Genomic DNA, 115343 nt, shown 5'->3' with positions numbered 1-115343 from the left:
ACGTCAGCACCCGAGGACGCGGGCCGGCGACAGGCGTGTCGTCGTCGTGCGTGCCGACGTCCAGACAGGGCCGGTGCGCTCAGCGCCTGCGGTTGCCGAAGATCGAGCGGACGATCGACGTGCCGGCGGTGCGGACCATCGAGGTGATGACGGAGTCGCGCTGCCGGGCGCGCCGCTCGGCCTCGCGCTCCTCCCGCTTCCGTGCGGCCTCGAGCTCCTTGTCCTGCCGCTTGCGCTCCGCCTCGAGCTCCTTCTCCATCTCCTTGAGGCGCTTCTCGTCGGCCTTCTTCCGCTCGGCCTCGAGCTTCGCCTGCTCCTCGGCGAGCCGGGCCGCCTCGGCCTCGGCGGCAGCGGTCTGCGCCGCGGCCTCGATCTGGGCGGCGAGCAGCTCGGTGGCCGACTCCGGGTCGATGCGCTCCCCGTACCGGGCCGCCAAGGGGGAGGCGGACAGAGCGGCTGCGGCTGCGTCGTCGTCGGCGGCTCCCATGACCGCGGCGGGGGCGAGGACCCGCGTGACCGCCACCGGTGTCGGGGCGCCGTCCTCGTCGAGCACGGTGACGACGGCCTCTCCGGTGCCGAGCGAGGTGAGGACCTCGGCGAGGTCGTAGGGCGAGGTCGGGAAGGTGGTCACGGCTTCCTTCAGCGTGCGTGCGTCCTTGGGGGTGTGGGCGCGCAGGGCGTGCTGGACGCGGCCGCCGAGCTGGGCGAGGACGGCCTCCGGCACGTCGGTCGGGGACTGGGTGACGAAGACGATCCCGATGCCCTTGGACCGGATGAGACGGACGGTCTGGACGACCTGGTTGAGGAACTCGTCCGAGGCGTCGGCGAAGAGCAGGTGCGCCTCGTCGAAGAAGAAGACGAGTCGCGGCTTCCCGGCGTCGCCCACCTCGGGCGAGGAGCCGAACAGGTCGGCGAGCAGCCACATGACGAAGGTGGACAGCAGGGCCGGGCGCTGCTGCAGGTCCGGGAGGCGGAGCACGGACAGCACGCCGCGGCCGTCGGCGGCGGTACGGAGCAGGTCCGCCGTGTCGAAGGCCGGCTGGCCGAAGAACTCGTCGGCCCCCTGGGTGGCGAGGGCCGACACCTCGCGCAGGATGACGCCGGCCGTGGCGGTGGAGATGCCCCCGATCTCCTTGAGCTCGGCCTTGCCGGTGTCGGACGTGAGGTGGTTGACGACCGAGCGGAGGTCGCCGAGGTCGACGAGCGCGAGCCCCTCGGTGTCCGCCCAGTGGAAGATCAGCTGGAGCGCGGACTCCTGCGTCTCGTTGAGTCCGAGGACCTTGGCGAGCAGGAGGGGGCCGAAGTCGGAGACCGTGGTGCGGACCGGCACGGCGCCCTCGGCCTCGCCCACCGTCAGCAGCTCGACGGGGAACCCCGCCCCTGTCCAGTCCTGACCGAGCGAGGTGGTGCGCTCGAGCAGCTTGTCGTTGGCGGTGCCCGGCTGGAGGAGGCCCGTGAGGTCGCCCTTGACGTCCGTGACGAGCGCCGGGACGCCCGCCTCCGAGAGCCCCTCGGCCATGAGCTGGAGCGTGCGGGTCTTGCCGGTGCCGGTGGCGCCCGCGACGAGCGCGTGCCGGTTGAGCGTGGCCAGCGGCAGCCCGACGCGCACCGCCGGGACCGGCTCGTCGTCCTCCAGCAGCACGCCGACGGGGAGCAGCGCGCCCTCCGCCGTGTAGCCGGCCTTGATCTCGGCCGCGTGTTCTGACAGGTCTGCTGGTGCGGGGGTCTCGGTCTCGTCCGGCGCCCCGCCCTGTCCCGCGGCCTCTGCCTCCGTGCCCGCCGCCGCACCCTCGGCAAGCAGCGCGGCCTCCAGCTGGGCCTGGGCGGCGGCCGCCTTGGCCTCCGCCGCCTCGGCCGCCGCCTTCGCGGCCTGCGCCTTGAGGCGTGCGATCTCGATCGAGGAGCTGTCGTCCGTCGTGTCCGTCACGGACGTCACCCTAGGGCCCCGACGACGTCCACCGGATCCCACAACGACAGTTGATGCGTCGGTGTCCACAGGTCCGGGCGATGACCCCGATCCGCGCGGCACCGCGTCTCTAGCGTCGTCGGCATGGATCACCGGCGGAGCGAGTCGACCCGGAGGCTGCGCGACCTCACGCGCGTCGCCTACACGGCCGCGGCAGGGCATCTCGAGGTGGACCCCGAGGAGGGCGAGGACCGGGCGGTGCGTGCCTGGCCGTCGAGACGGGCGGTCGTGGCGGTAATCGTCGTCCTCGCGCTCGTGGTCACCGCGCTCGGCGCGCGCTACCTGCTGTCGCGACCGGGAGCCGGGGAGGAGCTCGGTGCCTCCGGGGCCGACGCCGAACGAGCGGCCGTCGCCTCCGACGAGCTGCCCGGTTCATCGACCGACGGCGAGGATCCGGGCGCGCCCGGAGGCGGCGGGAGCGCCGAGGACGGCGGGACCGGGGCCGAGGAGTCGGGCAGCGGCGCTGCCGGCACGGACACGGCCGGGAACGGGACCGGCGGGCCGGACGGTACGGGCAACGCGGACGGCACGGGGCAGGCGGGCGCGGACGGCACGGGCAGCGCGGACGGCACGGGGGAGACCGGTGCGGGCGGCACGGGGCAGCCGGGTGCGAGCGGTGGCGCCGACGCGGGTGCCGACGTCGTCGTGCATGTCGCCGGTGCCGTCGTCCGGCCGGGCCTCGTCGCACTCCCGCCCGGGGCGCGGGTCGGCGACGCGGTCGACGCGTCGGGCGGCGCCCTCGCGGATGCCGACCTCACCCTGGTCAACCTTGCGCGACCGCTCGTCGACGGCGAGCAGGTCTACGTGCCGGTGGTCGGGGAGGAACCCCGCGAGCCGCCGGCCGCACCGCCGGACCAGCAGGCGGGGCCCGGCTCCGCCGGGGCTCCGGGTGGAACCGGGTCCGGAGCCGGGCCGGGAGCCGGGGCCGACCCCGGTGGGTCGGGCGGCTCCGGGGTCGTCGACCTCAATCTCGCCGGCGAGGCCGAGCTCGAGACCCTGCCGGGCATCGGACCGGCGCTCGCCGGCAGGATCACCGCGCACCGCGAGGAGATCGGCGGCTTCACGTCGGTCGACGAGCTCGACGACGTCTCCGGGATCGGGCCCGTCCTCATGGAACAGCTGCGTGACCTCGTCACCGTCTGACACCGGGACGACTGTCCGGCCGGAGACCCTGGCCGCCGACACCTCCGACGAGCCGGTCGCGCCCCGACCGCCCGACCCGCACGACGTCCGGCTCGTCCCGCTCGCGCTCGCCACCTGGGTGGCCATGGGTGTGGGACTCGGGCTGTCGACCCCGGTGGTGGCCGGCGGGTCGGTGCTGGCGGGCGCGGGTGCGGTCCTCGCCGCGGTCGTCGCTACCAGGAGGCGGTCGTCCACCCCGTCGGTGGTCCTGCGGCAGGCGGCGCTGGTGCTCGCGGGCGTCGCCATGGCCCTCGCCGTCGTCGGGCTCCACCACGCGGCGCGCGAGGGACAGCCGCTCGCCCAGCTCGCCGAGGAGGGCGCGTCCGTCGTCGTCGAGGCGGTCGTGCTCACCGACCCGGACGGCGCCGGCCGAGGTCAGGATCGGTTCACCGTCGATGTCCGGTCGGTCGGGCCGGCACGCGACCCGACGCGGTCGGGTGCCGACGGCACGGTACTGGTGCTCGCTCCACCGGGCGAGGACCGCCTGCGGGTAGGGGCGACGGTCGAGATCGTGGGGGACGCCCGCGCGACCGGCCGGGCAGAGGTGGACCTCGCGGTCGTGTTCGCCGACGAGCCGCCGCGGGAGACCGCCCCGCCGACCGGCCCGCTCGGCCTCGCCGACCACCTGCGTGAGGGGCTGCGGGCCGCCGTCGCACCGCTCTCCGGGCAGGCGCAGGGCCTCGTCCCGGGGATCGCCCTCGGCGACGACCGCGCGCTGCCCGCCACCCTCGAGGACGCTGCGCGCGTCACCGGGCTCACGCACCTGACGGCCGTGAGCGGGGCCCACGTCTCCCTCGTCCTCGCCGGAGTCCTCGGGGTCGTGGGCCGGGGGCGTCCGCGCCTGGCGGTGCTTCTCGGTTCCGCCGTCGTCGTCTCCCTCGTGGTCCTCGTGCGCCCGGAGCCGTCCGTGCTGCGTGCCGGCGCGACCGGCGGGGTCGTCCTGCTCGCGGGGCTGCTCGGCCGGCCGGCCCGCGCCCTGCCGGCGCTCGCCACCGCCGTCGTCGTGCTGGTGCTCGTCGATCCGCCGCTGGCGAGGTCGTACGGGCTCGTGCTGTCCGCCGGCGCGACCGCGGCCATCGTCGTCCTCGCCCGCCCCCTCGCCCGGCAGCTCTCGGCCGGCGTGCCGCGCTGGCTCGCACACGCGCTCGCGATCCCCGCGGCCGCCCAGCTCGTCTGCGCCCCGGTCCTCGTCCTGCTCGACCCCCGGCTCGCCCTCACCTCGGTGCCGGCCAACGTCCTCGCGGCACCCGCGGTGCCCGGCGCCACCGTGCTGGGGCTCGGCGCGGCACTCCTCTCACCCGTCTCGCCGGAGCTCGCCGAGCTGCTCGCCGTCGTCGCCTCCTGGCACACAGCGTGGATCGCGTGGGTCGCGGAGACGCTCGCCGGCGCTCCCGCCGCGACGATCGCGTGGCCCGGGGGAGCGGCTGGCGTCCTCCTGCTCGCCGGCGCCACGGTCGCGTGCTGTCTGGTCGTCGTCCGCACCGTGACGACCGGCGGACGCGTCCGGGCGCTGGTGGTCCTCGTCCTGGCACCGGGGATGCTGTCGCTCGTTCCGGTCGCCCCGGGGACCGGCGCGCCCGACGGCTGGGCCGTCCGCCAGTGCGACGTCGGGCAGGCGTCGGCGCTGCTCGTGCGCACGGGCGCCACCTCGGCGGTCCTCGTCGACGCGGGGGACGCCGACGGGGCCGCGGCCGCCTGCGTGCGCGATGCAGGGATCGCCACCCTCGACGCCGTGGTGCTCACCCACGACCACGCCGACCACACCGCCGGACTGCCCGCGGTCCTCGATGTCGCGGCGGTGACCGAGGTGCTCGTCCCCGCCGTCGACGGACCCAGCCTGCAGGTCGCGGCGCGCGAGGCGGTCGAGGCCGCCGCGAGCGAGGCGTCCGTGCGCGAGATCGCCGCCGGCGAGTCGCTCGACTGGCACGGGGTACGGGCGGACGTCCTCCATCCCCGGCCGGGCGTCCGAGCATCCGCCGACGACTCCTCGTCAGTCAACGAGTCCTCGATCGCGCTGCTCGTCGAGATCCCCACGGACGTCGCGACCGCCCGGGCAGCGCCTGCAGCCGGCCCGCCTGACGCCCACCCACCCGACGTCCGTCAGCTCGACGCCGACCTGGCCGGTGCCCACCAGCCCGGCGCCGAGACGTCCGGCGTCGGAACGCGCTTGCACGACTCGTCAGGCACGGGCGCCTCGGAAGCCGCTCCTTCCAGTGCCGCAGCCATCCGGCTGGTCGTCGCCGGAGACCTCGAGGAGGACGGGCAGGGCCGCCTCGCCCGCGCGCTGCGGGAGAGGGTGCCGGACGGGGTCGATGTCGTCGTCGTCCCGCACCACGGGTCGGGCAACCTCGACCCCGCCCTCGCGGAGGTGACGACGCCCCTGGTCGCGTTCGTCTCGTCCGGGCTGGACAACGACCACGGACACCCGGCGCCGCGTGCGGTCGACGTCTGGGCCGACTCCGGGGCGCGGGTGGCCCGTGCGGACGAGTGCGGCGACATGTGGCTCGTCCCTGGCGGCGACGGATCGCTCACACTCGTCGGGTGCGAGTGACGGCCGGTCGCGGCGCGGGCGGCGGCTCGCCTCGGTGCGGCCGGAGGCGCGACCGCGCTGGGACGACGGGCGGACGAAGGATCGACGACCGGCGGGTGCCGGGCGGACGCCCGCCCGCCCACATGCCCGCGAGCATGCCCGCAGGGAAGTGGTACCCACACGTTCCGGTGTCCGCCGCGCGTGCCCGCCCATAGGCTGGGAGGGACCATGGGCGTCCGCGCACCGCGCGGATCGTCGGCCGACCCCGGGTACCGAGGAGCTGCGATGACGCGCATCCAGACCCTCGCCGCCACGCTCGTGACTCTCGCCGTCCTGTCGCTCGTCGTCACGGGCTGGCGCACCGGGGCACTCGGTCCCGCCGGAGGGGTCAACCTTCCCGATCTCGGTGCGTACGGTCACGGCCCGACGACGCCGAACAGCCCCGGCGCTCCGTCCGACCCGGACGCTCCTGGCACGGGCCTGCCCGACGACTCGAGGACGCCGGGCGACGCGCCGGACCCAGGTGAGTTCGATCACGGCGAGGGGGCGCCGGGGATCTTCACCGCCGCCCCGGGCGACTGCCTCGTCAGCAGCGAGAACACCCGGGTGGTGCCCTGCGACCACGAGCACTCCGCCGAGGTCTACTACACGTTCACCCTCGACGGTGACGAGTACCCGGGAGACGACCACATCGACACCGAGCGGTGCCTCGAGATGTTCGGCGCCTACGTCGGCACGACGCCCGAGTCCTCCGGCTACGGCCTGACCTCGCTCGTTCCGAGCCGCCAGTCCTGGGAGGACGCAGGGGACCGCGAGGTCATCTGCATCCTGACGACGCGCGAGCCGGTGACCGGGTCGGCGTACCAGTCGGCCGAGCTCGTCGTCTGAGTTCGTCGTCCGAGCGCGGCGTGCCGGCAGCCCCGGACGTTCGGGCGGCCGACGGGCGCACGGACATGAATCGACCGGCACCGACCCGCACGGGCCTGCTCGGGTCGAGGCGGACGCCGCCACTGCCCGCCGCGGTCGACCGACCGATCCGGGGGGACATGTTCCCGGGGGAGGACTTCCCATCGGTCGTGACGCGGCGTTCGCAGCTCCTGGGTCTAACGTCTTCCCTCAGCACCGCCCCCCGGTGCGGTGAGCAACGTGTTCACCAGACCACATGGAGGAAGACATGCAGCGCACGACCACGACGGCCCGACGCAAGCTCGCTCTTGTCGCGACCCTGCCGTTCCTCGCGCTCGGCCTTGCAGCCTGCGGCGACGACGACCCGATCGCCCCCGAGACCGAGTCCGCCCCCGAGACCCCCGATGGTGGCGACACCGATGGTGGCGACACCGACGGTGGCGACACGGACGGCGGCGACACGGACGGCGGCGACACCGAGTCCGACGGCGGCGACACCGACGAGGAGTCCGCGGGGGGCGACACCGGCGCGGAGGGCGACGGTGGTGACACCGGCGCGACCGGCGACCTCAGCGAGTTCGACAACGGCGAGGGCGCCCCCGGCGTGTTCACCGCCAACCCGGGCGAGTGCATCGACAGCGTGGCGCCCGACTCGATCATCAGCTGCGACGAGGAGCACGACCTCGAGGTCTTCTACACCGACAACATCGACGGTGACGAGTACCCGGGCGAGGACGTCGTCTCGGAGGAGGGCCAGGCCCTGTGCGAGGAGAACTTCGAGGCCTACGTCGGCACCGACTACGCCAGCTCCGAGTACCTCCTCAACGGGCAGTTCCCGTCCGAGGCCACCTGGACGCAGGCCGGCGACACCGAGGTGATCTGCCTCCTCGAGTCCCCCGAGCCCACCACCGGCTCGGCCTACCAGAGCGGCAACTGAGCCAGGACGTCGGGGCGCTCCTGACGCAGGACGTCAGGGCGCTCCACCGTCCTGACGTGCAGGACCGACCACTGTCCTGACATCGAGACCCTCCGGGGGCCGGCGCCACGCGCCGGCCCCCGGTTGCGTGTCCAGGTGCCGTTGCCCGGTCGTGTGTCTGGGTGGTGCCATCCACCTGCGCCGTCCGGCGGAACGCGTGCTGCCCACGACCCTGCCCTGGCCCATCGATGTCCGTCGTTGCACGGCGCCGACCAAACGGTGTCCTGACCGGTCCGGGCCCACGGTGCGTACCCTGTCCGGGCCCGCGCCGGGCGCACCGGCCGACGAAAGGACCCCCGGATGCCTGCACGACCCACGAACGACCTGCGTCGAGCCGCACGGTGCCTGACCGCCGTCGGCGTCGTCGGTCTTCTCGTCGCGTCGTGCGGACGCGGCCAGGACGCCGACGAGCAGGAGGCGGCCGACGTCTCGGAGCAGGTGACGATCGCCCCGGTCGAGTCGGAGTCCGGGTCGACCGAGGCGCCCACCGCGGACGACGGTGCGGGCGAGGACGAGACCGGGCTGCCGACGCGCGTCCCCGAGCTCGAGCTGACCGACTTCGACGCGGGTCAGCCGGCCGCCGGGTCCGACGGCGTCTTCACGGCGAACCCGGGCCAGTGCCTCGCCGAGCCCGAGCCCGGCGGCGTCATCTCGTGCGAGGGTGCCCACCGGGCCGAGGTCTTCTACACCTTCAACCTCCCCGCGGGCGACTACCCCGGGGACGACGCCGTCTCGGACGAGGCCACCGGTCAGTGCGACTCCCAGGTCGGTGCCTATCTCGGCGGCGACGACGCAGGCACCTACTCGGTCTCCGCGCTCACCCCCTCGCGGCAGACCTGGGAGGACGACGGCGATACCGAGGTGCTGTGCCTGCTCGTCACCGAGAACCCGGGCGAGGAGTCGGCCTTCCAGTCCGAGCGCTGATCCCCGCCGCACCTGTGGACCGCGACGGCGTGACGTCGGCGGCCCGTGGCAGTGTGGACCCGTGCCACCCCGCCGAGCCTCGACCCTGACCTGGGAGACGGTCCAGCCGGCCCCGATCGTGCTCGTCCGCGGGCCCGAGGCCGTCCTCGGCGAGCGCGCCGAGCGCTCCGTGGTGGAGCAGGTGCGCGCGAGCGATCCCGACGTCGAGATCACGCGCATCGATGCCGCAGGGTACGAGAAGGGGCGACTCGCGCTGCTGACGAGCGCCTCGCTGTTCGGCGAGCCACGTCTCGTCCACGTCGAGCACCTCGAGGCGATGACCGACGCGCTGCTCGAGGACGTGCTCGCCTACCTGGGAGACCCGGCGCCGGACGTCGTCCTGCTCATGCGTCATCAGAGCGGCACGCGCGGCAAGAAGCTTCTGGACGCGGTCGAGAAGGCCGGGTTCCCCGTCGTCCGCTGCGAGGCGCTGAAGAAGGACTCGGACAAGGCGGATCTCGTCCGGGCCGACGTGCGCCGGGCGCGTGGCCGGATCGAGCCCGCCGCCGTCAAGGACCTCGTCGACGCCCTCGGCTCCGACGTCGCGGAGCTCGCCTCCTCGGTCGCCCAGCTCCTCGCAGACTCGGGCGGGGACATCACCGCCGAGCAGGTCCGGCGCTTCCACTCGGGACGGGTCGAGGCGACGGGCTTCGAGGTGGCCGACGCGGCGGTGGCCGGACGCCTCGGGCGCGCGATCGCCCTCCTTCGGCACGCCGTCGCGACCGGGACCGGTCCCGTGCCCGTCGTCGCGGCGCTGGCATCGAAGCTACGGACCATGGCGATCGTGTCGGCCTCCCGTGGGGGCGGCGCACCCAAGGGCCTCGCGCCGTGGCAGGCCGACCGGGCGCGCCGGGACCTTGCCGGGTGGACCCCGCACGGTCTCGCCGCCGCCATCAGCGCGGTCGCCGCGGCCGACGCCGAGGTCAAGGGACTGTCCCGGGACCCCGTGTTCGCCACCGAGCGGGCCGTGCGCCGCATCGCGGAGGCCCGCAGCCGCTGACGGCGCTCGGCGAGTGGCCGCGCGCGGCGCGCTCGCGTGGGGAGGTCCGTTCCGCCCGCGGTGCCCTCCCGTGGGACGGCACCGAGCACGTGTCGGCTCCGTGACTCGCGCGGAGTAGGTTGTCCGGGTTCCGGAGGTCCGGGACCCGACGGAAGGGACAGTCGATGGCCGACCACCCGGGCGCGACGAGCGCGCCCGACACCTCTGACGAGCCCTCGCGCTCGGAGCGGCTCGACCGCCTGCCGTTCACGCGTCGCCACCTGCGGCTGCTCACGGGCTCCGGCATCGGCTGGGCGCTGGATGCGATGGACGTCGGCATGATCTCGTTCGTCATCGCCGCGCTCGCCCGCGAGTGGCAGCTGAGCGACCCCGAGATCAGCCTCGCGCTGTCGATGGGCTTCGCCGGGATGGCGATCGGCGCCTCGTTCGGCGGCCTGCTGGCGGACAAGATGGGCCGGCGGACGGTCTTCGCGCTCACGCTGCTCGTGTACGGCCTCGCGACCGGAGCCTCGGCGTTGACGACGTCGCTCGCGCTGTTCGTCGTCCTGAGGTTCGTCGTCGGGCTCGGACTGGGCTCGGAGCTGCCCGTCGCGTCGACCCTGGTCTCGGAGTTCTCGCCGGCCCGGATCCGCGGTCGCGTCATCGTCGTCCTCGAAGCCTTCTGGGCGGTCGGCTGGCTGCTCGCCGCGCTCATCGGCTACTTCGTCGTCGCGGAGTACGACGACGGATGGCGGTGGGCCATGGCGATCGGCGCCGTGCCCGCGATCTATGCCCTCTATGTCCGGGCACGGATCCCGGAGTCGGTGCGGTTCCTCGAGTCGCGCGGCCGGCACGACGACGCCGAGGCGGCGGTCCGCCAGTTCGAGGAGTCGCCCCCACTGGGCCGGGGGACCGGCACCGCGCGGTCGTCGGCGGCGATCCTCGAGCCCGAGCCGACCCCGGAGGACGAGCACCTGCGCCCCGGCGTGGCCTCCCTGTTCGCCGGCCGGCTGCGCCGGCGCACGATCGGGCTCTGGATGGCGTGGTTCTTCCTCAACTTCGCCTACTACGGCTCCTTCACCTGGCTCCCGACGATCCTCAGCGCCGACGGCGGGTCGCTGACGAAGTCCTTCGGGTACGTCGTCGTCATCACCCTCGCCCAGCTGCCGGGCTACGCGGTGGCGGCGATCCTCATCGAGACCTGGGGACGGCGCGCCACCCTCGCCTCGTTCCTCGTCGGCTCCGGCCTGGCGGCCGGGCTGTTCTCGCTGGCCGAGGATCCGTGGCAGATCGTCGGGGCCGGGTGCCTGCTCTCGTTCTTCTGCCTCGGCGCGTGGGGCGCGCTCTACGCCGTCACGCCCGAGATGTACCCGACGGTCGTGCGTGGCTCCGGCGCCGGCTGGGCCGCCGGGTTCGGGCGGATCGCCTCGATCGTCGCACCGTTCGCGGTCCCGTTCTTCCTGCGCGCCGGCGGACCCGCGCTCGCGTTCACGGTGTTCGCCGCCGCGTTCGCCCTCGCCGCCGTCGGGGCGCTGCTCCTCACCGAGAAGCGGGGGCAGGCGCTCGAGTGACGGACGAGGACAGGATTCGAGCAGCCCCCGGGCAGGCCTCCCCGGGTAAGGACTCGCCCGTTCACCCGCCGGACACCAGAATCGGGAGTGTGCGAAGCCGAGCGGTAACCAGGGGGCGTCACCATGGCCCGATGCGCGTCGCGATCGTCACCGAGTCGTTCATTCCCTCCACCAACGGCGTGACGAACTCGGTCCTGCGGGTCCTCGACCATCTCCGGCTGCGCGGGCACGAGGCGATCGTCGTCTGCCCCGGCCCGGCGCCCCGCCAGTACAACGGCTTCCCGGTCGTCACCGTCCCGTCGTTCAAGTACGGGGGGCTCCAGGTGGGTCTCGTGTCGTCGTCGATCTCGCGGATCCTCGACGCCTTCGACCCGGACGTCCTCCACGCCTCGGCACCGTTCGGTCTCGGCGCGCAGGCGGTGGCGGAGGCGCGGTGGCGCGGCATCCCCACCGTCGCCGTCTTCCAGACCGACGTGGCCGGCTTCGCACGGAAGCACGGACTGGCCGCGACCTCGCCGGCGATCTGGCGCTGGCTGCGCACGGTCCACAACCTCGCCGATCTCACGCTCGCCCCGTCGCAGCCGTCGATCGCGGAGCTCGAGCAGAACGGGATCGAGCGGATCCGGCAGTGGGCCCGCGGCGTCGACGCCGTGCTCTACCACCCGCGCCGCCGCACGACCCCGCAGGTCGCCGCCCTGCGCACGCGCCTGCTCGCGGGTGCCGACGAGGACGCGGTCGTCGTCGGCTACGTCGGGCGTCTCGCCCCGGAGAAGCGGGTCGAGCGGCTTGCCGCCCTGGGCGGTCGTCGGGACGTCCGTGTCCTCGTCGTCGGGGACGGCCCCTCGCGCCCGTCCCTCGAACGGTCCCTCGGCTCGTCGGCGCACTTCACGGGCAAGCTCTCGGGCGATGCCCTGGGTGACGCCTACGCGGCGCTCGACGTGTTCGTCCACACCGGCATCCACGAGACGTTCGGGCAGACGCTGCAGGAGGCCATGGCCAGCGGCGTGCCGGTCGTGGCGCCGGCCTCCGGCGGACCGCTCGACATCGTCGCGGTGGGGGAGACCGGCTTCCTCTACGGGGCGGAGGACGACGCCGAGATGGTGGCCCACATCGCCCGGCTCGCCGGTGATCCGGGTCTGCGCGCACGGATGGGCGAGGCCGGGCGCCGTCGGGTGCTGCCTCGCTCGTGGGAGGCGCTCGGCGACCAGCTCCTCGACCACTACGCCGACGCCATCGACGGCGTCATGGCAGCCCCACGGGCCTCGCGCCTGGCCGGTCTGTTCCGCTAGCAGTCACGAGGGCCGGCAGAGGGGGCCGCTGTCTCGCCGCGCCGCCGCCCTCGCGCCTGGCCGGTCTGTTCCGCTAACGCACCTCCCCAGAGACGCCGAAGGGGCCCCCGGAGGGGCCCCTGTCGATCGTCGGTCCCGCGCTGCGGCGGGGGGGCGATCAGAGTGCGGCGACCTGCTTCGAGAGCTTCGACTTGCGGTTGGCGGCCTGGTTGGCGTGGATGACGCCCTTGGAGACGGCCTTGTCGAGCTTGCGGGAGGCGGTCGCCAGCGAGGCGCCGGCCTTCTCCTTGTCGCCGGAGGCGATGGCCTCGCGGACGCGACGCACGTGCGTGCGCAGCTCGGTGCGGACGGTCTTGTTGCGCACGCGCGCCTTCTCGTTGGTGAGGTTGCGCTTCTTCTGCGACTTGATGTTCGCCACGTGGATGATCCTTCGGTTCGGCTGGTGCGTGCCCGCCGCGGCGGGGGTGCTGACGATCGAGCGGGGCGGTCCGGGCGAGCGGGCGCCGACGGATCCCCTGGTCGTCGCCGAGAGGGGGCTCCGACCCAGCGGCCTACGTTACCAGCGAGTCCGCGCCGCGTCAGTGGTGGTCAGTACCTCGACTCAAGGGCATGGGTCACACGTTCGAACATGCCGCGGTCGAGGGCGGCGCCCTCTCGGCGCACCGCGTGGTCCGGGATCTCGAGCACCCGGTCGAGCCGCACCTCGGACTCCCGGCCCTCGGAGTCCCAGGCCCCGCTGCCGACGTCGATCCACGACCGGCCGTAGCGGTCGGTGTGGACGCCGCCGTCGGCACGGTCCTTCGAGGTCATCTGCGCGCCGAGCACCGCGCCGTCGAGCCGCGCGAGCACGAGGACCGGGCGGTCCTTGCCACGGCCGTCGTCCTCGTCGTACGGCACCCAGGCCCACACGACCTCGCCGGGGTCCGGCCGGTCGTCGTGGTTCGGGTCGTAGGAGAGGGTGGGGAGGCCGTGCCGGTCGACGTCGTAGGGGGTGACGACGTCGACGCGCCGCTGCTCGGACCGGCCCACGTCCAGCGGGGAGGGCCCACCGTCGCGGCCCGCGCCCGAGGTGCGCGCGCTCCCGGTTCCTGCACGTCCCGGGTCGACATCACGCCTCGACCCTCCAGAGCCACCCGACCCGCCGGGCCGGCCCGACCCGCCAGAACCAGTCGACCCGCCGGAGCGCCCGCGCAGTCGGTCCTCGATGCGGCGCCGCCCCTCCTTCGCGACGTCGCGGGCGACGGAGCGGGCGATACGACCGAGGCGGCTGGCGATGCTCATGGCACCCGAGCCTACGTGTGAGCGGCGGCACGTCAGCACCTACCATCGAGGCATGACCGACCTCTTCGACGGATACCCGCCGGGCGCGGCCTGGGACGAGATGATCGCCGGTGCGGACGTCAACGAGCCGTACCGCCCGGTCCACGAGGCGCTGACCGGTCTGAGCGCCGAGGAGCTCCAGGCGCGCAGCGACTCCCTCGCCCGCAGCTACCTCGCGCAGGGGATCACGTTCGACTACGGCGGCGAGGAGCGTCCGTTCCCGCTCGACACGGTGCCCCGCGTGGTCGCCTCGGAGGAGTGGGACCTCCTCGCCCCGGGGGTGGCCCAGCGCGTCAAGGCGCTGGAGTCCTTCCTCGACGACGTCTACACCGACCAGCGCGTCATCGATGAGGGCGTTATCCCGCGCCGCGTCGTCGTCACGTCGCAGCACTTCGCCCGCGCCGCCATGGGGTTCCGCCCGCCGGGCGGCGTGCGGGTGCACGTGTCGGGCATCGACGTCGTGCGGGACTCCGCCGAGGGCTGGCGCGTGCTCGAGGACAACGTGCGCGTGCCCTCCGGGGTCAGCTACGTGCTGTCGAACCGCCGGGCGATGACGCAGACGTTCCCCGAGCTGTTCTCCTCGCTGCGAGTGCGGCCGGTGGTCGACTACCCGCGGCGCCTGCTCGCGGCGCTCACCGCGACGGCGCCCGAGGGCGTGGACGACCCGACGGTCGTGGTCCTCACGCCGGGCGTCTACAACTCGGCCTACTTCGAACACTCGCTGCTCGCGCGGCTCATGGGCGTCGAGCTCGTCGAGGGCCGCGACCTGTTCGTCGCCGGCGGTCGCGTCTACATGCGCACCACCTCGGGGCGGCGCCGGGTCGACGTCATCTACCGCCGGGTCGACGACGACTTCCTCGATCCCGTCGTCTTCCGGTCCGACTCGATGCTCGGCTGCCCGGGGATCATGTCGGTCGCCCGCGCGGGGAACGTGACGATCTCGAACGCCGTGGGCAACGGGGTGGCCGACGACAAGCTCGTCTACACCTACGTCCCCGACCTCATCCGCTTCTATCTGGGGGAGGAGCCGCTGCTCGCGAACGTCGACACGTGGCGGCTCGAGGAGCCCGACTCGCTGGCCGAGGTCCTCGACCGGCTCGAGGAGCTCGTGGTCAAGCCCGTCGACGGCTCGGGCGGCAAGGGCATCATCATCGGTCCCGCGGCGAGCCGGGAGGAGATCGACGCCGCCCGGCGTCGCCTCCGCGCGGACCCGCGGGGCTGGATCGCCCAGCCGGTCGTCCAGCTCTCGACCGTGCCGACGATGATCGACGGCCTGGCCCGCCCGCGGCACGTCGACCTGCGCCCGTTCGCGGTGCACGACGGCGAGGACGTGTTCGTCCTCCCGGGCGGTCTCACCCGGGTCGCGCTGCAGGAGGGGCAGCTCGTGGTCAACTCCTCGCAGGGCGGCGGGTCCAAGGACACGTGGGTGGTCGGCCGGCGTCCCGGGAAGCGGCGCCCGGCGGCCGGCGCGGCGGAGGACGCGCGCGAGATGCAGCCCGTCCCGCAGGGCGTCCCGCTCGACTCGGACCGCGAGCGGACCGTGCGCGTCCAGCACGAGCAGCAGCAACAGCAGGGCCCGACGACGAACGGCGCCGCCCCGGTGGCCTCCCCGATCGCCGGCCCGACCCGCGAAGGGCCCGGCCCGACCCGCGAGGGGCCCGGCCCGACCCGCGAGTGGCCCGGCCCGATCACGGGCCAGCACGCCGGCCCGACCACGGAGGGGGTGGTCTCGTGCTGAGCCGCATCGCCGAGTCGCTGTTCTGGATCGGCCGCTACGTCGAGCGCGGTGACGCGACCGCGCGCCTGCTCGACACGCACCTCCAGCTGCTCCTCGAGGACCCGTGGATCGACGAGGACACGGCCTGCCGCGCGCTGCTCGCGATCATGGGCCAGTCGACGGCGGAGGACGACGACGTGGCCCGCCGCGACGTCCTCGACCGGCTCGCCTACGACCGCACGTCGCCCGCCTCGATCGCCGGCACCATCTGGTCCGCCCGCGAGAGCGCGAGGCGCGCGCGAGAGACCGTGTCCTCGGAGCTGTGGGAGGTGCTCAACCACACCTACAACTCGCAGAACGACATGGCGTTGCTTCGCTCGGCGCACGACTACTTCGCGTGGGTGCGTCAGCGCAGCGCGATCGTCTCGGGCCTCGTGGACTCGACGATGAGCCGCGGCGAGACGTGGAGCTTCCTCGTCCTCGGCCGTTCCCTCGAGCGGGCGGACATGACGGCCCGCCTCGTGGCCACCCGCGCGGTGACGACGGCTGGTGCGCCGGACTGGACGACCCTGCTGCGCTCGACCGGCGCGTTCGAGGCGTTCCTGCGCTCGACGCGCGGTCGGGCCGGCGACCGCCAGGCCGCGCAGTTCCTCCTCGTCGACCGGCTGTTCCCGCGCTCGGTGGTGCACTCGCTCGACCAGGCCGAGCGATGCCTGGTCGACCTGCGCAGCACGATCGGCGAGCAGGTGGCGGTGCCGGACGAGGCCGGCCGGATCCTCGGCCGCGCGCGCTCGCGCATCGAGTACATGGCGATGAACGAGGTGCAGGAGAACCTGCTCGACGAGATGGAGGCGATCCAGGTGGCCTGCCAGCACGCTGCGGACGCGGTGCGGTCGAAGTTCTTCGTCGGGGAACCGGCCGCGTGGAAGGGGGAGAGCGCATGAGCGTCGTCCGGGTGGTGCACCGCACCACGTTCAGCTACGACCAGCCGGTCCTCGCCTCCTACAACGAGGCGCGGATGCGGCCGGCGGCCCTGTCCGGCCAGCGGGTGCTCGACACCGAGCTCCACGTGGCGGCCGCGACCCACATGTCCAGCTACACCGACTACTTCGGGACGCTCGTCGACGTCGTCGAGGTGCTCTCCCCGCACGACACGCTGACGGTTCGCGCCGAGTGCGTGGTCGAGCGCGACCCGGTGCATCTCTTCGAGGGGGCGAGCTGGGAGGAGGTCCGGCGGCCCGAGGTCCTCGACGAGCTGGGCGAGTGGCTGCAGGGCGACCCGGTGACGGACCCGCCCGAGGAGCTCGCCGCGTTCGCCGCCGACGCCGCGGCGCGCATGGACCCGCAGGAGGCGGCCATCGCGGTGTGCGAGCACATCGGCGAGCGGGTCGAGTACCAGAGCGGCGTGACGTCGGTGCACGGGCACGCGGCCGACGCGTGGCGGGCCGGCAAGGGCGTGTGCCAGGACATCACGCACCTCACGCTGGGGGCGCTGCGGTCGATCGGTATCCCGGCGCGGTACGTCTCGGGCTACATCCACCCGACCTCCGCAGAGATCGGGGAGTCCGTGCTGGGCGAGTCGCACGCCTGGGTCGAGTTCTCGGCGGGGCGCTGGACGCAGCACGACCCGACGAACCGCACCGCGGTCGGGGAGCACCACGTGCGGGTCGCGCACGGGCGGAGCTACGCCGACGTCTCACCGCTGCGCGGCGTCTACTCCGGCGGCGGGACCTCGCGCCAGACGGTCGAGGTGCGGACCACGCGGGAGGCGTAGGCGAGGACGCCGGCCGACGGACCTGCCCGGGTCGGGCGGTCGGTCTCGCCCAGGTCAGGCGGTTGACCTGCCCGGGTCGGGTGTTCGCGGCGACCGGACGCCGGCACGTCTGCACCGCGATCCGGAGCGGTCGGCCACGTGACTGGGCGGGCCGCCGACGGACCTGCGTCAGTCGCTCGCGGCCTCCGAGTCGGCCTCGCCGGACCCGTCGCTGGTCGAGCAGTCGGCGACGATGTCGACCTCGGCGCCCTCGATCGGCGCCTGCGTGAGCGCGTCGAACCCGTCGATCGGACCGGTCACCGTCCACACGCCCCCGTCCTCGACGGCGGTCGCGGTCAGCTCCTCGCCGAGGCCCGCGCTGGTCATCCACATCATCGGGCCGCCCTCGTCGGGGGACTCCGTGGACTGGACGACGACGGACGTCAGCTCCTGCTGGCTGAACGAGACGACGGCTGAGAGGTCGCCGTGGTCCGGGCTGGTGCCGGCGAGCGAGACGACGAGGCCCTCCTCGTTGCCGAGGCACTCGACGCTCACCTCGCCGTCGGTGGACGCGATGCCCGCGGTGATGGTGTTGGCGTCCGACGTGTTCGTCACGTGGTCGACGCCCTCGGGCAGCGTCTCGGTGTCGTTCGGCGGGATCGCGCCGCTCGTGGGGACCTCGGGGCGGTCCGACGGGGACTCCGTCGTCGGGTCCGAGCCCGAGCCCGTCTCCGTCGAGCTTCCTTCGCCGCCGGAGTCCGTCGTCGTGGACTCGTCATCCCCTCCGCCGCATGCGGCCAGGACGGTGGCGAGGGCGAGGGCGGCGGTGACGGCCGTGGCACGGCGTCGGAACGGGGCGGGAAGCACCTGGTCTCCTAGCGATCGGGGAGGCGGCGGGTCCGGTGGGACAGCCTCCGACCGGACGACGGTACACAGCCCAGGTGTCCGACGCGGGAACGGCGGGCGACCCGTGGGCCGCCCGCCGTCCCCGCCGTGGTCCGGTCGTGCGTCGGGCCGTCTGCTCGTGCGTCAGGCCGTCTGCTCGTGCGTCAGGACTTCTGCACCGTGATCGTCCAGGCGGCGTCGCCGACGCGGTCGAAGTGCGTGACCGGGTAGCCGTTCTCGGCGGCCCAGCGCGGGATCGCGTCGGTGGCCTGCGTGCAGTCGAAGTTGATGACGAGGTGGTCGCCGTCGTCGAGGGTGGCCATGGCCTGCTTGGCCTCGACGAGCGGGAAGGGGCAGACCTGGCCGTCGGTCTCGAGCGTGAGCGGCATCGTTCTCTCCTTGTGTTGGTGGCGTGTGCCGGTAATTCGTGTGTGGTGCCGAGTCGTCGGGCACGGTGACCGAGTCGTCGGTGGTGGGTGACGAGTCGTCGGGCGCGGTGGCCGGGCGACCGGTCGTGGGTGCCGGCCGGGTGACCGGTGGTGGGTGCCGGCCGGGTGGCCGGTGGTTCGTGCTGAACAGGTGGTAGGAGACGCCGGGTGGCCGGCGGGTCGTGCTGAACAGGTGGTACGAGACGCCGGGTGGCCGGCGGGTCGTGCTGAACAGGTGGTGCATGACGCCGGGTGGCCGGCGGTGCGAGTCGTCCGGCTCTCGGTCGGCGACGAGCGCGGGATCAGGCGTTGGTGAGGACCTTGCCGCCGCCGGCGTCACCGGCGCCGCCCGCCGTCGCGCCGGCGGAGCCCGCCGTGCCGCCGACTCCCGCCCCTGCCGTCGCCGCGCTGCCGCGGTGGCGGAGGATGAAGACGTGGGTGGCGGCACCGGTGCCGAGGATCATGAAGATGAGCGACAGCCAGCCCTGGTAGGAGAACTGGGCGGTGCCGACCATGGCGTTGCCGATCGTGCAGCCGCCGGCGAGCGAGGCGCCGACCCCCATGAGCGCGCCGCCGGAGATCGACCGCACGAGGGTGGTCGTGTCGGGCACGCGGAGCCGGAACTCGCCCGACCCCTTCGCGGCGATGAAGGCGCCGACGAGGATGCCGAGGATGAGCATGACGCCCCAGTCCACGAGCTCGACGTCCCCGGTGACGAGGAAGTTGACGAGGTTCGCGGACGGCGTCGTGATGCCGAGACCGGACGGGCGGCCCGCGGCGGTGCTCAACGGCCAGGCGACGATCGCGATGACGCCGATGACGACCGCGGTGCCGAAGGCGTGCCACGGCTTCTCGAACAGGATGCGGGCCAGGCCGCTGCGGCGGGGCGGGAGCGTTGCGAGCACGGTGCTCGGCTCGGCCGAGAGGTGCCGGTAGGTCGCCCAGCCGACGGCGGCGACGAGGATCCCGACGAGCCACCACGGCGAGATGCCGAGCGAGTCGTGGATCGTCGTCACCGGCACGGTCTGGGCTCGGGCGGCGGCCGTGAGGTCCGCGAACACGCCGTACTTCATGATCGCCGCGAAGCCGGCGTAGAAGATGAGCGCGAACCAGGAACCGATGAGTCCCTCGCTCGACCGGTAGAAGGTGCCTGTGGCGCAGCCGCCCGCCAGGACGATGGCGAACCCGAAGATGAAGGCGCCGACGATCGTCGCGACGGGCGCGAGCTCTCCGGCGCCGAGCTCGATGACGCCGGCCGCGTCGAGGGCGAAGATGCCCACGGACTGCACGGCCACGACGACGAGGAACGCGGTGAGCCAGCGGGTCTTGCGGCCCACCCACACGTCGCGGAACGCGCCGGTCACGCAGAATCGGCCGCGTTGCAGGGCGAAGCCGAGCGCTCCGCCGACGATCAGTCCTGTCAGGATCATGGTGGTCCCCCTGGTGAGTGGTGCGACGGCGCAGGTGGTGGCTGCGCCTTGGCCGCTGTCGCCCCGGACGTTAAGGACCTGCCGCCGCGCCGCGTCGGCCCCGACGGCGAGAGTCCGGGATGCGAGACAGCGGCCCCTTGGACGGCGCGTTCGTCGTCGTCGGGCGGGGTCTGGCGGGTTCTTCGGACGTCGAGTCCCGGCGGGGCGAGGTGGTCCCGAGAGGTGGTGGCGTCGTCGTCGTGCGGGGTGGTCCGGGGCCTTCGCCAGGGGGCCGAGGCGATGCCCGCCGGCGGGCCGACCACGCGCCCCGGGGTGCGCGAACGCACCGTGACGGGCCGCGGCAGGACGGGGCTCGTGTGCGACGATGGGCCCTCCCGCCCGACCCCGTGAAGGTGAGCAGTGCCCCCGATCCCCGACGCGTCGACAGCCGCGAGCATCGCCCCGGCGTCGACGCCGCCCGCGCAGCTGCGCAACTTCTGCATCATCGCGCACATCGACCACGGCAAGTCGACCCTCGCGGACCGCATGCTCGGCATCACGGGCGTCGTGGCGGACCGCGACATGCGGGCGCAGTACCTCGACCGGATGGACATCGAGCGCGAGCGCGGCATCACCATCAAGTCGCAGGCCGTGCGCATGCCGTGGCAGGTGGGCGACACCGCGTACGCGCTCAACATGATCGACACCCCGGGGCACGTCGACTTCTCCTACGAGGTCAACCGGTCGCTCGCGGCGTGCGAGGGCGCGCTGCTGCTCGTCGACGCCGCGCAGGGCATCGAGGCGCAGACGCTCGCGAACCTCTACATGGCGCTCGAGAACGACCTGGCGATCATCCCGGTGCTCAACAAGATCGACCTGCCGGCGGCTCAGCCCGAGAAGTTCGCCGAGGAGCTGGCGAGCCTCATCGGCGGCGAGCCGGAGGACTGCCTGCGGGTGTCGGGCAAGACGGGCGACGGGGTCGTCGACCTGCTCGATACGATCGTGCGGGACATCCCGGCCCCGGTGGGCGAGGCGTACGCGCCGGCGCGGGCGATGATCTTCGACTCCGTGTACGACACGTACCGCGGCGTCGTCACCTACGTGCGGGTCGTCGACGGGCGGCTCGACCCGCGCGAGCGCATCGAGATGATGTCGACCGGGTCGGTGCACGAGCTGCTCGAGATCGGCGTGATCTCGCCGGACGCGAAGCCGTCGAAGGGCCTGGGCGTCGGCGAGGTGGGTTACCTCATCACGGGCGTGAAGGACGTGCGCCAGTCGAAGGTCGGCGACACGGTGACGACCCAGACCCGTGGCGCCGAGGAGGCGCTCTCGGGCTACCGCGAGCCGCTGCCGATGGTGTTCTCCGGCCTGTACCCGGTGGACGGCTCGGACTACCCCGACCTGCGCGAGGCGCTCGACAAGCTCAAGCTCAACGACGCCGCGCTCACGTACGAGCCAGAGACGTCCGTGGCGCTCGGCTTCGGCTTCCGCTGCGGCTTCCTCGGCCTGCTCCACCTCGAGATCGTGCGCGAGCGTCTCGAGCGCGAGTTCAACCTCGACCTCATCTCGACGGCGCCCAACGTCGTCTACGAGGTGATCCTCGAGAACGGCGACCCGGTGACGGTGACGAACCCGTCCGAGTTCCCGTCGGGGGAGAAGTTCAAGGAGATCTCCGAGCCGATGGTGCGCGGGACGATCCTCACCCCCAGCGACTTCGTCGGCGCGGTCATGGAGCTGTGCCAGGGCAAGCGCGGCGAGCTGCTCGGCATGGACTACCTCTCCGAGGACCGTGTCGAGCTGCGCTACCGCCTGCCGCTCGCGGAGATCGTGTTCGACTTCTTCGACCAGCTCAAGTCGAAGACCAAGGGCTACGCATCCCTCGACTACGACGAGGACGGCCAGGCGCCCGCCGACCTCGTCAAGGTCGACATCCTCCTCAACCACGATGCCGTCGACGCCTTCTCGGCCGTCGTGCACAAGGACAAGGCGTACAGCTACGGCGTCGCGATGGTCGGCAAGCTCAAGGAGCTGATCCCGCGCCAGCAGTTCGAGGTGCCGATCCAGGCGGCGGTCGGGTCGCGGATCATCGCGCGGGAGACCATCCGCGCCCTCCGCAAGGACATGCTCGCCAAGTGCTACGGCGGTGACATCTCGCGGAAGCGCAAGCTGCTCGAGAAGCAGAAGGAGGGCAAGAAGCGGATGAAGTCGATCGGTCGGGTCGACGTGCCGCAGGAGGCCTTCGTCGCCGCGCTGCAGACCGACGCGCCGACCGGCAAGAAGTAGGTCGTGGTCGGTCGGCAGACGGCGGTGGGCGCGATCGCCGTCGGTGGCGTCGCTGCGCGCGGTCACGCGGGCGGGGAGGTCGTGCGTGGTGATGTCGTGCGTGGTGCTGTCGTGCGTCGAGACTCGACGTCCGCCGGCAGTGCATCCGCCGACCCCTCGTCCGAGGGTGGCCCCGCGTCCGTCGACGTCCGGTCCACCGGGAGTGTGTCCGGCGGCCTCTCGTCCGAGGGTGGCCTCGGGTCCGTCGACGTCCGGTCCACTGGGAGTGCGTCCGCCGACCTCTCGTTCGACGACGTCCGGTTCGACGAGGGCCCGGCCCGGGTCGCCGACGTCTGCTCGGTGACCGAGCTGTTCCACGTGGGCTCGCGCGGTCTGATGAGCGGGATCGACAAGCGCCCCGTCGACCGCCCCCTGACCGTGCTGCGGCACGGCGTGTGGGGCGACGTCCAGGGCGACCGGGAGCACCACGGCGGCCTGTTCAAGGCCGTGTACGCGTACGCGAGCGAGACGCGCGAGGCGTGGGCGTCGTCGTTGGGGCGGGAGTGCCCGCCCGGATCGTTCGGGGAGAACCTCGCCACTCGGGGGTTCGACGTCGACGGGGCTGTCATCGGCACGCGCTGGCGGGTCGGGACGACGGTGCTCGAGGTGACCGCACCACGTACTCCGTGCCGAACCTTCGCGGCGTGGATGGACGAGCCCGACTGGGCGCGGCGATTCTCTGCCGGAGGGCGCTGCGGGGTGTACCTCCGGGTGCTCGAGACAGGGAAGATCGCGGCGGGGGAGCTGATCGACGTCGTGGACGTGCCCTCGCACGGGGTGACGGTGGGTGATGCGTCCGCCGGGCTCGACGCCGAGCGGGCCGACGCGCTGCTCGACTGGGCCGCGGCGAGCGGGACCGTGCTGTACGAGTCGCTCGTCAGGAACGCGCTCGGCGCGCTCGAGCGGGCGGACGGGGTCGCGGGCGTGGTCGAGGGCGCGGTCGAGGGCCCACGATCCCCCACCCGGTCGGGATCTACCACCCGGTCGTGGTCCGCTACGGAGGAGGGTCGGCGCTCGAGCACGACTGCTCCCCGGGACCGCTCAGGACGGTCGGCGGAGGCCCGAGTCTTCCCCGGTTCCCTCCGTTCGACGGGCCGCGGCCTCGGCGGGGGCGAGGCATGAACCCCGAGCACGACGACGACAAGCCCGTGATCGACGCCCGCATCCGCTCGTTCACCCGCCGAGGCAACCGGCTCAAGCCCAGGCTCGCGGAGGTCTGGGAGCAGCGTGCCGGCGTGGTGCTCGACGTCCCGATGGAGACGGAGACGGGCGTGGCCGGAGGCACCCGGCTCGATCTGGATGCCGTCTACGCGGACACTGCTGGTGCTGGTGCCTGCCCAGTGACGGCGGACGTCTCGAGCGCGCGCCTCGTCGTCGAGATCGGGTGCGGCGCCGGCGAGCAGATCGTGCACGCGGCGCTCGCAGATCCGGACACGCGGTTCCTCGGGCTCGAGGTGTGGCAGCCGGGCCTGGCGAGGACCCTCGCCCGGGTCCTCGACGAGGGCGCGACGAACGTCCGGCTCCTCGGCGTCGACGCCCAGCAGGCGCTGCCGATCCTCCTGCCCGCGGGTTCCGTCGACGAGCTGTGGACCTTCTTCCCGGACCCGTGGCGCAAGTCGAAGCACCACAAGCGGCGCATCGTCTCGGCCGAGTTCGCATCCGTCGTCGCGGGGTTGCTGGCCCCCGGCGGGATCTGGCGGCTCGCGACCGACTGGCAGAACTACGCCGACCAGATGATTGCCGTGCTGGATGCCCACCCCGCGTTCGACCTGACCGTCGAGCCGGAACGGTGGAAGGGGCGCACGCTCACACGGTTCGAGCGGCGCGGCGTCGAGGAGGGGCGGCCCGTCACGGACCTCACGGCGGTCCGGCGCGATGTGGGCGTTCGAGGCGTCGAGGCTACGGCGGGCGTCGTGGGCACGGAAGGCGTCGTGGGTACGGAAGGCGTCGTGGGTAGGGAAGGCGTCGAGGCTACGGCGGGCGTCGAGGGTCCGGCGGGCGTCGAGGCCGACGGACGAAGCACGGGCCTCCGGGACGCCGGAGGAACCACGGATGTCGAGCAGCGGGCCTCCGATGGCTGACCTGCCGCAGGGCGACCCCGCCCCCGACGACGGACGACTCCCCACCACTGCTGCCGAAGGTGCCGGTGACCGGACCTTCTCGGTCTACCTCCATGTGCCGTTCTGCGCCGTGCGGTGCGGGTACTGCGACTTCACGACCTACACGAACGCGGAGCTCGGCGGCGGGGGGTCGGCTGCGGAGTACGCGGGCAACGCCGTCCGCGAGATCGAGCTCGCCGGCCGTGTCCTCGCCGACCCCGAGCTCGTCTCGGCGGGGATGGCGCCCCGGCTCGTGTCGACCGTCTTCCTCGGAGGAGGCACCCCGACGCGCCTCCCGGTCGACGATCTCGGGCGGATGATCGGCGCCGTGCGCGACACGTTCGGGCTTGCTCCGGGGGCCGAGGTGACGACCGAGGCCAACCCGGACTCGGTCGACCGCGAGGCGCTCGAGGCGTTGGCCGCCGCCGGTGTCACGCGCGTGTCGTTCGGAATGCAGTCGGCGGTGCCGGACGTGCTGGCCACACTCGACCGCACGCACGATCCCGACCGGGTCCCGCTCGCCGTGTCGTGGGCGCGGGATTCGGGGCTCGACGTATCCGTCGACCTCATCTACGGCACCCCGGGCGAGAGCCTGGAGGACTGGCGGACGACGCTCGAGGCCGCTCTCGCGATGGAGCCCGATCACGTCTCGGCGTATGCGCTCGTCGTCGAGCGGGGGACGCGGATGGGGGCGCAGGTGCGCCGGGGTGAGCTCAGGCTGCCCGACGACGACGACCAGGCCGAGAAGTACGAGCTCGCCGACTCCATGCTCGCCGGCGCGGGCTACGGCTGGTACGAGGTGTCGAACTGGGCGAAGGTCGAGCCGGGAGACTCACCCGCAAACGGCACGCTCGTCCACGCGAGCCGACACAACCTGGCGTACTGGCGGGGCGGAGACTGGTGGGGTGTCGGCCCGGGCGCCCACAGCCATGTCGGGGGCGTCAGGTGGTGGAACGGGAAGCACCCCACGCCGTACGCGGCCCGGCTGGCGGAGGGGCTGAGCCCGGCCGTCGGGCGGGAGGTGCTCGGTGCTGAGTCGCGCGAGCTCGAGCGCCTGCTGCTGGGTGTCCGTCTCGCCGAGGGCGTCCGGGTCGCCTCGCCGGACGGACTCACCCCCGACGACGCCGAGGCCCACCTCGCGGGTCTCGTCGCCGAGGGTCTGTGCGAACCTGGGCCGGCCGCCGAGGGGCGGGTGCGGCTCACGCTGCGCGGTCGGCTGCTGGCCGACGCGGTCGTGCGTGAGCTGACGGGCTAGGAGCGTCAGGCGCTCGGCCTGACCTGCCGTGCCACGAGCTCCCGAGGCGCCGATCGAGTGGTCGGTGACACCGGTACCGCAGCCCACAGGCCGACTGGTCGACGGACGACGCCACTATGACGTGGGCATGCGTACGAGCACGGCCGTGCACAGGTGTACGCGGACGTGCTCGCAGGCGGTGCCGTGATCGTTGGTGCGGTGTGGTTATCGCGGTGACGACGGTGGTGGAGCGGGAATGCTCGGGCTGCGGGCGGGATCTTGCTCGGCTTCCCGTCCACGTTCCGTTTCCTGTGCGGCGTTGCCGCCCGGTTCCCTTTCGACTTCCCACTCGCGTTCGGCCTCCCGTTCTCGTTCGGAGGCCCGGTTGTCGGTCACCCGCCGGCTCACGCGGTCCTTCATGGCCTGGAGCCGCTGGCTGGTCATCTCGGGGCCGGGGGTGTGCCGGTAGGGGAAGGGGGAGCGGGGCACGGCGTACCGGTGACCGGTGGGGGTGCGTACCTCGTGGCTGCCGTCGGGGCTGGTGGCGTGCCGCCAGTTCGGGTTCTGCTTGGTGTAGTTGCAGCTCGCGCAGAGACCGGTGCCGTTCTCGGCGCTGGTGGGGCCGCCAGCTGCGTGATCGATCGTGTGGTCAATGTGTTCGACGGGGTTCGAGCAATAGGGGGTTCGGCAGATGTCGTCCCGGGTCAGGACGAGCTGTCGCAGCCGGCCGTCAAAGGTGCGCGAGCGGGACTCGGTGGTCAGCACGCCGCCGTGGGCAGGGTCGGTCCACAGCCGGGTGAACCACACGATGCGGGCGTGGCGTACGGCCTCTCGGGCGGTGTCGGCGGGCAGGGGGCCGTGTCCGGTGAGCCAGGCCGGGACGTCAGACCCGGCGAGGCTCTCGGCGGGCATGACGATGGACAGCTCGACGTCGCGAGGAGCCGTGATCGCCGTGCCGGTGATGTGCTCGACGAGGAGGTCGGCCGCGATCTGCTTCTTGGTCCGCCCGTCGGACTCGCCGTCGTTGGTGATCGTGTGGGTCTGGCGGGTCAGGGAGGCGTGGACGCGGACGGCGTCGGTCATAGGAAGGTGGGCGGTGAGGTAGGCCATGGATCCGGTGCCGCCGCGGATGCTGACCCGTCGTTGCGATGCCTCGTAGGCGCGGCGGGTGCTCTCGTGGTCGTTGTCGAGCTCCATGGCGTACTTACGGGCGTGGGTGTGGACCTGGCCCCGCCCCATGGTGGGGAGGTCCGGTGCCAGACGAGCATCGACGGTGCGCCTGTCCTCGGGGTCGAGGCCGAATGTCTCGCGCATGACGACGGCGGCGTGATCCTCGCTGACCTGGCCGGTCTCCATGAGATGCAGGGTGTGGGGGAGGTCCTCGTCCAGAGCGCGGGCCAGGGCGAGGGCCCGCTGTCCGCGTCCGGGGGTGCTGCGGCGAGCGAGTGCGATCTCCTGTGCCAGGCCGGCGCCCTGCTTCGCGACGGGGACGCCGCGGGCCCGCTCGGCTCCGATGCGCGTGTGTCGCAGGTCCGCGGCAGCCCGGGCCTGGGCGGCGTGGGCGGCGGCGACGAGCTCGTCCAGGGCGGTGATCTGCTCGATCGCGTCGGCCTCGTTATCACGGCGCAGGCCGACGAGGGCGTCACGCATCGTACGCACGTCCGCCGCGCCGAGGACCGGCAGGTCGGACCCGCGCGTGGGCGACTCATGGCCGTCCGTCAGCGCGGGCGATGGCGCAGCAGCGGTGGTCTCGTGGCCGGACTCGTGGGTCGTCATCGCTGCTACCTCCCTCGTCGTCGTGCTGGACTGTCCGAACGCGTGTTCGAACTAGACCTAATGTACCGCTATCAAACGACACTTGGAAGGGTTGAACGCAAATCTGTGGATGGATTGGTAACAAACCGGCATGTGGATACATCATCAGCAAGCAAACGACCGTGAGATCGCTGCGGTAGAGCGGTAGAGCGGTAGAGCGGTAGAGCGGTAGAGCGGTAGAGCGGTACGGCGGTACGGCGGTACGGCGGTACGGCGGCACGGTTGTGCGGAGATGCGGAGATGCGGAGATGCCGAGGCCCGACGGAGCGTCGGCGTCGTGCGAGGAGGCGCGACCCCTTCGAACGCGCACGCACCTACGCAACCTGAGCATCGGCGTCGTGCGAGGAGGCGCGACCCCTTCGAACGCGCACGCACCTACGCAACCGGAGCGCCGTCGTCGTGCATGGAGACCCGCCCCCTCGGAGGGCGCACGCACCTACGCAACCGGAGCGCCGTCGTCGTGCATGGAGACCCGCCCCCTCGGAACGCGCACGCCCCTACGCAACCTGAGCATCGGCGTCCTACGAGCAGGCACCACACCTCGAAAGGCGCACGCACCTACGACATCGGAGCAACGGCGACGTTCAGACGGCCGTGACCGTCCGAGGCGGCGAAGGACCGCCTGCGCCCCCGACCTACTCCGGCACCCCGGTGACGAAGTCGATGAGCTCCTCGACCCGCCCCAGCAGCTGCGGCGACAGGTCGGCGTACGTCCGCACCGAGCCGAGGATGCGCTGCCAGCCGCGCGCGATGTCGCCTTGGTCCGCGTGCGGCCACCCCAGCGCGGCCAGCGTCCCCACCTTGATGTCGGTCCCGCGCGGCACGTGCGGCCACTCCTTCAGCCCCACGCGCTCCGGCCGGACCGCCTGCCACACGTCGACGTACGGGTGGCCGAGCACGAGCACGTGCTGCGACGCGCGCCCGAGCCGACGCCGCGCGTCCTCCACGAGCCGGGTCTCCTTCGACCCGGTGACGAGGTGGTCGAGCAGCACGCCGGCGCGCCGCTGAGGCCCCGGCCGGAAGGTCCGGAGGACGTCGGCGAGGTGATCGGCGCCCTCGAGCTGCTCGACCACCACCCCCTCGACCCGCAGGTCGTCGCCCCACACGCGCTCGACGAGCTCGGCGTCGTGCCGCCCCTCCACCCAGATCCGCGACGCGCGCGCGACCCGAGCCCGTTGACCCTCGACCCTGAGCGAGCCCGACGCCGTGAGGTTCCGCCCGCCGGCGGTCCGTGCCACGTCGGGGCGCGCCTGGGCCGAGGACACGGTCGGCGGCACGAGCTTCACGGGCGCGCCGTCGATCCAGAAGCCTGGCCCGAGCGTGAACGAGCGACGCTTCCCGAGCCGGTCCTCGAGCGTGACGAGGTGCATCCCGCCGGACTTCTCGATGCGGGTGATCGCCCCGACGAACCCGCTCTCCACGTCCTCGACCACGAGGCCCTTCTCGGCGGGGACGTCACGGGTGACGGGTCGCCGGCGCGGGTCGGGACGGGGGGAGGAGAGGACGTCGCGTCCATATCGGTCGGTCACCGGCCGAGGGTACGTAGACCCGCGCGCCCGACGCCGGAGCCTCGCCCGGTCCGTCGTGTCGCCGGGGTGGGTGCCTGGGTCGGCAGGGCCCGACGCCGGAGCCTCGCCCGGTCCGTCGTGCCATCCCTCGGAGGGGGCACCACGTGCGAGGACGTGCCGGGGTCGGTGGGACGTCGGCGAGCGTGCTGCCGGGTCCGGCGCGCGGGCCAGGGAGCGCGGGCCAGGGAGCGCGAGCCAGGGAGCGCGGGCGTGCGCCGATCAGCCCAGCTCGACCCCGACGATCGCGTGCACCGCGACGATCGCGACCGCCACGACCAGTCCGGCGACGACCACGGGCGTCGCCCCCACGGACCACGGGCGGCGCCGGTAGGGCACCGCCTTCCAGAAGATGGTGGCCATGGGTGCGAAGACGAGCGCCGTCGACGGGCCGATGATCGTCCACGCGAACAGCTCGCCGTCCAGCCCGGCGAGGACGGCGACCCCTCCGTAGATCGCGAGGATCGCGGCCGTCGCCACGAGCCACGTCCATACCGACGCGCTGCGGAACGGCGCCGGCGTCTCGAACGTGCGGCCGATCTCCCGGGCGAGCAGGTAGGCGCACAGGAACATCCCGGCCACCCCGACGACGAACGACGCGATCGACCAGACGATCCCGAGGCCCCAGGCCTCGAATGCGACGGCCGTGTCGCCGACCGGCGCGACCAGCGCGATCATCAGGTACCCGAACGCCCCCTGGATGCTGCTGAGCCCGATCCAGGTGAGCAGGGCACGCGCGTAGCCGGACGGCATCGGCCGGGACGCGGCCCAGGCCAGGAGGCCGAGGACCACCGAGAACACCGGCCCCGCCATCGCAATGAGCGCGAGGTCCGCGTCCGACGCCGGCGGGTGGTCCGCCATCGCCCCGTGCACGGTCGAGCTGCCGACCAGCAGCACCGCGGTGACGGCGTGCGCGTACTCGTGGAGCTGGATGTGGAGGATCACCGCCGTCACGGCGACCGCCGCCGTCAGCAGCGTGATCCGCCGCGGAGAGGGGGTGGGCGCGGGGCGTGGCGACGGCACCTCGGCGGCGTCGATGGCGTGGCTCATCCGGTCTCTCCCGTGGCGTTCGGCGTCGTCGTCGCGGGTCCCGTCCGTCGACGTCCCCGGTCCCGTCGCGCCGGACGCTAGCAGCGGCCTGACCGCCGGTGGCCCGCTTCACGGCGGGAATCACCCGGGGCGTCGTACGATTGGCACTCAGGAGTGCCGAGTGCTACCTCGAGGCGCCGGGTGCTCCCTCGACAGCCAGGCCGACGGATCGACCGATCGTCGGCCGGCGGCGGTCGAGGAGCGCGCGGCCGTCGACGGGCCCCGGCACCCGGCCCGCCGCGAACGACGGCGACGCACGACACGCGACGAACGACGCACGACGACGAAGGAGGTGCCATGTCGACCGAGGATCGCCGCCTGCGCGTGCTCCAGGCCATCGTCAGCGACTTCGTCCGCACGTCCGAGCCCGTCGCCTCCCGCGCCCTCGTCGAGCGCCACCACCTCGACGTCTCGCCGGCCACGATCCGCAACGACATGGCCGCCCTCGAGGAGTCCGGGCACATCGCCCAGCCCCACACCTCCGCCGGGCGCGTGCCCACGGAGAAGGGGTACCGGGCCTTCGTCGACGAGATCGCCACCCTCAAGCCGCTCTCGGGCGCCGAGCGCGCCGCGATCGAGACGCTGCTCGGCCGCTCGGTCGACCTGGACGACGTCGTCGAGCGCACCGTCCGCCTGCTCGCGCAGCTGACCAACAACGTGGCCGTCGTCCAGTACCCCTCGCTCAGCCGCACCTCGCTGCGCCACCTCGAGCTCGTCCCGCTCGACGGTCGCCGCCTGCTCATCGTCATCATCACGTCGGCCGGTCGCGTCGAGCAGCGCACCGTCGAGGTGCCGCCGGAGTCGGACCCGGTCGACATCGCCGAGCTCGGTGCCCGCCTCAACCTCGTGTGCGCCGGCCTGCCCGCCCCGAGCATCGGCCCCGCCCTCGTCGACCTCGCGGACCGCCTCGAGCCGAGCCGGCGCCCGCTGCTCGACGTCGTCGCCTCCGAGCTCACCCGCGTCCTCGCCGCCGACTCCGAGGAACGGATCGTCCTCGGCGGCACCGCCAACCTCGCCCGCGCCGGCACCGACTTCAGCCGCACGATCGGCCCGGTGCTCGAGGCACTCGAGGAGCAGGTCGTCCTGCTGCGCCTGTTCGCCGAGATGGAGGCCGACCGGATCACGGTCCGGATCGGCTCCGAGAACCACCACGACTCGCTGTCCGAGGCGTCCATCGTCGCGGGGGCGTACGGTGCGTCGGGCGAGGTCGTCGCGCGGGTCGGCGTGCTCGGCCCCACGCGCATGGACTATCCCGGCACCATGGCGGCGGTCCGCGCCGTCGCCAGGTACCTCTCCCGCTTCCTCGGAGGGTAGGCACCACTCGTAGCAGCGCGCGGTCGGCCGCCGGCGAGAGTCACTCCCGCCCGACGACGAACCCCACGCCCGACGGCGACCACCCCGCCCGACGACGAACCCCCGCGCCGAGACCCCGACCAGCACCGAGCCCCCGACCCGGCACCGATCTCCTGAACCGGCATCGACATCCCGAACCAGCACCGACCAGAACCGACACCCAGACAGATTGCGACCTGTGAGCGACTTCTACTCGATCCTCGGCGTGAGCCGTGACGCGAGCCCCGACGAGATCAAGCGCGCGTACCGCAAGCGCGCCCGCCAGCTGCACCCCGACGTCGCCGGGCCCGAGGCGGGCGACCAGTTCAAGGACGTCCAGCGCGCCTACGACGTGCTCCGCGACGAGGACAAGCGGCGGCTCTACGACGCCGGCGGCGAGGACGCCCTGCGCGGCGGTGGCGCAGGCGGGGCGGGGGCCGCCGGGTTCGGCGACTTCGCCGACATCTTCTCCCAGTTCTTCGGCGGTGCCGCGGGTGGCGGGATGCGCGGCCCCGTGCCGCGTGCCCGTCGTGGCCGCGACTCCCAGATCATGCTCGACATCGACCTCGTCGACGCCGTCTTCGGCTCGACCGAGGAGATCCCCGTCCAGACCGCGATCGTCTGCGGCACCTGCAACGGCACCTGCTGCCGCCCCGGCACCTCGCCCGCGACCTGCACCACGTGCGGCGGCCAGGGCTCGGTCCAGCGCGTCACGCGTTCGTTCCTCGGCCAGATGATGGCCACGTCGGTGTGCCCCGCCTGCTCCGGCCACGGCACCGTCATTCCTGAGCCCTGCCAGGAGTGCTCCGGCGAGGGCCGCGTCCGCTCGCGCCGAACGATCGCGGTCGAGGTCCCGGCGGGCGTCAGCACCGGCACCCAGCTGCGTCTCCAGGCCCAGGGCGAGGTCGGCCCCGCCGGCGGCCCTCCCGGCGACCTCTTCGTCGAGATCCGCGAGCGCCCGCACCCGGTGTTCCAGCGCCACGGCGACGACCTCCTGTGCACGCTGACCATCCCGATGACCGCCGCGGCGCTCGGTACGGTCGCCTCGATCGAGACGCTCGACGGCCCGCGGGACATCGACGTCGAGGCCGGCACCCAGCCCGGCGAGCGCATCACGCTCGAGGGGCTGGGCGTGGGCCGGCTGCGCGCCCGCGGACGGCGCGGCGACCTGCACGTCGACGTCGAGGTCACCGTCCCGACCAAGCTCGACGACGAGCAGCGCGAGCTGCTCGGCACCCTCGCGTCGATGCGCGGCGAGGAGCGTCCCGAGGCACGGCTCACCAGCGCCGACAGCTCGATGTTCTCGCGGCTGCGCGAGCGCTTCGTCGGCCGCTGACGGACCCGACGCCACCCACCGGACACGCCATGGCTGCCGACGTGACGTCTGCCTGCGACCCGCCTCCGACGGCGCGGCCCGGAGATCTCCTCGCGGGGGCCGTCCCTGCCGTGGTGCGGTGATCCGGTGACACGTCCTGTCTTCCTCGCGGACCCCGCCGAGCTCGCGTCGGCGGCGGTCGGTGCCGAGGTCCACCTCGGCGGACCCGAGGCGCACCACGCCGCGACCGTGCGACGCCTGAGGACCGGCGAGGAGGTCGACCTCGTCGACGGCGCCGGCCGCCGCGTGACCGGCACCGTCGCGGCCGTCGCGAAGGACCGGCTCGCCGTGTCGGTCACCGCCGTCCTCGACGAGCCGGCCCCGACGCCGCAGCTCGTCCTCGTCCAGGCCCTCGCCAAGGGCGGACGGGACGAGCAGGCGGTCGAGTCGGCCACCGAGCTCGGCGTCGACCGGGTCGTGCCCTGGCAGGCCGACCGGTGCGTGTCCCGCTGGGACGCCAAGGCCGCGAAGGGCCGCGCGCGCTGGGCGTCCGTGGCCGAGGGGGCGGCCAAGCAGTCCCGGAGGGCCTTCGTCCCCGCCGTCGACGACGTCGTCACGACCTCGTCCCTCGCGGCCGCCGTCTCCCGCGCGTCCGCCGACGGCGCCGTCGTCCTCGTCCTGCACGAGTCGGCGACCGAGCGCCTCGCCGCGCTGCTGGGGAAGGGGGAGCGAGGCGCAGGGGTGGCCCCGCCGGGGGAGGGCGCGCCCACCGCGACCCCGCGCGAGCCGGCCCCGCAGACTCACGTTGTGCCCGATCGGATCCCGCGCGAGCCGGCCCCGCAGACGCACGACGTGCCCGCTCGGATCCCGCGCGAGCCGGCCCCGCAGGGACTCGCAGGCGCAGCGGCGGTGTGGTGCGTCGTCGGGCCGGAGGGCGGCATCTCCGACGACGAGACCGACCGCCTCGTCGCGGCCGGGGCACGACTCGTCCGGCTCGGTCCGCACGTGCTGCGGACCTCGAGCGCCGGGCCCGCAGCGATCGCGGCCCTCGGCGTGCGGCTGGGGCGCTGGTGAACGGGGTCCTCGACCCGTCGGCCGGGTCGTTCGTCGACGCCCGTGGCGAACGGCCGCGGCGCCGGTGAACGGGGCCGCCGGGGGCGATGGTCGTCGTCGGACGCCGTGGTTCGTGACCGTGGGGCCCGGCCCACGGCCCGGACGCCCGTGAACGCCCGTCTCGCTACCATGTCCCGGACAGCACCCGCATACCCCCAGGAGTCTCGAGGGCACCGTCCCCGACCCATGAACCGTACGAGCGCCACCGGCAGCCCCGCGCAGGGCGACGACACCCGCCACCTGACGATCCCCGACCACCTGCCGCCGATGCTCCTCCTCGGCGCGAACGACGAGGTGCTGCGCGCCGTCGAGCGAGGCTTCCCGAGCGTCGCGATCCACGTGCGCGGCAACGTCGTCACGCTGTCCGGCCCGGAGGGGGACGTCTCGCTGGCCGAGCGGCTCCTCGCCGAGCTCGTCGACATCGCGGTGGCCGGTCAGCCGCTGACGGCAGACGCCGTCGACCGCGCCACGGCGATCCTCACGTCCGGGGACACCCGCCCCGCGGACGTCCTCACCGCCGACATCCTCTCCTCGCGCGGCCGCACGATCCGGCCGAAGACGCTGGGGCAGAAGACGTACGTCGACGCGATCGACGCCCACACCATCACGTTCGGCATCGGGCCCGCGGGCACCGGCAAGACCTACCTGGCGATGGCGAAGGCCGTCCTCGCGCTGCAGCGCAAGGAGGTCACCCGGATCATCCTCACGCGACCGGCGGTCGAGGCCGGGGAGCGGCTCGGCTACCTCCCGGGCACGCTGACCGACAAGATCGACCCGTACCTGCGGCCGCTGTACGACGCGCTGCACGACATGCTCGAGCCCAACTCCATGCCCGGACTCATGGCTGCCGGCACCATCGAGGTCGCGCCGCTCGCCTACATGCGCGGCCGCACGCTCAACGACGCGTTCATCGTCCTCGACGAGGCGCAGAACACGACCCCCGAGCAGATCAAGATGTTCCTCACCCGCCTCGGGTTCGGGTCGAAGATCGTCGTCACCGGCGACGTCTCCCAGGTCGACCTGCCGACCGGGACGCGCTCCGGCCTGCGGGTGGTCCAGGAGATCCTGTCCGGGGTCGACGACATCGCGATGTGCCACCTCACCTCGCGCGATGTCGTGCGGCACCGCCTGGTCGGCGACATCATCGACGCCTACGAGCGCTGGGACGCCCAGGGCGAGGCCGACGTCGAGCGCGAACGGCGCACCGCCGCCCGCCGAGGTCGCACGGGCACGACCGGCAGCTCAGGTACGAGCACCCACACCCGACCCGCACGTCGATCAGGAGCCGAGCAGTGAGCATCGAGGTCAACGACGAGTCCGGCAGCGGCGCGGACGTCGAGGAGCTGGCGGCCCTGGCCCGGTACGTCCTCGAGGAGATGCGGGTCCACCCGCAGGCCGAGCTCTCGATCATGCTCGTCGACGAGGACGTGATGACCGACCTCCACGTGCGGTGGATGGACGAGCCCGGTCCCACGGACGTCCTGTCCTTCCCGATGGACGAGCTGCGCCCGGGGGCCGACGGCGAACCGCCCGTCGAGGGGACCCTCGGCGACATCGTCCTGTGCCCGAGCGTGGCGGCCGCGCAGGCCCGCACCGCCGGCCACTCGACCGCCGAGGAGCTCGGCCTGCTCACGGTCCACGGCATCCTCCACCTGCTCGGGTACGACCACGCCGAGCCCGAGGAGGAGAAGGAGATGTTCGACCTCCAGCGTCGGCTCCTGCTCACCTTCCTGGCCGGGCGGTGACCCGCCGGCCATGACTCCTCTTCATACCGGCGGCGCCCTGGCGGGCGTAGCGACCTCGTCCGGCGTCGCGCCCATCTGGTCCGGCGTCGCGCCGTCCTGGTCGGGTGTCGCACCGTCGTGGTCCGGCGTCGCGCCGTCGTGGTCCGGCATCGCACCGTCGTGGTCCGGCGTCGCGCCGTCCGCGGCCGTCGCGCCGGTGACCACCATCGTCCCGGGCACACCCGTGGTCGTGCTCCTCGTCGTCGCGGTGCTGCTCCTCGTGGTCGCCGCCCTCTTCTCGGCCGCGGAGTCGGCCCTGGCCCGCATCAGCCGCTCGAGCGTGACCGAGCTCGAGCACGCCGACCACCCGGCCGCGACCCGCGTCGCGCGCCTGGTCGAGCATCGGGAGACCGGGCTCGCGGGCCTCATGTTCGTCCGCGTCCTCGTCGAGATGACGACGGCCGTCCTGCTGACCGTCGCGGCCGCGGCACTGCTCGAGCCCTGGTGGCTGGTCGCGCTCGGGGCGGTCGGGGCGTGCCTGGTGCTCGTCGTCGTCGTGGCCGGGATCGGCCCGCGGCGGCTCGGCCAGCGTCAGCCGGGCAACGTGCTCGCCCGCCTCTCCCTGCTCGCCGCGGGCGTGACGGCGGTGGCCGGCGCGTTCGGGCGGCTCGGCCGGGCGGTCGCACCCGCCCGTCAGCGCTCCGAGGAGGACATCGCGCAGGAGTCCGCCGACGAGCTGCAGCAGCTCGTCGACCGGATGAGCGAGTCGGAACGGCTCGAGGACAGGGACCGTGAGCTCCTCGAGTCCGTGTTCCAGCTCGGCCGCACCTATGTCCGCGAGGTCATGGTCCCGCGCACGGACATGGTGTCCATCGAGGCCGAGCAGCCGCTGTCGAAGGCGCTCAACCTCTTCACCCGCTCCGGGTTCTCGCGCGTGCCCGTCCACGGCGAGTCCCTCGACGACCTGCGCGGCGTCCTCTACCTCAAGGACGTCATGCGCCGGGTGCACCGCCGCATGGACACCGAGCACGTGGTCTGCGCCGACGTCATGCGTGAGCCGTTCTTCGTTCCTGAGACCAAGCTCGTGGACGACATGCTGCGCGAGATGCAGCTCCAGTCCGTGCACATCGCCGTGGCGGTCGACGAGTACGGCGGCGTCGCCGGACTCGTGACGATCGAGGACCTGCTCGAGGAGCTCGTGGGCGAGATGGTCGACGAGCACGACCGCGCCGAGACCGTGGTCGAGGACCTCGGCGACGGCCGCTGGCGTGTCCCTGCGCGCACGCCCGTGAGCGACCTGGGCGAGCTCTTCGACCTCGAGCTCGACGACGACGACGTCGACACCGCCGGCGGCCTGCTCGCCAAGGCGCTCGGCAAGGTGCCGCTCGCGGGCGCCGCGGTCGACGTCGACGGCGTGCACCTGGAGGCCGAGCGGGTGGAGGGCCGGCGCCGCCGCGTGTCGACGATCCTCGCCCGCCGGAGCGAGCCAGACGTGGAGGAGGAGCGATGACCGACGTCGTGTTCCCGGGGGAGCCCGGGTCCGGCTCCGAGCTGGGCGAGGACACCAACGCGCTCGCCGGGCTCGACCTCGGCCACCTGGTCGACGAGGACTGGCCGGACGACCACCGCGCCGGGTTCGTCGCGCTCGTCGGGCGGCCCAACACCGGCAAGTCGACGCTGACCAACGCGCTCGTGGGGGAGAAGGTCGCGATCACGTCCGACCGCCCCCAGACGACGCGCCGGGCCGTCCGTGGAATCGTCCACCGCCCCGACGGCCAGATCGTCCTCGTCGACACCCCCGGCATGCACCGGCCGCGGACCCTGCTCGGGGAGCGGCTCAACGACGTCGTCCGGGAGACGCTGACCGGCGTCGACGTCATCGCCCTGTGCCTGCCCGCCGACGAGAAGATCGGGCCCGGCGACCGGCACCTGCTCGCCGAGGTCGAGGGGATGCGCGGCGACCTCGTCGCGGTCGTGACGAAGACCGACGCCGTGGGGCGGGGTGCGCTCGCCGAGAAGCTGCTCGAGGTGGGGGCGCTGGCCGACTTCGCCGAGATCGTGCCGGTCAGCTCGGTCGCCGGTGACCAGGTCGACCTCCTCGCCGACCTCCTGCTCGCCCGGATGCCGCTGTCCCCGCCGCTCTACCCGAAGGGGGCCACCGGCGACGAGGCGGTCGAGACGACGATCGCCGAGCTCGTCCGCGAGGCCGCGCTCGAGGGCGTGCGCGACGAGCTGCCGCACTCGATCGCCGTCGTCGTCGACGAGATGGTCGAGCGTGAGCGCGCCGAGGGGGATGCGCGGCCGCCGGTGCTCGCGGTGCACGTGTCCGTCGTCGTCGAGCGTGACTCCCAGAAGGCCATCGTCATCGGGAGGGGCGGGTCCCGCCTGCGCGACGTCGGCAGCCGGGCGCGCGCCGGCATCGAGGAGCGCCTGGGCCGGAAGGTCTACCTCGACCTGCACGTCCGCGTGGCCAAGGACTGGCAGCGTGACCCGCGCCAGCTGGGCCGCCTCGGCTTCTGAGGATCTGCCACCTCTCGTCGAGATTGCGGTTGGTGCACGTCGAGATTGCGGTTCGTCGTCGTCGAGACTGCGGTTGGGAGCCCCGCTCCCAGCCGCACTCTCGACGACGGGCCGTCGCGCTGAACCGCACCCTCGACGAACCGGGGCCGACCGGCTCGTGACCGGCCGGCCCCGGCCCTCGCGCGTCAGCCGATGTGGTCGACCATCTTGTGGATCGGCTCCTGCATGCGCGGGTAGGTGTCGATGTAGCTGTCCAGGTAGAACTGGTACTCCTCGTGCGCCTGCATGTCCGGCTCGATCGTGTCGGCCGTGTGGACCATCGCGTTCGAGGCGGACGTGATGTCGTCGTGCAGTCCGGCTCCCGCGGCGGCGAGGATGCACGAGCCCAGGGCGACGGCGTCGGGCACCTTCGTCAGCGTGATCGGGGTGCCGGTGACGTCGGCGTGCATCTGCATCCAGAACTGGCTGTTCGTGGCGCCGCCGCACGAGACGATCTCGTCGACCTTGTGGCCGGCCGCCCGCATCGTGCGCGCGATGTGCTCGGTGCCGAAGCAGACGCCCTCGAGGATCGCGCGGTAGAAGTGCGCCGGGCCGTGGTGCAGGGAGAGGCCCCAGAGGATGCCGCGGGCGCGCCCGTCGGTGTAGGGCGTGCGGTTGCCCTGGAAGTACTCGTTGACGATGAGCCCCTCGGAGCCGAGCGGGATCTGCGCCGCGCGCTCGTCCATGAGCGAGTACGCGGTGCGGCCGGCCGCCTCGGCCTCGTCCACGAGGTGCTTGGCGAAGTTGTCGCGGTACCACTTGACGACCGAGCCGGTGGAGACCTGCCCGCCCTCGACCGTGTACTGGCCCGGCATGACCGAGTCGGTGTAGCCGCCGAAGAAGCCCTCGCCGGAGATCGGCTGGTCGGTCTGGCCGATGAACACGTGCGACGACCCGGTGATGAGCGCCATCTTGCCGGGCGCGACGACGCCGAGCCCGATCTGACCGGCGAACGCGTCCGCGCAGCCCTGCGCCACCGGCGTGCCCTCGCGGAGCCCGAGGTGCTGCGCCGCGGCCGAGGTCAGCCCCCCGACGGCGACACCCAGGTCGTTGACCGTGCCCGGGATCTTGTCCAGCACGTCCGCCACGCCGATGTGCTCGTAGAAGTCGACCGGCCAGCCGCCGTTGTCACGGTCGTAGTACATGCGCGCCGACGCCGAGTTGATGTTGATCGTCCACTCGCCGGTCAGCTTGTACGTGATCCAGTCCGGGGCGTCGACGAGGTACTTGGCGTTGTTGAAGGTCTCCGGCTCGTGCTCCTTGAGCCAGGCCGTCTTGAAGGGGAACCACTCCGCCGTCGCGGGCATCGTGCCGCCGCCGTTGTACCGGCGTGCCTTCGAGTCCGACGTCGAGGCCCGCTCGGCCTGCTCGACGGCGCGCACGTCCATCCACATGATCGCCGGCCGCATCGCCTTGCCGGAGTCGTCCATCGCGACGACGGTCATCGTCGTCGCGTCGTAGCTGATGCCCGCGATGTCGGCGCCGGTGAGCCCGGCCTTCTCGAGCGCCTGGTGGCTGGAGGTGGCGATCGCCGACCACCAGTCGTCCTCGGACTGCTCGGCCCAGCCCGGTCGGGGGTGCGTCGTCGGGTAGGGCGTGGCGGCGAAGGCGACCGGGTCGCCGACGAGATTGAAGATCGCGACCCGGCAGCTCTCGGTGCCGAAGTCGATCCCCATGACGAACGGGCCGTCGGGGCGGGTGGATGCAGTCATCGTGTCTCTCCCTTGAGCGTGCTGGACCTGCCGGGCGACGTCGCCGTGGCCCGACCACGGGCCTCCGAGCGTACGCCGCCATCGGTGCCGAGCGAACACGGACACCCGATGACGCAACACCCGAAGATGTGGAAACAACAGAGCCTGATGTTAGCCTTCCGGTAGGCTTCATGTCATCGCCGCCGCACCGGCGGACCCGCCACACGAAGAGGTGACCCACGTGCCCGAGTCGTCAGGCGCCGCACACCGGCGCGACCTGCCCCGCTTCGTCACCAGCTCCGGGATCGAGATCCCGCACGTCGCCCTCGGGACCTGGCAGATGGACGGCGACGTCGGCCGGACCGCCGTCGCCCAGGGCATCCGGACCGGCTACCGGCTGATCGACACCGCGCAGCGCTACCACAACGAGGTCGACGTCGGCCGGGGCGTGCGCGAGTCCGGCGTGCCCCGCGAGGAGCTGCTCCTCGTCTCGAAGCTCCGGGGCGGTGACCAGGAGGCGCGCCAGGTGCGCCGCTCGTTCCTCACCTCGCTGCGCAGCCTCGACACCGACTACCTCGACCTGTACTACATCCACTGGCCGCTGCCGATGCTCGGCCGCTACCTCGAGTCCTACGAGGTGCTGATGGAGCTGCGGGCGGAGGGCCTCATCCGCGCGATCGCGGTGTCGAACTTCCTCCCCGAGCACCTCGAGTCGATCCACGCGAGGTTCGGCGAGTACCCCGAGGTCAACCAGGTCGAGCTCCACCCCGGGTGGCCGCAGGACGAGATCCGCGCCTTCGACGCCGAGCACGGCATCGTCACCCAGGGATGGGGTGTGGCCGGGCGCGGCAAGGGGATCATGGACGACGGCACGCTGGACGCCATCGCTGCGGACCACGGCGTGAGCGCCGTCGAGATCGCCCTGGCCTGGACCGTCCGCAAGGGCGTCGGCGCCGTCGCGAAGTCCGCCGACGAGGGGCGTCAGCGCGCCAACCTCGCCGCGCCCGGCATCGAGCTGTCCGACAAGGAGGTCGAGCGCATCGACGCGATGCCCGCCGTCGCGCTCGGCAAGGACCCCGCCGTCAACGAGGAGTACTGAGACGGGTCGGGCGCGCCTTCGGGTCCGTGCCCGACGGCGAACCCCGTGCCCGACGACGAACCCCATGCCCGACGGCGAACCCCATGCCCGACGGCGAACGGCGCGCTCGACGATTCCCGCTGCCCCATCCTGACGAACCGCAATCTCGACGAGCACGAACCGCAATCTCGACGAGCACGAACCGCAATCTCGGCGAGCACCAACCGCACGACCGCCATCACCAGCACCACCACCACCCCGATCGAAGGAGCCCGCATGAGTGGCATCGACATCCGTCTCGGCCGCATGTTCGACAAGGACACCAACCGTTCGTTCACTGTCGCGTTCGACCACGGCCAGTCGCTGAAGATCCCCGGCGGCCTCGGCAACCCGGTCGCGCTGCTCGAGCGCATCGCCGCCGGCGGGGCCGACGGCATCCTGCTCAACAAGGGCATGCTCGCCCAGGCCTCGCACGTGTTCGCCCACCGCGGCGCGCCGGCCGCGATCCTGCGCGCCGACTGGACCACGCTCGACCCGGCGATGAAGGAGGAGCAGGGCGAGGGCTACCGGCCGCTCGTCGACCCCGCCGACGCGATCGCGCTCGGCGCCGACGCCCTGTGCATGTACCTCATCGCCCGCCCGAAGTCGGACGGCATGTTCTACGACAACATCGCCAACGTCGCCGAGACGATCGACCGCGCGCACGCCGTCGGCCTCCCGGTCATCGTCGAGGGCACCCTGTGGGGCCTGCGCAACGAGGACCAGAAGGACCCCGAGGGCCTGCGCCAGGTCTGCCGCATCGCCGCCGAGCTCGGCGCCGACGCCATCAAGACCGAGTACGTCGGCGACGTCGAGGCGCAGCGCACGATCATCGAGGAGGTCGGCAACGTCCCGGTCCTCACCCTGGGCGGCGCCCCGGGCGACGACGACGCCGTCGCGGCCGCCGCCGCCGGCGCCATCGCGTCCGGTGCGCGCGGCCTCATCTTCGGCCGCAACGTGTGGCAGGCCGGCGACCTCGAGGAGCGCCTGAGCACCCTCGGCGCGATCACGCACCGGGCCGGCGAGTCCCGATGAGGGCCGTCGTCTTCGGTGGTCCGGGGGTCGTCGAGCTCGCCGACGTCCCGACGCCGGGCGCGCCCGAGGGCGGACTCCTCCTGCGCACGGGCGCCAACACCGTGTGCGGGACCGACGTGCGGATCATCCGCGGCGAGAAGTCCGCGGGCATCGACGTCGGTGTCGTCCTCGGCCACGAGATCGCCGGCGAGGTCGTCGAGCTCGGGGCGGGCGTCGAGGGGTTCGCCGAGGGCGACCGCATCGGGATCAACCCGACCGTGCCGTGCGGGCGTTGCGCGTACTGCCGGCTCGGCCGGGAGAACCTGTGCAGCGACTCCGCGATCTTCGGGTACGCGCTCAATGGCGGGCTCGCCGAGTACGTCGCGGTCCCGGCCGAGGCGATCTCGCGCGGCGGCGTGTTCGTGGCGCCGCCCGAGGTCACGTACTCGTCGATCGCGCTCGCCGAGCCGCTCGGCTGCGTCCTCGGCGCCGCGGAGTCCTACGGGATCGCGCCCGGGGAGACCGTCGTCGTCCTGGGCGCCGGGCCCATCGGCCTGCTCCACACCCAGGTCGCCCGCCTCGCCGGTGCCGGTCGGGTCGTCGTGTCCGACCCGTCGGAGAGCCGCCGCGAGGTCGCGTCCCGCCTCGGGGCGACCGACGTGGTCGACCCGACCTCGACCGACCTGCGCGAGCACGTCCTGTCGCTGACGGACGGCCTCGGGGCGGACGTGGCGGTCGTCGCCATCGGCATCCCCGCCCTGTTCGCGCAGGCGCTGACCGTGGTGCGCAAGCGCGGCCGGGTCAACGCGTTCGCGGGCTTCCCCAAGGGCGTCTCCGCCGAGGTGGACCCGAATCTCGTGCACTACAACGAGCTGACGGTCACCGGGGCGTCGAACTCGCGCCGGGTCGACCACGAGCGTGCGCTCGGGCTCATCGCCTCGGGTGCGATCGACGTCGCCTCGCTCGTCACCCACGAGTACGCCCTCGAGGACGCCGTCGAGGCGATCGAGTTCTCCGCCGGGGGAGAGGGCATCAAGGTCTCCGTCCACCCCTGACCAGGGCTGCGGGCCGCCGGTCGGGTCGGGAACGACCGGCCGGCGGCCCGTCGTCGTGCGGGAGATGTGTGCGGCTCAGTCCGCGGTGTCGACCTGGGCGACCTCGACGCCGTGCTCGCGCATGATCGCCAGCTCGTCGGCGGGCGCCGCGGAGTCGACGACGACGAGGTCGAAGTCGGCGACCGACGCGACCCGGTGCGTGGCCGCGTGCTGGAACTTCGACGCGTCCGTCACGAGGATCGATCGCGTCGAGGACGCGAGCATCGCCCGCTTGACGTCGGCGTTCTCCTCGAGCGGGTGGAAGAGCTCTCCGCCCGCGAGGGCCGTCGTCGACATGAAGCAGATGTCGGCGCGCACGGAGCGCAAGGTGGCGAGCGTCGTCGAGCCGTAGAGGGAGTCGAGCTCGGGCCGGTAGCGGCCACCGGTGACGAACAGCCGCACCGACCGCAGCGCCGCTGCCTCGCGCGCCACGGCCTGCGAGTGCGTGACGATCGTGACCGGCCCGCGGTCGTCGAGCAGCGGCACCATGGACAGCAGGGTCGTCGAGTCGTCGATCATGATCGTCGACCCGGCGTGGACCTCCTCGACCGCGCGGGCGGCCAGGCGGCGCTTCGTCGCCGTGTTGAGGGTGCTGCGGAACTCGGCGGACGCCTCCGACATCGACGTCGCGCGCGCCGTGACCGTGCCGCGCGTGCGGGTGACGATGCCGCCGCGCTCGAGCTCGGCGAGGTCGCGGTAGACCGTCATCGTCGAGACGCCGAACTGGGCGGCCACGTCCTCGACCGACAGGGTGCCGGCCTCGAGCACCAGCTCCGCCATCGTCGCCAGGCGCTGCCGGCGGTCCTTCATCGGGGCGGGTGGGGCGTTCATGCGCCGATCCTGCCACGACCATCACTTCGTGATGTTCGACCAACGTCGAGGACTGTGACAACCGTGGCCGGGTACGGGCCGCTCGGTCCCGCGCGCGGTCGTCCGGATGGGCACTCCACCCCGTCCGTGCGCAGGCGGGCTGCGTGCGGGCCGGTAGGTTGGTCTCCGCGAGAGGCCCGAGAGAGGTGAGCATGCAGGTGCAATGGGGTTCCGCCTCCGACGCGGGCGGCCGGCGCAAGATGAACGAGGACGCGGCGTTCGCGCGCCACCCGGTGTTCGTCGTCGCCGACGGCATGGGGGGTCACGCGCGCGGTGAGATGGCCTCGCGCACCGTCGTCGCCGCGTTCGGGGCGCTCGCCGACCAGGAAGGGCCCATCACTCCTGCCGACGTCACCGACGCGGTCCGGGCGGGTGCCGAGCAGATCCGGCAGACGATGGAGGAGGAGGCCCGTCAGGGCGGGCTCGGGCCCGATCTCGCTGACGCGATGGCCGGCACCACCGTCGCCGGGGTCGTCCTCACCCACTCCGACGGCGAGCCGTACTGGCTCGTCCTCAACGTCGGGGACTCCCGCGTCTACCGCTTCTCGCGCGACCGCCTCGAGCAGGTCTCGGTCGACCACAGCCTCGTCCAGGAGCTTGTCGACGCCGGCGAGCTCGCCCCGGCGGAGGCCCGGACTCACCCCCGCCGGAACGTCATCACGCGCGCCGTCGGCACCGGGCTCGACGTCGAGGTCGACTACTGGATGCTCCACGTGGGCGCCGACGACCGCCTGCTCGTGTGCACGGACGGGCTCTTCGGCGAGCTCGGCGAGGACGAGATCGCCGACGTGCTCCGGACCCGCATGCACCCCACCGCCGCGGCCGAGGAGCTCATCGAGCGCGCGGTCGCGGACGGGGGCGCGCGGGACAACATCACCGCCGTCGTCGTCGACGTCGACAACGAGGACGCGGTCGGCACGACCGCGACCGGCAGCGGGCACGGGCGCGCCGAGGTCGTCCCGCCCGAGTCCGACGCCGAGGTCGCTGCCCGACCCGAGCGAACCTTCGCCACGACGGCGCCGAGCCCCGACGCACCCCTCTCGACCCCGACCCCCGTCCCGGCGACGCCGCTGGCACCGACCCCGACTACCGCGGAGAGCTGACATGCACGAGTACACCTCTGGACGCTGGATCGCCGTCGTCGGCGAGAGTGCCGTCGCGCTGCTGGACCCCTCGCTCGGGACCGACGACGCGCGCCGGCTGTGGGACAACGACCGCGACGGCGAGCGGTTGAGCCGCTGGATCGAGGTCCTCGCGGCCCGGGGCATCACGTCGCTGCCGCCGTTCGCGCTCGTCGAGGCGCGCGACGACGGCCTGTTCGTCCTCGTGCGCGGCGACCTCACCGTTCGCGCCGGCAGCCGGACCGTGACCGGACGCGGCTACTCGACCTGGTACGAGGAGCTCGTCGCCGGGGCCTCCGACTTCGAGATCTCGGCCCCCGAGGCCGACGGTGCCGCCGAGGCGCTCCCCGTCACCACCGGGATCGTGCTCGCCGCGAGCGTCGTCTCGCGGGCCCCTGCTGGGGAGGAGCACGCCGGACTCACGGTCGCAGGCGAGGACGCGGAGGGTGCCGGTGCCGGTGCCGGTGCCGGTGATGGCGAAGGCTCGACGGACGTATCCGGTTCGACGGACGTAGCCGGTTCGACGGACGGCGACGACCCGGGCGCGACCGAGGGTGACGGATCCGGCGCGGCCCTCGCGGCCGCCGGGGTCGCGGGTGCGGGTCTCGCGGGCGCCGGCGTGGCCGGTGCGGCACTGGCGGGAGCCGGCGACGACGCCGCCGACCAGGGTGACGACCCGTTCGCGGGCATCACCGACGCCGACTTCGCCGGCGATTCAGCTCCGCACGCGGAGGGTTCGGCGGACGGCGCGCCCGATGCCGAGGCGGAGGCCGCCGCCGAGGGCGAGCACCTCGTCGACGAGGAGGCGATGGCTGGGGACGCGCCCGAGCACGCTCCCGCCGACGGGCAGGCTGCCGACGGACAGGCTGCGGACGAGGCAGCGCTCGCCGCAGCGCCCGACGCGGCGCCCGGCGCACCGGTCGCGGAGGAGGTGCCCGGCGAGGGCGACCCCCTCGCCGAGGGCGGAAGCCCCGCGGTCGACGGTTCTGACGCGATCCCGGGCGAGGCGGCCGACGAGGCGGCCCCCGGCGCCGTCGAGGAGGGCGCCGCGACGCTCGGTGGCGAGGACGCGTTCCAGGCGTCGGAGGAGCAAGGCGCGCCCGGATCCGGCGCCCCGGATGCTCCGGAGGCCGAGCAGGTCGAGGGCGAGGGCTTCGCCGACCCGTACCACTCCGGCGCAGCGCTCGAGCAGAGCGATGACGACGACGCCCACACCGACGAGCCCGGTCGTCCGGACGACGCCGAGCTGGCCGAGGCGCTCGCGGCCGAGGACCAGGTCGCGCTCACGGCCGAGCCCGAGGAGGCCGACGGGTTCGTCGGAGAGGGCCCGGACGGCGAGGGTTCCGGCGTCGACGGGTCTGGTGTCGAGGGTTCAGGTGTCGGTGGTTCCGGCGTCGAGGATGCCGAGGACGACGGACTCATCGACAACGTCCCGACGTGGTCGCAGGACGGCGACCGTCAGCCCGGCGCGGACGACGCGGGTGGGGCGCCCGGCTCCGGTGACGAGCAGGAGGGGCACGTGGCCGGCGCGCACGACGACGCCGAGCACACGCAGATCTTCGACGAGGCCGCTGCCGAGGGCCGCGGCGACGAGGTCCCGCCCGTCGAGGAGCAGCCGGTGGAGGCGCACGCCGTCGACACCGAGGCGAACGACCAGGCCGCGTACGCCGCCGCGGGCTTCGGCGCGGCAGGGGCGGTCGCAGCCGCCGGTGCCGCCGGCGGCCAGTCCGAGAACCCGTACGGGCAGGACCGGGCGGACGGCGGACACGGCTATGGCGACCACGGCGACGGCGACGGTGGCTACGGCGACCAGGGCCACGGCGACGCCGGGTACGGCGACCAGGACCAGGGCGACGGCGGGTACGGCGACCATGGCCAGGACGACGCCGGGTACGGCGACCACGGCTACGGCGACCAGGGCCCGGGCGACGCCGGCTACGGCGAGCAGGGCCAGGGCGACGGCGGGTACGGCGACCAGGGCTACGGCGACCAGGGCGGCGACGGAGACGGTGCTCCCGGGTACGACCAGCAGGGGCACGGTGCCGCCGCGGCCGACCAGGACGGGCACGCCGACCCGGCGGGCCCGGACCACGACGGCGCCACGAGCATGGTCTCCGTCGGCGACTACGCGGAGGGCCTCGTCCTCGTGCTGCCCGACGGCACCACGGTCGCGGTGGACCGGCCGGTCCTCCTCGGTCGCGCGCCGGACGCCACCCGCTTCAGCGGCGACGACGCCCCGCGCATCGTCCAGGTCCGCAGCCCCGAGCGGGACGTCTCGGCCACCCACGTCGAGGTGCGCCCCGCCGGTGACACGGTCGTCGTGACGGACATGGACTCCACCAACGGCACCGTCATCGTGCTGCCCGACCAGCCGGCCTTCCGTCTGCACCCGCGCACCGGCGTGCCCGTGCCCCCGGGCGCGTACGTCGAGCTCGGCACCGACGCCGGCTTCCACGTCGACGTCGCCGGGCAGGTGCCCGAGCAGTGAGCCAGAAGCGTCCGGCGGGAGAGCCTCCCGAGCTCCACGGGTACGAGCACGTTCGTCTCCTGGGCTCGGGCGGCTTCGCCGACGTCTTCCTGTACAGCCAGCACCTGCCCAAGCGGAACGTCGCCGTCAAGGTGATGACCGAGGAGGCGGCCGAGGGCCAGTCCCGCGAGCAGTTCACGGCCGAGGCCAACCTCATGGCCCAGCTGTCCTCGCACTCCTCGATCGTCTCGATCTACCACGCCGGCACGTCGCCGGACGGGCGTCCCTTCCTCGTCATGCAGTACTGCCCGCTGCCGAACCTCGCGGAGCGCACGCGCCGGCGCCCTCTCGGCGTGGCCGAGTCCGTCGGCATCGGTGTGCGGCTCTCCGGCGCGCTCGAGACCGCGCACCGGGCCGGCATCGTCCACCGCGACATCAAGCCGGCCAACGTGCTGACGACCGAGTACGGGCGCCCCGCGCTGACGGACTTCGGCATCGCCGGCCTGCTGTCGAACAAGCTCGCCGAGACCGCGGGGCTGTCGATCCCGTGGGCACCGCCGGAGGCGATCGACGGCCAGGTCACCGGCATCGAGGGCGACGTCTACTCGCTCGGCGCCACGATCTTCACGCTGCTGGTCGGAAGGTCGCCGTTCACCCGACCCGGCGGCCCGAACACGCGCCTCGACTACACCACCCGGATCCGGCGCGACCCGGTGCCGCGCATCGAGCGCGAGGATCTGCCGGACTCCCTCCAGCGCGTCCTCGACAAGGCGATGGCCAAGCAGCCCTCCCAGCGCTACAAGAGCGCCGCCGACCTCGGCCGGGCCCTCCAGATGGTCGAGCAGGAGATGCGCCTGCCGATGACCGAGATCGAGATGCCGGACACCTCTTGGCTGGCACCCGACCCGCAGGACCGTCGCAAGGCGCCCAAGGCGGCCCTGGAGAACAGGGACGGCGCGCGTCGCGGCGACGGGGCAGCGGGTTCGTCCGGGTCGTCAGGCTCGTCGGCCGACTCCGGCAGCTCGTCGTCGGGCTCGTCCCGCTCGGGATCGCGCCGCGCGCCCGGGACGGGCCGCCACGCCGGTTCCGGGCCGGAGATCACGTCCGACGAGCTGAAGGCCGCGCCGCCGCCGAGCCCGGCCGCCCGCGCCGACGGTCCGACCGGCGCTCAGCCCGTCCGGTCCCGCCCCCACCCGGGCGGCGCGAACGCGCCGGCGCCCGCCGGGCAGCCCGAGCCGACGAGGGTCAACTCCATCCGCGCGGTCGCGTCGCAGGGCAACGGCGTCCAGGCCGGCGTCGGCCGACCTGCCGTGGCCTCGTCACCGAATCATGCCGGTGCGTCGGGCGGACTTCACACGCAGCCCATGCACCTCGGCGGACAGGGTGCCCAGGGGAGCCAGCACGCGGCCGGCGCTCCATATCCCGGCGCGGGCAGCCCGCCGAGCGCGGGCTCTGCCGTCGGTGCGCCGTCGTCCGGCCCCGCACCGCAGCAGGGCGCCGGTGCTCGGCGGCGCATGGGCTCCGGCGTCGTCGTCACGGCCGTCGTGTGCGTGATGGCGGTGGTCGTCGCCCTCATCTGGGCGTTCGGCACCCTGACCGGCGACTCGTCGAGCAGCGGTGACGGTCAGGTGTCGGCGGACTCGAACCAGGACACGACCATCGACGTCCCGGACCTCGTCCCCAGCCCGGTCGACCTGGTCGGGACGCGCGACGGGTCCACGGTCGAGTTCACGTGGGCGGCGCCCACCGAGCTCGACGGGCAGGACGTCAGCTACGTGTGGCAACGTACGGACGGAGAGACCCCGCTCACCTCGGCCGACGAGCCCGTAGCGTCGGTGGAGGAGTCGGGCGAGGTGTGCATCGAGGTGAAGATCCGGCTCACGAACGGCCGGACGTCGAACGAGCCGGCGACGACGTGCGTCGACGAGGAGGCATGACCCATGGGTATCCAGGTGGAGTTCTGCGGCGACTGGTTCCCGGTCGACGACGAGGAACCGTTCGTCATCGGGCGTGAGGGGCCCCTCGAGCTCGACGACAACCCCTACCTGCACCGCAGGTTCCTCACGGTCGCCCAGTCGGGCGGCCTGTGGTGGGTCTCGAACGTCGGCACGCGGCTGACGGCGACCGTCGCCGACCCGGACGGCAACACCCAGGCGTGGCTGTCCCCGGGCGCCCGGCTCCCGCTCGTGTACGCACGGACGACGCTGATGTTCACGGCGGGGCCGACCACGTACGAGGTCCTCATCGCCAACGACGACCCGGCGTACTTCCCCACCCGTCCCGAGGACGAGATGGAGGTGGGGGAGACGACGATCGGCCCCGTCTCGCTCACGCCCTCGCAGCGTCTTCTCGTCCTCGCCCTCGCGGAGCCGGTCCTGTCCGGACGCGGGTCGACGACGTCGATCCCCACGTCCGCCGAGGCCGCCAACCGGCTCGGGTGGACGCTCACCCGCTTCAACCGCAAGCTCGACAACGTGTGCGACAAGCTCGCCCGCTACGGCGTGCGCGGCCTGCGCGGCGGCCAGGGCAAGCTCGCCGTCAACCGTCGTGCGCGCCTCGTCGAGCACGCCGTCGCCTCCCGGCTCGTCACGAGCGACGAGCTCGAGCTGCTCGACGCCCCGCAGGACGCCGACGCGAACGTCGAGTAGCACCGACGTCGGTCCGCGCTCGCGTGGGCCGGCGAGGCGTGCGGTGCCGACGCCACGGACCTCAGCGGGGTCCGACGGTGGGGCGCCGACAGCGATCCGGCGGCCGCGCATCCAGCGCGAGCACCTGGTGTTCACCCGCCGTTGTCCCGGCGGACTCATGCGGTCGGATCGAGGTGGGCAGGTTCACCGGGGCGGCCCACGAACGCGACGATGACGCCCGCCGCTCGGCGATAAGGTTCGCCAGGACCCTGCGGCGCCCGCCGGCGCCCGGTCGTCAGGTGGAACCAGGGGAGGCAGCGGCATGGCGTGGTGGCGTCGTCGACCTGCGGACGGGTCGACCGGCGCACCCGGTGGCACGGATGCGGCGTCGCGCACGGGCGCGGCGTCCGGTGCGACCGGGCCCGGCACGACCGGACCAGCCACACCCGGAGCAGCCACTCCCGGACCAGCCACACCCGGGTCCGGCACGCCCGAGCCCGGCGCCACGATGCCCGCCGACACCGACGGCGGCCCTGCCAGTCGCCCGGTCGCGGAGCGGTCCCGCGCCCGGAAGGAGCAGGCCCGGAAGGAGCAGGCCCGCAAGGCCGCCGGCTCCTCGGGGGTCGCCGCCGCCGCGGACGACGCCAACGCCCGCCGCGCCGAGCGCGGACGCCGTCGTCGCCGGTCGGTGGCGGCCGGAGCGGCCCTCGCGGTCGCGTCGACGGGCATCGTCGTCGCGGCGCTGGCCTACGACGGTGAGCCGGTCGCGGACATCGAGCTCCACGACGGCGGCGTGTGGGTGACGAACTCCGACGAGCTGCTCGTCGGCCGCGTGAACTACCCCGTCCAGGAGCTCGACGGCTCGGTGACCGCCGCGTCGGCGGACGTCGACGTCCTCCAGGAGGGCAGCACGGTCCTCGTGGTCGACCACGGCGCCGCCCTGCTCCAGACCCTCGACCCGGCGACCGTCTCGACCGGCACCGGTGCAGTGACCATCCCGCGCTCGGCCGAGCTGGGCCTCGGCGGGGACACCGTCGGCATGCTCGAGCCCGGCTCCGGCGCGCTGCGCTCGGTCCCCGTCGACCAGGTCGGCGTCCTCGGCGACGCCGAGGCGGCGCCGAACGCGCACATCGGGGCCGACGGCCGCCTCGCCGTCGGAAGGGACGGCGCCGTCCACGGGCTGTCCGTCGAGGACGGCTCCGTGGTGACGATCCCCGCGGGCAGCGAGCCGGCCGGCGGCACCCCGCCCGCGGAGTCCGGCAGCGAGGCGGCGAGCGGCGGGTCGGAGGAGGCCCCCGAGCCCACCACCGAGGCCGAGGAGGAGACCACCGAGGCTCTCGCCACGACCGACCTCGGGGTCGGCGCGGACGTCCTCGGCGGCGCGGAGTACGTCGGCCTCACCTCGGTCGGCCCGACCCCCGTCGGCGCCGTCGTAACCGAGGAGGACGAGCAGCTGCTCGTCCTGCGCGGCGACCGCGAGCCCCTCGACCTCACCGGCTACGACCTCGACCTCACCGACGTCGCGCTCCAGCAGCCCTCCGACGCCGGTGGCACCGTGGCGCTCGCGACCCGGGACGCCCTCGTGCTCGTCCCGATGGACGGCGACGAGCCCACGATCATCCGCTCCGAGATGATCGGCGCCCCGGCCGAGCCGATCGTCGTGGCCGGCTGCGTCCACGGCGCCTGGGCGGGCGCCGAGGGCTCCTACCTCGTCCAGTGCGGCGACTCCGAGGCGGTCGACGCCCAGGTCCCGCTCCAGGGCTCCGAGCACGAGCTGCGCCTGCGGACGAACCACGACCTCGTGGTCCTCAACGACACCCTCACCGGCACCGTGTACCTCCCGCAGGAGGACATGATGCTCGTGGACAACTGGGACGACACGACCCCGCCGGAGGGCGACTCCGAGGAGGAGACGGACTCGACCGACGACCGCCTCGAGGACCAGCCGCTCGACCGCGAGGAGGAGAACCGGCCGCCGACCGCCGTCGGCGACGCCCTCGGCGTACGCCCCGGCTCCGTCACCGTCCTCGAGGTCCTCGCGAACGACACCGACCCCGACGGCGACCTGCTCACCGTCTCCGAGTTCGGCGAGATCCCCGAGGAGACCGGGGTGCTGTCCTCGATCATGGGCGGGCGCGCGCTCCAGGTCGCGGTCCCGGAGACGGCGTCCGGGCAGGTCTCGGTGCCCTACACGATCACCGACGGCCGGGAGAACGGCGAGGCCGAGGGCACGATCACGCTGCGGGTCGTCCCGGACACCGAGAACAGCCCGCCCCAGGTGCGCGAGGACCGCGACCCCCGGATGGACCTCGCCCTCGGCGGCACCGGCGAGATCGACGTGCTCGGCTCGATGGTGGACCCCGAGGGCGACGAGATGCTCCTCGCCGGCGCCTCCACCGAATCCGACGACGTCGTGCACTTCACCCCCGACGGCCGCCTCACCTTCGTCGACACCGGCACGAGCTCCGGCGTCAAGGAGGTGACGGTGCGCGTCTCGGACGGCACGGACGTCACCGAGGTCGTCGTCCCGGTCGAGGTGCACGACGCCGAGAACCTCCCGCCGCGGGCCGTCAACGACTTCATCTCCCTCAGCGTGGGGGAGGAGGCGATGGTCGAGGTCCTCGCCAACGACGTCGACCCCGAGGGTGAGCCGCTCCGCCTCGGCTCCGTCACCCCGTCCGACATCGCGGACGTCCGCCCGGACTACGACACCGGTCAGGTCCACCTCACCGGACTGACCGAGGGCACGAACTACCTCGAGTACGTGGTCGCCGACTCCGGCGGCCAGGACACGACCGGGCTCGTCCGGGTCGACGTCGTCGCCCCCGACACCGAGGCGCCGCCGGTCGCCGTGCGCGACACCGCGCTCCTGCCCGCCGGCGGGTCCGTCCTCGTCGACGTCCTCGCCAACGACGAGGATCCGGCGGGCGGCCTGCTCGCGGTCCAGCAGATCGAGGTCCCTCAGGACTCCCCGCTCGTCGTCTCCGTCCTTGAGCACCGGATGCTGCGCATCACCTCGACGCAGACGACCGCCGGCCCGCAGCGCCTCACCTACACCGTCTCCAACGGCACCGGGACGGCGACCGGCGAGGTCGTCGTCCTGCCGATCATGTCCGACCTCGAGCCGCAGCCGCCGGTGGCGGAGCCCGACGTCGTCGACGTGCGCGCCGGGGACTACGTGACGATCCCCGTGCTCCAGAACGACTCCCATCCCCAGGGCCTGGAGTACACGCTCGACGCCGAGCTGTCGGAGGAGCCCGACCCCGACAGCGGCCACTTCTTCACGTCCGGCCAGGTCGTGCGCTTCCGGGCGCCCGAGACCCCGCAGAGCGTCAACGCCGTCTACTCGGTGACCGACGAGAACGGGAACTCCGCCTCCGCGCTCATCACCGTGCGCGTCCAGGCCGCCTCGGAGTCCAACGCCGCGCCGCTGCCCGAGCCCATCGAGACCCGCGCGTTCGGCGGCGAGCGCATCCGCATCCAGGTGCCGATGTACGGCATCGACCCGGACGGCGACTCGGTCCAGCTGCTCGGTGCCGGCACCGCACCGCAGCTCGGCCGCGTGGTCGAGGTCGGCGCCGGATACCTCGACTACGAGGCGTACGGCCAGTCCTCGGGCACCGACACGTTCACCTACTCGGTGCGGGACCGGCTCGGGGCGGTGGCGCAGGCGCAGGTGCGTGTCGCCGTCGTGCCCCCGCCCCTGTCGAACTCGCGCCCGCAGGCCCAGGAGGACTCCGTCCAGGTGCGCCCGGGCAGGACCGTCGACGTCGACGTGCTCTCGAACGACACCGACCCCGACGGCGACCCGCTCTACCTCGCCGACGACCCGGACGGCGGACCGTTCGACGACCTGCCGGAGCTCGCCCCCGAGCCCACCGAGCAGCAGCGCATCCGCGTGAGCACCCCGACCGAGCCCGCGGCGTTCTCGCTGGTGTACCGGGTCTCCGACCGGCGCGGCGGGCTCGACTCCGCCGTCGCGACGGTCGACATCACGCCGGACGCCCCGCTGCTGCCCCCGCTCGCGCGCGACGACCTCGTGGCGCCGGCCGACATCATCGGGCACGACATCGTCACCGTGCCCGTCCTCGCCAACGACGAGGACCCCGACGGGACGGCGGACGCCCTGACCGTCTCCCTCGTCGACCCGCCCGAGGGCGCCCGCGTGGCCGGCAACGACGTGCAGGTCCCCGTGCTGCCGACCCGTCAGGTCGTCACCTACCAGGTCACCGACCCCGACGGCATCGAGGGCTTCGCGTTCATCGACGTGCCCGGCTCGGAGGACACGGGCCCGGTGCTGCGCACCGACGTCGACCCGATCGAGGTGCACTCGGGCGAGCGCATCGAGATCGACCTCGACGACTACGTGGTCGCCCCGTCCGGCCGCGACATCCGCCTGACCGACGAGACCCAGGTGTCGGCGACGAGCTCGGACGGCTCGAGCCCGGTGGTCGACGCGACCACCCTGCAGTTCACGTCCGCCCCCGACTACTACGGGCCGGCGTCGATCACGTTCGAGGTCACCGACGGGGAGACCGCGCAGGAGGGGCTCAGCTCGCGGCTCACCCTGCCCATCACGGTGGTGCCCGACGGCGTCAACATCGCGCCGACCTTCCGCGGCGGCGAGGTCGAGGTCGTCCCCGGCGAGGAGCCCGGCTCGGTCAACCTGCGCTCGGCGATCGACGACCCGGAGGACTTCTCCTCCCTGCGCCTCGAGGTGGTCGAGGACGGCGTCCCCGACGGGCTCACCGCGAGCGTCGACGGCCACACGCTCACCGTCGAGGCCGCCGTCGACGTCGTGCCCGGCCAGACCCTCGACCTGCCGATGACCGTCTCGGACGGCGTCAACGACCCGGTGCCCGGCGTCGTGCGCGTCCAGGTGACCGCCTCGAACCGGCAGCCCCCGTCCGTGCCGGACGTCGACCTCGGCGAGGTCGAGCAGGGCGAGACCGAGACCGTCGACATCCTCGAGGGCGCGTTCAACCCGTACGAGGACGACGGCGAACCGCTGACCATCGTCTCCGCGGCCGCCGAGCAGGGCATCGCGCAGGTCGACAACTCGCTGACCGACGTGTCCGTCACGCCTGCGGAGGACTTCGTCGGCCCGCTCACCGTGCGGGTGACGGTCGAGGACGCCACCGGCCTGCCGTCCCGGCAGACCGAGGCACGCATCACGATGAACGTCGTCGGCGTCCCGGGCACGCCCACGCCGCCGCGCGTCCAGGAGGTGCAGGACGGCGCGGTCGTCCTCACGTGGGCGGCGCCGGTCGCCAACGGCTCCCCGATCACGGGCTACACGGTGGACACCGCGGGGCACCGGCAGGAGTGCGGGACGACGACCTGCACGATCGGCGGTCTGACGAACGGCCAGGAGTACACGTTCACCGTCATCGCGACCAACGAGGTCGGCGACTCCGAGCCGTCCGCCCCGTCCGGTCCCGCGATCCCCGACGTGCGGCCCGAGCGGCCCGAGGCGCCGTCCGCCGAGCGGGGCGACGGCCAGGTCCAGCTCGCGTGGGAGACGCCCGTCTCGCGCGGGACCCCGGTCGAGCGGTACGACGTCCAGGTCACGCCGTCCACCGGCGGCGGCCAGGTCTCCGCCACGGGGACGAGCCACACGTGGAGCGGGCTGAGCAACGGCACGAGCTACACGTTCCGGGTGCGCGCGCACAACGGCGCCGACGAGCCGTCCGAGTGGTCGCCCTGGTCGCAGGCCGTCGTGCCCGCCGGTCCGCCGACGGCTCCGGGCACGCCGGACGTCCAGCGCGTCGACTCGCCGATCGCCGCCCAGATCACCGGCTCGTTCGCGCCGGCCGACGCCAACGGCTCGCCGATCACCGGCTACGAGGTCGTCATCTTCCAGGACGGCGCGGAGTTCTCCCGGTTCACCACCCAGTCCACCTCCTTCACGCAGGACGCGCCCGAGGGCCACGACTACTCGGTCGCGGTCTCGGCGACCAACGACGTGGACCAGGGGCCGGCGAGCCCGCGATCCGGCACCGTCAGGTCGTTCATCCAGCCCACCGCGCCCGGGACGCCGAGCGTCACCGCGACCGGCTCGGACGGGCAGGTCACCCTCGACTACGGGGCGGCCGACCCCCGCGGCGACGAGATCGAGCGCTACGAGTACTCGATGAACGGTGGCGGCTGGCAGACCCTGAGCGGCGACTCGGTCGGCGGCCTGACCAACGGCTCCAGCTACACCTTCCGCGTCCGCGCGTGCAACACGTACTGCGGCGAGCCGTCCGGCGCCTCGTCGGCGGCGATCCCGTACGGGCCGTTCGGAGAGCCGTCGGTCACGGTCGATGCGACGACGCCCAACGAGTACGGGCAGGACGCGCGCGTCGAGGTCGAGTGGTCGGTGCCGGACGGCAACGGTCGGCCCATCCGCGAGGCGTACGTCGAGATCACCGGTCAGGGCCGTATCGACGCGCTCTCGCAGTCGAGCACGACGATCAACGCGGCCGAGTGGAACACGACCTACGACGCCACGATCACCGTCGTCCGGGACGATCCCTCGAGCACCAGGCGGACGGACTCGGACAGCGACGCCACGGGTGACGAGCCCGATCCGCCCGCCCGTACCGTGACCGTCCAGCGCAACAACGACGCCCGGGGCGAGCCGGGCAACCCCCCGTGCCTGGAGTCGAACGACGACTGCAAGTGGCTCGAGTTCAGCTACGACAACTTCGAGCACTACGACGACGGTCCCTACGAGGTCACCTGGTACTACGGCGACAGCTCGAACGCGACGTCCCTCATCACCCCGACCCCGAACTTCCCCAACCCCTACACGTTCACCCCGAACGGTGCGGGTAACGGCACCCGGCTCGAGGGCAAGTACTACGGGGAGACCGGGGACTGGATCCGGGTCGTCGTCCGGAACTCGTCGGGCGACGTCGTCGCCGAGGACTCGTATCGCGTGGGCGGGTGACATGCGCGCGCCCGACACCGCTCGGCCGGCCCGGAGAGCCGACCGCCCATCGCCCCAGCTCGCACCACGGCGGATCATGCCGACCCGCCCCGACCGCCCGTCCCTTCCCCGCACCACCGAGAGGACCCCATGACCGCCGTCCCCGTGATCGAGCAGCTCTCCGAGGAGCAGGCCTCCTGGTACGCGAGCACGTTCGACCGCATCGTCGACAACGTCGGCAAGGCCGTGGTCGGCAAGACCGGCGTCATCCGGCTCGTCGTCACGGCGCTCCTGGCCGGCGGGCACGTCCTCCTCGAGGACTACCCGGGCACCGGCAAGACCCAGCTCGCCCGGTCGCTCGCCCAGACGCTGCGGGCCACGAGCTCGCGCATCCAGTTCACGCCGGACCTGCTGCCCTCCGACGTCACGGGCGTGTCGATCTACGACCAGGAGAAGAAGACCTTCGAGTTCCACCCGGGTCCGATCTTCGCCAACGTCGTCCTCGCCGACGAGATCAACCGCGCCTCGCCCAAGACGCAGTCGGCCCTCCTCGAGGTCATGGAGGAGGGGCGCGTGACCGCCGAGGGGCGCACCCACGAGGTGGGGGAGCCGTTCATCGTCCTCGCCACCCAGAACCCCATCGAGCAGGCCGGCACGTACGCGCTGCCCGAGGCGCAGCTCGACCGGTTCCTCATCAAGACCTCGGTCGGCTACCCGGACCACGACTCGACCGTCGCCATCCTCACCGGCTCCGCCGTCCGCGACCGCGCCGGCGAGCTGCGCGCCGTCGTCACCGCCGAGGTCGTCAGCGAGATGGTGCGGATGTCCTCCCGCGTCCACGTCGACGCCGCGATCGCCGACTACATCTCCCGCCTCGTCACGGCGACCCGCACGGCGGCGGGCGTCGAGGTCGGCGTGTCCGTCCGCGGGGCGCTCGCCCTGGTGCGGTGCGCGAAGACCTGGGCCGCGTCCCAGGGCCGCGGGTACGTCCTGCCCGACGACGTCCGCGAGCTCGCCGAGCCCGTCCTCGGCCACCGGATGGTGATGGAGGCCGAGGCGCAGTTCGACGGCGCCACCGCTGCCGGGGCGCTCGGCACGGTCCTCGAGGAGATCGAGCCGCCCGCCCACCGACAGCTGGCCGGGGACCACGGCCGCTCGTGAACGGATCCCGCCCCGACGTCCCGGAGGCGGTCGAACGGCACGCGGTCGTCCACGGCCCGGCCGAGCGCACCGGCTCCGCCGCGTCCCCGCACACCGGTTCCGCGCCCACCGGCGCGTCGCCCGGCGGCTCCCCGGGCTCGGCCCACTCGCCGTACTCGATCGGTCAGGTGACCTCGAGCGGCTCGACGACGGGCCGCTGGCGCACGTCCGCGCGCGCCCGGGTCGGCGCGATCCCGGGGCTGACCACCGCGCTCGAGCGCACCGTCGCGCCGCGCCGGGAGGTCGCCCGGGTCCTCGGCGGCGTCTCCGTGCTCGGGTGGACGGCGCTGGGCCTCGGCGTCGTCGCGCTCGTCGTGGCGTTCGTCCTCGGGTGGGGCGAGGCGATGGCGGGCGGGGTCGCGCTGCTCGCGGCCTTCGTCGTCGCGGTGCTGTTCACCGTGGGGCGGCAGAGCTACCAGGTCGACCTGCGGCTGTCCGACCACCGGGTCCAGGTGGGCGACCGCGCGCTCGCCGGCGTCATCGTCAAGAACACAGGGGCGCGCTCGACGTCTGCGGCCCGCCTCGAGGTCCCCGTCGGCCCGGGCCAGGTCGCGATCCCGCTGCCCGGCCTCGCGGCCGGCGACTCGGTCGAGGAGCTGCTCGCGGTGCCCACGCAGCGCCGTGCCGTCGTCGACATCGGCCCGGCCCGGACCGTGCGCGGCGACCCGCTCGGTCTCGTTCGCTCGGCGCGGACGTGGACCGACACCCTCGAGATGTACGTCCACCCCCGCACGGTGCGTCTCGCCCCGGCCTCCGCCGGCCTGCTGCACGACCTCGAGGGCCGTCCCACCACCGAGCTCACCGAGTCCGACCTCTCGTTCCACGCGCTGCGCGAGTACCAGCCCGGCGACGACCGGCGCTACATCCACTGGCGCACCTCCGCCCGCACCGGCAAGCTCATGGTCCGCCAGTTCGAGGAGTCGCGGCGCAGCCACGTCGTCGTCGCCCTCAGCACCTCCGCCGCCGACTACGACGAGCCCGACGAGTTCGAGACCGTGGTGTCCACCGTCGGCTCGCTCGCGCTCCAGGCGATCACCGAGGACAAGGAGCTCACCGTCCTCACGACGTCGGCGCCGCTGCCCACGGTGTCCGCCCGCGCGGTCCTCGACGCGCTCACCCGTCTGACGATGACCCCGACCCGCACCGAGGTCGTCGACATGGCCCGCGAGATCGCCCTGTCCCACGCACGCGCCACGCTCGCCGTCCTCGTGTGCGGCTCGCCCGTGCCGCTGCGGGACATCCGCGCCGCCGGCTCCGTCCTCCCCGTCGGCATGCGCGCCCTCGCCGTGCGCGCCGACCCGTACGTCGAGCCGAGCGTCGCCGCCGTCGGGCCCGTCACCGTGGTGACCGTCCCGCACCTCGACGAGCTCACCCGCGGCCTCCACATGGCGGCGCTGTGAGCAGCCCGTCCGCCCTCGAGGAGGGGCGCCGCACCCGGCTCGCGAGCGAGGCGCTCCAGTACCGGGGTGACGCGCCTACGCGGGCCGCGCTCCGGCGTCGGGCCCGGATGCGCGTGTGGGACGCGATCGCGATCCCGCTCCTCATGCTCCTCGCCCTGATCCCGCTGTGGCCCGCGTACGGGGTCGCGCGGTTCTGGGTGGTCCTCGTCCTCGCGGTGCTGGCCGGGAGCGGCCTCGCGCTGCTCGCTGCCTGGCGCCGCTGGGGCGCGCTCGTGACGATCCTCGCCGTGCTGCTCGCCCTCGTCCTGCTCACCGGCGCGGCCGCCCCGGTCGAGGCGCTGGTCGGCTGGCTGCCGAGCCCGGCGAGCGTCGGCGCGGTCGGCCAGGGTGTCGTCACGGCGTGGAAGGACCTCGTGACGATCCTCGCGCCGGTGGGGGCGACCGGGGCCGTCCTCACCGTCCCGCTGCTGGTCGGCGTGGTCGGCTCGGCGCTCGCGATGACGATCGCGCAGCGGACCCGCCGGCCCACGCTCGCCGCCCTCGTGCCGCTGGTGATCCTGCCCGGCAGCGTGCTGCTCAGCACGCGGGACACCTCCCTCGCGGTGCCGGTCGGGCTCGCCTTCGCCGCCGTCGCGCTCGTATGGGCGGCGCGCCGCTCCCACCGCCTGCACACGGAGCGGCCCGTCGCCACGGCGGGGCTCCTCGTCGTCGCGCTCGTCGCCGGAGGCGCCACCGGGCTGCTGTGGCAGGACGAGGACCGGCGCACCGTGGTCCGCGACCACGTGGCCCCGCCGCCCGACCTGCGCGACTACCCGAGCCCGCTCGCCGGGTTCCGCGCCTACCTCAAGGACCACCTCACCGACACGGTCCTCACCGTCGACGGGCTCGGGGCCGGTGAGCTCGTGCGCCTGGCGGCGATGGACTCCTACGACGGCACCGCGTTCACCGTGGCCCCCGGCGGGGAGGCGGGGACCGGGGAGTTCCAGCGCATCGGCGCCGCCGTCGACGAGGACCTCCCGGGCGCCGAGGAGATCGACGTGACGATCGGGGAGTACCGCGACGTGTGGGTGCCCGTGGCCGGGCAGCTCGCCGACGTCGAGTTCACCTCCGGGAGGGCCACGGACCTCGCGCGCTCGCTCTACGTCAACCCCGTGGCCGGCGTCGGGCTCGTCGAGGCCGGGCTCCGCCCGGGCGACACGTACACGCTGCTCGCCGCGCCCGTCGAGCGGCCCGACCTCGGGGCCCTCGAGGCCGCCCCGGTCGCCGACGACGCGCTGCCCCCGGTGACGATCCCCGACTCGATCGCCACCGAGGCCTCCGTGCTCGCCGCCGACGCGACGACGACCCTCGCGCGCATCCAGGCCGTCGAGTCCGGGCTGCGACAGGGCTACTTCAGCCACGGGCTCGAGGGCGACACGCCCTCGCTCGCCGGTCACGGGGCCGCCCGGCTCGACGCCATGCTCACCGGTCCGGCCATGGTCGGCGACCAGGAGCAGTACGCCGCCCTCATGGCGCTCATGCTGCGGTCGATGCAGATCCCCGCGCGCGTGGTCATCGGCTTCGAGGTGCCGAACGGGAGCGGCGCCATCCAGCTCGCCGGCGAGGACGTCACCGCGTGGGTCGAGGTCCCGTTCGAGCAGCACGGGTGGGTCCCGTTCTTCCCCACCCCGGACGAGGACCGCATCTGGCAGGAGCAGAACCTCGAGCCGCAGGAGCAGCCGCAGCCGCAGGTCCTCCAGCCGCCCCCGCCCGTGCTCGAGCCGCCGGACGCCCCGCCCGCCGCGCGCCAGGACGTCGACGTGCGCGAGGAGCCCGAGGAACGCGAGAGCCAGCTGTCGATCGTGTGGATCATCGTCGCCGCCGCCGGCGGTGGCCTGCTGCTCCTGCTGCTCGCGCCGATCGCGATCATCCTCGCCGTCAAAGCCGCCAGGCGCCGGCGCCGGCGCACCCGGGGGACGACCACCCACCGGGCCGCAGGGGGCTGGTCCGAGGTCGTCGACGTCACGCGCGACCTCGGCGCGCGCGTGCCGGTGGGCGCGACCCGGTCCGTGGCGGCGGGGGCCGTCGCGCGCTCGCTCGGCGGGCAGCGCGGCGTCACCGGCGCCGGGGCGAGCGCCGTCGGTCCCGCCAAGGGCCGGAAGGGCACGAAGTCCCGCGACGACGACGCCCCACGCCCGGTGGGCGCCACCGCTCCGGGCGGCGGAGCCCCCGAGCAGCCGGACGCCGAGGTCGGCGCGGACGTCCCCGAGGTCGACCCGATCGACCTGGGCGGCGTGGACCTGCGCGGGCTGGCCCGGCGCACCGACGAACAGGCCTTCGGCTACCGGGAGCCCGACGACCGCGACGTCGAGAAGCTGTGGGCCGAGGTCGACGAGACGCTGCTGGCCGTCCGCAAGGCGGCGGGGCGGCGTCGGTGGTGGCGCTCGCGCCTGTCGACGCGCTCGCTCAAGCACCGGCGGGACGAGCGGCGCAGACGCCGGCGCGAGGGCGGCTGACCGATCCCGAGGGGTCGGTGGCCGGCCGACATCGGATCGAGAGTGCGGCTCGGGGTCGGCGCGATGGCGGCTGACAGGGGGTCGAGAGTGCGGCTGAGGGGCGGAGCGAGGCCTGCAGACGAGGTGTCGCGCGCGTGCCCGGCCGCGTTCGGACGTGCCGGTCGCCACACGCCCGCATCGGGCCCGGTCCCGCGACGCGTGGGAGCCCGGCAGCGGTGCACACTTGCCCCATGCCTCGCTCCACGACGGCCGTCCGGCGCGCCGCCCACCCGTCCGCCATCGCGCGTGACTGGGCGACCTTCAGCTCGGTCCTCATGCAGCGTCAGACGGCGCTGCGCGACCTGTACCCCGCCGCCACCTCGGTGCCTCGCGCCCTGGGCGCGCTGCTCGCCCTGGCCCTCGCCGTCGGCGGCAGCCTCGTGCTTCGGCCCGGGATCGCGGGCGAGCCGTGGGGACCGCTCCAGGCGCCGGTCCTGCTCGTCGTCGGGATCGTCCTCGTGCTCGGCGCCGCCGTGCTCGCGATCCTGCTCATGCGGTCCGGGAACCCGGTCATCGCCGGCACGCTCGCCTGGGCGGTGCTCCCCACCGTGGTGACCGAGGACGGGCGCCGACAGCGCCGCGCGGGACAGCTCACCGCCCGCCAGCACGAGGCGGTCCAGGAGGTGGGGCGGCTCCTCGCCCCGGGGCCGGTGCGACTCCGGCAGGTGGGAGCGGCGCTCGCGATCCTGGCGACGGTCGCCGCCACGGCGTTCGCTGTCGGACCGGTCATCGAGCAGACGCGCGCCTACGCGAACGACGCCACGCTCGGCGCCATGGTCGCCGCCCTCATCCGGGCCGTCGCCTGCTGGTGGCTCGCGATCGCCGCCGGCCTCGGTGCCTGGCGCCTGACCGTGGCCCGCAACGGCGGGCTCGGCCCCGGCGGCCTGGGCGCGCGCGTGTGGACGCTGCGCCGCGCGGGCGTCGACGTCACCGACACCTCGGGGGCGCAGCCCGCCGACGACCGCCGCGGCGCCGACTGGTCCGACGACGGTCCCGGTCTGGCCACGCAGGTCGCCGGGGTCGACGCCCACGGCGAGCGGCACCACGGGTACGGGTCCGGTGGACCCGGGGCGTACGGGCAGCACGGTGGGCCGAGCGGCCCCGGTGGGTACGGCGGCGGCGATGGCCCGGGCGGACCCGAGCAGTACGGCTACGGCCCGCATGGTGGCTACGCCGGCGCAGGGCAGGAGGCCCCCGGACATCGGGGCGCCGACGGCGGACCCGGCCAGGGCGGTTATGGCGGCCCTGCGCCGGCGGGGTATGGCTACGGCGGTCCCGGTTCGGACGGATCCGGTGCGGGCGGCTACGGCGGTCCCGGTTCGGACGGATCCGGTGCGGGCGGCTACGGCGGTCCCGGCCAGGGAGGACGCGGTGCGCAGGACGGGCACGACCGGCAGGCCTACGACCAGCACGCGTACGGAGAGCACGCGTACGGCCGGGAGCCGCGCCCCGGGCAGGGCGTCCCGCCCGTCGACCCCCGCGGCGCCACGCCGGAGGGCGCGTTCAGCCCGGACGCCTCCGGCGAGGGCTACGTCCACCAGGGCGACGACCCGGGCGGCGACTCCGCCCCCGTCGCCACGGGCGCGCACGCCGCGTTCGGCGCGCACTCCGCCCCCTCGTGGCGGGAGACGGGGGAGTGGGAAGAGGTGCCGGACGTCCGCGTCGGCGGGTACCTCCTCGACGGCGGGATCACGCTCGTCGGCCGCGACCCGGAGCCACGTGCCGGGGAGCTCGTCGACAACCTCATGGTGGTCCCTGACCCGTCGATGTCGAAGACCCACCTGTCGGTCCGTCTCACCGGTTCCCAGCTCCACGCGATCGACCGGGACTCGACGAACGGCACCTTCTACGTGGCCGAGGACGGCACGGTGACCAAGCTGGACCCGTGGCGCGAGGTCGTCGTGCCGGAGGGCGCCGCGCTGCGCGTGGGGGACTCGCTCCTCGAGTGGGACGACCCCTGGTCGGAGGACGAGGACGACGCCGGACAGACCATCCTGCGCTGACCCGGGCGCGCGGCTACCAGGCCTCGAGGAGGCGCAGCCACACCTCGCTCATCGTCGGGTAGGCGGGCACGGCGTGCCACAGGCGGTCGAGCGGGATCTCGCCGACCACCGCGATCGTCGCGGCGTGCAGCAGCTCGGCGGCGTCGGGCCCGACGAACGTCATCCCGACGATCACCTCCCGCTCCTCGTCGACGACCATCCGGACCTTCCCGGCGTACCCGTCGGCGTGCAGCGCCGAGCCCGCCACTGCGCCGAGGTCCTGGTCGACGACCCGCACCGGGTGGCCGGCCTCCTCGGCCTGGGCTGCCGTGCGGCCGACGCTCGCGACCTGCGGGTCCGTGAACACCACCTGGGTCGTCGCGAGCGCGTCGGCCGTCGCCGCGTGCATGCCCCACGGCTCGGCCTCGACCGGCTCGCCTGCCGCGCGGGCCGCGATCGCCGCACCCGCGGCGCGCGCCTGGTACTTCCCGTGGTGCGTGAGCGGGGCGCGGTGGTTGGCGTCCCCGACGGCGTAGAGCCAGTCCAGCGGCGCGCCGTCGGGGCCCAGCGCACGCAGCGTCTCGTCGACGTCGACCCACCCCTCCGGCAGGCCGACGGCGTCGAGCCCGAGCCCTGGCCGCGGCTCCCGGCCGGTGGCCACGAGGAGCTGCTCGGACCGCACGGTGGAGCCGTCGTCGAGATCGATCTCGACACCCGAGGCGATCCGGCGCACGGCCGACGGTGAGACGCCCGTGCGGACGTCGACGCCGCGCGCGGCCAGCGCCTCGGTGACCGTCTCGCCCGCGAACGGCTCGTAGCCGCCGAGGAGGCCGCCGCGCACGAGCATGGTCACCCGCGCACCGAGGTCGCTGAAGGCTCCCGCCAGCTCGGAGCCGACGGCCCCGCCTCCGATCACCACGAGGGAGTCGGGGATCTCGGTCGCGGACACCGCCTCGCGGTTGGTCCACGGCTCGGCCTCGCGCAGTCCCGGGACGTCGGGCAGGAACGGCCGCGTCCCCGTGGCGAGCGCGACGGCGTGACGGGCCCGCAGCACGCGCTCGCCGCCGCCCTCGAGCTCGACCGTCACCTCGCGCACCCCGCTCAGCCGGCCCCTCCCGCGGACGAGGTCGATGCCGGCCGAGCCGAGCCACTCGACCTGACCGGCGTCGTCCCAGTCGGACGTGAACGAGGTCCGTCGCGCGAGGACGGCCCCGACGTCGAGGTCGCCGGTGACCGCCTGGCGGGCGCCGTCGACGGCCAGCGCGGCGCGGCGTGCGTCGCCGCTGCGCAGGAGCGCCTTGGACGGCATGCACGCCCAGTACGAGCACTCCCCGCCGACGAGCTCGGCCTCGACCACCACCGCCGAGAGCCCGCCCTGGACGGCGTAGTCGGCGACGTTCTCCCCGACCGGTCCGGCCCCCACGACGACGACGTCCCAGGTGTCGGCGTCGTCGTCGGGCGGTGACGGGTGCTGCTCGGACGGGTCGCTGACGGACATGGAGCCCCACTTCGTCGGGCGGTGCTGGCGCTGATGACCCTACGCTCGGGGGATGGCATGCGCACGAGGGGCCGCCGGATGATCGAGCTCCGGTCCGTCACCAAGACCTTCCCGGGCGGCACGCGCGCGGTCGACGATCTCGACCTCGTCATCCGTCCGCACGAGGTGACCGTCCTCGTCGGCTCGTCCGGCTCGGGCAAGACGACGATCCTGCGGATGATCAACCGGATGGTCGAGCCGAGCTCGGGCACCGTGTCGATCGACGGCACCGACGTCGCCACCCGCGAGCCCGTCGCGCTGCGCCGCAGCATCGGCTACGTCATGCAGAGCGCCGGCCTGCTGCCGCACCGCCGGGTGATCGACAACGTCGCCACCGTCCTGCGCCTCACCGGCACGCCGAAGGCCGCCGCCCACGAGAGGGGCCTGGAGCTGATGGACACCGTCGGCCTCGAACGGTCGCTCGCGCGCCGCTACCCCGCCCAGCTCTCCGGCGGGCAGCAGCAGCGCGTCGGCGTCGCCCGGGCGCTGGCGAGCGATCCGAACATCCTGCTGATGGACGAGCCCTTCGGCGCCGTCGACCCCATCGTCCGCACCGAGCTGCAGGACGAGCTGCTCCGCCTCCAGCGCACCCTGTCGAAGACGATCGTGCTCGTCACCCACGACATCGACGAGGCCTTCCGGCTCGGCGACCACGTGGTGCTCCTCGCCGAGGGCGGCCGGATCGTGCAGCAGGGCAGCCCCGCCGAGCTGCTCGCCGCTCCCGCGGACGACTTCGTCGCCTCCTTCATCGGCGCCGACCGGGGTCGCCGTGCGCTCCGGATCGAGGAGGCGGACGGACGCCGGATCGTCGTCGACGCCGACGGGCGCCCCGCGGGCGTGCTCGCCGACGACCCGGGCACCTCCCGAGAGGGCGCCGGATGACCTGGGTCGCGGACAACCTCGACCTCATCGGGGAGCTCACGCTGCGGCACGCCCGGCTGTGCCTCATCCCGATCGTCGCGGGCTTCCTGCTCGCCCTGCCGCCCGGCATCCTCGCGTGGCGCTACCCGGCCGCCCGCGGCGCGGTGCTCACCGTCGTCGGGCTCCTCTACACGATCCCCTCGCTCGCCCTGTTCGTCCTGCTCCCGCCGGTCCTGGGGATCGGGTTCCTCAGCGAGCTCAACGTCGTCGTCGCGATGACCATCTATGCGGTCGCTCTCATGACGCGCACCGTCACCGACGCGCTCGGCGCCGTCGACCCCGACGTCCGCCGCTCCGCCACCGCCCAGGGCTACTCCGGGCCGGGACGCTTCTGGTCGGTCGAGCTGCCGCTGGCCGGACCCGTCCTGCTCTCCGGGCTCCGCGTGGTCGCCATGAGCACGGTGAGCATGGTGACCGTCGGCGTGCTCGTCGGCATCCCGAGCCTCGGCTACCTCTTCATGGACGGGCTGCAGCGCGGCATCGTCGCCGAGATCGTCGCGGGGATCGTCGCCACCGTCGTCGTCGCGCTCGTCATCGACGTCGCGCTCCTCCTGCTGGGCCGCCTCCTCATGCCATGGAGCCGATGGACGGGGGCGCGCGCATGAACCTCTTCCGCGACGCCCTCGCGTGGCTCACCGACCCCGAGCAGTGGACGGGGCCCGGGAACCTGCTCGAGCGCATCGGTGAGCACGCCTGGTACTCGCTCGTCGCGCTGCTGATCTCGGCGCTCGTCGCCGTGCCGCTCGGCTACCTCGTCGGACACACCGGCCGCGGGAAGCAGCTCGTCGTCGGCCTCTCCGGGGCTGGTCGCGCCCTGCCCTCGCTCGGCCTGCTCACGGTCCTCACCCTGCTCGTCGGTGTCGGGGACGCGCTCCTCGCCGCCACGGTGGTGTTCGTCGTCCTCGGCATCCCCTCCGTGCTCGCGGGTGCCTACGCCGGCGTGGAGAACGTCGATCGCGTCGTCGTCGACGCCGCCCGCGCCCAGGGAATGACGCACTGGCAGGTCCTCACGCGGGTCGAGGCACCGCTCGGGCTGCCCCTGCTCGTCGGCGGGCTGCGGAACGCCGCGCTCCAGATCATCGCCACGGCCGTGCTCGCCGCTTACGTCGGCCTCGGCGGCCTGGGCACCTACATCCAGCGCGGCATCTCGCTGCAGCGCTACGACGAGATGCTCGGGGCGGCGCTGGTCATCGTGGTCCTGGCCCTCGTCGTCGACGGCGTGTTCGCGCTGATCGCGAGGCTCGCCGTGCGGGCGAGCGGTGCGCGGGGGAGACTCGGAGACGTCGTCCCTACGGAAGGTCGCTGATCATGCGTCGCCACACCACCACCGCCGCGGTCCTCGCCGCGGCCGCCCTCACGCTCGCGGCCTGCGGGTCGGAGGACCCCTTCGAGGAGGAGACCTCCGCGGACGCGCCCGACGACGCCGGCGAGTCCGGCTCGGAGACCGGTTCCGACGGCCCGGGGGCGGCGGGGGAGACGGTGGTCGTCGGCTCGCAGGCCTACTACTCGAACGAGATCATCGCCGAGATCTACGCGCAGGTCCTCGAGGACGCCGGCTACGGGGTGGAGCGGCAGTTCCAGATCGGCCAGCGCGACGTCTACCTGCAGGCGATGGAGGGTGGCGAGGTCGACGTCCTGCCCGAGTACACGGGCAACCTCCTGCAGTTCTACGCGCCCGACACGGAGGCGCGGGCGAGCGAGGACGTCGCCGCCGAGCTCGAGCGGGCCCTTCCGGAGGGGATGGCGGTTCTCGAGTACTCCGAGGCCCAGGACGCCGACTCCTACAACGTGACGGCCGAGTTCTCCGAGGAGAACGGCATCACGAGCCTCGCGGACCTTGCCGAGTACGACGGCGAGATCACCGTCGGGGGCAACGCCGAGCTCGAGGAGCGCCCGTACGGACCGGCGGGACTCGAGGAGTTCTACGGCGTCGAGGTCGAGTTCCTCGCCATCGGCGACTCCGGCGGCCCCCTGACCAAGGGCGCCATCCTCGACGGCACCATCACGATGGGCGACATCTACACCGCCGACCCGGACCTCGCGTCGGGCGACTTCGTCACGCTCGAGGACCCGGAGAGCATGATCCTCGCCCAGAACGTCGTCCCCCTCGTGCCGGAGGATCTGTCCGGTGAGCTCGGCGAGGTGCTCGACCCCGTCAGCGAGGCGCTCACCACATCCGAGCTCATCGAGCTCAACGCGCGCAGCGTCGAGGAGCAGCTGGACTCCGCGACGATCGCGACCGACTGGCTCGCCGAGAACGACCTGGGAGGGAACTGATGGCCACGACCAACGACATCCTTGTCGATGCGTTCACCCGCATCAACGGCTCCGTCCACCGCGCCGGCTTCTCGCTGACCCGTGAGCAGCTCGACGCCCGCCTCGATCCCGGGGCGAACTCGATCGGCTGGCTCCTGTGGCACCTCACGCGGGTGCAGGACGACCACGTGGCCGGCGCCTTCGGCGTCGACGAGCTGTGGTCGACGGAGGGCTGGGCGCAGCGGTTCGACCTCGACGTCGAGGGCATCGGCTACGGGCACACCGCCGAGGACGTCGACCGGGTGACGGGCTTCGACGCGCGTCTCGTGCTCGACTACCACGACGCCGTCCACGAGCAGACGATCCGGTGCGTCCGCGGGCTCACGGAGGCGGACCTCGACCGGGTGGTCGACGAGAGCTGGGACCCGCCGACGACGATGGGGGTGCGGCTCGTCAGCGTCGTCGACGACTGCCTCAAGCACGTCGGCCAGGCCGCGTTCGTCCGGGGGATCCTCGAGCGCCGCTGACCACGCGGGCGCCCCGGGGCCGGCTCGATGGCCGACGGGCAGGTTAGACGGGCTGGTTCGCCTGGCCGGGTCGCCGGCGTGGTCGACGGGGCGGTTCGCCTGGCCGGTTCGCCGGCGCCGGCGGTCAGACGGCGAGCAGCTCGCGGGCCACGAGTCCGCGCTCGTGCAGCGCCGCCTCGACGCCCGCCCAGATCGCGTCCGCCCACACCTCGTAGCCGGCCGCGTTGGGGTGGAACAGGTCCTCGGCCATGTGCGTGAAGACGATGCCCGGCCACAGCGGCCGGGTGGCCGCGTGCAGCGGCGCCACGTGGAGGTCGTGCGTCTGCGCCACCTCCTCGATCGCCGCGTTGGCGCGGCGCACCCACACCTCGTGCGGGCCGTAGCCGTAGCTCGGGACGTCGGCGACGACGCTGCCGTGCGGCAGGGCGGTCGCGATCGTCTCCATGCGCTCGGCCAGGCCGGGGGCGGTGACCTGCCGCTTCGCGACGTCGTTTGCCCCGATCTCGCAGATGACGAGGTCCGGAGATCGCTCGAGGTCCTCGAGGAGCGGCAGCTGGTCGGCGATGAGATCGGCGGAGGTCGCTCCGGAGACCGAGAGGTTCGTCGTGACGACCGCGCGGTCGAGCGTCTCGGCGAGACGCCGCTCGACGCGGGCGACCCAGGCGTGGCTCGGGTCCGGGACCCCGACACCCTGGGCGGCGGAGTCGCCGACGACGACGAGGTGGAACGCCTCCGGGACCGCGGCGGCCCTGACCTCGTGGGTCCGCTGCGCCCAGTACTCGCGGTGCACCGGCACCTGCCGGCTGACGATGCAGCGTCGGCCGAGGTAGGTGGCGGCGGCCCCCGCGGTGGCCACGGCACCGGCGGCCACGGCGCTCGCGACGACCGCGACAGGACCCCACTGGGGGCGCGCGGAGGACGACGATCGAGAAGGCATGCCCGCCAGGTTAGGGCGCGTCGCGCCGGACCGGCCAGTGGAGAGGGCCCGCGGCGGAAGGATCACAGGGTGGGCGTGGCCCAGGTCGATGGACGCCGTCACGTGGCAGGGGCCGCACCGTGGTCGGATGCGGGGCGCGCCGCCGTCGCCGCGCGGACGGCCGGGGTCGCGCGGACGGCCGCCCAGATGGCGTCCGCCCACACCGCGTACCCCCGGGCGTTCGGATGGAACCAGTCCCCGGCCACGTACCCGAGGATGCGCACCGGCCACAGCGCGGCCGACGCCCCGTGCAGCTCGGCCACCGTGTGGCCGTGCCGCTGGGCCGCGGCGCTCACGAGCGGGTTGAGCCGCCGCACGCGCGGCTCCCACGGCGGGTGCCCGAAGCAGGGCACCTCACCGAGCACGCTCCCGGCCGGCAGGGCGGCGGCGATCTCCTCGATGCGGGCACCGAACCCTGCCGGCTCGTAGTCCCCACGCACCACGTCGTTGGACCCGATGACGCACACGACGAGGTCGGTGTCTGCGCGCAGGCCCTCGAGGAGCGGGAGCTGGTCGGCGATGAGGTCCGCCGTCGTCGCCCCGGAGACCGAGAGGTTCGTCGTCGCGACGGGACGGTCCAGCTCCGTCGCCAGGCGCTCGGCGACCCGCACCACGTAGGCGCGCGCCGGGTCCGGCACACCGACGCCCTGCGCCGCGGAGTCGCCGAGCACGACGAGGTGGAACGCGTCGTCGTCGGGCGGGGTATGTGTCCGGGCGGCCCACCAGTCGCGATGGATCTCGACCTGGCGGCGTGTGCGCCGGGAGCCGAGCGCGAGCGCGGACGCCCCGATCGCCGCCGCCGCGAGAGCGACGACGGCCGCCACCGCGCCGGGGGAGAGTCGCACGCGGACACCGTATCGGCGGACGGATGGTCGACCACCGCGGCGGGCGGAGTATGGTCGTCCCCGTGCGTACCGAGCTCCTGCTCCTTATTTGCCGCGGCGAGGCCCTCTGAGGCCGGCTCCTCGTCGCGGGAGACGTCGTGCTGGCCGCACGTGACCCTCGACCAGGAGACCTGATGAAGACTCGCGGCACCACCAACCTCCAGCGCCCGTCCGGGATGCCGGTGACGAAGTACCGGCCGTTCGCCGAGACGAACCCGGTCCACCTCCCGGACCGCACGTGGCCCGACAAGCGGGTGACCGTCGCCCCCCGGTGGCTCTCGACCGACCTGCGCGACGGTAACCAGGCGCTCATCGAGCCGATGACGCCGGAGCGCAAGCGCACGATGTTCGACCTTCTCGTCCGCCTCGGCTACAAGGAGATCGAGATCGGCTTCCCGGCCGCCTCGCAGGCCGACTTCGACTTCGTCCGCTCGCTGGTCGACGATGACGCCGTGCCCGAGGACGTCACCGTCTCCGTCCTCACGCAGGCGCGCCCCGAGCTCATCCACCGCACGGTCGAGTCGCTCGTCGGGTTCCCGCGCGCGACCGTGCACATGTACAACGCGACGGCGCCCGTGTTCCGCGACGTCGTGTTCCGCGCCGGCCGGGAGGGCACGCGTGACCTCGCCGTCGACGGCACACGCGAGGTGATGGCGCACGCCGAGAAGGTGCTCGGCGACGAGACCGTGTTCGGCTACCAGTACAGCCCCGAGATCTTCGTCGACACCGAGCTCGACTTCGCCCTCGAGGTGACCGAGGCCGTCATGGGGGCGTGGCAGCCCGAGAGCGGGCGCGAGATCATCCTCAACCTGCCGGCCACGGTCGAGCGCGCGACGCCGAACGTCTACGCCGACCAGATCGAGTGGATGAGCCGGCACCTGAGCAACCGAGAGCACGTCGCGCTGTCGGTGCACCCGCACAACGACCGCGGCTCCGGCGTGGCGGCCGCCGAGCTGGCGATGCTCGCCGGCGCCGACCGGGTCGAGGGCTGCCTGTTCGGGCAGGGCGAGCGCACCGGCAACGTCGACCTCGTCACCCTCGCGATGAACCTGTACTCGCAGGGCGTCGACCCGATGATCGACCTCTCCGACATCGACGAGGTGCGCCGCACGGTCGAGCACTGCACCCAGATGGACGTCCACGCCCGCCACCCGTACGGCGGCGACCTCGTCTACACCTCGTTCTCCGGATCGCACCAGGACGCCATCAAGAAGGGCTTCCAGGTCCGCGACGCCAAGGTGGCCGAGGCGGGCGACGACGACGCCGCCGTGGTCTGGGACCTGCCCTACCTGCCCGTCGACCCGAAGGACGTCGGGCGGACGTACGAGGCCGTGGTGCGCGTCAACAGCCAGTCCGGCAAGGGCGGCATCGCCTACCTCCTGCACTCGACGCGCAGCCTCGACCTGCCGCGTCGCCTGCAGATCGAGCTCGCCGGCATCGTGCAGAAGCACACCGACGCCTACGGCGGGGAGATCGACGCCGAGCGGCTGTGGTCGATCTTCGTCGACGAGTACCTGCCCTACACCGTGACCGACGGCCTCGCGCCGTGGGGCCGGTACACGCTGCGCAGCACCTCTCTCACCTCCCACGGGGAGGGCGGCGACGCCGACCTCACCGTGGTGCTCGACGACGGCGGGGAGGAGCTCCTGCTCTCCGGGCGCGGCAACGGACCGATCGACGCGTTCGTCCACGCGCTCGGCAGCATCGGGGTCGAGGCCTCCGTGCTCGACTACGCCGAGCACGCGCTCTCGGCGGGCGGGGACGCGATGGCGGCGGCCTACCTCGAGGTGGAGACCGGCGACCAGGTCGTCTGGGGAGTAGGCGTCGACCCGTCGACGATGACCGCGTCCTTCCAGGCGATCATCTCGGCCGTCAACCGGGCCGCGCGCACGGCAGGGGGTCCGGCCGCGGGCTGACGGGCGGGCCTGCCGCGGGCTGACGGGCGGGCCTGCCGCGGGCTGACGGGCCCGCGCGCCGGGACGCCCGTGCCTACCTCAGGTCGATGACCTCGAGGCCCGTCGCCCGTGCGAGGTGCTCGTAGTCGACGTCCCGGTGCGCGAGTCTCGCTCCGTGTCGGAGGGCGATCGCCGCGATCAGGCAGTCCTGGAGAGCCCGGGGCTTCGTGCCCGCGGCGCGAGCCGCGTGAAACACGTCGACGGCGCCGCGGTAGTCGAGGGTCGGATCCACCCGGCACCAGTGCTGGCTGAGCATGAGCCGCTCCACCTGCTCGGTCCGGCGGCCTGCCCGGGTCCCCGCGAGGAGCTCCATCATCACCGGCTCGGTCGTCGCGAGGTCACTGCCCAGGTGGTCGCGGACGAACTCCGTGGCCGGCGTCGTCGTCCCGCGGAGGAACTCGATCCACACCGATGTGTCGACCAGGATCACGGGCGAACCACGCGGTCGGCCCGCATCTCGTGGAGGTCGCCCTCCCAGCCGGTCCCCTCGAGCGAGAGCATCTCGGAGCGGTTCATCGCCGGCCCGACCAGGCGTCGCAGCGCCAGGTCGACCGCCTCGCGCTTGGTCCGCACGCCGTACCTCTGCATCACCTCGGTGACGAGGTCGTCGTCCAGGTCGATGTTGGTGCGTGCCATACACCAACGATACACCTCGCTTGTGCGACGCGCGGCGCGGCCCGTGGTGGTCCGTCGTCCTGTCGGACCGAGGGGCGACAATGGGGGAGTGAGGCTCTACCGGGACGAGGCGGTGGTCCTGCGCTCCCACGACCTGTCGGAGGCGGACCGCATCGTCACCATGCTCTCGCGCGAGCACGGTCTGGTCCGGGCGGTCGCCAAGGGCGTGCGCCGCACGAGCTCCCGCTTCGGCGCCCGGCTCGAGCCGTTCACCGTCGTCGACGTCCAGCTGCATCGCGGCCGCAACCTCGACACCGTCACGCAGGTGGAGACGATCGCCCCGTACGGCCGTTCCCTCGCCACCGACTACTCGCTGTTCACGTCCGCGACCGTCATGGTCGAGACCGCGAACCAGCTCACCGAGGCCGAGGAGGTGCCTGCGCCCCAGCAGTACATCCTGCTCATCGGGGCACTGCACGCGATGAGCATGCGTCGGCACGCGGCCACGCTCGTGCTCGACTCCTACCTGCTGCGCTCGCTGGCCGTGGCCGGCTGGGCGCCCAGCTGCTACGACTGCGCCCGCTGCGGGGCCGACGGCCCGCACCGCGCCTGGTCCACCCAGATGGGCGGGGCGATGTGCGCGTCGTGCCGGCCGCCCGGGTCGGCCTCGCCGGCGGAGGAGACGATGACCCTGCTCGGCGCCCTGCTCTCCGGCGACTGGCCCGTGGCCGACGCCTCGCACGACCGCCACCGCACCGAGGCCTCGGGGCTGGTCGCCGCCCACCTCCAGTACCACCTCGAGCGCCGCCTGCGCTCCCTGCCCTTCGTGGAGCGCGCATGAGCCGGCCCCCCCGCACCGACCCCGTCCCGCCGCCGCCCCACCCCTCCGGCGAACGCCCGCCGCAGATCCCGCGCGAGCTCGTGCCCGCGCACGTCGCCGTCATCATGGACGGCAACGGCCGGTGGGCCAACGCCCGCGGGCTGCCCCGGACCGAGGGCCACGCGGCGGGGGAGGCCTCGCTCCTCGACGTCGTCGCCGGAGCGATCGACATCGGCGTGACGCACGTCAGCGCGTACGCGTTCTCCACCGAGAACTGGAAGCGCTCGCCCGCCGAGGTCCGCTACCTCATGGGCTTCAACAGGGACGTCATCCGACGACGACGGGACGAGATGCACGCCTGGGGCGTCCGCGTGCGCTGGGCCGGTCGGCGCCCACGGCTGTGGGGCTCCGTCATCCGCGAGCTCGAGACGGCCGAGGAGCTGACTCGGCACAACACGACCGCCACGCTGACGATGTGCGTGAACTACGGGGGGCGCGCCGAGCTCGCCGACGCCGCCGCCGACCTCGCCCGCGACGTCGCCGCCGGCAGGGTCAACCCCGACCGGGTGACCGAGCGGACCCTCGCGCGCTACCTCGACGAGCCGGACATGCCCGACGTCGACGTGCTGTGGCGCACCGGCGGCGAGCAGCGCACGAGCAACTTCCTCCTGTGGCAGTCCGCCTACGCCGAGCTCGTCTTCACCGACGAGGCGTGGCCCGACGTCGACCGGCGCTCCCTGTGGCGGGTGGTCGAGGAGTACGCGCGGCGGGATCGCCGTTGGGGCGGTGCCGTCGACCGGGCGGCCGAGCCGTCGGGCTGACGGAGCCCTCGTCGGGTGTCGTGGGATGGCTCACTCAGGTGAGCCTTCGACCAGGCCGCCCGGCCGTCGGGCTGACGGAGCCCTCGTCGGGTTTCGTGGGATGGCTCACTCAGGTGAGCCTTGCCTATGCATTCGCAGGTCGGTAACTTTTCGACACGCAAACGTAGCGTAATTGGTGGTCACGGCGTCGTGAGACGAGGTGGCCGCCCCCGAACGAGAGCTGGTCCCCCGTGCGTCACCCCCGACTCCATGTCATCGCCGCTGCCTCGGCGGTGGCCCTCACCCTCGCCGCCTGCGGCGGCTCCGACGACTCCGCCGACGAGGGGGACGACGCCGCGGTCGAGGAGACGACGGACGAGCGCTTCGACGACGACGGCGCGGGTGACGAGAGCGCCTCGGAGTCCGGCTCGGAGTCGGGTTCGCAGGGATCGGCGGACGAGTCGTCGTCGGGCGATGCGGGTGACGGGTCCGCGGACGCCGGCGCGGCCGGGATCTCCGGGGCCGAGCTCCCGATCGAGATCGAGCACGCCTTCGGGACCACCGTCATCGAGGAGGTCCCCGAGCGGGTCGCGACCGTCAACTGGGCGAACCACGAGGTCCCGCTCGCCCTCGGTGTCGTGCCCGTCGGCATGGCGTCCGCAGACTTCGGCGACGACGACGGCAACGGCATGCTGCCCTGGGTCGAGGAGGAACTCGAGGCGCTCGGCGGCGAGCAGCCCGTCCTGTTCGACGAGACCGACGGCATCGACTTCGAGGCCGTCGCCGACACCCAGCCCGACGTCATCCTCGCCGCGTACTCCGGCCTCACGCAGGAGGACTACGACACGCTCAGCGAGATCGCGCCCGTCGTCGCCTACCCGGAGACGGCCTGGGGGACCTCCTGGCGGGACACGATCAGCTACAACGCCGCCGGCCTCGGCCTGGTCGAGGAGGGCGAGGAGCTCGTCGCCGAGCTCGAGGGCGAGATCGACGCCACCGTCGAGGCGCACCCCGAGCTCGAGGGCGTGTCGACGATGTTCATGACCCACGTCGACGTCGCCGACCTCAGCACCGTCAACTTCTACACCGCCAACGACACCCGCGCCGCGTTCTTCGAGGACCTCGGCCTCGCCACGCCGGCCGCGGTCGAGGAGGCCTCCGCCAGCGGCGAGTTCTCCGGCTCCGTGAGTGCCGAGCAGGTCGACATGTTCGACGACGTCGAGCTCATCGTCACTTACGGCGACCAGGAGCTCGTCGACACGCTCGAGGCGGACCCCCTCCTCTCCCAGATGCCGGCCGTCGAGTCCGGCGCCATCGTCTTCCTCGACGGGTCCGGCCCGATGGGTACGGCGGCGAACCCCACGCCGCTGTCCATCTCCTGGGTCCTCGAGGACTATGTCGACCTCCTCGCCGAGGCAGCAGCCGGGTCGCAGTGACCCAGGCCCCGGAACGCGAGGAGGTCGGGAGGGCGCCGTCCACGCCCTCCGGACCCGGGCCGGACGTCGCCATCCTCCGACGTCCGGCCCGGGCACGTCTGTTCTGGCTCCTCGTGCTGCTCGCCGCGGTCGCCGCACTGACGATGGCCTCGGTGGCGATCGGCTCGCGCGCGGTCTCCGTCCAGGAGATCCTCGCAGGACTCACGGGCTCCACCGACTCGGTCGGTGAGGCGGTCGTCTACACCCGCGTGCCCCGGACCTTCCTCGCCCTGCTCGTCGGGGCCGCGCTCGGCGTGGCCGGCGCCGCCATGCAGGGCGTCACCCGCAACCCGCTCGCCGACCCAGGGATCCTCGGCGTGACGATGGGCGCCTCGCTCGCGGTCGTCGTCGGGATGGCCTGGTTCGGCCTGTGGACCCGGACCGGCATGATCTGGACCGCGATCCTCGGGGCGGGCCTCGCCGCCGTGTTCGTCTACGTCATCGCCTCGGTCGGCCGCGGGGGTGCCACGCCGCTCACCCTTGCCCTCGCGGGAGCCGCCACCTCGGCCGCGCTCGCCTCCTTCATCACCGCGGTCGCCCTCCCGCGCGGCGACATCGCCGGCAGCATCCGCTCCTGGCAGGTCGGCGGGGTCGGCGGCGCGACCCACGAGGCCACCGGCCAGGTACTGCCGTTCCTCGTCGTCGGGCTCCTCGTCTGCCTGGCCTCCGCGCGCAGCCTCAACTCGCTCGCCCTCGGTGACGACGTGGCCGCCGGCCTCGGCGTGCGCGTCGGGGTCGCTCGGCTCGTCGCGGCCGCCGGGGCGGTCGTCCTGACCGGTGCCGCGACGGCGGTCGCCGGACCGATCGGGTTCGTCGGCCTCGTCGTCCCGCACCTGTGCCGGCTCCTCGTCGGGACCGACCACCGGTGGCTCATGCCCTTCTCCGCGCTCGCCGGCGCGGGGCTGCTCGTCGGAGCCGACGTCCTCGGCCGAGTCGTGGCACGCCCCGGCGAGATCGACGTCGGCATCATCACCGCCGTCGTCGGCGCCCCGGTCTTCATCGCCATCGTCCGCCGCACGAAGGTCCGCGAGCTGTGAGCGCGGTGACCGAGCGAGCGCGGACGACTGCCTCGTCGACACGCCCCGACGACGCCGGACGGACCGTCACGGGGCGCCCCCGCGCGGCGGACGCCCTCGCCCGGGCGCGCCGGCGCCGGACGCGTCGGGGCCTCACGGTGGCGCTCGTCCTGCTCGGCGTCGTCGTCGCGCTGTGGTGCGCCTCCCTCATGGTCGGACGCACGTTCTACCCGCCCGCCGACGTGTGGGCCGTCGTCACGGGCGAGCAGGTCGAGGGGGCGAGCTTCACCGTCGGTCGGCTGCGCCTGCCGCGGGCGACCCTCGCCTTCGTCGCCGGCCTGTGCCTCGGCCTCGGGGGCGTCACCTTCCAGACGATGCTCCGCAACCCGCTCGCGAGCCCGGACATCATCGGGATCAGCGCGGGCGCGAGCGCGGCAGCCGCCTTCGCCATCATCGTGCTCGACCTCGACGGCGGGCAGGTCTCCGCGGTCGCCGTGATCGCCGGGCTCGGTGTCGCGGTACTCATCTACGCGCTGTCCTACCGGGGCGGGGTCGCCGGCACGCGGCTCGTGCTCATCGGCATCGGGATCGCGGCGATGCTGGACTCGGTGACGAGCTACCTGCTCGACGGCGCCGCCCAGTGGGACCTGCAGGAGGCCATGCGCTGGCTCGTCGGCAGCCTCAACGGCACGACGTGGGGGGCCGTCGTCCCCGCCGCGATCGCCCTCGCCGTCCTCGGTCCCGTCCTGCTGTCGCGCGGCCGCGACCTGTCCGCCATGCAGCTCGGCGACGACGCCGCCCGCGCACTCGGCGTCCGGGTCGAGCGCACGCGCCTCACGCTCGTCGTGGCGGCGGTCGGCCTCATCGCGTTCGCGACCGCGGCCGCCGGCCCGATCGCGTTCGTCGCCTTCCTCTCCGGGCCGATCGCCGCGCGCGTGGTGGGCCCCGGGCGGTCCCTGCTCGTCCCCGCGGCGCTCGTGGGCGCCGTCCTCGTGCTCGCCGCCGACCTCGCCGGGCAGTACGCGTTCGGCACCAGGTTCCCCGCCGGCGTCATCACGGGCGTCCTCGGGGCCCCCTACCTCGTCTACCTCATCGCACGCACCGACCGGGCCGGAGGCTCACTGTGACCGACCGAACGCTGACCGCCGAGAACGTGTGGGTCGGGTACCGCGACCGCCGGGTGATCGAGGACCTCAGCCTCGCCGTCCCGCCGGGGCGGATCACGGCGATCGTCGGTGCCAACGCCTGCGGGAAGTCGACGCTGCTCCGCGCGATGTCTCGCCTGCTCGCGCCCGCGAAGGGGCGCGTGGTCCTCGACGGGAAGGACGTCCACCGCATCCACGCCCGCAAGCTGGCCCAGGTCCTCGGCCTGCTCCCGCAGACGCCCCTCGCCCCGGAGGGGATCACCGTCGCGGACCTCGTGGGGCGCGGCCGGCACCCGCACCAGGGCATGCTCGCGCGCTGGAGCGAGGCCGACGACGTCGCCGTCGCGCGCGCCCTCGAGGCCACCGGGACGACTGACCTCGCGGACCGGCCGGTCGACGAGCTCTCCGGCGGGCAGCGGCAGCGCGCCTGGATCGCCATGGTGCTCGCCCAGGAGACGGACGTGCTCCTGCTCGACGAGCCGACGACGTTCCTCGACGTCTCCCACCAGGTCGAGGTCCTCGATCTGCTCACCGACCTCAACATCGAACGCGGCACGACGATCGTCATGGTGCTGCACGACCTCAACCTGGCCGCCCGCTACGCCGACCATCTCGTGGCCGTCGCGGGCGGGACGGTGCACGCCGCGGGGAGGCCGACCGAGGTGCTCACCTCGGCGTGCGTCGAGGCGGTCTTCGGGATCGGCTCGACGATCGTGGCCGACCCGGTGACCGGGAGCCCGCTCATGGTGCCCATCGGCCGGCACCACGCCCGACCCATGGAGGTGGCCTCATGACCCCGACCGCCACGATCACCCCCGCGCGGGCCGGCGCCGTGACCTACCCGCCCTCGCGCGCCTTCCGTACGCGGGTGCGCGCCGTCGAGCCGCTCACGCCGCACCTCACCCGCATCACCCTGACGGGCGACGAGCTCGAGCATGCCGGTCCGTTGTGCCTCGACCAGCGGATCAAGCTGTACCTGCCCCGGGCCGACGGGACCCTGCCCGACGTCGGGCTCTTCGACGAGCCGCGTCCCACGATGGCCGAGTGGTACCGCCGCTGGCGCGAGCTGCCCGACGCCGAGCGCAACCCGATGCGGACCTACACGCTGCGGGCGGTGCGACCCGGGTCGAGCGAGATCGACATCGACTTCGTCCTGCACGGCACCGAGGGTCCGGCGTCCGCGTGGGCGAGCGCGGCGCAGGTCGGCGACGAGCTCGTCGTCATCGGCCCGGACGCGCGCAGCGAGTCGGAGAACGGCGGCATCGCGTGGCATCCGGGCCGGGCGCGCCGTGTACTTCTCGCCGGCGACGAGACGGCTCTCCCGGCGATCTGCGGCGTCGTCGAGACCCTGGACGCGAGCTTCTCCGGGGAGGTGTTCGTCGAGGTGCCGACCGCGGAGGACGTGGTCGAGCTCGCGGCGCCCGACGGCATGACCGTCCACTGGCTCGTGCGCGGCGAGCGCGAGCACGGGGCCGCGCTCGATACCGCCGTCCGCGCGTGGGGCGACGAGCGTTTCCCGGCGGGCGGACCGGTGGCCGACGGCGCGGCGCGCGCGGGCACGGGACCTGCGCCGCAGACCGGCCCGGGCGACGACGCACCCTCCGCCCCGACCCCGGACCCGGAGGGGATCCTCTGGGACGTCCCCGCCGACGTCGAGGGACCCGACTACGCGTGGCTGGCGGGGGAGGCGAGCGTCATCACCGCGCTGCGCCGCTTCCTCGTGCGTGACAAGGGGCTCGACCGCCGCTCGGTGGCGTTCATGGGCTACTGGCGCCGCGGGCGGTCCGAGGGCAGCTGACCGGCGCGGCCGGGCGGTAGGACCGGTGCTGCCGTCCGGCACGGGAAAGGTGCACCCCGCGGGGAAGGTCCCGCCGGAGGACCCCCTGCTGCGGGTGGCCTCCGACGTGGTCGGCACCCGGCGAGGTGGGCTCCATGCCCTCCTGCTCCAGGCCGGGCACGTCATGCGGTCGCCGACCGTCGACCGCCTGGTCGAGCGCTGGCCGCGCTGCTGTCGGCCGGCAACCTGCTGGTGCTCATGGACCACGAGATCCCGTGGTCCGGACGCGTGCACGAGCGCGGTGCGGCGCTCGAGAACGGCGGGTGGGGAGCAGCGGCCTCCGCCGATGTCGGTCCGCTGCTCGACGCCATGGTGGCGGGCAACCTGTTCGGGACCCTCAAGCTCCTCACGATCAGCTGAGCGCCGTACCCGCGAACGAGGCGCCGGGTCTCGTCCCACGCCCCACGTCGGAGGTGTCGGGACGAGACCCGGGGCGGCCCGGGCGATCGACGTCAACGCGCCGGCGGCTCCCAGCCCGGGTCGCGCCCGATGAACCCGACGAGCCGGTCCTGCGCCGAGGCGTCCTCGGGCACCGGCACCGCCGGCCCGTACTGGCCGCTCGAGCGCAGGACGTCCTCCATCGGCGCCATGCCGTCGAGCATCGCCTCGGCCAGCTCGGGATCGAGACCCGGCTCCTGACCGGTCGCTCGCGCGAGGTCCCACGTGTGCATGAAGACGTCGCCCACGTAGAACTGGCTGATCGCCTGCGGGAGCGGGACCTCCCCGACGTTCGGGTTCGACAGGGACAGGTCGGCGGACGCCGGGTCGTCGAGGAGCGCCTGGACGGCGTCCCGCTGGTGGTTCCAGGCGCCCGCGGGGTCGTCGTCCGCCGACGGCCCCGGCGGGAGGTCCGGCCCGCCGGAGCCCGCGAGCATCGCGGGGAACCACGTGGTCAGGTGCCCGACGACGTCGCGGGCCGTCCAGCCCGCCACCGGTGACGGCGCGTCCCACGCCTGCGGTGCGACGCCGTCGACCACCGCGGTGAAGGTGCCGGCGACCTCGCGGTGGAAGTCGGCCGGTGGGGCGTCGGGCCTCATGCCGCGCCCGCCTCGAGGAGGTCGTCGAGCTTCTCGAAGCCCTCGACGACGCCGGTCTCCATGCCGCTCGCGAGCATCGCGTCGCGTGCCTCCATCGTGTCGACGACCGAGTGCAGCGTGAGCCGGGTGCGGCCGTCGCCGAGGTGCTCGAACGTGCCCGTCTCGAGGGACACGCCGTTCGGAAAACCGGTGAACGTGAACGTCTGGACGATCCGCTCGTCGGGCCGGACCTCGTGGAACGAGCCGTAGAAGCGGTACTCCTCGCCGTCGGCCCGGCTGACGTACCGGTACTTTCCGCCGGTCGTGCAGTCCCACTCCTCGATCTCGGTGGGGAGCTCCCTCGGGCCGATCCACCGCGCGAACAGGTCGCGATCGGTGTAGGCGTGGAACACCTTCGACACAGGGTGGTCGAACTCGCGGACGATCGTGATCGTCGGCAGTGCGGGGTCGGCCTGGATGGTGGTCTCGGGGTGCTGGGTGGTCGCGCTCATGGTCTCTGCTCCTTCGGTGAGGTGCTGCTGGCGGTGATGTCGGTGGCGGCGTCGTCGTCCATCGAGTCGAGGACGGCGTCGAGGCGGCGGAACCGGTCCTCGGCCCGTGCCCGGTACAGCTCGATCCACGTCGTCATGCCGGCGAGAACCTCCGCCTCGAGGTGGATCGGTCGGCGCTGGGCGTCCCTGGTGCGGGTGACCACACCGGCGCGCTCGAGCACCGCGATGTGCTTGGCGACCGCCTGCACCGAGAACGGGTAGCCCTCGGCGAGCTCGGTCAGCGTCGCGTCACCCTCGGCGAGCCGGGCGACGATGTCGCGCCTGGTCCGGTCGGCGAGTGCCGCGAACATCTGATCGAGGGAGTCGTCCTGCACGGTGTCATCCTCTGCGTCCCTGTTGTTCAACCTCTCGGTTGACTATGAAGGTAGGGGACGGGCGTGGCGTGGTCAACCCTTTGGTTGAGTACGCAGGGCGAACGTGTCAGGTCGTGGTGCCGCGGTCCGCGGTGGTGACCGCCGCGGAGTCGCCGTCGGCCGGCGTGGCGTCAGCCGTGAGGGCGTCGGCCGGCGTGGCGTCAGCCGGGAGGGCGTCGGCCGGGGTGGTGGCCGCCGTGGAGTCGCCGTCGGCCGGGAGGGTGTCGGCCGGGAGGGTGTCGGCCGGGGTGGCGTCGGCCGAGCGCCGGCGCGCCCGGCGGTGCAGGGCGAACGTCGTGAACCCGACGACGAGGAGCGCGGCGATGACGAGGAGCCCGAGCGGCGATCCGGCGAACGCCGCGATGAGCGCACCCCAGACCGCGAACCCGATCGTCGAGTAGATCGCCGCCCACGCGAGGGCCCCGGGGACCTGGGCGATCGAGTACTTCCACCAGGCGATGCGCAGGATGCCGGCACCGGCCTGGATCATCGACTGGAACCCGACGGTGAGGTAGCCGATCGGCACCATGACCAGGCCCCATCGGCGCAGGGCGTCGACCCCGCGCTGCGGGCCCTCGCCCGAGAGCCAGCCATGCGCCCTCGCCTGCCAGCCTCCTGTCGGGTGGGTGCGGGTGACCGTCAGGTGGGTCGCCCACCGGCCGAGCCAGTAGATCATCTGCCCGCGCGCGGTCGCCCCGAGGTAGAGGACGACGAAGACGACCCAGAAGGGCCATCCGGCGAGGAAGTCGGGCACACCAGCATTGTCACCCCCCGGGGTGGCGGGCGGGCCGCGACGTGAGGAGATCCACCGCGCCGCCCCGGCGCGGGTGCGCGGGCGGTCGGGGCGCGCGGGGCGCCGATCGGCGGAGAGACCGTGGCGTCAGCGAACGGAGGTGATCGGCGCGGTGTCGTGCGTGCGGCGCGACAGCGGCGTCAGCCGGCGGAGCTGGGCGGCGCGGTGACGGTGACGTCGTCGTCGTGCTCGGGGTGGGGGTCGACGGGTGCGGACCGCCGGCGGCGCGACGCCTCGAGGACCGGCCGGACGACTGCCGCCGCGGCGTAGGCCCCGATCGCGATGACGACGATCGTGGCCCCGGGGGACCAGGGGTTGACGTAGGTGACGACGAGGCCGAGGACGGTGACCACGAGGCCGATCGCCATCGCGAGCCGCATCGTTCCCCGGAAGGACCGGGTGAGCTGCTGGGCCGCCGCGACGGGGACGATCATGAGCGCCGACACGAGCAGGACGCCGACGACCCGCATCGACACCGACACCGTCAGCGCCGCCATGACCGAGACGGTCGCGGACAGGAGCCAGGTGGGCAGGCCGGAGGCGCGGGCGAGCTCCTCGTCGTGGCACAGGGCGAAGAGGGCGGGCCGCAGCCCGACCCCGACCCCGATGACGACCACGGCGAGCGCGAGGGCGAGCCACATGTCGAGCGAGCTGACGGTGGCGATCGACCCGAACAGGTAGCCCGTGAGCGTCGAGCTCGAGCCGCCCGAGATCGTGATGATGAGGACGCCACCCGCGATGCCGCCGTAGAAGAGCATGGCGAGCGCGACGTCGCCCGAGGTGCGGCCACGCGCCCGGACGAGCTCGATGAGCAGGGCGCCGACCACGGACGCCACGACGGCTCCCGGCACCGCGAACCGGTCCACCGGCATGACGCCGAGCGCCGAGCCGACGAGCCAGCCGAGCGCGACGCCGGTCAGCGCGACGTGCCCGATGCCGTCCCCGAGCAGGGCGAGCCGCCGCTGGACGAGGTAGGTGCCCATGACCGGGGCCGCGATCCCGACGAGCACCGCCACCAGCAGCGCGCGGCGCATGAGGGGGCTGGCCAGCATCTCCTGGAGCGTGGTGAGCAGGTCCATCAGCGCACCCCCGAGGGGTCGGGGAGCGGGGCGCCGACGTCGAGGACGCCGGGCCGTGCGTCGTCGGTGTCGCCGTGCGCGTGGTCGTGGTGATGGTCGGGATGGTCGTGGCCGGCCGCGGGCGCGGGCGGCGCCCCGTCGTGGACGACCCGGCCGTGGCGCAGCACGACGGCGCGGTCGAGGAGGGGGCCGAGCGGCCCGGGCTCGTGGAGGACGACGACGACGGCGCCGCCGCCCGCGGTGAACTCGGCGAGCAGGTCGGTGGTCGCCCGCTGCGACGCGGTGTCCATCGCTGACAGGGGCTCGTCGAGGACGAGCAGGTCGGGGTCGCGCACGAGGGCGCGGGCGAGGAGGATGCGCTGCTGCTGGCCCCCGGACAGGATGTGCACGGGGTCGGCCGCACGGTCCGCGAGGCCGACCCGGTCGAGCGCCGTGCGGGCCCGGTCCGCCACGCCGCGGCGGGGCCGCCAGCGCCAGCCCGCGAGGTCGCCCGCGGCGACCACCTCGAGCGCCGTGGCCGGGACGCCCGCCGCCGCGGACGACCGCTGCGGCATGTAGCCGAGCCGACGCCAGGGGACGAGTCGGCGCGGCCCGGCGAGGTCCGCGCCGTGCAGCCGCACGATGCCCGAGGTCGGCGGCCGCACGCCGACGACGGCGCGCACGAGCGTGGACTTGCCCGACCCGTTGGGCCCCATGAGGGCGACCCGTTCGCCGGGCCGGACGGTGAGGGAGACGCCGCGCAGGATCGGTTGGCCGTCGATGCTCACCCGGACGTCGTCGACCTCGAGGGGGCTGGGGGCGGGGGCGGGGTCAGCCACAGCGCTGCCCGGTGGCGAGGGCGTCGATGTTCGCCTGCATGGCGTCACGGTAGTCACCCTCGGCGGGGGCGATCTCGAGCGGGTCGAGCACCGCGACCTCGGTCGAGGTCTGCTCGGCGACCGCGCGGACCGCGTCGTCGGGCGCGTTCGCGTCGCGGTAGAGCGTGCTCACGCCGGTGTCCTCGACGAGCGCCGTCAGCTCGGCGATGCGCGCCGGGCTCACCTCGGTGCCGCCGTCGAGCCCCGCGAGCCCGGTCTCCTCGAAGCCGTGCGGTGCGAGCAGGTAGCCGTACGCCTCGTGCCCGACGACGACGGTCGACACCTCGCAGCCGGCGAGCTCCGACCCGATCCGACCGCCCAGGTCCTCGAGGTCGGTCACGACCGTCTCGAGGTTGGCGGCGTAGGTCTCCGCGCCGTCCGGGTCGATCTCGCTGAGGGACGCCGTGATCTCCTCGGCCAGGGCGATCATCCGCTCGGGGTCGAGCCACACGTGCGGGTCGAGCGCGCCGTGGTCGTGGCCGGCGTGCGCGTCCTCGCCACCCGTCTCGGGGGCCGCGTCCTCGTGCGTGTCGTCGTCGTGCTCGTGGTCGTCCGAGGCGGAGTCCTCGTCGTCGTGCTCGTGGTCCTCGTCGGCGCCGGCGCCCTCGGCGAGGAGCTCCTCGGGGGCGAGCGGCCGGGTGGGGGTCGAGGCGTCGAGGACGGACGTGCCGCCGAGCTGCGCCACGGCGTCGTCCATCGCGGACTGGTACTCCGGCAGGTGGACGACGAGGTCCGACTGCTCGAGGTCGACGACCTGGGCGGGGGCGAGCTCGAGCGAGTGGGCGTCGGCTCCGGGCGGCGTCACGTTGGTCACCGCGACCCGGTCGCCGCCGAGCTCCTCGGTCAGCCACTCGAACGCATAGACGGCGGTGCCGACGGTGACCTCGGCGTCCGGGTCGTCCCCGGAACCCGAGCCGCAGCCGGCGAGCAGGAGTGCGGCGGCAGGCGCAGCGAGCGCGAGGGGGCGGCGGGGCATGAAAGTCATTCTCAAGAGGTGTGAGAACGGTTGTCAACACGAGGGAGTCGTCGGCGGTATGACGTGCGACGCACCCGCCCGTCGCGGGCACGACCCGGGTCGGGCACCGTCCGCCGGCCACGAGCCACGGGCCACGGGTCACGGCGACCCGGGTGGTGCGCGTGGGCCCCACCCTGCAGGACCGCCGGTGGTCAGTACCCTGTTCTGGTGGTGCGCCTGCGCGACCGTGCCGGCGAGCAGGGGGAAGAGGAGTCATGTCAGGTCGGCCGCTCGGCAGCCGGTACACGCTCGATCGCGAGATCGGCCGGGGCGCCGTCGGGTCCGTCTGGCGCGGGCACCGCAACGACGACGGCCAGGTGGTCGCGATCAAGCGCCTGCGCTCGGAGGTGGCCGAAGACCTGGAGATCGTCCGCCGGTTCATCCAGGAGCGGGCGCTCCTGACGAACGTCGTCCACCCCAACGTGGTGCAGGTGATCGACCTCGTGGTCGAGGGCAGCACGCTGGCGATCGTCATGGAGCTCGTCGAGGGCGGTGACCTGCGCCAGGAGGTCGACCGGCGTGGGACCCTCGCGCCCGGCGACGCCGCCGCGTACGGCGCGGGGGTGGCCCGCGGGCTGGCCGCGATCCACGCCGGCGGCGTCGTCCACCGCGACGTCAAGCCCGCGAACATCCTGCTCGACCGCACCGACGACGGGGCGGTGCCGAAGGTGACGGACTTCGGCGTCGCGCGCGTGACGCACGGCGAGATCACCGAGGCGACGAGCGCGACGATGGTGGTCGGCACCCCGCTGTACATGGCCCCGGAGATCGTCCTCGAGCGGCTGCCCACCCCCGCGAGCGACATCTACTCGTTCGGGATCCTCGTGTACCGGATGCTCACCGGCGTCACCCCCTTCACCGGTGACGGCGGGACCTACGGCGTCATGCGCCGCCAGACCGAGCTCCTGCCGGGCCGGCCCGACGGCCTCCCGGACGAGCTGTGGGACGTGGTCCAGCGCTGCCTCGACAAGGAGCCCGAGGCGCGCCCCGAGGCCGCGGCGCTCGCCGACGAGCTCGACGCGCTCGCGACCGTGCTCGCCGACCTGCCGGCCCGACCGAGGCTCGTCCACCCGCCGGTGGGGACACCCGCCCGGCGCCCGGCTCTCGCCGACGGTCCGACGGCGCTGGGCGTGACGGCGGACGGTTCGAGCGAGGGCGGACGCCCGTCGGGCAGCTCGCCGGCCGCCGGGTCCAGGCCCGCCGACGACAGCTCGGCCGGTTCCCGGGCGGCAGGCTCGTCGTCGTCCTCGTCCGTAGGAACGGCCTCCGCCGGCTCCTCGTCGTCGGGGACCGCGGGTGAGCACGCGCCCGACGACGCCGAGCCGACCGTGCGACGCGACCGGACCGGGCTCGTCCCGGCCGTCGGGGGCCCGGTCGTCTCCGCCGGGGCGCCCGGCAGGGGAGCGCCGCTGCGCGTGCACGGCGAGGTCGTCGACGACGGGTACGACGCGCGTCGCAGGCGCGGCCGCACCCTCCCGCTCGTCCTCGTCTCCGCCGTCGCCGTGCTCGCCCTCGTCGTGGCCGGCGTCCTCTGGTTCACGCGCGACACCGAGCCCGAGGTGACGGTCATGCCGAACCTGTGGGGCATGACGCTCGAGGAGGCGGAGGAGGAGATGGGCGGCGTCGACGTCGTCGCCGTGGACGGCCTCGCCGACAGTCACGAGATCGGCACGGTGATGGGTCAGTCGCCGCGGACCGACGAGCCCGTCGACGGCGAGGTCGAGGTGACGATCGCGCGGGAGAGTGAGCGCCGCGACCTCGCGGACCTCGAGCCCCTCACCGGCGATGACCTCTCCGAACCCGTCCAGGAGGCCGTCGACCTCGGCGAGGAGGCCTTCCTGCGCGGATACACCTCCGAGCCGAGCGTGCCGGAGGGCGCCTGGGGGTGGGACCTGGACTCCGGGTTCCGGGTGTTCCGCGCAGAGATCGGCCGGATGCCCGCCACCTTCGACGACGAGGCGCATCAGACGACCTACGACTCGTACACGGTCGCCGTCGAGGTCACGGGCGACGGCGAGATCCTGTGGAGCGGGTCCGTCACGCTCGACGAGCCCCGGGCGCTCACGCTCGACGTCGAGGGGGTCGACGAGATCGTGGTCCGCTGGTCGCTGACGAGCGGCGGCGACAATGCCACTGCCGGCTTCGCCATCGGTGACGGGCGTGTGCTCGCCGCGCCCGGCGAGCTCCCCGAGCGCTACCAGGACGGCTGACGCGCCGCGGATCGGTACCCTGTCGCAGGACCGTTCCCCCCTTCCCGCCCCTCCGCACCGACACCCGAGGATCCATGACGTCACGCCCGCTCGGCAGCCGATACACGCTCGACCGCCAGGTCGGCCGCGGCGCGATGGGCTCCGTCTGGGCGGGGCACCGCAACGACGACGGCCACGAGGTGGCGGTCAAGATCCTGCGGTCGGAGTACGCCGAGGACCCCGAGATCGTCCAGCGGTTCGTCCAGGAGCGCTCGTTCCTCGTCCGGGTCGTCCACGCCAACGTGGTACGGGTCCACGACCTCGTGGTCGAGGGCAGCACGCTCGCCATCGTCATGGAGTTCGTCGCGGGCGGCGACCTGCGCGGCCTGCTCGACGAGCGCGGGACGCTCCCGCCGGGCGAGGCCGCGTGGTTCGGCCGACAGATCGCGGTCGGGCTCGCCGCCATCCACGATCGCGGTGTCATCCACCGCGACGTCAAGCCGGGCAACGTCCTGCTCGCCGGCGGAGGCGGTGACGTCGCCGAGGGTGACGACGGCGGCGCGGGCGAGGGGATCGTGCCGAAGGTGTCCGACTTCGGCGTCGCCCGCGTCACGCAGGCCCTCCACTCGACGACGTCGACCGCGATGCTCGGCACCCCCCTCTACATGGCGCCCGAGGTCATCGAGGAGCTGCCGCCCGGCCCGGCGACGGACGTCTACGCGCTCGGCGTCATGCTCTACGAGATGGTCGTCGGGGTGACCCCGTTCGCCGGCCCCGGCGGCACGTACGGCGTGCTGCGCCGGCACTCCGAGCTGCTGCCCGGCCGCCCCGACGGGTTCCCGGACCAGCTGTGGACCGCCGTGACGCGGATGGTCGACAAGGAGGCCCGCGAGCGTCCGTCGGCCACCGACGTGGCCGAGGAGCTGGGGCACCTGGCCGAGGAGCTGCGCGGCCTGCCGGCGCTGACCGCGCTCGACGCGCCGCCTCCGGGTGCGCCCGCGCCCCGGCGGACCGACGACGACGCCACGGCCGACCTCGGCCGGCGCACCGCGACCGCCGCAACCGGTGGTGACGAGACCCGTCAGGTCGACCCGGCCCTGCTCGAGCAGGGTGCGGGTCCCGGCAGCACGCGGCTCGCGCCGAGCGCGGGAGGTGCGGCGGCCGCGGGAGGCGCCGCGGGGGCCGGTGGCGCCTCCGCGCCAGGCTCAGTGCCGGCGGCCGGTGCCCAGGGCGCGCCGCCGTGGTCCGCGGCGTCCGCGCACGACCCGGGTGCGGGGCCGATGGTGGCGGGGTCGCCCGCCGCAGCGCCCGGCACGTACGGCAGCCCCGGCGCGGGTGCACCAGGCTACGGCGGGCCGGGTGGCGGCTCGTACGTCGGACCGGCCGCAGGTGGTCCCGGGTACGGGGGAGCGGCCGGCGGGCCGTACGGCGGTTCGGCGTCCTACGGCGGTCCGGGCTCGCCCGGGTCCGCCGGTGGTGGTCCGGCCGGGTACGGCGGCGCGGCGGCCTACGGCGGCGCAGCGGCCACCGGTGGGAACGCCTCCCGCGCCCCGGGTGCGGCTGCGCGACCGCGCCTGCCGCTGCTCGTCGGGGGCGGCGTCGTCGCGCTCCTCGTCGTCGTGCTCCTGCTCTGGGCGTTCGTGTTCCGGTCGAGCCCGACCCCGGACCTTGCCGGGCAGACGGTCGAGCAGGCGCAGGCAGAGCTCGGCGACGGCACCGAGATCGCCACCACCGAGGTGCTCTCGGACGGTGAGCCGGTCGGCACGATCGTCGGGCAGACCCCCGCGGCGGGCGAGGACCACGACGGGTCGGTCGAGGTCGAGGTCGCCGTCCCGAGCACCTCGATGTATCTCGACGAGCTCGACTACATCTCCGGCTCCGGGTTCAACATCGCGGGGCAGGGGCCGATCGAGATCGCGGGCCGGTCCTACCCGAGAGCGCTCGACTCCGGCAACTACAACGACTCGGGTACGTGGGGCTGGACGCTCGACGGCGGCTTCGAACGGTTCCGCGGGACGATCGGGCGGTTCGAGGACCCCGAGCTCGCCGGTGACGACCTCGAGGGCTTCGACGACCGGGTCGTGCGCGTGCAGTTCTCCACTGACGGCGCGCTGCGGTGGAGCGAGGAGGTCACCCTCGGCGAGCCCGTCGAGATCGACCTCGACGTGGCCGGCGCGGAGGAGCTGACGATGACCTACACGTCGCTCGACGGAGGTATCGCCACCGTGGCGATCGGCGACGGCCGCGTCCTCGCCTACCCGGACCAGGTCCCGGAGATCTACCGGGAGAGCTAGCGGCGAGCGTGTCCGAGCCGGGCGAGCCCCCGGTCCCCGTGCTGCAGCGGGCCGCGTGGCGCCCGACACCGGTCGCGGTCCGCGCTGCGGCGGATCGATGTGCCCCGCGGCGTCCCGTCCGTCTACGGTTGTCCCCGTCCGCACCACCCGGGTGCGGCTCGAGCGCCGGGCACCGCCCGGCAGAACCTGGAGACCACATGGCCGCCACCGCTCTCGACAACGTCATCTCCCTCGCCAAGCGCCGGGGATTCGTGTTCCAGTCCGGCGAGATCTACGGCGGTACCCGCTCCGCCTGGGACTACGGTCCCCTCGGCGTCGAGCTCAAGGACAACATCAAGCGCCAGTGGTGGCGGCACATGGTCACCTCGCGCGACGACGTCGTGGGGCTGGACTCCGCGATCATCCTGCCGAGCCAGGTGTGGCACGCGTCGGGCCACGTCGGTGTGTTCACCGACCCGCTGACGGAGTGCCTCGAGTGCCACAAGCGGTTCCGGGTCGACCAGATGCAGGAGGAGTACGCCGAGCGCAAGGGCCTCGACGACCCCGACGCCGTCGAGCTGACCGAGCTGCCGTGCCCCAACTGCGGCAACCGCGGGAAGTGGACCGAGCCCCGCGACTTCAACATGATGCTCAAGACCTACCTCGGCCCGATCGAGGACGAGTCCGGCCTGCACTACCTGCGGCCCGAGACCGCGCAGGGCATCTTCGTCAACTTCGCCAACGTCATGACCTCCGCGCGCCGCAAGCCGCCGTTCGGCATCGGCCAGATCGGCAAGTCGTTCCGCAACGAGATCACGCCCGGCAACTTCATCTTCCGCACGCGCGAGTTCGAGCAGATGGAGATGGAGTTCTTCGTCGAGCCCGGCACCGACGAGGACTGGCACGAGTACTGGATCGAGCAGCGCACCGCCTGGTACACGGGGCTCGGCATCGCCCGCGAGAACCTCCGGCACTTCGAGCACCCCGCCGAGAAGCTCTCCCACTACTCCAAGCGGACCGTCGACATCGAGTACAAGTTCGGGTTCACGGGCAGCGAGTGGGGCGAGCTCGAGGGCATCGCCAACCGCACCGACTTCGACCTCTCGACGCACTCCGAGCACTCCGGCAAGGACCTGTCCTACTTCGACCAGACGAAGGACACCCGCTGGACGCCCTACGTCATCGAGCCGGCCGCCGGTCTCACGCGCTCGCTCATGGCGTTCCTCGTCGAGGCCTACACCGAGGACGAGGCGCCCAACGCCAAGGGCGGGGTCGACACCCGCACCGTGCTCAAGCTCGACCACCGGCTCGCGCCCGTCAAGGCCGCCGTGCTCCCGCTCTCGCGCAACGCCGACCTCTCGCCGATGGCGCGCGACCTCGCGGCCGAGCTGCGGCAGAGCTGGAACGTCGACTTCGACGACGCCGGGGCCGTGGGCCGACGCTACCGTCGGCAGGACGAGATCGGGACGCCCTACTGCCTCACGGTCGACTTCGACTCGCTCGAGGACCGGGCCGTCACCGTGCGCGACCGCGACTCGATGACCCAGGAGCGCGTCTCGCTCGACCAGGTGGCGGGGTACCTCGCCCAGCGTCTCGTCGGAGCCTGACCGCCGTCCCGGCGCCTGACGGATTCAGCGCGCGGGCGGGTCGACATCGTCCGACCCGCGTCGGTCACTCGTCCTGGGTGGCCGGCGCGGGGGCGCCGTGAGGACCGTCGCACGCCTTGGGCCGGTTCGCTGCCGCACAATGGAGGGTCCGTCGCCCGGTGCGGCGGGCACGAGGCGGACGGCGGACGAGCAGGAGCTGGTGGATGAGCGAGTCGACGACGCGGGTGACCGGCGAGCCGGACCCGCCGCACACGGCGACGGACGCGCTGCGCACCCCGGCCCCGCTCCAGGTGGGGGAGGTTCGCGTCGGCGTGCCCGTCGTCCTGGCCCCCATGGCCGGCGTCACCCTGCCGCCGTTCCGGCAGCTGTGCCGTGAGGCGGGCGAGGCGGCCCTGGCGCCGACCGCCCGGGTGAGCTCCGCCGTCGGGACCCATGCCCCGGCCGGGCTGTACGTGTGCGAGATGATCACCTCCCGCGCGCTCGTCGAGCGCACGCCCGAGACGATGCGGATGATCACCCCCGACCCCACGGACCCCGTGCGGTCAGTGCAGCTCTACGGCGTCGACCCGGTCACGGTGGCGGCCGCGGTGCGGATCCTCGTCGAGGAGGACTGGGCCGACCACGTCGACCTCAACTTCGGCTGCCCGGTCCCCAAGGTCACGCGCAAGGGCGGGGGAGCGGCGCTGCCGTGGAAGGCCGACCTGTTCAGCGACATCGTGCGCGGTGCCGTCGACGCCGCCCGCTCGGCCAGCCGGGGTCGCGGGCACGAGGTGCCGGTGACCGTGAAGATGCGCATGGGCATCGACGACGAGCACCTCACCTACCTCGACGCCGGACGGGCCGCCGAGGCCGCCGGCGCCGCGGCCGTCGCGCTGCATGCCCGCACGCTCGAGCAGCACTACTCGGGGACCGCGCGCTGGGAGGCGATCGCCCGACTCAAGGAGGCCGTGACGACCGTCCCCGTGCTCGGGAACGGCGACCTGTGGTCCGCCGAGGACGCCGCCGAGATGATGCGGACGACCGGGGCGGACGGCGTCGTCGTCGGTCGTGGGTGCCAGGGCAGGCCGTGGCTGTTCACCGACCTCGTCGCGGCGGCGACCGGCTCGGACCGGCGGGTGCGGCCCGGGCTGCGCGACGTGACCGGGGTGCTGCGCCGCCACGCCGAGCTCATGGCCGAGCACTTCGGCGACGAGGACCGGGCCATGCGCGAGATGCGCAAGCACGTGGCGTGGTACTTCAAGGGTTACCCCGTCGGCGGCGACGCGCGTCGGGCGTTCGCCCTCATCTCCACGCTGGCCGAGCTGGATGCGCTGATCGCCGACCTCGACCTCGACTCGCCGTACCCGGGTGAGGGAGCCGAGGGGCAGCGGGGAAGGGCCGGCGGACCGAAGCGCGCGCACCTGCCGGACGCCTGGTTGAGCTCGCGCACCGTCGACGACGAGTTCGCCGCGGTGCTGCGGCAGGCCGAACTGTCGGTGTCCGGGGGCTGACACCGGGGCGGGGGAGCGTGAGGTCGCGGGAGCCGGACGCGCGAAGGGGCGCGCAGCCGCGGTGGCCGCGCGCCCCTCGGCACGTCGGGGAATCCCCTCGCTCGCGGGAGGAGTTCCCCTCACTCGTCGATCAGTTGACGTCCTCGTCGACCCAGTCGAACGTCTTCGTCACGGCCTTCTTCCACAGGCGGTAGGTCCGCTCGCGCTCGGCCTCGTCGAGCTGCGGCGTCCACCGCTTGTCCTCGGCCCAGTTGTCGATGACGTCCTGCTCGCCGTTCCAGAACCCGACGGCGATGCCCGCGGCGTACGCGGCGCCCAGCGCGGTCGTCTCGGCGACGACGGGCTTGACGACGTCGACCCCGAGGATGTCGGCCTGGAACTGCATGAGGGTCTCGTTGGCGACCATGCCGCCGTCGACCTTGAGCTCGGCGAGGTCGACGCCGGAGTCGGCGTTCATCGCGTCGAGGACCTCGCGCGTCTGGAAGGCCGTGGCCTCGAGGGTGGCGCGGGCGATGTGCCCCTTGTTGACGAACCGGGTCATGCCGACGAGCGCGCCGCGGGCGTCGGACTTCCAGTACGGGGCGAACAGGCCGGAGAACGCCGGGACGAAGTAGGTGCCGCCGTTGTCCTCGACCGTCTTGGCGAGCTCCTCGACCTCCGGAGCGCTGGAGATGATGCCGAGGTTGTCGCGCAGCCACTGGACGAGCGAGCCGGTCACGGCGATCGAGCCCTCGAGGCAGTACACGGCCGGCTGGTCGCCGATCTTGTAGCCCAGCGTGGTGAGCAGCCCGTTCTCGGAGAACACCGGCTCGTTCCCGGTGTTGATGAGCATGAAGTTGCCCGTGCCGTAGGTGTTCTTGGCCATGCCCTTCTCGAAGCAGGCCTGGCCGAACGTGGCGGCCTGCTGGTCGCCGAGGATGCCGGAGATCGGCACGTCGGCGAGCAGCCCCTGTCCGCGACCCTTGCCGTAGACCTCGGAGGAGGAGCGGATCTCGGGGAGCATCGAGAGCGGGACGCCCATGTCGGCCGCGATGTCCTCGGCCCAGCTCAGGGTCTTGACGTCCATGAGCATCGTGCGCGAGGCGTTGGTGACGTCGGTGACGTGCAGGCCGCCGTCGACGCCGCCCGTCATGTTCCACAGCACCCAGGCGTCGGTGTTGCCGAAGATGAGGTCGCCGGACTCGGCCTTCTCGCGGGCGCCGTCGACGTTGTCGAGGATCCACTTGATCTTCGGCCCGGAGAAGTAGGTGGCGAGCGGCAGTCCGACGCGGGACTTGTACTTCTCGTCGCCCTCGGAGCCCGCGAGCTCCTTGCAGATGGCGTCGGTGCGGGTGTCCTGCCAGACGATCGCGTTGTAGATCGGCTCACCGGTGGTCCTGTCCCAGACGACGGTGGTCTCGCGCTGGTTGGTGATGCCCGCGGCGGCGATGTTGCCCGCGTTGAGGGAGGCCTTGGACAGGGCCTGGCCCACGGCCTCCCGGACGTTGTTCCAGATCTCCTTCGGGTCGTGCTCGACCCAGCCCGCCCTCGGGAAGATCTGCTCGTGCTCGAGCTGGCCGACCGAGACGATCTGCCCGGAGTGGTCGAAGATGATGGCCCGGGAGGAGGTCGTTCCCTGGTCGATCGCGAGGACGTACTTCTGGTCGCTCATGGTGGGGGCGGTTCCTTTCGACTTCGGTGTCGATGTGCATCCGGCCGCCGGCGGTTTCCGGTGGCCGGTCCTTGTGGGGGTGGACGGACGGGCGGGGACCGGTGGGTTCCCGCCCGTCCAGGCAGTACGTGTCAGTGTGCCGACGAGAGGTCCTCGACGGGGACCAGCTGCGGGGCCTGCACGCGTGCGGCCGAGGCCGCCTCGTCGTTGTCGGTCTGCTGGGCGGCGAGGATCGCGTCCGCCTGCGCGACCCAGCTCTGGACCTCCTGCTCACGCCGGGCGTCGTCCCAGCCGAGCAGGGAACCCATGACCTCGGCGACCTCGGGGGCCGCCGCCTTGCCACGGTCGGGCAGCTCGAAGTCGAGCCGGACGCGGTGCAGCAGCATGTCCTCGAGGTGCAGCGCACCCTCGTGGGTGACGCCGTAGGCGACCTCGGCGCGCAGGTAGTCCGGCGCGTGCTCGAGCGGCGCGCCGAGGCTCGGGTCGGCGTCGACGGTCGAGAGGACCTCGGTCACCTCGGACCCGTAGCGCGAGACGAGGTGCTCGGCGCGTGCCCGGGTGAGGTTGTACTTCGACGCCAGGCGCGGTAGCTGCCGGCGCGTGGCCTCGAGCCCGGGAGCCCCCACGAGCGGGGTCCTCTCGGTGATCGACGGCGTCGCCTTGGCCCGAGCCTTCCCGATCGCGTGGTCGACCGCGTCCTGGGCCATGAGCCGGTACGAGGTGAGCTTGCCGCCGGCGATGACGGTGAGGCCGGGCTGCGGCGTGGTCACCGTGTGCTCGCGGGAGACCTTCGTCGACTCGCCGTCGCCCTTGTCCACCGGCTGGAGGAGGGGGCGCAGGCCGGCGTACGTGCCGATGATGTCGTCCCGCGTCAGCTTGTCGAGAAGCACCGAGTTGGCCTGCTCGAGGACGTAGTCGATGTCCTCCGCGGTCGCCACCGGCGAGTCCACCTGCTCGGTCCACTTGGTGTCCGTGGTGCCGATGACCCAGTAGCGCTGCCACGGGATGATGAAGAGGACCGACTTCTCGGTGCGCAGGAAGACGCCGGTGCTGCCCTCGATCCGCTCCTTGGGCACCACGATGTGGATGCCCTTCGAGGCGAGGACCTGGAGCCCGCCCTCGGCGCCGCCGAGCGTCTCGGTCTCCTCGGTCCACACGCCGGTCGCGCCGATGACGTTCTTCGCGCGCACGGTGATCTCGCGGCCGGTCTCGAGGTCCTTGACGATCGCGCCGGTCGCGCGGCCGGTGGCATCCGTGGTGATCGACGTGACCTGCGAGCGCGTCGCGGCGTGGGCGCCGTAGCCCTGCGCGGTCCGCACGAGGGTCATGACGAGCCGCGCGTCGTCCACGCGGGCGTCGTAGAAACGGATGCCGCCGATGAGGGTGTCGGGGTCGAGGCTCGGGACGAGGTCCATCGCGCCCTTGTGGCTGTAGTGCTTCTGCATCGGCACGGTCGCGCCCTTGTTGCCGAGGATCGACAGCGCGTCGTACATGCCGACGCCGACCGCCGAGTAGCCACGCTCGATGACGCGCTGCTTGAGCGGCCAGAGGAACGGCTGGGCGGAGACGAGGTGCGGTGCCGTCGTCGTCAGGAGGATGCCGCGCTCCTTCAGCGCCTCGGAGACGAGGGCGAAGTTGAGCTGGTAGAGGTAGCGGAGCCCGCCGTGGATGAGCTTGGAGGACCACTGCGAGGTGCCGGACGCCCAGTCGCGCATCTCGACGATCCCGGTGCTGAGGCCGCGCGTGGCCGCGTCGAGCGCGATGCCGGCGCCGGTGACGCCTCCGCCGATGACGAGGACGTCGAGCTCGGTCTCGGCCATCGTGTCCAGGGCGTCCTGCCGGGACTCCTGCGTGAGTGCTGTCGTGTTCACGTGCTCGCTCCTCCATCGGCTCGTGCGTCGACGTCGGGGATCGCGTCCACCGCGTCGTGTTCTCCTTAGGATGGTCGCCATCGCACATCCGCACAACTTGGGTGAGCGGACGTGCAGAGTGACGGAGGACCGGTGGACGAGCGTGACCGAGAGCGGGAGGTCTTCGAGGCCGCCTCGATGTACTACCTGCAGGACGAGACCATGGAGACGATCGCCCGGCGCACGGGGGTCTCGCGCTCGACCGTGTCCCGACTCATCAAGCAGGCGCGCGCGTCGGGCATGGTGCGGATCGAGCTGCACCCGCCCGCCGAGATGGGGACGCGCGAGTCGATGGTGCTGCGCGACCTGTTCGACGTGCAGACCCATGTCGTGACGGTCCGGCCGGCGTCGACGGACGTGCAGCGGCTCGAGCAGGTGGCGCGCGTGGCCGGGCGGCTCGTGTCGGGCTGGATGCAGCCCGGCTCCGTGCTCGGGATCGCGTGGGGCAACACGATCGCGGCCGTCGTCGCCCAGTTCGTCGCCCGCTCGGCGCCGCGTTCGGCCGTGGTCCAGCTCAACGGCGCCGCCAACCCGACGACGACCGGCATCCCGTACGCCGGGGCCATCATGGAGGCCGCCGCGCGGGCCTTCGAGTCGTCGGTGCACCACTTCCCGGTGCCGGCGTTCTTCGACTACCCGGAGACCAAGCTCGCGATGTGGCGGGAGCGGTCCCTCGCCGCGGTCCGGGCGCTGCAGGCGCGCACCGACGTCGCGCTGTTCGGCGTCGGAGCCTTCACCGGTGCGCTCAGCTCCCAGGTCTACGCCGGGGGATACCTCGACCAGCAGGAGATCCAGACGCTCCAGGCGGCCGGCGTCGTCGGGGACATCTGCACCGTGCTCCTGCGCGAGGACGGGACCTACGCGGACATCGCGACCAACGCCCGGGCCTCGGGGCCGTCGCCGGCGGCGCTGCGGCGGATCGAGCGCCGGGTGTGCGTGGTGTCCGGCGCCGCCAAGGTGCGACCGACCCTCGGCGCGCTCCGCTCGGGCGCTGTCACCGACCTCGTCATCGACGAGCCGACCCTGCGTGCGCTCGCCGAGCGGATCGCCCGGTCGGGTCTCTCCCGGGGCCGGCCGCTGCCTCCCCTGTGACTAGGGGGAGGGGAGGCGCAGATGAGCGTCGTCCCGCGCGCTTTCGCACGCCTGGACGACACGCCTGCACTTCCGTTCACCATGGGTGAGCATCTGTCGACGCCTTTGGTACGGTTCCGACGCAGATCGCGCCGCACGGGCGTGACGGGTGACGGAGCCCGAGAACCGTCACCCGAGAGGCGCACAGGCGCCAGAACGGGAGGCGACATGGGCCTGCGGATCGTGGTCGGTTCGGACAACGCCGGATACGACTACAAGGAGAAGCTCAAGGCTGACCTCGAGTCCGACCCCCGGGTCGACGAGGTCATCGACGTCGGCGTCGGCACGTCCGACGACGGCAACCCCTACCCCAACATCGGCACCGCAGCCGGCGAGAAGGTCGCGGCCGGTGACGCCGACCGTGCGCTCCTCGTGTGCGGTACCGGCATGGGCGTCGCGATGGCCGCGGGCAAGGTCCCCGGCATCCGGGCGTCCGTCGCGCACGACAGCTTCAGCGTCGAGCGGCTGATCAAGTCCAACAACGCGCAGGTCCTCACCTTCGGCCAGCGCGTCATCGGCCTCGAGCTCGCGCGCAAGCTCGCGGGCGAGTGGCTCGGCCACGAGTTCGACGAGAGCTCGCCGTCGGCCGAGAAGGTCGCCGTCCTCAGCGACTACGAGGCGAAGCAGCAGCAGTCCGGCACCGCCGGATCCTGACCCTCCGCACCCCGGCCCCACGGCCGGGGTGCGGTCCCCGGTCGGCGGGGTTCCCCCCGCAGGCCGGTCCGGCCATCGTCGCTCCAAGACGTCGGCGGCCCGACACCGCAGTCACAACACTCCCCACGGCGCCGTGGGGGAAGAGAGAGGTACCACCGACGTGGAAATCGACATCGTCTGGTTGATCGTCGCGTTCGCCGGCGGCGCGTTCGGCGCCGCCATCGGCGGACAGACCGCATTCATCTTCACCGGCTTCGCCTTCCTGTTCGGGTTCTCCGCCCTGCTCGGCGGCGTCCCGGTGGCGCAGGACTTCATCAGCATGTTCGCGTTCGGCCCGGTCTTCGGACCGCACATCGCCTTCGCCGGTGGTGCCGCCGCGGCCGCCTACGCCGCGAAGCGGGGGTACTTCCCCGAGGGTGTCAACGGACGTGACATCGTCACGCCGCTGGCCGGCTACCCGAAGGCCGACATCTTCGTCGTCGGTGGTGTCTTCGGCATCCTCGGTTACGTGATGAACCAGTTCTTCATCTGGCTCTTCGGCCTGTGGGCTCCGGAGGGTGAGGGTCTGCTGTTCACCACGGACACGGTCGCCCTCTCGGTCGTCGGCGTCGCCCTCGTCGCCCGCCTCGTGTTCGGCGTGAAGTCCAGGTCGCTGGTCGGCCCGTTCAAGGGGCACAACCCGCTCTCGCTCAAGGACGGCACCCACTGGGTCGAGCACCAGGAGAAGTGGAGCATCTCGGCGCTGCACGGCCTGACCTCCGGTCTGCTCTTCGCGTTCGTCGCCGTGTGGCTCATCGGCAACGTCCCGACCGACAACCCGGCGTACACCAACATCGTCAGCCAGGTGTTCCTCATCGGCTGGGCGATCTCGGCGATCTCGCTCATCTTCCTCAGCCTGGGCCTGAAGACCCCGGTCACGCACCACATGACGATCCTCGCGGGCCTCGCGGCCGTGCAGCTGCTCACCGTGGTCGGCACCGACCCGTGGGTCGCGGTCATCGGCGGTGGCATCGCCGGTCTCCTCGGTGGCGTCGGTGGCGAGGCGTTCTCGCGGATCTTCAACGCCCGCGGCGACACGCACATCGACCCGCCGGCAGGCATCATCTTCATCGGGACCACGGTCATCTACCTGGTCACCACGATCTGACAGCCGCACCGGGGCGGGGGCCACGGCCCCCGCCCCGGAGCAGTTCCACCCCTGTCCGGCCCCGCCGGCGGTGGGGCGCGACTTCGCGCCGCACGACGACGTACACCCCGCAGCCCGCCGTACCCCCGCGGGCGCGAACATCGGGCCTCTGCAACGCTGGAGGCCCCACTTCGAGAGAGACGGAGCAGGCGCGATGATCGATCAGGCCGGACCCACGGACTTCTACGAGGCCTATGTCTTCGACATGGACGGCACGATCTACCTCGGCGACCACCTGCTCCCCGGCGCCAAGCGCCTCATCGAGGAGCTGCACCGCCGCGACCTGCCGGTGCGCTTCCTGTCGAACAACCCCACGAAGGACCCCGAGGAGTACTCGGCCAAGCTCGAGCGCCTCGGACTGCCGACCCCGGTCGACGAGATCGCCAACACGGTCGTCACGACGGTGCGCTGGCTCCAGGCACACCACCCCGACGCCACGGTGTACCCGATCGCGGAGGAACCGCTGATCCGCGCCCTCGACGCCGCGGGCATCAAGCGGTCCGAGGACCCGGCCGCGATCGACATCGTCATCGCCTCCTACGACCGCACCTTCGAGTACAAGAAGCTGCAGATCGCCTTCGACGCGCTGTGGTTCCACAAGCGCGCCATCCTCATCACGACCAACCCCGACCGCTACTGCCCGTTCCCGGGCGGACGCGGTGAGCCCGACGCCGCCGGCATCGTCGCCGCCATCGAGGCGACCACCGGCGTCTCGCTCCACGCCAACATGGGCAAGCCCGAGGGAGCGATGCTCGAGGCGGCCCTCGTCGGCCTCGACGTCGACCCCGCCCGCTGCATGATGGTCGGCGACCGGCTCGGCACGGACATCGGCATGGCCGTCCGCACCGGCATGGCCTCGACTCTCGTCCTCACCGGCGACAACACCCTCGTCGACGCCGAGGAGCTGCCCGCGCAGGAGCAGCCGACCTTCGCGCTCGAGCGCATCGACCACCTGATCCCCGCCGCCGAGCGTCAGGCGCTCGGGTGGGGCGACGACGACACCGACTGACAGCGCGGCCGGTCCGCCGTCCCGGGACCGGCCGTCACCCAGGCCACCTGCGCGGAGATGCGCGGAACACCCCCACGAGAAAGAGGCGACGATGTCCGCTCGTACCCCTACCGGCCCCTTCGTCATGGGCATCGACTTCGGCACCGAGAGCTGCCGGGTCGGGATCTTCGACCTGGTCGGCCGCCCGATCGTCTTCGCGGCGACCACCTACCGCACCACCCACCCCCGGCCGGGATGGGCCGAGCAGTCGCCGTCCGACTGGTGGGAGGCGCTCAAGGCGTCGACCGCCAAGGCCATGCGCGAATCCGGCCTCACCGGCCGGGACATCGCCGGCATCTCCTACGACGCGACGACGATGACCGTCGTCGCGATGGACCGCTCGGGCCAGGCCATCCGCCCGGCCATCATGTGGATGGACGTGCGCGCCACCGAGCAGGCCCAGCGCGTCGTCGGGCACAGCTCGCCCGCGACCCGGTACACCGGTGACGGCACCCTCCCGCCGACCGCCGAGTGGTACCCCTTCAAGGCGGCCTGGCTCAAGGAGAACGAGCCGGAGACCTACAACAGGGCGTACCGCCTCATCGACGCGCCCGACTGGCTGACCTTCCAGCTGACCGGCGAGTGGACGCTCAACATCAACACCGCCGCGCACCGCTCCTACTACGACCGGGACAACGGCGGCTGGCCCGTCGACCTCTACGAGGCGGCCGGCGCCGGGGACGTGTTCGACAAGCTCCCCGAGACGGTCAACGACCTCGGCGTCGCCGTCGGCGGCCTGACGTCCCACGCCGCCGAGGAGCTCGGCCTCATGCCCGGCACCCCCGTCGCCCAGGGCGGAGGCGACGCCTGGCACGGCCAGATCGGCCTCAACGTGCTCTCCCCGGGGAAGATGACGCTCGTGACCGGCTCGAGCCACGTGATGTCCGGCCAGAGCGCGGAGCCGATCTCCGGCAAGGGCTTCTTCGGCGGCTACGTCGACGGCGTCGTCCCCGGCCAGTACACGGTCGAGAGCTCGCTGACCTCGACCGGATCGGTCCTCAAGTGGTTCAAGGACGAGTTCTGCCAGGACATCGTCGACGCCGCCGAGCGCACCGGCCTCAACCCCTACGACGTGATGAACGCCAAGGCCCGCGAGATCGCACCGGGCTCCGACGGCGTCATCTTCACCGAGTACTTCCAGGGCAACCGCACGCCCTACTCGGACTCGAAGGCCCGCGGCACCGTCTCCGGGCTCTCGCTCTCGCACACCCGCGCGCACCTCTACAAGGCCGTCCAGGAGTCCGTCGCCTACGGCGTCGAGCTCAACATGCGGGCCCTGCGCGAGGTGGGGTTCGAGGTCGAGGAGTTCGTCGCCGCCGGTGGCGCGCTCAAGTCGGCCGACTGGATCCAGATGCACGCAGACGTCACCGGCGTCCCGATCACGCTCACCGAGGTCGGCGACGCCGTCACGCTCGGCTCGTGCATCCTCGCCGCCGCCGGCGCCGGGCTGCACCCGTCGGTCGCGGAGGCCGCCGAGGCCATGGTGCACACCCGGGCCCGGCTCGAGCCGGACGCCGCGCGCCACGAGGAGTACCGCTTCTACGTCGACCAGTACGCCAAGCAGTACCCGGCGCTGCAGGAGCTCATCCACGACACCGTCGACCACGTCGCCGGCTGACCGGCGTCGTCGCGTCGTCCCCACCGCCGTATCCCCATCCCGACAAGGAGAGACCTCATGACCGAGGACCTGATCGCCACCGCGCTGACAACCGCCACCGACACCCAGGCGATCGTCCACGGACGAGGCGTGGTGGGCCGCACCGGGGAGGTGTTCGCCGAGCAGTTCGCCGGTCGGCGCGGCATCGTCGTCGCCGACGGCAACACGTGGGCCCTCGCGGGCGAGGCCGTCACCGAGTCGCTGCGCGCGGCCGGGATCGACCTCGACGAGCCCTACGTCTTCCCGGGCACGCCCACGCTCTACGCCGGCTACGAGAACGTCGAGCTCATCCGTGAGCACCTGCGGGGCACCGACGCGGTGGCCTGCTCGATCGGGTCGGGCACGCTCAACGACATCGTCAAGCTCGCCTCGGGCGAGCTCGAGCGGCCCTACATGAACGTGTGCACCGCCGCCTCGATGGACGGGTACGCCGCCTTCGGGTCGTCGATCACCAAGGACGGCTTCAAGATCACGCGCAACTGCCCGGCGCCGACCGCGCTGGTGGCGGACCTCGACCTCATGGCGACGGCCCCGCAGCGCCTGACGGCGACCGGCTTCGGCGACCTCGTCGAGAAGGTCCCCGCCGGCGCCGACTGGATCATCTCCGACATCCTCGGGGTCGAGACGATCGACGAGTACGTCTGGGGCCTCGTCCAGGGCCCGCTGCGCGAGTCCCTCTCGCGGCCCGACGACCTCGCGAAGTCGGACCCCGATGCGCTCGCGGGCCTCGCCGAGGGTCTGCTGATGTCCGGCCTGGCCATGCAGGCGCACCAGAGCTCGCGGCCCGCCTCGGGCGCCGGCCACCAGTTCTCGCACACGTGGGAGATGGAGGGGCACGGCCTGGACTGGGAGCCCCCGCTCTCGCACGGCTTCAAGGTCGGCCTCGGCACGGTGGCGCTCTGCGCGCTCTACGAGGTCGCGCTGACCAAGGACGTGCCGGCCATCAACATCGACGCGCTCGTGGCGGCCTGGCCGTCCCGCGAGGAGATGGAGGCCCGGGTGCGCGCGATGCACACCACCGAGCGCGCCGCCCCGCTCGTCGAGCCGGCCGTGCAGCAGACGCTGGCGAAGTACCTCGAGCCCGAGCAGCTGCGCGAGCGGCTCGAGCTGGTCGTCCGCGAGTGGCCGACCATCGTCGAGAAGTGCCGTGAGCAGCTCGTGAGCGCCGACGAGGCCCGCGAGATGCTCAAGGCGGTCGGCGCCGTGTACCACCCGGAGCAGATCGACATCGACATGGAGCGGTTCCGGCTCACCTACTACCGCGCGCAGACCATCCGCTCGCGGTACACGCTCCTCGACCTCCTCCTCGAGGTCGGGCTGCTCGAGGAGTGCGTCGAGGAGCTGTTCTCGCCCGAGGGCTACTGGTCGCAGGAGTCCGCGCGCTGACCCCCGTCGGGTCCCGGTCCGGCGGGCACCGGGACCCGACGACGAAGCACCACGTCCCCGCCACCGACGACGGCGTCACCCCGCCGGGAGGAAGGCAGCACAGTGACCAAGGACAGCAAGTTCGTCATCGGCATCGACTTCGGGACGCTCTCGGGCCGGGCCAGCATCATCCGCGTGAGCGACGGCCTCGAGAAGGGGTCCTCGGTCATCGTCGACTACCCGAGCGCGGTCATGGACCGCACCCTGGACGCGGCGGACGGGCAGAAGCTCCCGCCCGAGTTCGCCCTCCAGGACCCGGCCGACTACATCCACGTCCTCAGCAAGGCCGTCCCGGCCGCCATGAACGACGCCGACATCACGGCCGACCAGGTGGTCGGGCTCGGCATCGACTTCACCTCCGCGACGGTCGTCGCCGCGAAGGAGGACGGCACGCCGCTGTGCGAGCTCGAGGAGTTCCGCAACCGCCCGCACGCCTGGGTCAAGCTGTGGAAGCACCACGGCGGCCAGGAGCAGGCGACCCGCATCGTCGAGGTGGCCAAGGAGCGTGGGGAGACCTGGCTCGGCCGCTACGGCAACACGATCTCCTCGGAGCTCCTCCTGCCCAAGGTCCTCGAGACCCTCGAGGAGGACCCGGAGGTCTACGCGGCCACCGACGTCTTCGTCAACGCGCTCGACTGGATCGTCTGGAGGATGACGGGCACCCTCGTGCAGTCCGCCGGCGACTCCGGCTACAAGCGGATGTTCCAGGACGGTCAGTACCCCTCGCGCGAGTACCTCGAGGCGCTCAACCCCGAGTTCGGGGGCATCTTCGAGGAGAAGATGGCGGCCCCCGTGGCCGCGCTGGCCTCGAAGGCCGGCGAGCTGAACGAGGAGTTCGCCTCGCTCATGGGGCTCGCCGCCGGCACCGCCGTGGCGGTCGGCAACATCGACGCCCACGTCACCGCGGCCGCCGTCAAGGCCGTCGAGGCGGGCCAGCTCACGGCGATCCTCGGCACCTCCGCCGTGTACGTCGTCTCGGGTCCGGATCTCGTCGAGGTCCCCGGGATGTTCGGCGTCGTCGACGGCGGAATCGTCGACGGCCTGTGGGGCTTCGAGGGCGGCCAGTCCGCCGTCGGCGACATCTTCGGCTGGTTCGTCGACCACAGCGTCCCGCCGGAGTACCACGAGGCCGCGAAGAAGGCGGGCAAGTCGGTCCACGACTACCTCACCGACCTCGGGGCGAACCAGCAGATCGGCGAGCACGGACTCGTCGCGCTCGACTGGCACGGCGGCAACCGGTCCGTCCTGGTGGACACCGACCTGTCCGGGCTGATGATCGGCACCACGCTCACCACCCGCCCGGAGGACCAGTACCGGGCGCTCCTCGAGTCGACGGCCTTCGGCGCCCGCATGATCGTCGACACCTTCAAGGAGCACGGCGTCGAGATCAACGAGTTCGTCGCCGCCGGCGGCCTGCTGAAGAACAAGTTCCTCATGCAGCTGTTCTCCGACGTCACGCGCCTGCCGATCTCGGTCGCGACGGCGGCCCACGCGGGCGCCCTCGGCTCGGCCGTCCACGCCGCGGTCGCCGCCGGCGAGTACGAGACCATCCAGGAGGCCTCGGAGGCGATGGGCGGAAAGGTCCGCAACGCCTACCTGCCCAGCGAGCAGCGCGCGACGCTGTACGACGAGCTGTACGCCGAGTACGTCCAGCTGCACGACTACTTCGGGCGCGGCGGCAACGAGCTGATGCACCGGCTCAAGGCGATCCGCGCCCGCGCGGCCGCCCGGGGCGCGAAGAAGTAACGACGCCGCGCCCGGCCGGGCCGCTCCCGGCCGGGCGCCGTCGCCGTACCGGCACGCCGGACCGACCAAGGAGAGCAGTGACCGCAGGACAGGTAGTCGACGAACCGACCGGGGACGTCCCCGCGCTGGCGGACCTCGCGCCCGAGGTGCGTGCCACCGTCGAGCAGGCTCGTGCGGAGGTGGCCGCCCTGCACGCCGAGCTGCCCCGCTGGGGGCTCGTCGTGTGGACGGCGGGCAACGTCTCGGCCCGCGTGCCGGTCGACGGCGGCGAGGACCTCATGGTCATCAAGCCCTCCGGCGTCAGCTACGACGAGCTCGCGCCCGAGCTCATGGTCGTCACCGACCTGTGGGGGCGGGCCCTGGCCGACCCGGACGCCTCGCGCGTGCTCAGCCCGTCCTCCGACACCGCCGCGCACGCCTACGTCTACCGGCACATGCCCGAGGTCGGGGGAGTGGTGCACACCCACTCCACCTACGCGGTCGCCTGGGCGGCCCGCGGCGAGCCCGTCCCCTGCGTGCTGACGATGATGGCCGACGAGTTCGGCGGGGAGATCCCCGTCGGACCGTTCGCGATCATCGGCGACGACTCCATCGGCCGGGGCATCGTCGAGACGCTGCGCGGGCACCGCTCCCCGGCCGTCCTCATGCAGAACCACGGGCCCTTCACGATCGGGACGGACGCGAAGGCCGCCGTCAAGGCCGCCGTCATGTGCGAGGAGGTCGCCCGCACCGTGCACGTCTCGCGCCAGCTCGGCGAGCCCCTCCCGATCCCCGACGACGCCGTCACGCGCCTGTACGAGCGCTACCAGGGCGTCTACGGCCAGAACTGACCGCATCACCCACGACAAGGAGCAGCACATGACCACCGTCGTCGTACTCGGGTCCGGCATCATGGCGACAGCCCTGACCTTCCCGCTCCGTCAGAACGGGCACGAGGTCCGGCTCGTCGGGACCCACCTCGACCGCGACATCATCGAGTCGATCCAGACCACCGGTCGGCACCCCGACCTCGACCTCGTGGTGGAGGACGGGATCACGGCGTACCAGCTCGAGGACGCGGAGCAGGCGTTCGACGGCGCCGACGTCGTCATGTCCGGCGTCAACTCCTTCGGCGTGGACTGGGTCGGGGAGCAGCTCGCCCGCCTCCTGCGGCCCGGCCAGACCGTCCTCTCGGTCACCAAGGGCATGCTGGCCGACGACGACGGCACCCTCGAGATGATCCCCGACGCCCTCAAGCGGATCGTCGGCGACGAGCTCGCGGGGCAGGTCGACTGGGCCGCGATCGTCGGCCCGTCGATCGCCGGCGAGCTCGCGGTCGGTCACGACACGGCGGTCGTCTTCTCGGGCGACAAGGAGGAGGTGGTCGAGCGCCTCGCGCAGCTGTTCCGTACGGACTACTACCACGTGTGGACGACGACCGACTTCCTCGGCGCCGAGATCGGCGCGGCCACGAAGAACATCTACGCGTTCGCGGCCGGGTTCGGGGAGGGGCTGCAGCTCAAGGAGGGCGACGACGCCAACGAGCGCTACCGCCGCCTCAACCTCACCGCGGCGATCTTCGCCCAGGGCGCGCAGGAGATGCACCGCTTCTACGAGATCCTCGGGGGCGACCCGAGGATGGTCTGGGGCCTGCCCGGCGTGGGGGACATGCACGTGACCTCGGCCGGCGGCCGCAACGTCAAGGCCGGCACCTACGTCGGCTCCGGCATCCCGTTCTCCGAGGTCCGCGACTCCCTGATGAAGGGCGTCACCCTCGAGGGCGTCAACGCGATCCGCGTGGTCGGGGCGGCGATCGAGAAGCAGATCGAGCGCGGCGTGCTCGAGGCCCACGAGTTCCCGCTGCTGCGCCACCTGCACGGGATCATCGCGCGCGACGAGCCCATCGACCTCCCGTGGGACGAGTTCTTCGGGGGGCGGAAGTGAGCGACGACCCGCTCGTCATCGCGATCGACTCCTCGACCTCGGCCACCAAGGCCGTCGTCGTGGACGCGGCAGGCAGGACCCTGAGCGAGGGCCGGGCGGAGATCGACCTGCTCCAGCCGCGGATGAACCACTACGAGCACGACGCCCGCCAGTGGTGGTTCTCCACCGACTCGGCGGTCGGGCGCGCGGTGGGCGGCCTGAGCGCCGAGCAGAAGGCGCGCGTCGCCGCGCTCGCGATCACCCACCAGCGCGAGAGCTTCGTGCCGGTGGACGCGACGGGCGCGCCGACCCGGAACGCGGTGCTGTGGCTCGACTCGCGCGCGGCGAAGCAGATCCGTGAGCACGGGTCCGACGAGATCCACCAGCTCTCCGGCAAGCCGGCCGACACCACGCCGGCGCTCTACAAGATGATCTGGCTCAAGGAGAACGAGCCCGACGTCCTGGCGGGAGCGGACAAGGTGGTCGACGTCCACGCCTACCTCGTGCACGCGATGACCGGCCGCTGGGTCTCCTCCCACGCCTCGGCCGACACGCTCGCGCTGTTCGACATCGAGGCGCTCGACTACTCCGACCAGCTGCTCGAGCTCGCCGGCGTGCGCCGCGACCAGATGGCGGAGCTCGCGGCCCCCGGGGACGTGGTCGGCGAGCTCGACCTCGAGGTGGCGCAGCACTGGGGGCTCAAGCACACGGTGCCGGTGATCTCCGGGCTCGGCGACGGGCAGGGCTCCGGTCTCGGCACCGCCGCCATCGACCCCGAGGTCGCCTACATCAACATCGGCACCTCGATCGTGGCCGGCGTGCACTCGGCCGACTACCGGTACGGGAAGGAGTACCGCACGCTCGCCGCGGGGCTCGCGGGGCAGTACGTCCTTGAGATCGTGCAGAACTCGGGATCGGTGCTCGCGAACTGGTTCCGCTCCGAGCTCGGGAAGCCGGAGCTCGACGGGAGGCCGGACCCCGAGCTCGAGGCGGCGGCCGCGAAGGTCGCCATCGGCGCCGAGGGCCTGCTCACGCTCCCGTACTGGAACGCCGTGCAGTCGCCGTGGTGGAACCCGGTGGCGAGCGGTGCGATGGTCGGCTTCGGCGGCGCACACACCCGCGCCCACATGTACCGCTCGATCCTCGAGGGCACCGCGTACGAGCTGCGGCAGAACCTCGCCGGGATGCAGCGGGGCACCGGCACGCGGCTGACCGAGCTGCGTGCCACGGGCGGGGGGTCGCGGTCCGACCTGTGGACGCAGATCCTCGCGGACACCGTGGGGCTGCCGATCGTGGCCTCCGGCGTCGAGGAGGTCTCCGCCCAGGGAGCGGCCGTCCTCGCGATGGCGCACACGGGCGTCCACGGCGACGTCCCCGCCACCGCTCGGGCGATGGCGCGGACCGGGCACGTGACCGAGCCTGACGAGAAGCGGGGCGAGGAGTATGCGCGCTGGGGCGAGGCCCAGGCCACGCTCTACGAGCACCTCGAGCCCGTCTACGAGCGCCTGTGGGAGCTCACGGGGGAGTGACGCCCCGCGGGTGAGGGCGCGGCCGGGCCGGTGCGGGTGACCGCACCGGCCCGGTGTGCGCCCGTCGTCGGAGGCACGAGCGTCCGCGACGGGACGGACGCACCTTCGTCGTCGTGGACGCGGGTTCCGGATGCCTGCACGCTGCGAGCTCGCAGACCTGCTCGACCATCGCCGGCATACTCGCGCCATCACAAGTGTGCTGTTGTTTTTCACGCGCGTGATGTGGGATGCTCGATGCGCGGTCCGACGTCGGGCCGTGGGACCCACCGCCGAGCCCGCAGCGTCCGGCCGGGCGTCCCCCGTGGTCACGCCGAGACCTGCGACCCAGGAGAGCTGTCATGACGACGATCACCATCCTCGGTGCCGGTGCGATGGGCTCCGCCCTCGCCACCCCGTACCGCGCCCAGGGCCACGACGTCCGACTCTGGGGCACCTGGCTCGACGACCACCTCCTCGACGCCGTCGAGGCCGGCCGGCCGCACCCGCGCACGAACGTCCGGCTCGCCGAGGGCACCCGGCTCTTCCGGTCCGGCGAGCTCGAGGCCGCGCTCGACGGCGCCGAGTACGTCGTCCTCTCGGTCGCCTCCGTCGGCGTCGAGAAGGTCGCCGAGCTCGCGCTGCCCGGCATCGCCAGGGCGCGTGCCCTCCTGCTCACCTCGAAGGGTTTTGCCCCCGATGCCGAGGGCCGGATCGAGCTCCTGCCCGACGCCGTGCGGCGGGTCGCCGCCACGAGCGGCACCCCGCTGCCGCCGATCGTCGCCGTCGGCGGGCCCTGCAAGGCCAACGAGGTGGCGGCCGACCGCTGGACCGCCACGCTGTACGCCGGCAAGGACGAGGCGATCGTGGCGGAGGTGGCCGACTCGCTCAGCTCGACCACGTACCGCATCGAGGGCGCGACCGACGAGGTCGGGCTCGAGGTGAGTGCCCCGATGAAGAACGTCTACGCCATCGCGCTCGGCATCGCCGACGGACTCCACGAGGCACACGACGAGCCGTTCCACAACCTCAAGTCCGCGACGTTCGCCCAGGCGGTCCGCGAGATCGCGGCCCTCGGCGAGGCGCTCGGCGGCCGCACCGAGACCGTGTACGGCCTCGCCGGGGTGGGGGACCTCGAGGTGACCGGGCTGTCCGGGCGCAACAAGGTCTACGGCTCGCGCATCGGACGGGGCGAGGAGGCAGGGGCGGCGCTCGAGGCGATGGTCGCGGCCGAGCAGACCGTCGAGGGCGTCCCCGCCGCGGGGCTCGCGGTGCGCCTCGTCGAGCAGATCGGTGGCTCTCTGCCGGATCGGATGCCGCTGCTCGCCGCGGTCGCGGCCGTCATCGACGGCGCCGAGGATCCGGCCGGACGCGTCGCCGCCGCGGTCCTGCCGTGACGGAGCACGTCCCCACGACGAGCCGCACCGCCGCGTCCGGCACCGTTGCGTCGACGTCCGACGTATCCGTGAGCCGCGTGTGCGGGCGGAGCGCCGAGGAGCGCCGATGAACCAGGAGGACGCGCGCGGCGCCGGGGAGCTGAGCCGACGGCGCCACCGGCTCGCGGACATCGTGGTCGAACGCGGCTCGGTCCAGGTCGAGGAGCTCGTCGGCGAGCTCGGCGTCTCGGCCATGACCGTCTACCGGGACCTCGCCGCGCTCGAGCAGCTCGGCCTCCTCGCGCGCTCGCGCGGAACGGTGACGTCGGTGGTCACCTCGCTCGTCGAGGCGTCGGCCGCCTACCGTCTCGCCCGGGACACCGCGGTCAAGGACCAGCTCGGGACGGTCGCGGCGAGCCTCGTCCCGCCGGACAGCGTCCTCATGCTCGACGACTCGACGACCGGCCTCCACGTGCTCCGGGCCCTCGGGGACACGAGTGGTCTGACGGTCATCACACACAGCCAGTTCGTCGCCACGGAGGCGCAGGGTATGGACGGCGTGCGCCTGCACATGGTCGGCGGCCGCTGGACCGCCTGGGCGCAGGCCTACCACGGTCCCGCCACGGTGGCCGCCCTGCGCGAGCTGAGCGCCGACTGCTGCGTCATGTCGGCGACCGCGATCTGGGACGACGCGATGCACCACCCCGACGGCGACGTCACCGAGATCAAGCGCACCATGCTCGCGCGGTCGGTGCGCAAGATCCTCGTCGTCGACTCGAGCAAGTTCGCGAGGCGTGCCATGCACCGCGTGGCCGACCTCGCGCAGGTCGACGACATCGTCGTCCCGTCCTCGCTGCCCGAGGAGCGCGTCGACCACCTGCGCGACCTCGGCCTGCGCGTCCACCTGGCATGATCCCCGTGAGACCGTCAGCACCCGTGAAGGAGACCGAGATGTCGACGTCCCCCCAGGTCCGCACCCGTGGTCGGAGCCACCGATGAGGGCGGTCGTGCTGCGCGGGAAGGGCGACGTCGTCCTCACCGACGTCGAGACGCCCCGCCCCGGACCCGGTGAGGTGCTGCTCGAGGTGGCGGCCAACACCGTGTGCGGGACCGACGTGCGCCTCGTGCGCGGGGAGAAGGACGCCCGCCCCGGGGTCGTCCTCGGCCACGAGGCCGCCGGCGTGGTCCACGAGGTGGGCGAGGGCGTGAGCGCCGTGTCCGTCGGTGACCTCGTCGCGGTCCTGCCGACGATCTCGTGCGGCTCGTGCTACTTCTGCCGGCGCGACCTCGAGCACCACTGCGAGCAGGCTCGCCTGTTCGGCTACCAGGTCGACGGCGGGCTCGCTGAGTACCAGCTGGTCCCGGCCGACGCGGTCGCGCGCGGCAACCTCGTCCCGGCCCCCGCGGGCACGGACCCGGCACACCTCGCGCTCGCCGAGCCACTGGCATGCGTCCTCAACGGTCTGCGCGAGTACATGGTCGAGCTCGGGGACACCGTGGTCGTCATGGGCGCCGGGCCGATCGGCCTCCTGCACGTGCAGGTCGCACTCCTGCGCGGGGCGCGGAACGTCGTCGTCACCAACCGCTCGGCCGAGCGCCGGCAGGTCGCCTTCGACATGGGCGCCACCCTCGCCCTCGACCCGACCACGGACGACGTCGACTCCGAGGTACGGGCGCTGACGGACGGCCGCGGCGCCGACGTCGCCGTCGTCTCCATCGGCGTGCCCGAGCTGTTCTCCGAGGCGTCGAGGCTCGTGCGCATCGGCGGCCGGGTGAGCGCGTTCGCCGGGTTCCCCAAGGGCGGCACCGCCGTCATCGACCCGAACGACATCCACTACGGCCAGCTCACCGTCACCGGCGGGTCGAACTGCCGCCGGTCCGACTACCACCAGGCCGTCGACCTGCTCGCCTCCGGCGCGATCGACGGGTCCCGGTACGTCACCCACCGCTTCGGGCTCTCGGACGCGCTCGACGCGATCGAGACGACCGCGCAGCGCGGCGGGATCAAGGTCGCCGTCGTCCCGGATGCGGAGGCCGGCCCCGCCTGACCCGGCTGCGGCCCACGCCGCACGGTCGTCGGCGCCGATGAGTCGTCGGAGCGCCGTCCGTCGTCGTCGGAGGCCACGTCCTCCCGGTCCCGACTCGACCCGATCCGACCTGCTCGACCGTCCCGGCCCCCCACCCCGACCATCCACCCATCACCCATCACCAGCACGACATCGAAGGAGCTGTCATGACCAAGCTCGTCAACGACCCGTCGGACTTCCCGGCCGAGCTCGTCTCCGGGTTCGCCGCCGCGTTCCCCCACCACGTCCGCGAGGTGTACGGCGGCGTCGTCCGCGCCACCCGCACGCCCCAGGGCAAGGTCGCCGTCCTCACCGGCGGCGGCACCGGCCACTACCCGGCCTTCATGGGCTGGGTCGGCCCCGGCTTCGCCGACGGCGGCGTGACCGGCAACATCTTCGCCTCGCCCTCGGCCGCGCAGGCCGTGTCGGTCGCCAAGGCCGCCGAGCGCGGCGGCGGCGTCATCATCGGCTTCGGCAACTACGCGGGCGACGTCCTGCACTTCGGCGACGCCGTCGAGCGGCTCCGGGCCGAGGGCATCGACGCGCGCGCACTGGTCGTCACGGACGACATCGCCTCGGCCGGGGTCGACGAGATCGAGAAGCGCCGCGGCATCTCCGGCGACCTGCCCGTCTTCAAGATCGCGGCCGCGGCGGCGGAGGAGGGCATGGACATCGACGAGGTCGAGCGCGTGTTCCGCCACGCGAACGACCGCACCCGCACCCTCGGCGTCGCGTTCTCCGGCTGCACCCTGCCCGGCTCCGACGAGCCGCTCTTCACCGTGCCCAAGGGGCGGCTCGGCATCGGCCTCGGCGTGCACGGCGAGCCCGGTATCGACGAGACCGACCTCGGCACCGCCGACGAGACGGCGACCACGCTGGTCGAGGCGCTGCTCAAGGAGCGACCCGAGGGGGCGGACGGCCGCGTGGTCGTCCTGTTCAACGGCCTCGGCACCGCCAAGTACGAGGAGATGTTCGTCGCCTACCGGACCATCGAGGGTCAGCTCGAGGCGGCGGGCCTCACGGTCGTCGACCGGCTCGTCGGCGAGCTCGTCACCTCCCTCGACATGGGTGGTGTCTCGCTCACGCTCGTGTGGGTCGACGACGAGCTCGAGCGCCTGTGGAAGGCCCCCTGCGACACCCCGACCGTGAAGATGGGGCAGATCGCCGGCGAGGAGCTCACCGCCAACGAGATCCAGCAGGTCGAGTCTGCCGAGCAGGCGATCCCCGAGGCCGACGACGCCGGGAAGGCCGCCGCGGCGCGCCTCGTCGACGTGCTGTCCTCGGTCTCCGAGGCGCTGGCCGCGAAGAAGGACGAGCTCGGCGAGCTCGACACCTTCGCCGGCGACGGCGACCACGGCACCGGGATGGCGCGCGGCTCGAGCGAGGCCCTGGCCTCCGCCCGGGAGGCCGCCGACGCCGGTGCGGGTCTGCGCACGGCGCTCGGTCGCGCGGGGGAGACCTGGTCCGACCGTGCGGGCGGCACGTCCGGCGCGCTGTGGGGCGCGCTGCTCAACGCTGCCGCGGGCGAGCTGTCCGACACCGGAGCTCCGAGCGCCGACGACCTCGTCCGAGCCGCGAAGGCCGCCGTCGACGCCGTCGCTCGCGTGGGCGGGGCCGTGGCCGGTGACAAGACGATGCTCGACGCGCTCCTGCCCGGGATCGACGCCCTCGGTGCCGGTGACTGGGCCGCCGCCGCGGTGGCCGCCCAGCAGGGCGCCGAGTCGACCGAGCAGATGCGTCCCAAGCTCGGCCGCGCCCGACCGCTCGCCGAGAAGTCGGTCGGCCACGCGGACCCCGGCGCGGTGTCCGCCGCGCTCGTCGTCTGTACGATCGCCCGGCACGCGGGCACCGCCAGCTGAGGCAGCGCCGCTCACCTGTATGACGAGTGAGGTGATTCCTCCTCACGAGTGAGGGCCGCCGGGCCGCCACGACGTGGCGGCCCGGCGGCCCTCCGTCGTCGAGAGTGCGGTTCAGGTGCCGCGGGCACAACCCTGGCTCTTCGAAAGT

91 protein-coding genes are annotated in these 115343 nt (G+C 73.2%); 66 read left to right on the top strand and 25 right to left on the bottom strand.

The annotated features are described in order from the left end of the window. Positions 1-79 precede the first annotated feature (79 nt). Positions 80-1927 carry a helicase HerA-like domain-containing protein gene (locus tag ACPYO6_RS13130; RefSeq protein ID WP_425715179.1) on the bottom strand — a complete coding sequence of 616 codons (1848 nt, stop codon included), beginning with the start codon at positions 1925-1927 and terminating at the stop codon, positions 80-82. 123 nt (positions 1928-2050) lie between these two features. On the opposite strand from ACPYO6_RS13130, the gene ACPYO6_RS13125 reads away from it, so the two are divergent. From ACPYO6_RS13125 to ACPYO6_RS13090, 8 genes are all read left to right on the top strand, one after another. After that, a complete protein-coding gene (locus tag ACPYO6_RS13125) occupies positions 2051-3109 on the top strand; it encodes a ComEA family DNA-binding protein (RefSeq protein WP_425715177.1) in 1059 nt (352 codons plus the stop codon). Continuing rightward, the gene (locus ACPYO6_RS13120) at positions 3090-5699 is read left to right on the top strand and encodes a ComEC/Rec2 family competence protein (RefSeq protein WP_425715175.1); all 2610 of its coding nucleotides are present in this window, start codon (positions 3090-3092) and stop codon (positions 5697-5699) included. The genes ACPYO6_RS13125 and ACPYO6_RS13120 overlap by 20 nt, the downstream gene beginning before the upstream one ends. Before the next feature lie 264 nt (positions 5700-5963). Continuing rightward, the gene (locus tag ACPYO6_RS13115; protein ID WP_425715173.1) at positions 5964-6566 is read left to right on the top strand and encodes a septum formation family protein; all 603 of its coding nucleotides are present in this window, start codon (positions 5964-5966) and stop codon (positions 6564-6566) included. A 286-nt stretch (positions 6567-6852) separates the two neighbouring features. Then, positions 6853-7521: a septum formation family protein gene (locus tag ACPYO6_RS13110; RefSeq protein ID WP_425715171.1), complete on the top strand. Its 669-nt coding sequence runs from the start codon at positions 6853-6855 to the stop codon at positions 7519-7521. A 339-nt stretch (positions 7522-7860) separates the two neighbouring features. Further along, a complete protein-coding gene (locus ACPYO6_RS13105) occupies positions 7861-8484 on the top strand; it encodes a septum formation family protein (protein WP_425715169.1) in 624 nt (207 codons plus the stop codon). 61 nt (positions 8485-8545) lie between these two features. Then, the gene (gene holA, locus ACPYO6_RS13100; RefSeq protein WP_425715167.1) at positions 8546-9523 is read left to right on the top strand and encodes a DNA polymerase III subunit delta; all 978 of its coding nucleotides are present in this window, start codon (positions 8546-8548) and stop codon (positions 9521-9523) included. Positions 9524-9687: 164 nt separating this feature from the next. Then, positions 9688-11073 (top strand): MFS transporter, encoded by a 1386-nt coding sequence (locus ACPYO6_RS13095; RefSeq protein ID WP_425715165.1) that lies wholly within the window; start codon positions 9688-9690, stop codon positions 11071-11073. A gap of 131 nt (positions 11074-11204) precedes the next feature. Next, positions 11205-12362 (top strand): glycosyltransferase family 4 protein, encoded by a 1158-nt coding sequence (locus ACPYO6_RS13090; RefSeq protein ID WP_425715163.1) that lies wholly within the window; start codon positions 11205-11207, stop codon positions 12360-12362. 157 nt (positions 12363-12519) lie between these two features. Here the strand turns inward: ACPYO6_RS13090 and rpsT are convergent, their stop codons facing one another. Both rpsT and ACPYO6_RS13080 read right to left on the bottom strand, forming a co-directional pair. Next, positions 12520-12780 (bottom strand): 30S ribosomal protein S20, encoded by a 261-nt coding sequence (gene rpsT / locus ACPYO6_RS13085; protein ID WP_425715161.1) that lies wholly within the window; start codon positions 12778-12780, stop codon positions 12520-12522. A 170-nt stretch (positions 12781-12950) separates the two neighbouring features. Further along, positions 12951-13643 (bottom strand): type II toxin-antitoxin system PemK/MazF family toxin, encoded by a 693-nt coding sequence (locus ACPYO6_RS13080; RefSeq protein WP_425715160.1) that lies wholly within the window; start codon positions 13641-13643, stop codon positions 12951-12953. Between the two features lie 52 nt (positions 13644-13695). On the opposite strand from ACPYO6_RS13080, the gene ACPYO6_RS13075 reads away from it, so the two are divergent. The 3 genes from ACPYO6_RS13075 to ACPYO6_RS13065 are packed head-to-tail and all read left to right on the top strand — an operon-like array spanning position 13696 to position 17173. Beyond that, positions 13696-15420 (top strand): circularly permuted type 2 ATP-grasp protein, encoded by a 1725-nt coding sequence (locus tag ACPYO6_RS13075; protein ID WP_425715158.1) that lies wholly within the window; start codon positions 13696-13698, stop codon positions 15418-15420. Further along, positions 15414-16343: an alpha-E domain-containing protein gene (locus ACPYO6_RS13070; RefSeq protein WP_425715156.1), complete on the top strand. Its 930-nt coding sequence runs from the start codon at positions 15414-15416 to the stop codon at positions 16341-16343. The genes ACPYO6_RS13075 and ACPYO6_RS13070 overlap by 7 nt, the downstream gene beginning before the upstream one ends. Then, the gene (locus ACPYO6_RS13065) at positions 16340-17173 is read left to right on the top strand and encodes a transglutaminase family protein (RefSeq protein ID WP_425715154.1); all 834 of its coding nucleotides are present in this window, start codon (positions 16340-16342) and stop codon (positions 17171-17173) included. The genes ACPYO6_RS13070 and ACPYO6_RS13065 overlap by 4 nt, the downstream gene beginning before the upstream one ends. Positions 17174-17341: 168 nt before the next feature. Here the strand turns inward: ACPYO6_RS13065 and ACPYO6_RS13060 are convergent, their stop codons facing one another. The 3 genes from ACPYO6_RS13060 to ACPYO6_RS13050 all read right to left on the bottom strand — a co-directional run bounded on the left by ACPYO6_RS13060 (position 17342) and on the right by ACPYO6_RS13050 (position 19895). Then, entirely contained in the window at positions 17342-18019 is a 678-nt protein-coding gene (locus tag ACPYO6_RS13060; RefSeq protein ID WP_425715152.1) for a hypothetical protein, read from the bottom strand. Positions 18020-18201: 182 nt separating this feature from the next. Continuing rightward, positions 18202-18426, bottom strand: coding sequence for a sulfurtransferase TusA family protein (locus ACPYO6_RS13055; protein WP_425715150.1), 225 nt, complete (start codon positions 18424-18426; stop codon positions 18202-18204). Between the two features lie 341 nt (positions 18427-18767). Continuing rightward, a complete protein-coding gene (locus tag ACPYO6_RS13050; RefSeq protein ID WP_425715148.1) occupies positions 18768-19895 on the bottom strand; it encodes a YeeE/YedE family protein in 1128 nt (375 codons plus the stop codon). 399 nt (positions 19896-20294) lie between these two features. On the opposite strand from ACPYO6_RS13050, the gene lepA reads away from it, so the two are divergent. The 4 genes from lepA to hemW all read left to right on the top strand — a co-directional run bounded on the left by lepA (position 20295) and on the right by hemW (position 25550). After that, positions 20295-22157, top strand: a complete 1863-nt coding sequence (gene lepA, locus ACPYO6_RS13045; protein ID WP_425715146.1) for a translation elongation factor 4 — start codon at positions 20295-20297, stop codon at positions 22155-22157. A 111-nt stretch (positions 22158-22268) separates the two neighbouring features. Then, positions 22269-23318 (top strand): MOSC domain-containing protein, encoded by a 1050-nt coding sequence (locus tag ACPYO6_RS13040; protein ID WP_425715144.1) that lies wholly within the window; start codon positions 22269-22271, stop codon positions 23316-23318. Then, positions 23315-24277 carry a tRNA (guanosine(46)-N7)-methyltransferase TrmB gene (gene trmB, locus ACPYO6_RS13035; RefSeq protein WP_425715142.1) on the top strand — a complete coding sequence of 321 codons (963 nt, stop codon included), beginning with the start codon at positions 23315-23317 and terminating at the stop codon, positions 24275-24277. Before ACPYO6_RS13040 ends, trmB begins: the two co-directional genes overlap by 4 nt. After that, entirely contained in the window at positions 24270-25550 is a 1281-nt protein-coding gene (gene hemW, locus ACPYO6_RS13030) for a radical SAM family heme chaperone HemW (protein ID WP_425715140.1), read from the top strand. Before trmB ends, hemW begins: the two co-directional genes overlap by 8 nt. A 204-nt stretch (positions 25551-25754) precedes the next feature. Here the strand turns inward: hemW and ACPYO6_RS13025 are convergent, their stop codons facing one another. The 3 genes from ACPYO6_RS13025 to ACPYO6_RS13015 form a co-directional block, all read right to left on the bottom strand. Next, positions 25755-27305, bottom strand: a complete 1551-nt coding sequence (locus ACPYO6_RS13025) for a DUF222 domain-containing protein (protein ID WP_425715138.1) — start codon at positions 27303-27305, stop codon at positions 25755-25757. A 674-nt stretch (positions 27306-27979) separates the two neighbouring features. Then, positions 27980-28873 carry a DUF3097 domain-containing protein gene (locus tag ACPYO6_RS13020; protein WP_425715137.1) on the bottom strand — a complete coding sequence of 298 codons (894 nt, stop codon included), beginning with the start codon at positions 28871-28873 and terminating at the stop codon, positions 27980-27982. Between the two features lie 258 nt (positions 28874-29131). Next, positions 29132-29959: a hypothetical protein gene (locus ACPYO6_RS13015; protein WP_425715135.1), complete on the bottom strand. Its 828-nt coding sequence runs from the start codon at positions 29957-29959 to the stop codon at positions 29132-29134. Between the two features lie 336 nt (positions 29960-30295). On the opposite strand from ACPYO6_RS13015, the gene hrcA reads away from it, so the two are divergent. From hrcA to era, 7 genes are all read left to right on the top strand, one after another. Continuing rightward, a complete protein-coding gene (gene hrcA / locus ACPYO6_RS13010; RefSeq protein WP_425715134.1) occupies positions 30296-31312 on the top strand; it encodes a heat-inducible transcriptional repressor HrcA in 1017 nt (338 codons plus the stop codon). 217 nt (positions 31313-31529) lie between these two features. After that, positions 31530-32666, top strand: coding sequence for a molecular chaperone DnaJ (dnaJ, locus tag ACPYO6_RS13005; RefSeq protein WP_425715132.1), 1137 nt, complete (start codon positions 31530-31532; stop codon positions 32664-32666). A gap of 126 nt (positions 32667-32792) precedes the next feature. Next, a complete protein-coding gene (locus ACPYO6_RS13000) occupies positions 32793-33719 on the top strand; it encodes a 16S rRNA (uracil(1498)-N(3))-methyltransferase (protein WP_425715130.1) in 927 nt (308 codons plus the stop codon). A gap of 225 nt (positions 33720-33944) precedes the next feature. Continuing rightward, positions 33945-35054 (top strand): PhoH family protein, encoded by a 1110-nt coding sequence (locus ACPYO6_RS12995; protein ID WP_425715129.1) that lies wholly within the window; start codon positions 33945-33947, stop codon positions 35052-35054. Beyond that, entirely contained in the window at positions 35051-35503 is a 453-nt protein-coding gene (gene ybeY, locus ACPYO6_RS12990) for an rRNA maturation RNase YbeY (RefSeq protein ID WP_425715128.1), read from the top strand. The genes ACPYO6_RS12995 and ybeY overlap by 4 nt, the downstream gene beginning before the upstream one ends. 10 nt (positions 35504-35513) lie before the next feature. After that, the gene (locus tag ACPYO6_RS12985; protein WP_425715126.1) at positions 35514-36992 is read left to right on the top strand and encodes a hemolysin family protein; all 1479 of its coding nucleotides are present in this window, start codon (positions 35514-35516) and stop codon (positions 36990-36992) included. Then, complete coding sequence (gene era / locus ACPYO6_RS12980) at positions 36989-38002, top strand: GTPase Era (RefSeq protein ID WP_425715125.1); 1014 nt, start codon at positions 36989-36991, stop codon at positions 38000-38002. Before ACPYO6_RS12985 ends, era begins: the two co-directional genes overlap by 4 nt. Positions 38003-38187: 185 nt before the next feature. Here era and ACPYO6_RS12975 read toward each other — a convergent pair whose 3' ends face one another. Beyond that, positions 38188-39753 (bottom strand): FGGY-family carbohydrate kinase, encoded by a 1566-nt coding sequence (locus ACPYO6_RS12975; protein WP_425715124.1) that lies wholly within the window; start codon positions 39751-39753, stop codon positions 38188-38190. A gap of 220 nt (positions 39754-39973) precedes the next feature. On the opposite strand from ACPYO6_RS12975, the gene ACPYO6_RS12970 reads away from it, so the two are divergent. The 3 genes from ACPYO6_RS12970 to ACPYO6_RS12960 all read left to right on the top strand — a co-directional run bounded on the left by ACPYO6_RS12970 (position 39974) and on the right by ACPYO6_RS12960 (position 42918). Then, on the top strand, positions 39974-40831 hold the full coding sequence (locus tag ACPYO6_RS12970; RefSeq protein WP_425715123.1) for an aldo/keto reductase: 858 nt from the start codon (positions 39974-39976) through the stop codon (positions 40829-40831). A gap of 255 nt (positions 40832-41086) precedes the next feature. After that, the gene (locus ACPYO6_RS12965; protein WP_425715122.1) at positions 41087-41884 is read left to right on the top strand and encodes a class I fructose-bisphosphate aldolase; all 798 of its coding nucleotides are present in this window, start codon (positions 41087-41089) and stop codon (positions 41882-41884) included. Further along, positions 41881-42918 (top strand): zinc-binding dehydrogenase, encoded by a 1038-nt coding sequence (locus tag ACPYO6_RS12960; RefSeq protein WP_425715121.1) that lies wholly within the window; start codon positions 41881-41883, stop codon positions 42916-42918. Before ACPYO6_RS12965 ends, ACPYO6_RS12960 begins: the two co-directional genes overlap by 4 nt. Positions 42919-42993: 75 nt before the next feature. Here ACPYO6_RS12960 and ACPYO6_RS12955 read toward each other — a convergent pair whose 3' ends face one another. Continuing rightward, positions 42994-43788, bottom strand: a complete 795-nt coding sequence (locus ACPYO6_RS12955) for a DeoR/GlpR family DNA-binding transcription regulator (RefSeq protein ID WP_425715120.1) — start codon at positions 43786-43788, stop codon at positions 42994-42996. 191 nt (positions 43789-43979) lie between these two features. Here ACPYO6_RS12955 and ACPYO6_RS12950 point away from each other — a divergent pair, with 191 nt between their 5' ends. The 9 genes from ACPYO6_RS12950 to ACPYO6_RS12910 all read left to right on the top strand — a co-directional run bounded on the left by ACPYO6_RS12950 (position 43980) and on the right by ACPYO6_RS12910 (position 64092). Further along, positions 43980-44930 carry a PP2C family protein-serine/threonine phosphatase gene (locus tag ACPYO6_RS12950; RefSeq protein WP_425715119.1) on the top strand — a complete coding sequence of 317 codons (951 nt, stop codon included), beginning with the start codon at positions 43980-43982 and terminating at the stop codon, positions 44928-44930. A 1-nt stretch (position 44931) separates the two neighbouring features. Further along, entirely contained in the window at positions 44932-47436 is a 2505-nt protein-coding gene (locus tag ACPYO6_RS12945; RefSeq protein WP_425715118.1) for a hypothetical protein, read from the top strand. Next, a complete protein-coding gene (locus ACPYO6_RS12940) occupies positions 47433-49352 on the top strand; it encodes a protein kinase domain-containing protein (RefSeq protein WP_425715117.1) in 1920 nt (639 codons plus the stop codon). The genes ACPYO6_RS12945 and ACPYO6_RS12940 overlap by 4 nt, the downstream gene beginning before the upstream one ends. A 3-nt stretch (positions 49353-49355) precedes the next feature. Then, positions 49356-50063 carry a hypothetical protein gene (locus ACPYO6_RS12935; RefSeq protein ID WP_425715116.1) on the top strand — a complete coding sequence of 236 codons (708 nt, stop codon included), beginning with the start codon at positions 49356-49358 and terminating at the stop codon, positions 50061-50063. Positions 50064-50550: 487 nt separating this feature from the next. Then, the gene (locus ACPYO6_RS12930) at positions 50551-56976 is read left to right on the top strand and encodes an Ig-like domain-containing protein (protein ID WP_425715115.1); all 6426 of its coding nucleotides are present in this window, start codon (positions 50551-50553) and stop codon (positions 56974-56976) included. A gap of 129 nt (positions 56977-57105) precedes the next feature. Beyond that, the gene (locus ACPYO6_RS12925) at positions 57106-58116 is read left to right on the top strand and encodes an AAA family ATPase (RefSeq protein ID WP_425715113.1); all 1011 of its coding nucleotides are present in this window, start codon (positions 57106-57108) and stop codon (positions 58114-58116) included. Further along, positions 58113-59555, top strand: coding sequence for a DUF58 domain-containing protein (locus tag ACPYO6_RS12920; protein ID WP_425715111.1), 1443 nt, complete (start codon positions 58113-58115; stop codon positions 59553-59555). Before ACPYO6_RS12925 ends, ACPYO6_RS12920 begins: the two co-directional genes overlap by 4 nt. Next, positions 59552-62050, top strand: a complete 2499-nt coding sequence (locus ACPYO6_RS12915) for a transglutaminase-like domain-containing protein (RefSeq protein WP_425715110.1) — start codon at positions 59552-59554, stop codon at positions 62048-62050. Before ACPYO6_RS12920 ends, ACPYO6_RS12915 begins: the two co-directional genes overlap by 4 nt. A 230-nt stretch (positions 62051-62280) precedes the next feature. Further along, positions 62281-64092 carry an FHA domain-containing protein gene (locus ACPYO6_RS12910; protein ID WP_425715109.1) on the top strand — a complete coding sequence of 604 codons (1812 nt, stop codon included), beginning with the start codon at positions 62281-62283 and terminating at the stop codon, positions 64090-64092. A 13-nt stretch (positions 64093-64105) separates the two neighbouring features. Here the strand turns inward: ACPYO6_RS12910 and ACPYO6_RS12905 are convergent, their stop codons facing one another. After that, entirely contained in the window at positions 64106-65569 is a 1464-nt protein-coding gene (locus ACPYO6_RS12905) for a dihydrolipoyl dehydrogenase family protein (RefSeq protein ID WP_425715108.1), read from the bottom strand. Positions 65570-65647: 78 nt separating this feature from the next. Here ACPYO6_RS12905 and ACPYO6_RS12900 point away from each other — a divergent pair, with 78 nt between their 5' ends. From ACPYO6_RS12900 to ACPYO6_RS12880, 5 genes are read left to right on the top strand one after another with little or no spacing between them, the layout of a single operon-like run. Beyond that, positions 65648-66490, top strand: coding sequence for an ABC transporter ATP-binding protein (locus ACPYO6_RS12900; RefSeq protein WP_425715246.1), 843 nt, complete (start codon positions 65648-65650; stop codon positions 66488-66490). After that, positions 66487-67134 carry an ABC transporter permease gene (locus ACPYO6_RS12895; protein ID WP_425715107.1) on the top strand — a complete coding sequence of 216 codons (648 nt, stop codon included), beginning with the start codon at positions 66487-66489 and terminating at the stop codon, positions 67132-67134. The genes ACPYO6_RS12900 and ACPYO6_RS12895 overlap by 4 nt, the downstream gene beginning before the upstream one ends. Further along, positions 67131-67835, top strand: coding sequence for an ABC transporter permease (locus ACPYO6_RS12890; protein ID WP_425715105.1), 705 nt, complete (start codon positions 67131-67133; stop codon positions 67833-67835). The genes ACPYO6_RS12895 and ACPYO6_RS12890 overlap by 4 nt, the downstream gene beginning before the upstream one ends. Positions 67836-67837: 2 nt before the next feature. Further along, positions 67838-68806, top strand: a complete 969-nt coding sequence (locus ACPYO6_RS12885) for an ABC transporter substrate-binding protein (protein ID WP_425715104.1) — start codon at positions 67838-67840, stop codon at positions 68804-68806. After that, positions 68806-69312 carry a mycothiol transferase gene (locus ACPYO6_RS12880; RefSeq protein ID WP_425715102.1) on the top strand — a complete coding sequence of 169 codons (507 nt, stop codon included), beginning with the start codon at positions 68806-68808 and terminating at the stop codon, positions 69310-69312. The genes ACPYO6_RS12885 and ACPYO6_RS12880 overlap by 1 nt, the downstream gene beginning before the upstream one ends. Positions 69313-69436: 124 nt before the next feature. Here ACPYO6_RS12880 and ACPYO6_RS12875 read toward each other — a convergent pair whose 3' ends face one another. Next, positions 69437-70249 (bottom strand): SGNH/GDSL hydrolase family protein, encoded by an 813-nt coding sequence (locus ACPYO6_RS12875; RefSeq protein ID WP_425715101.1) that lies wholly within the window; start codon positions 70247-70249, stop codon positions 69437-69439. A gap of 98 nt (positions 70250-70347) precedes the next feature. Continuing rightward, the gene (locus tag ACPYO6_RS12870) at positions 70348-71133 is read right to left on the bottom strand and encodes an SGNH/GDSL hydrolase family protein (protein ID WP_425715100.1); all 786 of its coding nucleotides are present in this window, start codon (positions 71131-71133) and stop codon (positions 70348-70350) included. Between the two features lie 173 nt (positions 71134-71306). Here ACPYO6_RS12870 and leuA point away from each other — a divergent pair, with 173 nt between their 5' ends. After that, the gene (gene leuA, locus ACPYO6_RS12865; RefSeq protein WP_425715099.1) at positions 71307-73088 is read left to right on the top strand and encodes a 2-isopropylmalate synthase; all 1782 of its coding nucleotides are present in this window, start codon (positions 71307-71309) and stop codon (positions 73086-73088) included. Between the two features lie 73 nt (positions 73089-73161). On the opposite strand, the gene vapC is transcribed toward leuA, so the two are convergent. Both vapC and ACPYO6_RS12855 read right to left on the bottom strand, forming a co-directional pair. Further along, entirely contained in the window at positions 73162-73557 is a 396-nt protein-coding gene (gene vapC / locus ACPYO6_RS12860; RefSeq protein ID WP_425715098.1) for a type II toxin-antitoxin system VapC family toxin, read from the bottom strand. After that, positions 73554-73763 (bottom strand): type II toxin-antitoxin system VapB family antitoxin, encoded by a 210-nt coding sequence (locus ACPYO6_RS12855; RefSeq protein WP_425715097.1) that lies wholly within the window; start codon positions 73761-73763, stop codon positions 73554-73556. Before ACPYO6_RS12855 ends, vapC begins: the two co-directional genes overlap by 4 nt. 88 nt (positions 73764-73851) lie before the next feature. Here ACPYO6_RS12855 and recO point away from each other — a divergent pair, with 88 nt between their 5' ends. The 8 genes from recO (at position 73852) to ACPYO6_RS12815 (ending at position 81195) form a co-directional block, all read left to right on the top strand. Then, positions 73852-74583, top strand: coding sequence for a DNA repair protein RecO (recO, locus tag ACPYO6_RS12850; RefSeq protein WP_425715096.1), 732 nt, complete (start codon positions 73852-73854; stop codon positions 74581-74583). Then, entirely contained in the window at positions 74580-75383 is an 804-nt protein-coding gene (locus tag ACPYO6_RS12845) for an isoprenyl transferase (RefSeq protein ID WP_425715095.1), read from the top strand. Before recO ends, ACPYO6_RS12845 begins: the two co-directional genes overlap by 4 nt. 230 nt (positions 75384-75613) lie before the next feature. Then, complete coding sequence (locus ACPYO6_RS12840; protein WP_425715094.1) at positions 75614-76798, top strand: iron-siderophore ABC transporter substrate-binding protein; 1185 nt, start codon at positions 75614-75616, stop codon at positions 76796-76798. Then, a complete protein-coding gene (locus tag ACPYO6_RS12835; protein WP_425715093.1) occupies positions 76795-77874 on the top strand; it encodes a FecCD family ABC transporter permease in 1080 nt (359 codons plus the stop codon). Before ACPYO6_RS12840 ends, ACPYO6_RS12835 begins: the two co-directional genes overlap by 4 nt. Then, complete coding sequence (locus tag ACPYO6_RS12830) at positions 77871-78980, top strand: FecCD family ABC transporter permease (protein WP_425715092.1); 1110 nt, start codon at positions 77871-77873, stop codon at positions 78978-78980. The genes ACPYO6_RS12835 and ACPYO6_RS12830 overlap by 4 nt, the downstream gene beginning before the upstream one ends. Beyond that, positions 78977-79792, top strand: a complete 816-nt coding sequence (locus tag ACPYO6_RS12825) for an ABC transporter ATP-binding protein (RefSeq protein ID WP_425715091.1) — start codon at positions 78977-78979, stop codon at positions 79790-79792. The genes ACPYO6_RS12830 and ACPYO6_RS12825 overlap by 4 nt, the downstream gene beginning before the upstream one ends. Next, positions 79789-80796 carry a siderophore-interacting protein gene (locus tag ACPYO6_RS12820; protein WP_425715090.1) on the top strand — a complete coding sequence of 336 codons (1008 nt, stop codon included), beginning with the start codon at positions 79789-79791 and terminating at the stop codon, positions 80794-80796. Before ACPYO6_RS12825 ends, ACPYO6_RS12820 begins: the two co-directional genes overlap by 4 nt. A 237-nt stretch (positions 80797-81033) precedes the next feature. After that, entirely contained in the window at positions 81034-81195 is a 162-nt protein-coding gene (locus tag ACPYO6_RS12815) for a hypothetical protein (protein ID WP_425715089.1), read from the top strand. 92 nt (positions 81196-81287) lie between these two features. Here ACPYO6_RS12815 and ACPYO6_RS12810 read toward each other — a convergent pair whose 3' ends face one another. The 7 genes from ACPYO6_RS12810 to ACPYO6_RS12780 form a co-directional block, all read right to left on the bottom strand. After that, on the bottom strand, positions 81288-81872 hold the full coding sequence (locus tag ACPYO6_RS12810; protein ID WP_425715088.1) for a TIGR03086 family metal-binding protein: 585 nt from the start codon (positions 81870-81872) through the stop codon (positions 81288-81290). Beyond that, entirely contained in the window at positions 81869-82363 is a 495-nt protein-coding gene (locus tag ACPYO6_RS12805; protein WP_425715087.1) for an SRPBCC family protein, read from the bottom strand. The genes ACPYO6_RS12810 and ACPYO6_RS12805 overlap by 4 nt, the downstream gene beginning before the upstream one ends. Beyond that, positions 82360-82737 (bottom strand): ArsR/SmtB family transcription factor, encoded by a 378-nt coding sequence (locus ACPYO6_RS12800; protein ID WP_425715086.1) that lies wholly within the window; start codon positions 82735-82737, stop codon positions 82360-82362. Before ACPYO6_RS12800 ends, ACPYO6_RS12805 begins: the two co-directional genes overlap by 4 nt. 106 nt (positions 82738-82843) lie before the next feature. Then, the gene (locus ACPYO6_RS12795) at positions 82844-83530 is read right to left on the bottom strand and encodes a DedA family protein (protein ID WP_425715085.1); all 687 of its coding nucleotides are present in this window, start codon (positions 83528-83530) and stop codon (positions 82844-82846) included. Positions 83531-83709: 179 nt separating this feature from the next. Continuing rightward, positions 83710-84648 (bottom strand): metal ABC transporter permease, encoded by a 939-nt coding sequence (locus ACPYO6_RS12790; RefSeq protein ID WP_425715084.1) that lies wholly within the window; start codon positions 84646-84648, stop codon positions 83710-83712. Beyond that, complete coding sequence (locus ACPYO6_RS12785) at positions 84648-85466, bottom strand: metal ABC transporter ATP-binding protein (RefSeq protein WP_425715083.1); 819 nt, start codon at positions 85464-85466, stop codon at positions 84648-84650. The genes ACPYO6_RS12790 and ACPYO6_RS12785 overlap by 1 nt, the downstream gene beginning before the upstream one ends. After that, positions 85459-86481, bottom strand: coding sequence for a metal ABC transporter substrate-binding protein (locus ACPYO6_RS12780; protein WP_425715082.1), 1023 nt, complete (start codon positions 86479-86481; stop codon positions 85459-85461). Before ACPYO6_RS12780 ends, ACPYO6_RS12785 begins: the two co-directional genes overlap by 8 nt. Positions 86482-86735: 254 nt before the next feature. On the opposite strand from ACPYO6_RS12780, the gene ACPYO6_RS12775 reads away from it, so the two are divergent. The 4 genes from ACPYO6_RS12775 to dusB all read left to right on the top strand — a co-directional run bounded on the left by ACPYO6_RS12775 (position 86736) and on the right by dusB (position 94079). Continuing rightward, positions 86736-88730, top strand: a complete 1995-nt coding sequence (locus tag ACPYO6_RS12775) for a protein kinase domain-containing protein (RefSeq protein ID WP_425715081.1) — start codon at positions 86736-86738, stop codon at positions 88728-88730. Positions 88731-88804: 74 nt separating this feature from the next. Further along, complete coding sequence (locus ACPYO6_RS12770) at positions 88805-91003, top strand: protein kinase domain-containing protein (protein ID WP_425715080.1); 2199 nt, start codon at positions 88805-88807, stop codon at positions 91001-91003. A 197-nt stretch (positions 91004-91200) separates the two neighbouring features. Continuing rightward, positions 91201-92589, top strand: coding sequence for a glycine--tRNA ligase (locus ACPYO6_RS12765; protein ID WP_425715079.1), 1389 nt, complete (start codon positions 91201-91203; stop codon positions 92587-92589). 203 nt (positions 92590-92792) lie between these two features. Continuing rightward, positions 92793-94079 (top strand): tRNA dihydrouridine synthase DusB, encoded by a 1287-nt coding sequence (gene dusB / locus ACPYO6_RS12760; RefSeq protein ID WP_425715077.1) that lies wholly within the window; start codon positions 92793-92795, stop codon positions 94077-94079. Between the two features lie 130 nt (positions 94080-94209). Here dusB and glpK read toward each other — a convergent pair whose 3' ends face one another. After that, entirely contained in the window at positions 94210-95730 is a 1521-nt protein-coding gene (glpK, locus tag ACPYO6_RS12755; protein ID WP_425715076.1) for a glycerol kinase GlpK, read from the bottom strand. Between the two features lie 131 nt (positions 95731-95861). Further along, positions 95862-97601, bottom strand: a complete 1740-nt coding sequence (locus ACPYO6_RS12750) for an FAD-dependent oxidoreductase (protein ID WP_425715075.1) — start codon at positions 97599-97601, stop codon at positions 95862-95864. 132 nt (positions 97602-97733) lie between these two features. Between ACPYO6_RS12750 and ACPYO6_RS12745 the strand changes: the two genes are divergently transcribed. The 14 genes from ACPYO6_RS12745 (at position 97734) to ACPYO6_RS12680 (ending at position 115195) form a co-directional block, all read left to right on the top strand. Beyond that, positions 97734-98732, top strand: coding sequence for a sugar-binding transcriptional regulator (locus ACPYO6_RS12745; RefSeq protein WP_425715074.1), 999 nt, complete (start codon positions 97734-97736; stop codon positions 98730-98732). Between the two features lie 207 nt (positions 98733-98939). Continuing rightward, positions 98940-99425, top strand: a complete 486-nt coding sequence (locus ACPYO6_RS12740) for a ribose-5-phosphate isomerase (RefSeq protein ID WP_425715073.1) — start codon at positions 98940-98942, stop codon at positions 99423-99425. 160 nt (positions 99426-99585) lie between these two features. After that, positions 99586-100572, top strand: coding sequence for a hypothetical protein (locus tag ACPYO6_RS12735; protein ID WP_425715072.1), 987 nt, complete (start codon positions 99586-99588; stop codon positions 100570-100572). Between the two features lie 193 nt (positions 100573-100765). Beyond that, on the top strand, positions 100766-101620 hold the full coding sequence (locus ACPYO6_RS12730; RefSeq protein ID WP_425715071.1) for an HAD-IIA family hydrolase: 855 nt from the start codon (positions 100766-100768) through the stop codon (positions 101618-101620). A gap of 91 nt (positions 101621-101711) precedes the next feature. After that, complete coding sequence (locus ACPYO6_RS12725) at positions 101712-103277, top strand: FGGY-family carbohydrate kinase (RefSeq protein ID WP_425715070.1); 1566 nt, start codon at positions 101712-101714, stop codon at positions 103275-103277. A 57-nt stretch (positions 103278-103334) separates the two neighbouring features. Then, the gene (locus tag ACPYO6_RS12720) at positions 103335-104702 is read left to right on the top strand and encodes a sn-glycerol-1-phosphate dehydrogenase (RefSeq protein WP_425715069.1); all 1368 of its coding nucleotides are present in this window, start codon (positions 103335-103337) and stop codon (positions 104700-104702) included. Positions 104703-104804: 102 nt separating this feature from the next. Then, positions 104805-106487, top strand: a complete 1683-nt coding sequence (locus ACPYO6_RS12715) for a ribulokinase (protein WP_425715068.1) — start codon at positions 104805-104807, stop codon at positions 106485-106487. A gap of 125 nt (positions 106488-106612) precedes the next feature. Continuing rightward, the gene (locus ACPYO6_RS12710) at positions 106613-107317 is read left to right on the top strand and encodes an L-ribulose-5-phosphate 4-epimerase (RefSeq protein WP_425715245.1); all 705 of its coding nucleotides are present in this window, start codon (positions 106613-106615) and stop codon (positions 107315-107317) included. A 28-nt stretch (positions 107318-107345) separates the two neighbouring features. Then, positions 107346-108410, top strand: coding sequence for an NAD(P)H-dependent glycerol-3-phosphate dehydrogenase (locus ACPYO6_RS12705; protein WP_425715066.1), 1065 nt, complete (start codon positions 107346-107348; stop codon positions 108408-108410). Beyond that, positions 108407-109918: a xylulokinase gene (locus ACPYO6_RS12700; protein ID WP_425715065.1), complete on the top strand. Its 1512-nt coding sequence runs from the start codon at positions 108407-108409 to the stop codon at positions 109916-109918. The genes ACPYO6_RS12705 and ACPYO6_RS12700 overlap by 4 nt, the downstream gene beginning before the upstream one ends. A 338-nt stretch (positions 109919-110256) precedes the next feature. Then, positions 110257-111291 (top strand): NAD(P)H-dependent glycerol-3-phosphate dehydrogenase, encoded by a 1035-nt coding sequence (locus ACPYO6_RS12695; protein ID WP_425715064.1) that lies wholly within the window; start codon positions 110257-110259, stop codon positions 111289-111291. A gap of 106 nt (positions 111292-111397) precedes the next feature. Further along, positions 111398-112183 carry a DeoR/GlpR family DNA-binding transcription regulator gene (locus ACPYO6_RS12690; protein ID WP_425715063.1) on the top strand — a complete coding sequence of 262 codons (786 nt, stop codon included), beginning with the start codon at positions 111398-111400 and terminating at the stop codon, positions 112181-112183. 82 nt (positions 112184-112265) lie between these two features. Further along, complete coding sequence (locus tag ACPYO6_RS12685; RefSeq protein ID WP_425715062.1) at positions 112266-113318, top strand: zinc-binding dehydrogenase; 1053 nt, start codon at positions 112266-112268, stop codon at positions 113316-113318. Between the two features lie 185 nt (positions 113319-113503). After that, a complete protein-coding gene (locus ACPYO6_RS12680) occupies positions 113504-115195 on the top strand; it encodes a dihydroxyacetone kinase family protein (RefSeq protein ID WP_425715061.1) in 1692 nt (563 codons plus the stop codon). Positions 115196-115343 lie beyond the last annotated feature (148 nt).

This window comes from Georgenia sp. Z1344, from assembly GCF_049856295.1.
In the GTDB taxonomy this organism is placed as follows: domain Bacteria; phylum Actinomycetota; class Actinomycetes; order Actinomycetales; family Actinomycetaceae; genus JB111.
The sequence above is the reverse complement of the archived record's forward strand: the minus strand, read 5'-3'. Positions and strand labels throughout refer to the sequence as shown.

Coding starts and splice junctions, on each gene's coding strand:
- ACPYO6_RS12780 (WP_425715082.1), bottom strand. CDS start 86,481: ATGCCCCGCCGCCCCCTCGCGCTCGCTGCGCCTGCCGCCGCACTCCTG.
- ACPYO6_RS12955 (WP_425715120.1), bottom strand. CDS start 43,788: ATGAACGCCCCACCCGCCCCGATGAAGGACCGCCGGCAGCGCCTGGCG.
- ACPYO6_RS13110 (WP_425715171.1), top strand. CDS start 6,853: ATGCAGCGCACGACCACGACGGCCCGACGCAAGCTCGCTCTTGTCGCG.
- ACPYO6_RS12935 (WP_425715116.1), top strand. CDS start 49,356: ATGGGTATCCAGGTGGAGTTCTGCGGCGACTGGTTCCCGGTCGACGAC.
- ACPYO6_RS12725 (WP_425715070.1), top strand. CDS start 101,712: ATGTCCGCTCGTACCCCTACCGGCCCCTTCGTCATGGGCATCGACTTC.
- ACPYO6_RS12775 (WP_425715081.1), top strand. CDS start 86,736: ATGTCAGGTCGGCCGCTCGGCAGCCGGTACACGCTCGATCGCGAGATC.
- ACPYO6_RS12730 (WP_425715071.1), top strand. CDS start 100,766: ATGATCGATCAGGCCGGACCCACGGACTTCTACGAGGCCTATGTCTTC.
- ACPYO6_RS13125 (WP_425715177.1), top strand. CDS start 2,051: ATGGATCACCGGCGGAGCGAGTCGACCCGGAGGCTGCGCGACCTCACG.
- leuA (WP_425715099.1), top strand. CDS start 71,307: ATGAAGACTCGCGGCACCACCAACCTCCAGCGCCCGTCCGGGATGCCG.
- ACPYO6_RS12900 (WP_425715246.1), top strand. CDS start 65,648: ATGATCGAGCTCCGGTCCGTCACCAAGACCTTCCCGGGCGGCACGCGC.
- ACPYO6_RS12685 (WP_425715062.1), top strand. CDS start 112,266: ATGAGGGCGGTCGTGCTGCGCGGGAAGGGCGACGTCGTCCTCACCGAC.
- ACPYO6_RS12965 (WP_425715122.1), top strand. CDS start 41,087: ATGAGTGGCATCGACATCCGTCTCGGCCGCATGTTCGACAAGGACACC.
- ACPYO6_RS13075 (WP_425715158.1), top strand. CDS start 13,696: ATGACCGACCTCTTCGACGGATACCCGCCGGGCGCGGCCTGGGACGAG.
- ACPYO6_RS12820 (WP_425715090.1), top strand. CDS start 79,789: ATGACCCCGACCGCCACGATCACCCCCGCGCGGGCCGGCGCCGTGACC.
- ACPYO6_RS12705 (WP_425715066.1), top strand. CDS start 107,346: ATGACCACCGTCGTCGTACTCGGGTCCGGCATCATGGCGACAGCCCTG.
- ACPYO6_RS12905 (WP_425715108.1), bottom strand. CDS start 65,569: ATGTCCGTCAGCGACCCGTCCGAGCAGCACCCGTCACCGCCCGACGAC.
- hemW (WP_425715140.1), top strand. CDS start 24,270: ATGGCTGACCTGCCGCAGGGCGACCCCGCCCCCGACGACGGACGACTC.
- ACPYO6_RS12855 (WP_425715097.1), bottom strand. CDS start 73,763: ATGGCACGCACCAACATCGACCTGGACGACGACCTCGTCACCGAGGTG.
- ACPYO6_RS12895 (WP_425715107.1), top strand. CDS start 66,487: ATGACCTGGGTCGCGGACAACCTCGACCTCATCGGGGAGCTCACGCTG.
- ACPYO6_RS12845 (WP_425715095.1), top strand. CDS start 74,580: ATGAGCCGGCCCCCCCGCACCGACCCCGTCCCGCCGCCGCCCCACCCC.
- ACPYO6_RS12960 (WP_425715121.1), top strand. CDS start 41,881: ATGAGGGCCGTCGTCTTCGGTGGTCCGGGGGTCGTCGAGCTCGCCGAC.
- ACPYO6_RS13095 (WP_425715165.1), top strand. CDS start 9,688: ATGGCCGACCACCCGGGCGCGACGAGCGCGCCCGACACCTCTGACGAG.
- ACPYO6_RS13080 (WP_425715160.1), bottom strand. CDS start 13,643: ATGAGCATCGCCAGCCGCCTCGGTCGTATCGCCCGCTCCGTCGCCCGC.
- glpK (WP_425715076.1), bottom strand. CDS start 95,730: ATGAGCGACCAGAAGTACGTCCTCGCGATCGACCAGGGAACGACCTCC.
- ACPYO6_RS13050 (WP_425715148.1), bottom strand. CDS start 19,895: ATGATCCTGACAGGACTGATCGTCGGCGGAGCGCTCGGCTTCGCCCTG.
- ACPYO6_RS12875 (WP_425715101.1), bottom strand. CDS start 70,249: ATGCCTTCTCGATCGTCGTCCTCCGCGCGCCCCCAGTGGGGTCCTGTC.
- ACPYO6_RS13090 (WP_425715163.1), top strand. CDS start 11,205: ATGCGCGTCGCGATCGTCACCGAGTCGTTCATTCCCTCCACCAACGGC.
- ACPYO6_RS12890 (WP_425715105.1), top strand. CDS start 67,131: ATGAACCTCTTCCGCGACGCCCTCGCGTGGCTCACCGACCCCGAGCAG.
- ACPYO6_RS12880 (WP_425715102.1), top strand. CDS start 68,806: ATGGCCACGACCAACGACATCCTTGTCGATGCGTTCACCCGCATCAAC.
- ACPYO6_RS12885 (WP_425715104.1), top strand. CDS start 67,838: ATGCGTCGCCACACCACCACCGCCGCGGTCCTCGCCGCGGCCGCCCTC.
- dusB (WP_425715077.1), top strand. CDS start 92,793: ATGAGCGAGTCGACGACGCGGGTGACCGGCGAGCCGGACCCGCCGCAC.
- ACPYO6_RS12810 (WP_425715088.1), bottom strand. CDS start 81,872: ATGAGGCCCGACGCCCCACCGGCCGACTTCCACCGCGAGGTCGCCGGC.
- trmB (WP_425715142.1), top strand. CDS start 23,315: ATGAACCCCGAGCACGACGACGACAAGCCCGTGATCGACGCCCGCATC.
- ACPYO6_RS13025 (WP_425715138.1), bottom strand. CDS start 27,305: ATGACGACCCACGAGTCCGGCCACGAGACCACCGCTGCTGCGCCATCG.
- ACPYO6_RS12770 (WP_425715080.1), top strand. CDS start 88,805: ATGACGTCACGCCCGCTCGGCAGCCGATACACGCTCGACCGCCAGGTC.
- ACPYO6_RS12805 (WP_425715087.1), bottom strand. CDS start 82,363: ATGAGCGCGACCACCCAGCACCCCGAGACCACCATCCAGGCCGACCCC.
- ACPYO6_RS12695 (WP_425715064.1), top strand. CDS start 110,257: ATGACGACGATCACCATCCTCGGTGCCGGTGCGATGGGCTCCGCCCTC.
- ACPYO6_RS12910 (WP_425715109.1), top strand. CDS start 62,281: ATGCCTCGCTCCACGACGGCCGTCCGGCGCGCCGCCCACCCGTCCGCC.
- ACPYO6_RS12975 (WP_425715124.1), bottom strand. CDS start 39,753: ATGACTGCATCCACCCGCCCCGACGGCCCGTTCGTCATGGGGATCGAC.
- ACPYO6_RS13055 (WP_425715150.1), bottom strand. CDS start 18,426: ATGCCGCTCACGCTCGAGACCGACGGCCAGGTCTGCCCCTTCCCGCTC.
- ACPYO6_RS12720 (WP_425715069.1), top strand. CDS start 103,335: ATGACCGAGGACCTGATCGCCACCGCGCTGACAACCGCCACCGACACC.
- ACPYO6_RS13115 (WP_425715173.1), top strand. CDS start 5,964: ATGACGCGCATCCAGACCCTCGCCGCCACGCTCGTGACTCTCGCCGTC.
- ACPYO6_RS13015 (WP_425715135.1), bottom strand. CDS start 29,959: ATGAGCCACGCCATCGACGCCGCCGAGGTGCCGTCGCCACGCCCCGCG.
- ACPYO6_RS12950 (WP_425715119.1), top strand. CDS start 43,980: ATGCAGGTGCAATGGGGTTCCGCCTCCGACGCGGGCGGCCGGCGCAAG.
- ACPYO6_RS12765 (WP_425715079.1), top strand. CDS start 91,201: ATGGCCGCCACCGCTCTCGACAACGTCATCTCCCTCGCCAAGCGCCGG.
- ACPYO6_RS12740 (WP_425715073.1), top strand. CDS start 98,940: ATGGGCCTGCGGATCGTGGTCGGTTCGGACAACGCCGGATACGACTAC.
- era (WP_425715125.1), top strand. CDS start 36,989: ATGACCGACGTCGTGTTCCCGGGGGAGCCCGGGTCCGGCTCCGAGCTG.
- ACPYO6_RS12930 (WP_425715115.1), top strand. CDS start 50,551: ATGCCCGCCGACACCGACGGCGGCCCTGCCAGTCGCCCGGTCGCGGAG.
- ACPYO6_RS12985 (WP_425715126.1), top strand. CDS start 35,514: ATGACTCCTCTTCATACCGGCGGCGCCCTGGCGGGCGTAGCGACCTCG.
- ACPYO6_RS12945 (WP_425715118.1), top strand. CDS start 44,932: ATGCACGAGTACACCTCTGGACGCTGGATCGCCGTCGTCGGCGAGAGT.
- ACPYO6_RS12790 (WP_425715084.1), bottom strand. CDS start 84,648: ATGGACCTGCTCACCACGCTCCAGGAGATGCTGGCCAGCCCCCTCATG.
- ACPYO6_RS12690 (WP_425715063.1), top strand. CDS start 111,398: ATGAACCAGGAGGACGCGCGCGGCGCCGGGGAGCTGAGCCGACGGCGC.
- ACPYO6_RS12925 (WP_425715113.1), top strand. CDS start 57,106: ATGACCGCCGTCCCCGTGATCGAGCAGCTCTCCGAGGAGCAGGCCTCC.
- ACPYO6_RS13105 (WP_425715169.1), top strand. CDS start 7,861: ATGCCTGCACGACCCACGAACGACCTGCGTCGAGCCGCACGGTGCCTG.
- hrcA (WP_425715134.1), top strand. CDS start 30,296: ATGTCGACCGAGGATCGCCGCCTGCGCGTGCTCCAGGCCATCGTCAGC.
- ACPYO6_RS12995 (WP_425715129.1), top strand. CDS start 33,945: ATGAACCGTACGAGCGCCACCGGCAGCCCCGCGCAGGGCGACGACACC.
- ACPYO6_RS12680 (WP_425715061.1), top strand. CDS start 113,504: ATGACCAAGCTCGTCAACGACCCGTCGGACTTCCCGGCCGAGCTCGTC.
- ACPYO6_RS12815 (WP_425715089.1), top strand. CDS start 81,034: ATGGACCACGAGATCCCGTGGTCCGGACGCGTGCACGAGCGCGGTGCG.
- ACPYO6_RS13065 (WP_425715154.1), top strand. CDS start 16,340: ATGAGCGTCGTCCGGGTGGTGCACCGCACCACGTTCAGCTACGACCAG.